104 protein-coding genes, 4 tRNA genes and 1 other RNA gene are annotated in these 115343 nt (G+C 53.0%); 79 read left to right on the top strand and 30 right to left on the bottom strand.

The window, feature by feature from the left end:
- The first annotated feature begins 63 nt into the window (after window positions 1-63).
- Window positions 64-2088 carry a DNA helicase Rep gene (rep, locus tag ACM615_RS21425; RefSeq protein ID WP_431012495.1) on the top strand — a complete coding sequence of 675 codons (2025 nt, stop codon included), beginning with the start codon at window positions 64-66 and terminating at the stop codon, window positions 2086-2088.
- Between the two features lie 98 nt (window positions 2089-2186).
- On the opposite strand, the gene gppA is transcribed toward rep, so the two are convergent.
- Window positions 2187-3677 carry a guanosine-5'-triphosphate,3'-diphosphate diphosphatase gene (gene gppA / locus ACM615_RS21420; RefSeq protein WP_112290299.1) on the bottom strand — a complete coding sequence of 497 codons (1491 nt, stop codon included), beginning with the start codon at window positions 3675-3677 and terminating at the stop codon, window positions 2187-2189.
- 6 nt (window positions 3678-3683) lie between these two features.
- Complete coding sequence (rhlB, locus tag ACM615_RS21415; RefSeq protein WP_112290300.1) at window positions 3684-4976, bottom strand: ATP-dependent RNA helicase RhlB; 1293 nt, start codon at window positions 4974-4976, stop codon at window positions 3684-3686.
- A 117-nt stretch (window positions 4977-5093) separates the two neighbouring features.
- Here rhlB and trxA point away from each other — a divergent pair, with 117 nt between their 5' ends.
- The 18 genes from trxA (at window position 5094) to ACM615_RS21325 (ending at window position 20635) form a co-directional block, all read left to right on the top strand.
- Window positions 5094-5420, top strand: coding sequence for a thioredoxin TrxA (gene trxA, locus ACM615_RS21410; RefSeq protein WP_013577537.1), 327 nt, complete (start codon window positions 5094-5096; stop codon window positions 5418-5420).
- 415 nt (window positions 5421-5835) lie between these two features.
- Window positions 5836-7095 (top strand): transcription termination factor Rho, encoded by a 1260-nt coding sequence (gene rho, locus ACM615_RS21405; RefSeq protein ID WP_013577536.1) that lies wholly within the window; start codon window positions 5836-5838, stop codon window positions 7093-7095.
- A gap of 288 nt (window positions 7096-7383) precedes the next feature.
- Window positions 7384-8469: a UDP-N-acetylglucosamine--undecaprenyl-phosphate N-acetylglucosaminephosphotransferase gene (gene wecA, locus ACM615_RS21400; protein WP_129637835.1), complete on the top strand. Its 1086-nt coding sequence runs from the start codon at window positions 7384-7386 to the stop codon at window positions 8467-8469.
- A 44-nt stretch (window positions 8470-8513) separates the two neighbouring features.
- Entirely contained in the window at window positions 8514-9566 is a 1053-nt protein-coding gene (gene wzzE / locus ACM615_RS21395) for an ECA polysaccharide chain length modulation protein (protein WP_431012500.1), read from the top strand.
- Entirely contained in the window at window positions 9563-10693 is a 1131-nt protein-coding gene (gene wecB / locus ACM615_RS21390; protein ID WP_113878105.1) for a non-hydrolyzing UDP-N-acetylglucosamine 2-epimerase, read from the top strand. The genes wzzE and wecB overlap by 4 nt, the downstream gene beginning before the upstream one ends.
- Window positions 10690-11952 (top strand): UDP-N-acetyl-D-mannosamine dehydrogenase, encoded by a 1263-nt coding sequence (gene wecC, locus ACM615_RS21385; RefSeq protein ID WP_113878104.1) that lies wholly within the window; start codon window positions 10690-10692, stop codon window positions 11950-11952. The genes wecB and wecC overlap by 4 nt, the downstream gene beginning before the upstream one ends.
- Window positions 11943-12653, top strand: a complete 711-nt coding sequence (gene rffC / locus ACM615_RS21380; protein WP_192878660.1) for a dTDP-4-amino-4,6-dideoxy-D-galactose acyltransferase — start codon at window positions 11943-11945, stop codon at window positions 12651-12653. The genes wecC and rffC overlap by 10 nt, the downstream gene beginning before the upstream one ends.
- 4 nt (window positions 12654-12657) lie before the next feature.
- On the top strand, window positions 12658-13788 hold the full coding sequence (rffA, locus tag ACM615_RS21375) for a dTDP-4-amino-4,6-dideoxygalactose transaminase (protein WP_129637839.1): 1131 nt from the start codon (window positions 12658-12660) through the stop codon (window positions 13786-13788).
- 1 nt (window position 13789) lies between these two features.
- Window positions 13790-15040, top strand: coding sequence for a lipid III flippase WzxE (gene wzxE / locus ACM615_RS21370; protein WP_113878101.1), 1251 nt, complete (start codon window positions 13790-13792; stop codon window positions 15038-15040).
- Window positions 15037-16119: a TDP-N-acetylfucosamine:lipid II N-acetylfucosaminyltransferase gene (locus tag ACM615_RS21365; protein WP_431012494.1), complete on the top strand. Its 1083-nt coding sequence runs from the start codon at window positions 15037-15039 to the stop codon at window positions 16117-16119. The genes wzxE and ACM615_RS21365 overlap by 4 nt, the downstream gene beginning before the upstream one ends.
- Entirely contained in the window at window positions 16116-17495 is a 1380-nt protein-coding gene (gene wzyE / locus ACM615_RS21360) for an ECA oligosaccharide polymerase (protein WP_431012493.1), read from the top strand. The genes ACM615_RS21365 and wzyE overlap by 4 nt, the downstream gene beginning before the upstream one ends.
- Window positions 17479-18219, top strand: a complete 741-nt coding sequence (wecG, locus tag ACM615_RS21355) for a lipopolysaccharide N-acetylmannosaminouronosyltransferase (protein WP_431012492.1) — start codon at window positions 17479-17481, stop codon at window positions 18217-18219. Before wzyE ends, wecG begins: the two co-directional genes overlap by 17 nt.
- Window positions 18220-18459: 240 nt before the next feature.
- The gene (thrP, locus tag ACM615_RS21350) at window positions 18460-19854 is read left to right on the top strand and encodes a bifunctional threonine/serine APC transporter ThrP (protein ID WP_112290315.1); all 1395 of its coding nucleotides are present in this window, start codon (window positions 18460-18462) and stop codon (window positions 19852-19854) included.
- Window positions 19855-19997: 143 nt separating this feature from the next.
- Window positions 19998-20074, top strand: a tRNA-Arg gene (locus ACM615_RS21345).
- Window positions 20075-20142: 68 nt separating this feature from the next.
- A tRNA-His gene (locus ACM615_RS21340) sits at window positions 20143-20218 on the top strand.
- 29 nt (window positions 20219-20247) lie between these two features.
- A tRNA-Leu gene (locus tag ACM615_RS21335) sits at window positions 20248-20333 on the top strand.
- A 59-nt stretch (window positions 20334-20392) separates the two neighbouring features.
- Window positions 20393-20469, top strand: a tRNA-Pro gene (locus tag ACM615_RS21330).
- A gap of 37 nt (window positions 20470-20506) precedes the next feature.
- Window positions 20507-20635, top strand: a non-coding RNA gene (locus ACM615_RS21325) — RtT sRNA.
- 712 nt (window positions 20636-21347) lie between these two features.
- Here the strand turns inward: ACM615_RS21325 and hemY are convergent.
- From hemY to hemC, 4 genes are read right to left on the bottom strand one after another with little or no spacing between them, the layout of a single operon-like run.
- Window positions 21348-22544, bottom strand: coding sequence for a protoheme IX biogenesis protein HemY (hemY, locus tag ACM615_RS21320; protein WP_159282706.1), 1197 nt, complete (start codon window positions 22542-22544; stop codon window positions 21348-21350).
- 3 nt (window positions 22545-22547) lie between these two features.
- A complete protein-coding gene (gene hemX, locus ACM615_RS21315) occupies window positions 22548-23699 on the bottom strand; it encodes a uroporphyrinogen-III C-methyltransferase (protein WP_132967165.1) in 1152 nt (383 codons plus the stop codon).
- Between the two features lie 13 nt (window positions 23700-23712).
- Complete coding sequence (hemD, locus tag ACM615_RS21310) at window positions 23713-24462, bottom strand: uroporphyrinogen-III synthase (RefSeq protein ID WP_113878095.1); 750 nt, start codon at window positions 24460-24462, stop codon at window positions 23713-23715.
- Complete coding sequence (gene hemC / locus ACM615_RS21305; protein ID WP_112290271.1) at window positions 24459-25400, bottom strand: hydroxymethylbilane synthase; 942 nt, start codon at window positions 25398-25400, stop codon at window positions 24459-24461. Before hemC ends, hemD begins: the two co-directional genes overlap by 4 nt.
- Window positions 25401-25730: 330 nt before the next feature.
- Between hemC and ACM615_RS21300 the strand changes: the two genes are divergently transcribed.
- The 7 genes from ACM615_RS21300 to uvrD all read left to right on the top strand — a co-directional run bounded on the left by ACM615_RS21300 (window position 25731) and on the right by uvrD (window position 34147).
- Complete coding sequence (locus ACM615_RS21300; RefSeq protein ID WP_112290270.1) at window positions 25731-28289, top strand: class I adenylate cyclase; 2559 nt, start codon at window positions 25731-25733, stop codon at window positions 28287-28289.
- A gap of 158 nt (window positions 28290-28447) precedes the next feature.
- Window positions 28448-28651, top strand: a complete 204-nt coding sequence (lptM, locus tag ACM615_RS21295; protein WP_112290268.1) for an LPS translocon maturation chaperone LptM — start codon at window positions 28448-28450, stop codon at window positions 28649-28651.
- 95 nt (window positions 28652-28746) lie between these two features.
- On the top strand, window positions 28747-29571 hold the full coding sequence (gene dapF, locus ACM615_RS21290; protein WP_113878094.1) for a diaminopimelate epimerase: 825 nt from the start codon (window positions 28747-28749) through the stop codon (window positions 29569-29571).
- Window positions 29568-30272: a DUF484 domain-containing protein gene (locus ACM615_RS21285; RefSeq protein ID WP_113878093.1), complete on the top strand. Its 705-nt coding sequence runs from the start codon at window positions 29568-29570 to the stop codon at window positions 30270-30272. The genes dapF and ACM615_RS21285 overlap by 4 nt, the downstream gene beginning before the upstream one ends.
- Window positions 30269-31180, top strand: coding sequence for a tyrosine recombinase XerC (gene xerC / locus ACM615_RS21280; protein WP_113878092.1), 912 nt, complete (start codon window positions 30269-30271; stop codon window positions 31178-31180). The genes ACM615_RS21285 and xerC overlap by 4 nt, the downstream gene beginning before the upstream one ends.
- Window positions 31180-31896, top strand: coding sequence for a 5-amino-6-(5-phospho-D-ribitylamino)uracil phosphatase YigB (gene yigB / locus ACM615_RS21275; RefSeq protein WP_431012499.1), 717 nt, complete (start codon window positions 31180-31182; stop codon window positions 31894-31896). The genes xerC and yigB overlap by 1 nt, the downstream gene beginning before the upstream one ends.
- 85 nt (window positions 31897-31981) lie before the next feature.
- Window positions 31982-34147, top strand: coding sequence for a DNA helicase II (uvrD, locus tag ACM615_RS21270; RefSeq protein WP_113878090.1), 2166 nt, complete (start codon window positions 31982-31984; stop codon window positions 34145-34147).
- A 122-nt stretch (window positions 34148-34269) separates the two neighbouring features.
- Here uvrD and ACM615_RS21265 read toward each other — a convergent pair whose 3' ends face one another.
- Window positions 34270-34746, bottom strand: coding sequence for a WbuC family cupin fold metalloprotein (locus tag ACM615_RS21265; RefSeq protein ID WP_112291325.1), 477 nt, complete (start codon window positions 34744-34746; stop codon window positions 34270-34272).
- Between the two features lie 205 nt (window positions 34747-34951).
- On the opposite strand from ACM615_RS21265, the gene ysgD reads away from it, so the two are divergent.
- From ysgD to ACM615_RS21250, 3 genes are all read left to right on the top strand, one after another.
- Complete coding sequence (ysgD, locus tag ACM615_RS21260) at window positions 34952-35008, top strand: YsgD/CorL family protein (protein WP_369921081.1); 57 nt, start codon at window positions 34952-34954, stop codon at window positions 35006-35008.
- 167 nt (window positions 35009-35175) lie between these two features.
- Window positions 35176-36126, top strand: coding sequence for a magnesium/cobalt transporter CorA (corA, locus tag ACM615_RS21255; protein ID WP_095924204.1), 951 nt, complete (start codon window positions 35176-35178; stop codon window positions 36124-36126).
- Window positions 36127-36147: 21 nt separating this feature from the next.
- Window positions 36148-37200, top strand: a complete 1053-nt coding sequence (locus tag ACM615_RS21250; RefSeq protein ID WP_369921078.1) for an AbrB family transcriptional regulator — start codon at window positions 36148-36150, stop codon at window positions 37198-37200.
- On the opposite strand, the gene rarD is transcribed toward ACM615_RS21250, so the two are convergent.
- Together rarD and ACM615_RS21240 are read right to left on the bottom strand one after the other, a co-directional pair.
- On the bottom strand, window positions 37165-38079 hold the full coding sequence (gene rarD, locus ACM615_RS21245; protein ID WP_129637847.1) for an EamA family transporter RarD: 915 nt from the start codon (window positions 38077-38079) through the stop codon (window positions 37165-37167). The two genes, ACM615_RS21250 and rarD, sit on opposite strands and share 36 nt — an antisense overlap.
- A 46-nt stretch (window positions 38080-38125) precedes the next feature.
- Window positions 38126-38608: a thioesterase family protein gene (locus ACM615_RS21240; RefSeq protein WP_113878087.1), complete on the bottom strand. Its 483-nt coding sequence runs from the start codon at window positions 38606-38608 to the stop codon at window positions 38126-38128.
- Between the two features lie 255 nt (window positions 38609-38863).
- Here ACM615_RS21240 and pldA point away from each other — a divergent pair, with 255 nt between their 5' ends.
- The 3 genes from pldA (at window position 38864) to rhtC (ending at window position 42359) form a co-directional block, all read left to right on the top strand.
- Complete coding sequence (gene pldA / locus ACM615_RS21235; RefSeq protein ID WP_431012491.1) at window positions 38864-39742, top strand: phospholipase A; 879 nt, start codon at window positions 38864-38866, stop codon at window positions 39740-39742.
- 129 nt (window positions 39743-39871) lie between these two features.
- Window positions 39872-41704: an ATP-dependent DNA helicase RecQ gene (gene recQ, locus ACM615_RS21230; RefSeq protein WP_112291318.1), complete on the top strand. Its 1833-nt coding sequence runs from the start codon at window positions 39872-39874 to the stop codon at window positions 41702-41704.
- Window positions 41705-41741: 37 nt separating this feature from the next.
- Window positions 41742-42359 (top strand): threonine export protein RhtC, encoded by a 618-nt coding sequence (gene rhtC, locus ACM615_RS21225; protein ID WP_112291317.1) that lies wholly within the window; start codon window positions 41742-41744, stop codon window positions 42357-42359.
- Window positions 42360-42423: 64 nt separating this feature from the next.
- Here the strand turns inward: rhtC and rhtB are convergent, their stop codons facing one another.
- On the bottom strand, window positions 42424-43044 hold the full coding sequence (rhtB, locus tag ACM615_RS21220; RefSeq protein ID WP_112291315.1) for a homoserine/homoserine lactone efflux protein: 621 nt from the start codon (window positions 43042-43044) through the stop codon (window positions 42424-42426).
- 121 nt (window positions 43045-43165) lie between these two features.
- On the opposite strand from rhtB, the gene pldB reads away from it, so the two are divergent.
- Window positions 43166-44158: a lysophospholipase L2 gene (gene pldB / locus ACM615_RS21215; RefSeq protein ID WP_113878085.1), complete on the top strand. Its 993-nt coding sequence runs from the start codon at window positions 43166-43168 to the stop codon at window positions 44156-44158.
- Between the two features lie 48 nt (window positions 44159-44206).
- A complete protein-coding gene (gene yigL, locus ACM615_RS21210) occupies window positions 44207-45016 on the top strand; it encodes a sugar/pyridoxal phosphate phosphatase YigL (protein ID WP_113878084.1) in 810 nt (269 codons plus the stop codon).
- Between the two features lie 75 nt (window positions 45017-45091).
- On the opposite strand, the gene ACM615_RS21205 is transcribed toward yigL, so the two are convergent.
- The 5 genes from ACM615_RS21205 to ACM615_RS21185 are packed head-to-tail and all read right to left on the bottom strand — an operon-like array spanning window position 45092 to window position 50726.
- Complete coding sequence (locus ACM615_RS21205; RefSeq protein ID WP_159282719.1) at window positions 45092-46162, bottom strand: glycoside hydrolase family 130 protein; 1071 nt, start codon at window positions 46160-46162, stop codon at window positions 45092-45094.
- A complete protein-coding gene (locus ACM615_RS21200) occupies window positions 46149-47699 on the bottom strand; it encodes an alpha-amylase family glycosyl hydrolase (protein ID WP_431012490.1) in 1551 nt (516 codons plus the stop codon). Before ACM615_RS21200 ends, ACM615_RS21205 begins: the two co-directional genes overlap by 14 nt.
- A 12-nt stretch (window positions 47700-47711) precedes the next feature.
- Entirely contained in the window at window positions 47712-48569 is an 858-nt protein-coding gene (locus tag ACM615_RS21195) for a carbohydrate ABC transporter permease (protein ID WP_374756924.1), read from the bottom strand.
- Window positions 48570-48589: 20 nt separating this feature from the next.
- Entirely contained in the window at window positions 48590-49459 is an 870-nt protein-coding gene (locus tag ACM615_RS21190; protein ID WP_113878030.1) for a carbohydrate ABC transporter permease, read from the bottom strand.
- A gap of 4 nt (window positions 49460-49463) precedes the next feature.
- Window positions 49464-50726: an ABC transporter substrate-binding protein gene (locus ACM615_RS21185; protein WP_132967148.1), complete on the bottom strand. Its 1263-nt coding sequence runs from the start codon at window positions 50724-50726 to the stop codon at window positions 49464-49466.
- A gap of 265 nt (window positions 50727-50991) precedes the next feature.
- Between ACM615_RS21185 and ACM615_RS21180 the strand changes: the two genes are divergently transcribed.
- Window positions 50992-52026, top strand: a complete 1035-nt coding sequence (locus ACM615_RS21180) for a LacI family DNA-binding transcriptional regulator (RefSeq protein WP_431012489.1) — start codon at window positions 50992-50994, stop codon at window positions 52024-52026.
- Window positions 52027-52128: 102 nt separating this feature from the next.
- On the top strand, window positions 52129-53205 hold the full coding sequence (locus tag ACM615_RS21175) for an ABC transporter ATP-binding protein (protein WP_129637854.1): 1077 nt from the start codon (window positions 52129-52131) through the stop codon (window positions 53203-53205).
- 48 nt (window positions 53206-53253) lie between these two features.
- Here the strand turns inward: ACM615_RS21175 and glpT are convergent, their stop codons facing one another.
- From glpT to ACM615_RS21155, 4 genes are all read right to left on the bottom strand, one after another.
- Complete coding sequence (gene glpT / locus ACM615_RS21170) at window positions 53254-54606, bottom strand: glycerol-3-phosphate transporter (RefSeq protein ID WP_129637855.1); 1353 nt, start codon at window positions 54604-54606, stop codon at window positions 53254-53256.
- A gap of 456 nt (window positions 54607-55062) precedes the next feature.
- Window positions 55063-55296: a hypothetical protein gene (locus tag ACM615_RS21165; protein ID WP_240783272.1), complete on the bottom strand. Its 234-nt coding sequence runs from the start codon at window positions 55294-55296 to the stop codon at window positions 55063-55065.
- 320 nt (window positions 55297-55616) lie between these two features.
- A complete protein-coding gene (locus ACM615_RS21160) occupies window positions 55617-56183 on the bottom strand; it encodes a DcrB family lipoprotein (RefSeq protein ID WP_112290529.1) in 567 nt (188 codons plus the stop codon).
- A 124-nt stretch (window positions 56184-56307) separates the two neighbouring features.
- Window positions 56308-56979: a 7-cyano-7-deazaguanine/7-aminomethyl-7-deazaguanine transporter gene (locus ACM615_RS21155; RefSeq protein ID WP_112290530.1), complete on the bottom strand. Its 672-nt coding sequence runs from the start codon at window positions 56977-56979 to the stop codon at window positions 56308-56310.
- 233 nt (window positions 56980-57212) lie between these two features.
- On the opposite strand from ACM615_RS21155, the gene tusA reads away from it, so the two are divergent.
- Window positions 57213-57473, top strand: a complete 261-nt coding sequence (gene tusA / locus ACM615_RS21150; protein WP_112290532.1) for a sulfurtransferase TusA — start codon at window positions 57213-57215, stop codon at window positions 57471-57473.
- 51 nt (window positions 57474-57524) lie between these two features.
- Here tusA and ACM615_RS21145 read toward each other — a convergent pair whose 3' ends face one another.
- The 4 genes from ACM615_RS21145 to rsmD form a co-directional block, all read right to left on the bottom strand.
- Window positions 57525-59882, bottom strand: a complete 2358-nt coding sequence (locus ACM615_RS21145) for a zinc/cadmium/mercury/lead-transporting ATPase (protein ID WP_431012488.1) — start codon at window positions 59880-59882, stop codon at window positions 57525-57527.
- 225 nt (window positions 59883-60107) lie between these two features.
- Window positions 60108-60734 carry a lysoplasmalogenase gene (locus tag ACM615_RS21140; RefSeq protein ID WP_112290535.1) on the bottom strand — a complete coding sequence of 209 codons (627 nt, stop codon included), beginning with the start codon at window positions 60732-60734 and terminating at the stop codon, window positions 60108-60110.
- A 220-nt stretch (window positions 60735-60954) separates the two neighbouring features.
- Window positions 60955-61233 carry a DUF1145 family protein gene (locus ACM615_RS21135; protein ID WP_013577475.1) on the bottom strand — a complete coding sequence of 93 codons (279 nt, stop codon included), beginning with the start codon at window positions 61231-61233 and terminating at the stop codon, window positions 60955-60957.
- Window position 61234: 1 nt separating this feature from the next.
- Complete coding sequence (rsmD, locus tag ACM615_RS21130) at window positions 61235-61846, bottom strand: 16S rRNA (guanine(966)-N(2))-methyltransferase (protein WP_113878024.1); 612 nt, start codon at window positions 61844-61846, stop codon at window positions 61235-61237.
- Window positions 61847-62072: 226 nt separating this feature from the next.
- Between rsmD and ftsY the strand changes: the two genes are divergently transcribed.
- The 8 genes from ftsY to ACM615_RS21090 all read left to right on the top strand — a co-directional run bounded on the left by ftsY (window position 62073) and on the right by ACM615_RS21090 (window position 70990).
- Window positions 62073-63596 carry a signal recognition particle-docking protein FtsY gene (ftsY, locus tag ACM615_RS21125; protein WP_431012487.1) on the top strand — a complete coding sequence of 508 codons (1524 nt, stop codon included), beginning with the start codon at window positions 62073-62075 and terminating at the stop codon, window positions 63594-63596.
- 5 nt (window positions 63597-63601) lie between these two features.
- A complete protein-coding gene (gene ftsE, locus ACM615_RS21120) occupies window positions 63602-64264 on the top strand; it encodes a cell division ATP-binding protein FtsE (RefSeq protein WP_013577472.1) in 663 nt (220 codons plus the stop codon).
- Window positions 64264-65244 carry a permease-like cell division protein FtsX gene (ftsX, locus tag ACM615_RS21115; RefSeq protein WP_112290540.1) on the top strand — a complete coding sequence of 327 codons (981 nt, stop codon included), beginning with the start codon at window positions 64264-64266 and terminating at the stop codon, window positions 65242-65244. The genes ftsE and ftsX overlap by 1 nt, the downstream gene beginning before the upstream one ends.
- A 318-nt stretch (window positions 65245-65562) precedes the next feature.
- On the top strand, window positions 65563-66420 hold the full coding sequence (gene rpoH / locus ACM615_RS21110) for an RNA polymerase sigma factor RpoH (protein ID WP_112290541.1): 858 nt from the start codon (window positions 65563-65565) through the stop codon (window positions 66418-66420).
- Between the two features lie 256 nt (window positions 66421-66676).
- Window positions 66677-67447, top strand: a complete 771-nt coding sequence (locus ACM615_RS21105) for an IclR family transcriptional regulator (protein WP_243701114.1) — start codon at window positions 66677-66679, stop codon at window positions 67445-67447.
- A gap of 7 nt (window positions 67448-67454) precedes the next feature.
- Window positions 67455-68360, top strand: coding sequence for a dihydrodipicolinate synthase family protein (locus ACM615_RS21100; protein WP_431012486.1), 906 nt, complete (start codon window positions 67455-67457; stop codon window positions 68358-68360).
- A gap of 17 nt (window positions 68361-68377) precedes the next feature.
- Complete coding sequence (gene rhmD, locus ACM615_RS21095) at window positions 68378-69592, top strand: L-rhamnonate dehydratase (RefSeq protein ID WP_113878037.1); 1215 nt, start codon at window positions 68378-68380, stop codon at window positions 69590-69592.
- A gap of 96 nt (window positions 69593-69688) precedes the next feature.
- On the top strand, window positions 69689-70990 hold the full coding sequence (locus ACM615_RS21090) for an MFS transporter (RefSeq protein ID WP_165929055.1): 1302 nt from the start codon (window positions 69689-69691) through the stop codon (window positions 70988-70990).
- 41 nt (window positions 70991-71031) lie between these two features.
- Here ACM615_RS21090 and panM read toward each other — a convergent pair whose 3' ends face one another.
- Window positions 71032-71409 carry an aspartate 1-decarboxylase autocleavage activator PanM gene (panM, locus tag ACM615_RS21085; protein WP_431012485.1) on the bottom strand — a complete coding sequence of 126 codons (378 nt, stop codon included), beginning with the start codon at window positions 71407-71409 and terminating at the stop codon, window positions 71032-71034.
- Between the two features lie 405 nt (window positions 71410-71814).
- On the opposite strand from panM, the gene ACM615_RS21080 reads away from it, so the two are divergent.
- The 13 genes from ACM615_RS21080 (at window position 71815) to ugpQ (ending at window position 85103) form a co-directional block, all read left to right on the top strand.
- On the top strand, window positions 71815-72927 hold the full coding sequence (locus ACM615_RS21080) for a branched-chain amino acid ABC transporter substrate-binding protein (RefSeq protein ID WP_112290547.1): 1113 nt from the start codon (window positions 71815-71817) through the stop codon (window positions 72925-72927).
- Between the two features lie 239 nt (window positions 72928-73166).
- Window positions 73167-74093 (top strand): high-affinity branched-chain amino acid ABC transporter permease LivH, encoded by a 927-nt coding sequence (gene livH / locus ACM615_RS21075; RefSeq protein ID WP_113878018.1) that lies wholly within the window; start codon window positions 73167-73169, stop codon window positions 74091-74093.
- Window positions 74090-75379 carry a high-affinity branched-chain amino acid ABC transporter permease LivM gene (locus ACM615_RS21070; protein ID WP_120162778.1) on the top strand — a complete coding sequence of 430 codons (1290 nt, stop codon included), beginning with the start codon at window positions 74090-74092 and terminating at the stop codon, window positions 75377-75379. Before livH ends, ACM615_RS21070 begins: the two co-directional genes overlap by 4 nt.
- A complete protein-coding gene (gene livG / locus ACM615_RS21065; protein WP_013577465.1) occupies window positions 75376-76146 on the top strand; it encodes a high-affinity branched-chain amino acid ABC transporter ATP-binding protein LivG in 771 nt (256 codons plus the stop codon). Before ACM615_RS21070 ends, livG begins: the two co-directional genes overlap by 4 nt.
- A gap of 27 nt (window positions 76147-76173) precedes the next feature.
- The gene (gene livF, locus ACM615_RS21060) at window positions 76174-76875 is read left to right on the top strand and encodes a high-affinity branched-chain amino acid ABC transporter ATP-binding protein LivF (protein ID WP_112291891.1); all 702 of its coding nucleotides are present in this window, start codon (window positions 76174-76176) and stop codon (window positions 76873-76875) included.
- A gap of 131 nt (window positions 76876-77006) precedes the next feature.
- On the top strand, window positions 77007-78194 hold the full coding sequence (locus ACM615_RS21055) for a PLP-dependent aminotransferase family protein (RefSeq protein ID WP_431012484.1): 1188 nt from the start codon (window positions 77007-77009) through the stop codon (window positions 78192-78194).
- Window positions 78195-78458: 264 nt separating this feature from the next.
- Window positions 78459-79139, top strand: coding sequence for a hypothetical protein (locus ACM615_RS21050; protein WP_129637862.1), 681 nt, complete (start codon window positions 78459-78461; stop codon window positions 79137-79139).
- 249 nt (window positions 79140-79388) lie between these two features.
- Window positions 79389-79868 (top strand): Hcp family type VI secretion system effector, encoded by a 480-nt coding sequence (locus tag ACM615_RS21045; protein WP_431012483.1) that lies wholly within the window; start codon window positions 79389-79391, stop codon window positions 79866-79868.
- A 202-nt stretch (window positions 79869-80070) separates the two neighbouring features.
- Window positions 80071-81384 carry a sn-glycerol-3-phosphate ABC transporter substrate-binding protein UgpB gene (gene ugpB, locus ACM615_RS21040; RefSeq protein WP_112291887.1) on the top strand — a complete coding sequence of 438 codons (1314 nt, stop codon included), beginning with the start codon at window positions 80071-80073 and terminating at the stop codon, window positions 81382-81384.
- A 167-nt stretch (window positions 81385-81551) separates the two neighbouring features.
- Entirely contained in the window at window positions 81552-82439 is an 888-nt protein-coding gene (gene ugpA / locus ACM615_RS21035) for a sn-glycerol-3-phosphate ABC transporter permease UgpA (protein ID WP_112290924.1), read from the top strand.
- On the top strand, window positions 82436-83281 hold the full coding sequence (gene ugpE / locus ACM615_RS21030) for a sn-glycerol-3-phosphate ABC transporter permease UgpE (RefSeq protein ID WP_112290926.1): 846 nt from the start codon (window positions 82436-82438) through the stop codon (window positions 83279-83281). The genes ugpA and ugpE overlap by 4 nt, the downstream gene beginning before the upstream one ends.
- 5 nt (window positions 83282-83286) lie before the next feature.
- Window positions 83287-84360, top strand: a complete 1074-nt coding sequence (locus ACM615_RS21025) for a sn-glycerol-3-phosphate import ATP-binding protein UgpC (RefSeq protein WP_132967132.1) — start codon at window positions 83287-83289, stop codon at window positions 84358-84360.
- A 2-nt stretch (window positions 84361-84362) separates the two neighbouring features.
- On the top strand, window positions 84363-85103 hold the full coding sequence (ugpQ, locus tag ACM615_RS21020; protein ID WP_129637865.1) for a glycerophosphodiester phosphodiesterase: 741 nt from the start codon (window positions 84363-84365) through the stop codon (window positions 85101-85103).
- Between the two features lie 56 nt (window positions 85104-85159).
- Here the strand turns inward: ugpQ and ACM615_RS21015 are convergent, their stop codons facing one another.
- Window positions 85160-85462, bottom strand: a complete 303-nt coding sequence (locus ACM615_RS21015; RefSeq protein WP_112290935.1) for a DUF2756 domain-containing protein — start codon at window positions 85460-85462, stop codon at window positions 85160-85162.
- A 202-nt stretch (window positions 85463-85664) separates the two neighbouring features.
- Here ACM615_RS21015 and ACM615_RS21010 point away from each other — a divergent pair, with 202 nt between their 5' ends.
- Entirely contained in the window at window positions 85665-86564 is a 900-nt protein-coding gene (locus tag ACM615_RS21010; RefSeq protein WP_120162772.1) for a carboxylate/amino acid/amine transporter, read from the top strand.
- Here the strand turns inward: ACM615_RS21010 and metR are convergent.
- Window positions 86470-87405, bottom strand: coding sequence for an HTH-type transcriptional regulator MetR (gene metR, locus ACM615_RS21005; protein WP_113878011.1), 936 nt, complete (start codon window positions 87403-87405; stop codon window positions 86470-86472). The genes ACM615_RS21010 and metR overlap by 95 nt on opposite strands.
- Window positions 87406-87509: 104 nt before the next feature.
- Between metR and metE the strand changes: the two genes are divergently transcribed.
- Together metE and ACM615_RS20995 are read left to right on the top strand one after the other, a co-directional pair.
- The gene (gene metE, locus ACM615_RS21000) at window positions 87510-89789 is read left to right on the top strand and encodes a 5-methyltetrahydropteroyltriglutamate--homocysteine S-methyltransferase (protein WP_431012482.1); all 2280 of its coding nucleotides are present in this window, start codon (window positions 87510-87512) and stop codon (window positions 89787-89789) included.
- A 223-nt stretch (window positions 89790-90012) separates the two neighbouring features.
- Window positions 90013-90777 carry an SDR family NAD(P)-dependent oxidoreductase gene (locus ACM615_RS20995; RefSeq protein WP_431012481.1) on the top strand — a complete coding sequence of 255 codons (765 nt, stop codon included), beginning with the start codon at window positions 90013-90015 and terminating at the stop codon, window positions 90775-90777.
- 179 nt (window positions 90778-90956) lie between these two features.
- Here the strand turns inward: ACM615_RS20995 and ACM615_RS20990 are convergent, their stop codons facing one another.
- A complete protein-coding gene (locus ACM615_RS20990) occupies window positions 90957-91784 on the bottom strand; it encodes a dienelactone hydrolase family protein (protein WP_112290942.1) in 828 nt (275 codons plus the stop codon).
- A gap of 185 nt (window positions 91785-91969) precedes the next feature.
- On the opposite strand from ACM615_RS20990, the gene katE reads away from it, so the two are divergent.
- The 11 genes from katE (at window position 91970) to tatD (ending at window position 103426) form a co-directional block, all read left to right on the top strand.
- Complete coding sequence (gene katE / locus ACM615_RS20985) at window positions 91970-94252, top strand: catalase HPII (RefSeq protein ID WP_390889643.1); 2283 nt, start codon at window positions 91970-91972, stop codon at window positions 94250-94252.
- A gap of 223 nt (window positions 94253-94475) precedes the next feature.
- Complete coding sequence (gene udp / locus ACM615_RS20980) at window positions 94476-95237, top strand: uridine phosphorylase (RefSeq protein ID WP_112290943.1); 762 nt, start codon at window positions 94476-94478, stop codon at window positions 95235-95237.
- Window positions 95238-95436: 199 nt separating this feature from the next.
- Window positions 95437-95964 carry a DedA family protein gene (locus ACM615_RS20975; protein WP_113878008.1) on the top strand — a complete coding sequence of 176 codons (528 nt, stop codon included), beginning with the start codon at window positions 95437-95439 and terminating at the stop codon, window positions 95962-95964.
- Between the two features lie 157 nt (window positions 95965-96121).
- Window positions 96122-97657: a DNA recombination protein RmuC gene (gene rmuC, locus ACM615_RS20970; RefSeq protein ID WP_120162769.1), complete on the top strand. Its 1536-nt coding sequence runs from the start codon at window positions 96122-96124 to the stop codon at window positions 97655-97657.
- 148 nt (window positions 97658-97805) lie between these two features.
- The gene (gene ubiE / locus ACM615_RS20965; protein ID WP_112290948.1) at window positions 97806-98561 is read left to right on the top strand and encodes a bifunctional demethylmenaquinone methyltransferase/2-methoxy-6-polyprenyl-1,4-benzoquinol methylase UbiE; all 756 of its coding nucleotides are present in this window, start codon (window positions 97806-97808) and stop codon (window positions 98559-98561) included.
- A 13-nt stretch (window positions 98562-98574) separates the two neighbouring features.
- Window positions 98575-99183, top strand: coding sequence for a ubiquinone biosynthesis protein UbiJ (gene ubiJ / locus ACM615_RS20960; RefSeq protein ID WP_112290971.1), 609 nt, complete (start codon window positions 98575-98577; stop codon window positions 99181-99183).
- Complete coding sequence (gene ubiB, locus ACM615_RS20955; protein ID WP_112290949.1) at window positions 99180-100811, top strand: ubiquinone biosynthesis regulatory protein kinase UbiB; 1632 nt, start codon at window positions 99180-99182, stop codon at window positions 100809-100811. The genes ubiJ and ubiB overlap by 4 nt, the downstream gene beginning before the upstream one ends.
- A gap of 72 nt (window positions 100812-100883) precedes the next feature.
- Window positions 100884-101150, top strand: coding sequence for a Sec-independent protein translocase subunit TatA (gene tatA, locus ACM615_RS20950; RefSeq protein WP_129639387.1), 267 nt, complete (start codon window positions 100884-100886; stop codon window positions 101148-101150).
- Window positions 101151-101153: 3 nt separating this feature from the next.
- Window positions 101154-101801: a Sec-independent protein translocase protein TatB gene (tatB, locus tag ACM615_RS20945; RefSeq protein ID WP_132967128.1), complete on the top strand. Its 648-nt coding sequence runs from the start codon at window positions 101154-101156 to the stop codon at window positions 101799-101801.
- A gap of 2 nt (window positions 101802-101803) precedes the next feature.
- The gene (gene tatC, locus ACM615_RS20940; RefSeq protein WP_112290952.1) at window positions 101804-102577 is read left to right on the top strand and encodes a Sec-independent protein translocase subunit TatC; all 774 of its coding nucleotides are present in this window, start codon (window positions 101804-101806) and stop codon (window positions 102575-102577) included.
- A gap of 57 nt (window positions 102578-102634) precedes the next feature.
- Window positions 102635-103426, top strand: a complete 792-nt coding sequence (gene tatD / locus ACM615_RS20935; RefSeq protein ID WP_132967126.1) for a 3'-5' ssDNA/RNA exonuclease TatD — start codon at window positions 102635-102637, stop codon at window positions 103424-103426.
- 60 nt (window positions 103427-103486) lie between these two features.
- On the opposite strand, the gene rfaH is transcribed toward tatD, so the two are convergent.
- A complete protein-coding gene (rfaH, locus tag ACM615_RS20930) occupies window positions 103487-103975 on the bottom strand; it encodes a transcription/translation regulatory transformer protein RfaH (RefSeq protein WP_181955594.1) in 489 nt (162 codons plus the stop codon).
- 172 nt (window positions 103976-104147) lie between these two features.
- Between rfaH and pepE the strand changes: the two genes are divergently transcribed.
- The 3 genes from pepE (at window position 104148) to fre (ending at window position 107305) form a co-directional block, all read left to right on the top strand.
- On the top strand, window positions 104148-104873 hold the full coding sequence (gene pepE, locus ACM615_RS20925; RefSeq protein WP_431012480.1) for a dipeptidase PepE: 726 nt from the start codon (window positions 104148-104150) through the stop codon (window positions 104871-104873).
- Between the two features lie 191 nt (window positions 104874-105064).
- Window positions 105065-106555, top strand: coding sequence for a 4-hydroxy-3-polyprenylbenzoate decarboxylase (ubiD, locus tag ACM615_RS20920; protein WP_112290958.1), 1491 nt, complete (start codon window positions 105065-105067; stop codon window positions 106553-106555).
- Window positions 106556-106603: 48 nt separating this feature from the next.
- On the top strand, window positions 106604-107305 hold the full coding sequence (fre, locus tag ACM615_RS20915) for an NAD(P)H-flavin reductase (RefSeq protein ID WP_431012479.1): 702 nt from the start codon (window positions 106604-106606) through the stop codon (window positions 107303-107305).
- Window positions 107306-107440: 135 nt separating this feature from the next.
- Here the strand turns inward: fre and fadA are convergent, their stop codons facing one another.
- Window positions 107441-108604: an acetyl-CoA C-acyltransferase FadA gene (gene fadA, locus ACM615_RS20910; protein ID WP_112290960.1), complete on the bottom strand. Its 1164-nt coding sequence runs from the start codon at window positions 108602-108604 to the stop codon at window positions 107441-107443.
- 11 nt (window positions 108605-108615) lie between these two features.
- Entirely contained in the window at window positions 108616-110808 is a 2193-nt protein-coding gene (fadB, locus tag ACM615_RS20905) for a fatty acid oxidation complex subunit alpha FadB (RefSeq protein WP_129637873.1), read from the bottom strand.
- 189 nt (window positions 110809-110997) lie between these two features.
- On the opposite strand from fadB, the gene pepQ reads away from it, so the two are divergent.
- The 4 genes from pepQ to hemG are packed head-to-tail and all read left to right on the top strand — an operon-like array spanning window position 110998 to window position 114990.
- Window positions 110998-112329 (top strand): Xaa-Pro dipeptidase, encoded by a 1332-nt coding sequence (gene pepQ, locus ACM615_RS20900; protein ID WP_431012478.1) that lies wholly within the window; start codon window positions 110998-111000, stop codon window positions 112327-112329.
- Window positions 112329-112940, top strand: coding sequence for an IMPACT family protein (locus ACM615_RS20895; RefSeq protein WP_112290965.1), 612 nt, complete (start codon window positions 112329-112331; stop codon window positions 112938-112940). Before pepQ ends, ACM615_RS20895 begins: the two co-directional genes overlap by 1 nt.
- A gap of 36 nt (window positions 112941-112976) precedes the next feature.
- Complete coding sequence (gene trkH / locus ACM615_RS20890) at window positions 112977-114428, top strand: Trk system potassium transporter TrkH (RefSeq protein WP_112290966.1); 1452 nt, start codon at window positions 112977-112979, stop codon at window positions 114426-114428.
- 22 nt (window positions 114429-114450) lie between these two features.
- Window positions 114451-114990, top strand: coding sequence for a menaquinone-dependent protoporphyrinogen IX dehydrogenase (hemG, locus tag ACM615_RS20885; RefSeq protein ID WP_112290968.1), 540 nt, complete (start codon window positions 114451-114453; stop codon window positions 114988-114990).
- The last annotated feature ends 353 nt before the right edge of the window (window positions 114991-115343 follow it).

Raw genomic sequence — 115343 nt, 5'->3', positions numbered from 1 at the left:
AATCTCAGCCGACGTTTCTGCTACAATCGCCGTCCTTGTCTATCAGGTGAGCAAAAATACGCCATGCGATTAAACCCCAGCCAACAAAACGCCGTCGAATTCGTCACCGGACCCTGCCTGGTTCTGGCGGGGGCTGGCTCCGGCAAAACCCGGGTCATTACCAATAAAATCGCACACCTGATCCGTGAATGTGGTTATCAGGCACGTCACATCGCGGCCGTCACCTTTACCAATAAAGCCGCACGCGAAATGAAAGAGCGTGTCGGACAAACCCTCGGGCGCAAAGAGGCGCGGGGCTTGCTGATTGCCACCTTCCATACGCTCGGGCTGGAGATCATCAAACGCGAATTTGCCGCGCTGGGCATGAAATCTAACTTCTCTTTATTTGATGATCAGGACCAGCTGGCGCTGCTCAAAGAACTGAGCGAGAAATGGCTGGAGAACGATAAAACGTTATTGCAGCAACTGGTATCGACGATCTCCAACTGGAAAAACGATCTGGTTGATCCTTCTCATGCCGCCGGTCTGGCGCGATCGGAACGCGATCAGATCTTCGCGCACTGCTACAGCCTTTATCACGACCATATGCGTGCCTGTAATATTCTCGATTTCGACGACCTGATCCTGCTGCCGACGCTGTTGCTGCAAAGTAATGAAGAAGTGCGTGAGCGCTGGCAGAACAAGCTGCGTTATCTGCTGGTCGATGAATATCAGGACACCAACACCAGCCAGTACATGATGGTGAAACTGCTGGTCGGCAACCGCGCACGCTTTACGGTGGTAGGCGACGATGACCAGTCGATTTACTCCTGGCGTGGCGCACGGCCGCAAAACCTGGTGCTGCTGAAAGAAGATTTCCCGCAGTTGCAGGTCGTCAAGCTGGAACAGAATTACCGTTCCACCCAGCGTATTCTGAAAGCTGCCAACATTCTGATCGCCAATAACCCGCATGTGTTCGAGAAGCGTCTGTTCTCTGAACTGGCTTATGGCGAGTCACTGAAAGTGGTGACAGCGAATAATGAAGACCATGAGGCGGAACGCGTCGTGGGTGAGCTGATCGCTCATCACTTCATCAATAAAACAGCGTATGGCGATTACGCAATTTTATACCGCGGTAATCACCAGTCGCGCCTGTTTGAAAAAATGCTGATGCAGAACCGCATTCCGTACCGTATTTCCGGCGGCACTTCCTTCTTCTCCCGACCGGAGATTAAAGACCTGCTGGCCTATCTGCGTGTGCTGACCAATCCCGATGACGACAGCGCTTTCCTGCGTATCGTTAACACGCCACGCCGTGAAATCGGTGCGGCTACGTTGCAGAAACTGGGGGAGTGGGCGAATCAGCGTAACAAAGGATTGTTCAAAGCCAGTTTTGATATGGGACTGAGTCAGTCTCTGACCGGTCGTGGCCTGGAATCCCTGCAACGTTTCACGCACTGGATGGGCAATATTTCCGAGCTGGCAGAACGTGAACCGGTCGCTGCCGTCAGGGATTTGATCCACGGCGTTGATTACGAAAGCTGGCTGTTCGAAACCTCGCCGAGTCCGAAAGCGGCAGAAATGCGCATGAAAAACGTCAATCAGCTGTTCAGCTGGATGACAGAAATGCTGGAAGGCACCGATCTGGATGAGCCGATGACGCTCACTCAGGTAGTCACGCGCTTTACGCTGCGCGACATGATGGAACGTGGCGAGAATGATGAAGAGCTGGATCAGGTTCAGCTGATGACGCTGCACGCCTCAAAAGGGCTGGAGTTCCCGTATGTCTATCTGGTCGGCATGGAAGAAGGGCTGTTGCCGCATCAGAGCAGTATTGACGAAGATAACGTGGATGAAGAGCGGCGTCTGGCGTATGTGGGTATTACCCGTGCGCAGAAAGAGCTGACGTTTACCCTTTGCCGCGAGCGCCGCCAGTACGGCGAGCTGATGCGCCCGGAACCGAGCCGCTTCCTGATGGAATTACCGCAGGACGATCTGGCGTGGGAAAGTGAACGTAAGGTGGTCAGCGCCCAGGAGCGCATGGTGAAAGGGCAAAGCCATCTGGAGAAAATTCGCGAACAGCTGGCGAAAGCCAAGGGCGGCAATTAGTCGTCAGACTTTAATTATCAGATCTTAAACATGAACCACAAAAAAGCAGAGGCCAATCGCTCAGGTCTCTGCTTTTTTCATGATTTTCAAATGAACGTTTACTGTTCTTCGATAAACATCGGCCAGTGGACATAACTCTGCCAGTGGCTTTCCTGTTCTAACTCTTCAGCGCGCAACGGATGCTGTTCCAGCCAGCCCTGTGGCACAATCACACTCAGCTCATCATCATTGGCGCGTAAACGCACCGCAGGCAATGTGTCGTCGCGGCGGCGGCTGGCAAAGATAATCGCCAGTCGCATAATGCGGCAAAGACGCTGAGCCTGACGCGGCGGTACAGCGTTTTGCTCATTCAGCAGCGGCAAATCCAGCGTGCCATTCTGATTTTGCAAAAGCGTCGCCAGCAGCTTTTTCTGCGCAGGCGTGAAGCCCGGCAAATCCAGATGACGAATAAGATACGCGGCGTGATGCGGCGCTTTTTTGAAATCGACACTCAGTCCGATTTCGTGGATCAGGCAAGCGCTGTTGAGTAAGTCTCGGGCGCGGGCATCCAGTTTCCATTCCTGAGCCACCTGCAGCGAGAAATTCTCTGCCAGCTGAGCGACGCGTTCGGCCTGTTCATTATCGAGCAGGTAACGGCGTTGCAGATTCCGCAGCGTACGCTGACGAATATCCTGTTCAATCGGCAAATGCAGCATGCCGTAAACCAGACCTTCACGCAGCGCACCGCCAGCGAGTGTCATGGTTTCGATATTCAGCGTTTTGAAAATGGCGATCAGAATGGACAGTCCGCTGGGGAAAACCAGCGCACGTTCAAGAGTCAGGCCTTCAATCTCCAGCTCTTCCAGTTTGCCGCACTGTATGGCGCGCTGTTTGAGTTGCTGAAGTTTAGGCAACGTGATGCGTTCATCCATGCCCTGAGCGACCATGATTTCCTGCAATGCCTGCACGGTTCCGGAAGCCCCGACGCAAATCTGCCAGCCATTGGCAATCAGCTCAGGTGCAACAGGCAGGATCATGTCGATCGCGGCCTGTTCAGCCTGATCGAAGTTTTCTTTGGCCAGATTGCGGTCAGCAAAATAACGCTCAAGCCAGGTCACACAGCCCATGGAAAGACTGAACAACGTGGTGGCCTGCGCGCCGACACCGGTGACCAGCTCTGTGCTGCCGCCACCAATATCAACCACCAGACGCTTATCCGGGCCGCCCGTCGTATGGGCAACGCCGTGATAAATCAGACGCGCTTCTTCTTCACCGGTGATGACCTGAATCGGACAGCCAAGGATTTCCTGCGCTTTACCCAGAAATTCGTCGGCATTACTGGCAAGCCGCAGCGTTGCGGTAGCAACGACGCGGATTTGGTCGCGGGGGATATCCTGCAATCTTTCAGAAAATAGCTTCAGGCATTGCCATCCGCGCTGCATCGCATCCTGAGAAAGCAGGTTTTGCTTATCCAGACCGGCTGCCAGACGCACTTTGCGTTTAATTCTGGCGAGGGTCTGGATACTGCCTGCCACCTCACGAACAACCAGCATGTGAAAGCTGTTAGAGCCCAGATCAATCGCTGCATACAGTGAGGTGGAGCTTAGCATAGGTTATCAGCCCGGACGTTTACGGTTGCTACGTGGTGCACTGCTGCGACGTGAAGACGAATTGCTGTTGCGACGCGGGCCGTTACCGGTACGCGAGCGGGCAAGACGTTTTGCAGGAGGCAAATCAGTTAACAGCGCATCGCTGTTGTATTTACTGACCGGAATGCTGTGGCCGGTGTACGTTTCAATCGCCGGCAGATTCAGGGCATATTCTTCACAGGCCAGGCTGATGGAATGACCGCTCAGTCCCGCGCGACCGGTACGGCCAATGCGGTGTACGTAGTCTTCACAGTCGTCAGGCAGGTCATAGTTAAAGACGTGCGTCACGGCAGGAATGTGCAAACCACGGGCAGCAACGTCAGTCGCCACCAGAATATCGATCGTGCCTTTGGTGAAATCTTCCAGAACGCGCAGACGTTTTTTCTGCGGAACGTCGCCGGTCAGCAAGCCAACGCGATGACCATCGGCAGCCAGATGGCCCCAGACGTCTTCACAGCGGTGTTTGGTGTTCGCGAAGATAATGCAACGGTCTGGCCATTCTTCTTCAATCAGCGTCTGTAACAGGCGCATTTTTTCTTCGTTTGAAGGATAGAACAGTTCTTCCTGAATACGGTGACCGGTTTTTTGTTCCGGTTCGATTTCAATCGACTCGGCATTGTTCATGTTTTCGAACGCCAGTTCTTTCACACGATAGGAAAGGGTTGCTGAGAACAGCATGTTCAGGCGTTGATTAGCAGGTGGCATCCGGCGGAACAACCAGCGGATATCTTTGATGAAGCCCAGATCGAACATGCGGTCTGCTTCATCCAGCACCACTACCTGGATTGCGCCCAGGTCGATATGGTTCTGTTTAGTGTAATCGATTAAACGGCCAGTGGTTCCAATCAGGATGTCCACGCCGCTCTCCAGCACTTTAAGCTGTTTGTCGTAACCGTCGCCGCCATAGGCCAGACCTAGTTTCAGTCCGGTAGATTCAGATAATGCTTCGGCGTCGGAGTGGATCTGCACCGCGAGTTCACGCGTAGGTGCCATGATCAAGGCACGCGGCTGGTTAGTCTGACGACCTTCCGCAGCAGGGTGAGAAAGCAGATAATGGAAAGTAGACGCTAGAAAAGCCAGCGTCTTGCCGGTACCGGTTTGCGCCTGACCTGCAACATCACGCCCAGCGAGCGTGATCGGCAATGCCAATGCCTGAATAGGCGTGCAGTAATGGAACCCTTTCTTTTCAAGGGCTTCTACTGCCAGCGGGTGCAGGGCGAAGTCGGAAAACTTCTGTTCGGTCAAGTGTGTTTTGCTCATAGTGTGGTAGAATATCAGCTAACTATTGCTTTACGAAAGCGTATCCGGTGAAATAAAGTCAACCTGATGTTGGTTAATGCTACATCAACAAGGTAAAGATAATCCTTTGGAGTAAACATGAGCGATAAAATTATTCACCTGACCGATGACAGTTTCGACAACGACGTATTGAAAGCCGAAGGGCTGGTGCTGGTCGATTTTTGGGCAGAGTGGTGCGGACCATGCAAAATGATCGCTCCAATTCTGGATGAAATTGCCACTGAGTTCGAAGGCAAGCTGACCATCGCGAAACTGAATATCGATGAAAACCCAGGTACTGCACCTAAATACGGCATCCGTGGTATTCCTACCCTGCTGTTATTTAAAGGCGGCGAAGTCGCAGCAACTAAAGTTGGCGCACTGTCGAAAGGTCAGCTGAAAGAGTTCTTAACAGCTAATCTGTAATAGGTCCGGATGACCCAAGCCAGGTGTTTAGCGGGCTGCCGTGTTTTTCACATTGTCCGCTAGACGCCTGTCAAGAAGCGTGCTAAGTTTACGCTTACTGCAAATAGAGCTTACCTGTAGTTTGATTCTTACGTTTTACTCTGTTGTGTCAAAAACATCTGCCTATAAAGTTTCTTTGAATAATAATTAAATTGAACTGGCACTGTGCTTGACCATCTAACGGTTTTGACAAAATCGGCTTTAAGACACCTTCAATATCAGCATTACCCCTCAAGAATCGCCCGCGTGCGACTGCCTGCGGCTGGATTTCTGGGCTGTTATTTAAGTGTCATACAATAAACAGGCATGGATGACCCTGCCATACCCATTCACGACAGATGTTCGAGACATACCCCGAGTTTAAGAACCCACCATTATGAATCTTACCGAATTAAAGAATACGCCGGTCTCTGACCTGATTGCACTCGGCGAAAATATGGGACTGGAAAACCAGGCCCGCATGCGCAAGCAAGACATTATCTTTTCAATATTGAAGCAGCATGCGAAAAGCGGAGAAGACATCTTCGGTGATGGCGTACTGGAGATATTGCAGGATGGATTTGGTTTCCTCCGCTCCGGAGACAGTTCCTACCTCGCAGGCCCCGACGACATCTACGTATCACCAAGCCAAATCCGCCGCTTCAACCTTCGCACTGGCGACACCATTTCCGGTAAAATCCGCCCACCTAAAGAAGGTGAACGTTATTTTGCCCTGTTGAAAGTTAACGAAGTTAACTACGACAAACCCGAAAACGCTCGCAGCAAAATCCTGTTCGAAAACTTAACCCCTCTGCATGCAAATTCACGTCTGCGTATGGAACGTGGTAACGGTTCAACAGAAGATTTGACCGCTCGCGTACTCGACTTAGCCTCTCCGATTGGCCGTGGCCAACGTGGTCTGATTGTTGCACCGCCGAAAGCCGGTAAAACCATGCTGCTGCAAAACATCGCGACCAGCATTGCGTACAACCATCCTGATTGCGTACTGATGGTTCTGCTGATTGACGAACGTCCGGAAGAAGTGACCGAGATGCAACGTCTGGTAAAAGGCGAAGTTATCGCTTCTACCTTTGACGAACCGGCATCCCGTCACGTTCAGGTAGCCGAAATGGTTATCGAGAAGGCGAAGCGTCTGGTTGAGCATAAGAAAGACGTGATCATTTTGCTGGACTCCATCACCCGTCTGGCGCGTGCCTACAACACCGTGGTTCCAGCGTCAGGTAAAGTCCTGACCGGTGGTGTGGACGCCAACGCCCTGCACCGTCCAAAACGTTTCTTCGGTGCTGCACGTAACGTGGAAGAGGGCGGAAGCCTGACTATCATCGCTACGGCGCTGGTCGATACCGGTTCTAAAATGGATGAAGTTATCTATGAGGAATTCAAAGGTACCGGCAACATGGAACTGCATCTGGCGCGTAAAATCGCTGAAAAACGGGTATTCCCTGCGATTGACTACAACCGCTCAGGTACCCGTAAAGAAGAGCTGCTGACCACGTCTGAAGAGCTGCAAAAAATGTGGATCCTGCGTAAAATCATTCATCCAATGGGTGAGATTGATGCGATGGAATTCCTCATCAATAAGCTCGCCATGACCAAAACCAATGACGACTTCTTCGACATGATGAAACGGTCGTAATTTGGTGTAAAACTCAGTCTAACGCCACGCTCAGTCGTGGCGTTTTTTGCTTTTGGTAGCTACCATAATGCTACTTTGGAAAGATGGTCAGACTATTAGGATAATAGCTGATGGTTTTTCACATGCCCTTTCTTTACTTTGTCGGTAGATTGCCCGAGAAATGGCAGCAGATAAGGTCTTGCCCGAGACAAAACCATAACTGTCACCATAGGATATGATTTAAGGCTGTGAGGTTTATGATGTTTTCTATCCCCCGCACCTTATTTTTGCAGAAGAGATCTCTTAACTGTGAATTTACTCAATATGAGTACTGAGCTAGCTGTTGTCTTCGTATTTTCATTCCTCTTTTTGTTCGTTGCCCGGAAGGTTGCGAATAAAATAGGACTCGTTGATAAACCCAATTTTCGTAAACGTCACCAGGGGTTGATCCCGCTGGTGGGCGGCATTTCTGTCTATGCAGGCGTTTGCTTTGCCTTTCTGATCACCAATTACACCATTCCACATGGCAAGCTTTATCTTGCCTGCGCCGGTTTGCTGGTGCTCGTCGGTGCGCTGGACGACCGTTACGATATCAGTGTCAAAACCCGTGCCATGGTTCAGGCCGTCGTCGCTATCGCGATGATGAGTTTCGCTAACCTCGATCTGCGCAGCCTCGGCCATCTGATTGGCCCGTGGGAAATGGTATTAGGTCCGTTTGGCTATCTCATCACACTGTTTGCCGTATGGGCCGCTATCAATGCCTTCAATATGGTCGATGGTATCGACGGATTACTGGGCGGCCTGTCTTGTGTCAGCTTCGGCTCATTAGGCATCATCATGTATGACAGCGGACATATGGAGCTGGCGCTCTGGTGCTTTGCGATGATTGCCGCCATCGTTCCTTATATTTTGCTCAATCTGGGTGTTTTGGGGCCGCGCTATAAAGTCTTTATGGGCGATGCGGGCAGCACGCTGATTGGTTTCACCGTGATTTGGATCCTTTTGCAAAGTACGCAAGGCGAATCCCATCCGATGAATCCGGTGACCGCGCTGTGGCTTATCGCCATTCCGCTGATGGACATGGTTGCCATCATGTACCGCCGCTTGCGCAAAGGAATGAGCCCGTTCTCTGCTGACCGCCAGCACATTCATCATTTGATCATGCGGGCAGGTTTTACTTCCCGGCAGGCCTTTGTTCTGATCACATTAGCGGCAGCGCTCCTCGCGGGCGTCGGCGTGATTGGCGAGCACCTGAGTTTCGTCCCCGAATGGGTCATGCTGGCCTTATTTTTTGTTGCCTTCCTGTTGTATGGCATCTGCATCAAGCACGCCTGGCGTGTGGCGCGGTTTATTAAACGTATTAAAAGGCGTTTGCGCCGTTCCTCTAATCAATAATCACTCTCTTAAGCAGGGGCATACTGGCTGTGGATAAACCAGAAATGATCAGAAACCAGAACGAACACGACATCGAGAATGAACTCGATATTCGCGGCCTGTGCTGCACGCTATGGAACGGTAAATTCTGGATTGCTGGCCTGGCGATACTGTTTGCTTTGGTGGCACTGGGTTCATCTTATCTGATGAAACAGGAGTGGAGTTCCACGGCGATCACTGACCGCCCGACAGTAAATAATCTGTCTTCCTATTTCTCCCAGGCGCAGTTCCTGCGCAATTTAGATATCCGTAATGCGCCGCAATCGGACGTTAACCGTCCGGCGATTTCTGATGAGGCGTATAACGAGTTTGTTATGCAGCTGGCAGCGTACGACACACGCCGCGATTTCTGGATGCAAAGTCCTTATTACAAGCAGCGTCAGGAGAATGACCCGCGTGCCGATGCCGTTCTGCTCGATGAACTGATCAACGACATTCAGTTTACGGCGCGTGATGCGGCAAAAGTGCCGAATGATATTGTTAAGCTGACAGCGGAAAACGCCACCGACGCCAATAAGCTGCTGCGTCAGTATGTTGATTTCGCCAGTCATCGCGCGGCACAGCATATATATGATGAACTGGAAGGCGCATGGGCGGCTCGTACACAGTCCATGAAAGCCCAGGTGAAGCGTCAGGAAGCCGTGGCGCAGGCTGTTTTCGCCCGCACGACAAACACCACTGAACAGGCACTTAAGATAGCTCAGCAGCAAAATATCAATAAAAGCGTGACCGATACGCCTGCCGAAGAACTGCCGAATTCCGATATGTTCCTGCTGGGCGTGCCGATGTTGAAAGCCCGTCTGGAATTATTGCAGGCTTCAGGTCCGGGGTTTGATCTTGATTACGACCAGAACCGCGCGATGCTTTCAACACTGAATGTCGGCCCTACGCTCACCGCGAAATTCCAGACCTATCGTTATCTGAGAACGCCGGAAGAGCCAGTAAAACGTGACAGTCCCCGCAGGGTATTACTGATGATTATGTGGGGCATTGTCGGTGGTCTCATCGGGGCTGGCGTGGCCCTGACTCGCCGTAAAAATAAGAGAAACACATTGTGAAAGTGTTGACGATTTTCGGCACCCGTCCGGAAGCCATTAAAATGGCCCCGCTGGTGCTCGCTTTGTCGCAGGATGCGGCATTTGAATCCAAAGTTTGTGTCACGGCCCAGCACCGTGAAATGCTCGACCAGGTATTACGCCTCTTTGAAATTACACCGGATTATGATCTTAACGTCATGAAACCGGGGCAGGGGCTGACGGAAATTACCAGCCGCATCCTGACCGGGCTGAAGCCTGTGCTGGATGAATTCCAGCCTGATGTTGTTCTGGTGCATGGCGACACGACGACGACATTGTCGGCTAGCCTTGCTGCGTTTTATCACCAGATCCCTGTCGGTCATGTTGAGGCCGGATTGCGTACCGGCGATCTCTCTTCTCCCTGGCCGGAAGAAGGCAACCGTCTGCTGACCGGGCATCTGGCTAAGTGGCATTTCGCACCGACGGAAAACGCCCGCGCAAATTTGCAGCAGGAAAATATTGCTCCGCAGGGCATTTTTGTCACCGGCAATACCGTGATTGATGCGCTGCTGTGGGTGCGTGATCGCTTTAGCAGTGATGCGTCGCTGGCTCAGCAACTGGCGGATAGCTACCCGTTCCTTGATGCCGCTAAAAAGCTGATTCTGGTCACCGGCCACCGTCGTGAAAGTTTCGGGGAAGGCTTTGAGCGCATCTGCTCGGCTTTAGCGGACATCGCCCGTCAGCATCCCGACGTACAAATCGTTTATCCGGTTCATCTCAATCCGAATGTCAGTGAACCGGTGAACCGCATTCTGCAAGGCATTGATAATATTGTTCTGATTGATCCGCAGGATTATCTGCCGTTTGTCTATCTGATGGATAAAGCGTATCTGATCCTCACCGATTCCGGTGGCGTGCAGGAAGAAGCGCCGTCGCTGGGCAAGCCCGTGCTGGTGATGCGTGAAACTACCGAACGCCCGGAAGCGGTTGATGCCGGAACGGTGCGGCTGGTAGGGACAGATCCCGCGAAAATAGTAGAGGAAGTGAATCGCCTGCTGAACGATGAAAACGAATACAACAGCATGAGCCGGGCGCACAATCCTTACGGGGACGGGCATGCCTGTCGCCACATTCTTGACGCTTTGAAAAATCATTGGGTATCACAATGAGTTTTGACACTATTTCTGTTATTGGCCTGGGTTACATCGGTTTACCTACCGCCGCCGCTTTCGCCTCCCGTCAGAAAAAAGTGGTGGGTGTGGATATCAATCAGCACGCCGTGGAAACCATTAACCGCGGCGCTATCCATATTGTTGAGCCAGACCTTGATGTGCTGGTAAAGCGTGCGGTTGAAGACGGTTTCCTGCGCGCAACGACGCAGCCTGAACCGGCTGATGCGTTCCTGATTGCCGTACCGACGCCATTTAAGGGCGATCATTTGCCGGATATGAAATTCGTCGAATCTGCCGCCCGCTCGCTGGCGCCGGTTCTGAAAAAAGGCGATCTGATTATTCTGGAATCCACTTCACCGGTCGGTGCGACAGAGCAAATGGCGCAGTGGCTGGCAGAAGCCCGCCCTGATCTGAGCTTCCCTCAGCAGGCCGGCGAGCAGTCTGATATCAACGTCGCCTACTGTCCTGAACGTGTTTTGCCTGGGCAGGTGATGGTTGAGCTGATTAAAAATGACCGCGTGATTGGCGGCATGACTTCGGTGTGTTCACAGCGAGCCAGTGACTTGTATAACATTTTCCTCGAAGGCGAATGTGTGATCACCCATTCCCGCACCGCTGAAATGTGCAAGCTGACCGAAAACAGTTTCCGTGACGTGAATATTGCCTTTGCGAACGAGCTGTCGCTGATTTGTGATGCGCAGGGGATTAACGTCTGGGAACTGATTAGTCTGGCGAACCGCCATCCGCGCGTGAATATTTTACAACCCGGTCCGGGTGTCGGCGGCCACTGTATCGCAGTTGATCCGTGGTTTATCGTGGCACAAAACCCTGAGCTGGCGCGCATGATCCGCACGGCGCGTGAAGTGAACGACAGCAAACCGCACTGGGTCGTTGACCGTGTGAAAGCGGCGCTGGCGGATTGCCTTACCGTGACCGGCAAGCGTGCTGCTGATATCAAAATCGCCTGCTTCGGGCTGGCTTTTAAACCGAATATTGACGATCTCCGCGAAAGTCCGGCAGTTGAAGTGACCCATCTGATTGCTGACTGGCATTCAGGTGAAACCTGGGCGGTTGAACCTAACGTGCATCAGCTTCCGGCGTCACTCGCGGACAAAGTCACGCTACAGCCTGTTGATCGTGCGCTGAAAGAAGCCGATCTGCTGGTGATGCTGGTCGATCATAAATCGTTTAAAGCGATCCCCGCCGATCAGATCCAGCAGTCCTGGATTGTGGATACCAAAGGCGTATGGCGATAAACCAGCCGTTGCGCGGCGTGCTTGAACCGCTGGTCTGGGAGAGTGAATTCTTCGGGCTGAAAAGCGCGCGACTGACACCGGACACCACAGCGACTGGCATCACGACACAGGCGCTGGATGACTATGCGCTGGTGCAGGCGAAAGTGGATGCGTCAGAAACGCACACGCTGGATGCGCTTTCGGCGCTGGGTTTCCGGCTGGCAGAAGGTGAAACGGACATTTGCGTGACGGTGACGCCGCAGGATAACGCGCTGGCGGCCGGGCGTCTGGCCATTCCGGAAGACATTGCCGGTGTGACCGCAATTGCCCGTCAGGCATTTCGCCTCAGTCGTTTTCGCGCACCCTGGTATCAGCCGGATGACAGCGCACGTTTTTACACGATGTGGGCAGAAAAAGCGGTTCTCGGCACCTTTGATCACCTTTGCCTGTGGGCAGACGATGAACAGGGCAACGAACTGGGTTTTGTCACGCTGCGACGTCTGTCCGAAGATGACGTAAGAATCGGCCTGCTGGCTGTCAGACCTGAGTGTCAGGGGCAGGGAGCGGGCAAAAAGTTAATGGTGGCTGCGAAAAAATGGTGTGCTGAACAGGGCGTGTCGCGATTGTATGTCGCCACCCAAACCGGCAATCTCGCGGCCTTGAATCTTTATCTCGCCAGCGGTGGCAAAGTCACCCGCACGGCGTACTGGTTGTACAGGTGAAACGATGATCCCTTTTAATGCGCCACCGATTGTGGGTACTGAAATTGATTTCATGCGCGAGGCAATGAGCAGCGGCAAACTGTGTGGCGATGGCGGATTTACCCTGCGCTGCCAGAAGTGGTTTGAACAACGTTTTAACTGCCCGAAAGTGTTGCTGACGCCATCCTGTACCGCTTCTCTGGAAATGGCGGCGTTATTGCTCGACATTCAGCCCGGCGACGAAGTGATCATGCCGAGCTTCACCTTTGTCTCGACCGCTAATGCGTTCGTACTGCGTGGAGCCAAAATCGTGTTTGTTGATGTCCGTCCGGACACCATGAATATCGATGAAACCCTGATTGAAGCGGCGATCACTGAGAAAACGAAAGTCATTGTTCCCGTGCATTACGCCGGTGTGGCTTGTGAAATGGACACCATTATGGCGCTGGCCGAAAAGCATCGTCTGTTTGTGGTGGAAGATGCGGCGCAGGGCGTGATGTCGACTTATAAAGGCAAAGCGCTGGGCACTATAGGTCATATCGGCTGTTTCAGTTTTCACGAAACCAAAAATTACACTGCGGGTGGCGAAGGCGGGGCAACGCTGATTAACGATCCGGCGCTGATTGACCGCGCTGAAATCATTCGCGAAAAAGGCACTAACCGCAGTCAGTTCTTCCGCGGGCAGGTGGATAAATACACCTGGCGTGATATCGGTTCCAGTTATCTGATGTCCGATTTACAGGCCGCGTATCTGTGGGGAAATCTCGATGCCGCTGAAAAGATTAACCAGCGCCGTCTGAGCATCTGGAATGAGTATTACGAAGCGTTGCAGGATCTGGCCGACGCTGGCCGCGTTCAGTTGCCTTCAGTTCCGCAAGATTGCGTGCAAAACGCCCACATGTTCTATGTCCGCCTGAACGATATCGAAGACCGCGACGCGTTTATTCGTCACATGAAAGCGGCGGATATCCTGACTGTATTCCATTACATCCCGCTGCACGCCTGTCCGGCGGGTGAAGATTTTGGTCGTTTCTCTGGTGTCGATCGTTTCACGACCAAAGAAAGTGAACGTCTGGTGCGACTGCCGTTGTTCTACAACATGACCGACGACACCCAGCGCACGGTGATTGCGGCCATGCTGCAATATTTCGCCTGATATGTCGCTGGCAAAAGCGTCCGTCTGGACCGCTGGTTCCACGCTGATAAAAATCGGTGCCGGGCTGCTGGTGGTGAAACTGCTGGCGGTGGCTTTCGGGCCTGATGGTGTGGGGCAGGCGGGGAATTTCCGCCAGCTGGTGACCGTGCTGGGCGTGCTTTCCGGTGCCGGCATTTTCAACGGCGTTACCAAATACGTCGCCGAACATCATGAAAACCCGGAGCGACTCAAAGCCGTTCTCGGCACGTCTTCTACCTTGATTTTAGGTTTCTCGACGGTGCTGGCGGCCGTGTTTCTGCTGGCCGCCGGACCGGTGAGTGTCGCGCTGTTCGGCCATGACCGCTATCAGGCAGTCGTCCGCTTTGTGGCTTTTATTCAGATGGGCATCGCCTACGCCAACTATTTTCAGGCCATCCTGAAAGGCTACCGTGATGCCATGGGCAACGCGCTGGCGGTGATCGGCGGCAGCCTGATCGGTCTTCTGGCCTATCTGCTGTGCTTTAAACTGGGTGGCTACGAAGGCGCTCTGGCCGGGCTGGCGCTGGTGCCGGCGCTGGTGATCCTGCCTGCGGGCGGTATGTTGTGGTGGCGAAAATCCTTCCCGCTGCATTATTTAAAGCCGGGCTGGGATCGCTTTATCGCCAGCCATCTGGGCAAATTTACGCTGATGGCGCTGATCACCTCCGTTACCTTACCGGTGGCGTATGTGATGATGCGAAATCTGCTGGCGGAGCATTACAGCTGGAAAGATGTGGGGATATGGCAGGGTGTCAGCAGCATTTCCGATGCCTATTTACAGTTCATTACCGCCTCTTTCAGCGTGTATCTGTTACCGACGTTATCGCGCCTGACCGATAAACGCGATGTCACTCGCGAGATTGTGAAATCGCTGAAATTCGTTTTGCCTGCGGTGGCGGCGGTCAGTTTTACCGTCTGGCTGCTGCGCGACTTCGCTATCTGGCTGCTGTTTTCAAAACAATTTATCGCAATGCGAGATTTGTTCGCGTGGCAGCTGGTCGGCGATGTGCTGAAAGTCGGCTCGTATGTTTTTGGGTATCTGGTGATCGCCAGAGCGTCATTGCGCTTTTACGTGCTGACTGAAATCAGCCAGTTCGCGTTACTGACGGGATTCTCTCACTGGCTGATCCCGATACACGGTTCTCTTGGCGCTGCACAGGCCTATATGGCGACCTACATCGTCTATTTCACCCTGTGTTGCACCGTATTTGTTATCTATCGTAGACGAGCATGACAACGCTGATTCACGTTCTGGGATCTGACATTCCCCACCATAATGTCACCGTACTGCGCTTTTTTAATGATGTACTGGCCGAATGCGTGCCGGAAAAGCTGATTTGTCATTTTATGGTCGCGGCGGCGGATGCATCAGCGTTTGCTGAGTTCACGCGTCTGGATATTCGCGTTTATCCGGATAAAAAGACGCTGGCGGCGGCGGTGATTTCCCGTGCGCAGGAGCGGACACATCACTTTTTCTTCCACGGCCAGTTTAATCCGACACTTTGGCTGGCATTGCTGACCGGCAAAATTAAGGCGCGACAGGTCAGCTGGCATATCTGGGGCGCAGACCTTTATGAATCGGCAGGCGGTCTGAAATTCCGCCTGTTCTATCTGATGCGTCGTCTGGCGCAGGGGCGTATCGGGCATGTTTTCGCCACCCGCGGTGACCTGATCCACTTCCATCAGCGCCATCCCCGCGTGCCTTCTTCGTTGCTGTATTTCCCGACGCGGATGGATCCGGCGCTCACGCAGCCTGCGGATTTGCCCGAACCAGAAGAGCCGATGACGGTTCTTGTCGGTAACTCCGGCGATCGCACTAACCGGCATATTGAAGCGCTGCGTTCTTTGCATCAGCAGTTCGGTGCCGATATCCGGGTGATTATCCCGATGGGTTATCCGGTCAATAACCAGACTTATATTGAGCAGGTTCGTGCTGAAGCACTGAAACTGTTTGCGCCTGAACACGTTGAACTGATGACCGGCGCGATGGCGTTTGACGACTATCTCAACGTGCTACGCCGCTGTTCGCTGGGGTATTTTATTTTCGACCGCCAGCAGGGCATTGGGACGCAATGTCTGCTTATCCAGTTCGGCGTGCCGTTCGTCGTCAGCCGTCAGAATCCGTTCTGGCAGGATCTGGCTGAGCAGCATTTGCCGGTGCTGTTTTATGGTGATGCGCTGGATGCCAGAACGGTAGCCGAAGCACGCCGCCAGTTGCTGAGCGCCGACCGCCAAAATATCGCCTTTTTTAATCCGAATTACATCGCGGGCTGGCAGCAGGCCTTGCAGCTGGCGGCGGGAGACGCATCATGACGCTGACACAGCTCGGTGGCTTGTCACTGGTGTATGCGTTCTCGCTGCTGTTCATTCTGACGCTGACGTATAAAGAGTTTCGCTGTGTGCGCTTTAACTTCAACGTCTTGTTTTCGCTGCTCTATCTGCTGACGTTCTATTTCGGTTTTCCTCTGACTTGTCTGCTGGTTTTCCAGTTTGATGTGAAAGTGGTGCCGGTCGAAAACCTGTTGCAGGCCATGCTGGCCGCCACCTGTTTCTACGGCATTTATTACGTCAGCTATAAAACACGGCTGAAGGCAAAACGTGACGGGACTTCACGCCCGCTGTTTACCATGAACCGGGTGGAAACCCATCTCACCTGGATGTTGCTGGCGCTGATTGCGGTGGTGACGGTTTCTATTTTCTTTGCGCATAACGGCTTTTTGCTGTTTAAGCTCAAGTCGTACAGCCAGATATTCTCCAGCGATGTGTCCGGCGTGGCGCTCAAGCGCTTCTTCTACTTCTTTATTCCGGCCATGCTGGTAGTCTTTTTCCTCAAACCTGACGTGCGCCGCTGGCTGTTTTTCCTTGCCAGTACGGTGGCGTTTGGCTTCCTGACGTATGTCATCGTCGGCGGAACCCGCGCCAATATCATTATCGCGTTCGCCCTGTTTCTGTTTATCGGCATTGTTCGTGGCTGGATCAGCTTATGGATGCTGGCGGCGGCGGGCGTGCTGGGTATCGTCGGGATGTTCTGGCTGGCGCTGAAACGCTACGGTCTGAACGTCAGCGGTCCGGAAGCCATTTATACCTTCCTTTATCTCACGCGCGATACCTTTTCGCCGTGGGAGAATCTGGGGCTGTTGCTGCAAAACTACGACAAAATCAGTTTCCAGGGACTGGCTCCTATTGTGCGTGATTTCTACGTCTTTATCCCCGGCTGGCTCTGGCACGATCGCCCGGGCGTGGTGCTCAACTCGGCCAACTATTTCACCTGGGAAGTGCTGGATAACCATTCCGGTCTGGCGATTTCACCAACGCTGATCGGTTCGCTGGTGGTAATGGGCGGCGTGTGGTTTATCCCGCTGGGCGCTGTCGCCGTCGGTATGATCATCAAATGGTTCGACTGGTTGTACGAAAAAGGCAAAGCAGACACCAACCGCTACAAAGCCGCCATCCTGCAAAGTTTTTGCTTCGGTGCGGTCTTTAATATGATTGTGCTGGCCCGTGAAGGCGTGGATTCCTTCTTTTCGCGGGTGGTCTTCTTCTGTGTCGTTTTCGGCGCATGTCTGGTGGTGGCCAAATTGTTGTACTGGATGTTTGACGCCGCCGGGCTGATACGTGCCAAAATACCCCGCAGAAAAAACCTCATGGAGCCGCTGGCAGTAAGGAAGAGTCATGAATCTGGAGAATAACGTTCCGCAATACGATATCCGCGGGATCCGCCTTTGGGGCTTTCGTGATATGGCGCATTTTCTCGATTACCTTTTTGCCGGTCAAAAGGTGAAAACCGGTGCGCTGGTGGCGATAAATGCCGAGAAAGTGCTGACCGTCGAAAGTAATCCGGAAATGAGTGAGCTGATTGGCCGCGCTGAATACAAATATCCCGACGGTATCAGCATTGTGCGGGCCATCCGCCGTAAATACCCGCAGGCGCAGGTTTCCCGTATCGCCGGTGCCGATCTCTGGGAAGGCCTGATGGAGCGCGCCGGTCGTGAAGGAACGCCGGTCTTTTTGATCGGCGGCAAACCTGACGTTCTGGAACAAACGGAAGAAAAGCTGCGCACGCAGTGGAACGTCAATATTGTCGGCAGCCAGAATGGCTACTTTACGCCGGAGCAGCGTGGCTCGTTATTCGAACGCGTCAGAGGCAGCGGGGCAGCGATTGTGACGGTGGCGATGGGCTCGCCGAAACAGGAAATCCTGATGCGTGATTGTCGTCTGGTTCATCCGGATGCGCTCTATATGGGCATCGGAGGCACCTACGACGTTTTCACCGGCCACGTGAAACGGGCGCCAAAAATCTGGCAAAACATGGGGCTGGAATGGCTCTATCGTCTTATTTTGCAGCCAAGCCGTTTGCGTCGTCAGCTCAAACTGCTCAAATTCGTACGTTATTACTACACCGGTCGTCTGTAATGAATCCGCCGTTCTGAATCTTCAGGAGGGCGCGTCACCTCTCATTTCTTCACTTCTCTTGCCTGTGTTTCCTGTCCGCTTTGCATATCAGTGCTTATCTTTCTCAATAGGCGTTTGCAACTCGTCGGAAAATACGGAACCATAACGCCGTTTTTCCGCCCTATACGGGCATCATCACAATAAAAATAACATTCCGCTCCTTCCGGAAGGCAAACACAACGAGAGAGAAATTGAGGATCTATGGAGAATAAAGAAGAAAAGGGTGGGCTACACCGGGGGCTGGAGGCGAGACATATTGAGCTGATCGCTCTGGGCGGTACCATCGGTGTCGGATTATTCATGGGCGCGGCGAGCACCCTGAAATGGGCCGGGCCGTCAGTGTTACTGGCGTACATTCTGGCCGGTGTGTTCGTCTTCTTTATCATGCGCTCGATGGGCGAAATGCTGCATCTGGAGCCGGTGGCCGGTTCGTTTGCGGTGTATGCGCATAAATATCTCGGGCCGTATTACGGTTATCTCACCGCGTGGAGTTACTGGTTCATGTGGATAGCGGTGGGGATTTCCGAAATCACCGCGATTGGCGTTTACGCGCAATACTGGTTCCCGGATTTACCGCAGTGGATCCCCGCGCTGGCGGCTGTGGCGATTGTTGCTGCGGCAAACCTCGCGGCTGTGAAACTCTATGGTGAAATGGAGTTCTGGTTTGCGCTGATCAAAATCACCACCATCATTGTGATGATCGTGGTCGGGCTGGCGGTGATTTTCTTCGGATTTGGTAATCACGGCGAACCGGTGGGGTTTGCGAACCTGACCGCGCACGGCGGCTTCTTTGCCGGCGGCTGGAAAGGCTTCCTGTTTGCGCTGTGTATTGTCGTGGCGTCCTATCAGGGCGTGGAACTGGTGGGTATCACCGCCGGTGAAGCCAAAAATCCGCAGGTTACCCTCAAACGCGCCATCAATAACATCCTGTGGCGTATCCTGATTTTCTACGTTGGTGCGATTTTCGTTATCATCACCATCTTTCCGTGGAACGAAATGGGCTCGCACGGCAGTCCGTTCGTACTGACCTTCGCGAAGATTGGTATCGCTTCAGCGGCGGGTATTATCAACTTTGTGGTGCTGACAGCGGCACTGTCGGGTTGTAACAGCGGCATGTATAGCTGCGGACGTATGCTGTATGCGTTGTCTCAGAATCGTCAGTTGCCTGCGTTCCTGAGCAATGTATCTAAAAGCGGTGTGCCGGTTTACGGCATTGCGATCACGATTTTGTGTCTGCTGGTCGGTTCGTGCCTGAACTATATCATTCCGAATCCTGAGAAAGTGTTTGTGTACGTTTACAGTGCCAGCGTATTGCCGGGCATGGTGCCGTGGTTTGTGGTGCTGATCAGCCAGCTGCGTTTTCGTGATGCGCATAAAGAGAAACTGAAAAACCATCCGTTTAAATCGATTCTTTTTCCTTATACCAACTATCTGACGCTGCTTTTCCTGGCGTGTGTGCTGGTCGGTATGGCGATTAATCCGGATACCCGCGTTTCATTGCTGGTAGGTGGGATTTTCATCGCGGCGGTGTCGCTGATATACTTCGGCCTCGGCATGCACAAACGTGCCGCGCTGACGTCGGAAAAACTAAAATAACGCCGTAAGTCATGGGTGGGGAAGGGAAGGCGCTTACTTTTAATGCGTATTGGATAAAGCGTAATCAAACGCAATATTTCTGAAAAAAAGCACTAGACAGCCAAGCGTTAAAACCGTAGTATCCCCACCCGCAACGGCGCTAAGCGCCCGTAGCTCAGCTGGATAGAGCGCTGCCCTCCGGAGGCAGAGGTCTCAGGTTCGAATCCTGTCGGGCGCACCATTTAGTATGCGCTAGAGTTGCGGTGAAAGGTTGAAGTCTGACAGTTCACGTTAGTAGTTAGAGATATGGTGGCTATAGCTCAGTTGGTAGAGCCCTGGATTGTGATTCCAGTTGTCGTGGGTTCGAGCCCCATTAGCCACCCCACTCTAAAAATGATTTTGTGATTGTGACATGCGATGGTGGCGGAATTGGTAGACGCGCTAGCTTCAGGTGTTAGTGTCCTTCGGATGTGAGGGTTCGAGTCCCTCCCTTCGCACCACACACAAATTTCATTTAAATGATGCAGTTAGCATCAGAAAGTAGTAAGATGCACGACATCGGCGAGTAGCGCAGCTTGGTAGCGCAACTGGTTTGGGACCAGTGGGTCGGAGGTTCGAATCCTCTCTCGCCGACCACATTCGAAGAAACCTGCTTTTTTAAAGCAGGTTTTTTTTCGTCTGGAGTTTATGAGGATGAGAACCTCCGAAGGAGGTTTGAGCCGAGCGAAGCGAGACAACGTTGCTTTAGCAACGACCCGCAGGGCAAGCATCGAAGATGCGCGTCATCCTCTCTCGCCGACCACATTCGAAGAAACCTGCTTTTTTAAAGCAGGTTTTTTTTCGTCTGGAGTTTCTCAACTCACCCTGTTGTTTATCCGCGACATTCCGCTGTATGCCTGTCTCTGTCAGGAGACACGTATCTTATTGATAAATAAAGCGTCACCTAAGCTGACATTCACATGTCGTTCACTGGCGACAGAATGACGGTTTGAAGGACAGTCTCCGGCTTTGCAGAAAACAACTGCCGAGCTACAGGTATAATAAAGTTGTTAATTATCAGTGTAATAAAAAATTATTAACAGACTCTTGCCATCCTGGCACGCGTCCTGCAATATTCCCGCCGTAGATGCTCATTCCACCTATTATGTTTGCTCCGGCTTCATAAACCTGGGAATGACGCAGAGCCAATTTACAGTGCCTATTGTCATCCTGACCGATAACGCGCAAGCGCTATCATCCAGAAGGCAAAACGTTGAGTGAGGCACTAAATCTGTTGTCCTGGACCTGATTGTTTTATACACCTGCCCATATGCAGGTGTTTTTTTTTGCCCATACCCCGGCATCCTTTGAGCTGCAGATGTGTTGGCTGCTCTTAGTCACCCGAATCACTGACTTCAGTCAGCTCATCGGGATTCCTGCGTTTGCCGCCTTTCTGCAACTCAAATGATTTGGGGTATTAGTATTGATGACGTAAAAAAGGCTCCGAAGGAGCCTTTTTGCTGACAGCAATTTTATTACGGTTGCTGTGAATTATTCAGTGTCAGCATCAATCCTTCACGGCGCATCTCAGCGGCTTCAGCCGGTTTGTGCAGCTTATCCAGCGCATCGGCCAGCCACGCATAATCATACGCGTCAGGGCGTTGTTTCAGCGCTTCACGGAACGCTTCGCTGGCCTGCTGCCATTCACCGTGTTTCATCAGCAACTGACCGAGCGTGCTGCTCAGCAGCGGCGTGGTGCCGTTTTGCTTAATGAGCTGACGCAAAGTCTTTTCAAGCTGCTCAGGATTACCTGAACGCAGTTTCGGCATCAGCGCAACCAGACGGTCGTCATACTGACGCTTCAGTCCGTCGAGGATCACTTCCTGCGCCAGATCCTGATCGTTGCATTCAATCAGATGCGTTGCCATCGCCACCTGCAATGCCACTTCATGGCGGGTTTTGCGGCTCTGATCTTTCCACCAGCGTTTCAGACCTTCGCTGCCTTCTTCTGCCATCAGCTGATTCATCATGCCGATATAAGCCTGTTCCTGAAGAATGCGGATTTCATCGTCATTACGGACGCCGGCTTTAGCCATCGACGGTAAAATTTCCAGCAGTGAACCATAGGCACCGGTACGCAGATAAGCCTGTTCCGCCAGACGTAACACTTCCGGATGACGTGGCGACTGGCCGAGCAAACGGTCAACGCCATGGCGTGCGGCATGGATTTCACCCTGCGCCAGCTGAATACGCACACGGGTAATATCCACCGGCATCTGGTCGGTGTCGGCAATTTCCGCCGCGCGTTCCAGATACTGATTAGTGCGGATGTCATCGCCACGCTGCTGCGCCGCTTCTGCTGCCAGTAAATAGTTCACCACAGGTTGTTCGGCATGATCAGCATTGCGTGCCAGCAGTTTCTCCATCTGGCGATGATCGCCTTCTGCCAGTTTGAGCATCGCAGCCTTAGTTTGCTTGCGCGCTTTAGAGCTTTTACGCCCGGCAAACCAGCCGCGGGTGCGCGCACCGGTCCGCAGAATGCGTCGCAGGATCCATTCAATAAAGAACAGCACCAGAATCAGCACGATCAGCATGATAACTAAACCGGTGACGCTGGTTTCAATGTTGTAGTTATCGGTCTGGATCAGCACATAACCCTGATGACCGGCCAGCATCGGGCCGACAATAATCCCGGCAAACACAATCAGGAATAACACGAAGACTCGTAACATGCGTTATTCCCCCTGCGCGGCGGCGGCGGGCTGCTGGAGCAGGTTACGCACGCGGGTCTGCATCAGTTTTTCCAGCATCGGCTGGCTTTTCAGCTCGTCCGGTACATCCATCGAAATGGATTGCTGACTGAGATTATCCAGTTCTTCCAGGAAAGCTTTGGTTGACGGGTCAGACGTATCAAAATAGGCGCGAACCCAGGTCGATACGCTTTCCAGTGACTGCTTGTAAACTTCATCCTGATGACGCGGAACGGCCTGTGCGGCAATCAGCAAACGCGAGCGGATATTTTCGCGCAGATACACATCCTGATTCGGCGCCAGCAGCGGTTCTGCGCTGGTATCACGACGGCGGATGGTAATGAAGTCATCCATAAAGTTGTGCCAGCTTTTGGTCAGGTTCTGACGCCATTCGGTCAGCGAACCGGAAAGGCTTGAGCTGTCGTTGTCCATCGGGGAATCATCGGTGTCATTGTCGGCCAGACGCAGGTTATCCACCTGATTTGACAGCTGATTCAGCTTGAGAATGATACCGTCGAAATCGACCTGTGCGACGGCAGAAAGGCTGCCTACGTCTTCGTTCAGCGCACGACGCACGTCAATCAGGCTCGGGTCATTCATGTCCGCGAGGCTGGCATCGGCACTTTTCAGCAAAGCGGCGGCGGTGGTGACATCCTGATCGCTCCACAGTTTGCGACCTGCCAGTTTCACCAGATAATCGGCCTGAGCCAGTAACCAGGTTTTGGCATCGCTGCCGGAAATGCTGGCGACTTTATCTTGTAATTCATTCAGCTGACGACCAAACGACGCCTGCTGGCGATCAGCGGCCTGCTGAGTCTTATCCTGCTGAGCGAGCAGGGAAGCGATTTGCTGCTTATCCTGTTGCTGGCTTTTTTGCAGGGCATCAAGCTGTTCGGAAAGCGCCGAATTGGCGGCGGCCTGCGCCAGCGATTGCTGGTGGCCGTGATAGTAAAGACCTGCACCAAGCGCGATCACTAATACAATCGCAATAGCGCCTAATACCGGCGCGGTACGTTGCTTTTTACGCAGCGTTTTCAGCTCCTGGTCACGTTCTGAAGCGTCTGGCTGGGGGCTCTCAACCGCTGGGGAGATCACAACGTTCTCATCCGGCGCGGAAGGATTTTTTTGTTCCGTCATTTTGGCACATCCCTTAGTCAGGTAGTTGTAATGCGCGGATCAGCGCATCATTGTCTGCATTTTCTGCAACCCTAATTGCGCTCCAGCCAAGCTGGCGGGCGAGGGTTGCCAAACGTTCACTGACCACCACCAGGTTACAGCGCAGTAACCATGAATTTCGGTAGTATTCAGGAACTAACTGGTACAACTGTTGCAGCATTTCTCCGCTGGTCACGACCAGCGTATCAATTCCGGCGCGTTGCCAGAGTGCGCTCTGTTCGCTGGCATCGTAGTAAACCGGGCTGCGCTGATAACATTCGCAGTAGGTCACTTCAACGCCGCGTTCCGTGAGCGTTTCGGCCAGCAATTCCCTTCCGCCATTGCCCCGCAATATCAGCGCTTTTTTGCCCTGAATGCGCTGCAACGCCGGGAGATTCAATAATGTCTCGCTGGTTTCACCCTCCTGCGGATAGATAACCGGGAGACTGCTGGCACGATGAAACAGCAGGCCTGTGGTGCGGCCAATCGCATAATAGCTGACGTTATCCGGCCAGCGGGTGGCAGACTGACGTAATGCGCGATCGGCGTAGTTCACGGCATGTTGAGAGAGTACAAACACCAGATCCTGCTGATTTAATGAGGATAGCAGGTTCGGCAGCATTGCGAGCTGGTTCCCCGGTGCAAATTCAATCAGCGGGGAATGAAAGGCTACCCGGCCCAGTGTACGCAGCCGGTTGACCAGCATTTCTCCTGCCGGAGAGGGGCGGGTAACCAGAATGGTCATCGTGGAGCGTTCCCCTGATAGACCTCTTGCAGAATTTCACGTGCGCCGTTGGCCAGCAGTTCTTCGGCCAGCTCCACGCCCATACTGTATGCATCTGCGGCCGGACCGCGACGTTCGCCGGAGACCATCTGGCTGCCATCGGGTGCGCCAACCAGTGCGCGGAGCCACAGGTCATCGCCATTGAGTTCCGCGTAGCTACCGATTGGCACCTGACAACCGCCTTCGAGGCGCATATTCATGGCGCGTTCAGCCTCAACGCGTACCGTAGTTTCGCGGTGAGCCAGTGGCGCGAGTAATTCGCGGGTGATGTGATCGTCAAGACGGCATTCGATACCGACGGCACCTTGTCCGACTGCGGGCAGGCACTCTTCCGGCGTCAGCGCCGTACGGATACGGTTCTCAAGACCCAGACGTTTCAGGCCTGCGACGGCCAGAATAATGGCATCGTATTCGCCATTATCGAGTTTGGATAAGCGCGTGCCTACGTTGCCGCGCAGATCGCGGATCATCAGATCCGGACGCTTCTGGCGCAACTGGCACTGACGGCGCAGGCTGGATGTCCCGACAATACTGCCGTGGGGCAGATCCGCCAGACTGGCGTATTGATTTGAGACGAAAGCGTCGCGCGGGTCTTCGCGCTCACAAATTGTGACCAGTCCCAGACCTTCCGGGAATTCAACCGGCACATCTTTCATGGAATGCACGGCAATATCCGCGCGGCCATCGAGCATTGCCAGTTCGAGTTCTTTGACGAACAAACCTTTGCCGCCCACTTTGGCCAGCGGGGTATCTAAAATGATATCGCCCTTGGTGACCATTGGGACCAGTTCCACCTGTAAACCGGGGTGACAGGCCATCAGCTGGCTTTGAACATATTGTGCCTGCCACAGAGCCAGCGGGCTCTGGCGGGTGGCAATTCGAATGATTTTGTCTAACATGTTTGTTACCGTTTAACTGTCTCTGCGACCATCCTACCACTGACAATAGAAAGCTGTCAGCGTAAGAAGCCATTCGTAAAAGAAGGTTAACGGTCACTGCGGGGAATTGTTCCTTTGCGGAACAGACGGTAAAATCCAGAGAAGCGGAAGAGTAATTGTGGTGCGTTACTTTCTTTACGGTCAATCAGCAAGGTGTTAAATTGATCACGTTTCCAGCAATTATTCGTCAACTATTTGCGCAATTCCGATTGTTCAAAGCATAAGCATCACGATAAATGACGGATTTGGAACGGGGTTATTTCCAGACACTGTATAATCAGGCGAAACGTCTTGTACCTCTACATCGAGACATTGAAGCAAAGATTGGATGCGATCAACCAGTTACGAGTCGATCGTGCACTGGCAGCCATGGGTCCTGCGTTTCAACAGGTCTACACGCTGCTTCCTGTCTTTTTACATCAACATCACCCTCTGATGCCGGGATATCTTGAAGGTAAGGTTCCGCATGGTATCTGTATTTTCACGCCTGATGAATCCCAGCAAACCTATCTGAATGACCTCGAAGAGAAATGGGGCAGCCCGCTTGAGCCCATGGTGAAAGGCGAATTGCCTGTCACCGGCATCTATTCCATGGGCAGTACCTCCTCAATCGGTCAAAGCCAAAGTTCTGATCTGGATATCTGGGTCTGCCATCAGTCCTGGCTCGATAACGAAGAACGCAACCGCTTACAGCAAAAATGCAGCCTGTTAGAAAAATGGGCGGCCTCGCTGGGCGTGGAAGTCAGCTTCTTCCTGATCGACGAAAACCGTTTCCGCCATAACGAAAGTGGCAGCCTGGGCGGCGAAGACTGCGGTTCAACGCAGCACATCTTATTGCTCGACGAGTTCTATCGCACCGCGGTGCGCATGGCCGGTAAGCGTATTCTGTGGAATATGGTGCCGGGCGAAGAAGAAGCGCATTACGACGAATACGTCCTTTCTCTTTACTCGCAGGGCGCCCTGACGCCAAATGAATGGCTGGATCTGGGCGGCCTGAGTACGCTTTCGGCGGAAGAGTATTTCGGCGCGAGCCTGTGGCAGCTGTATAAAAGTATCGATTCGCCTTATAAAGCGGTGCTCAAAACGCTGTTGCTGGAAGCCTATTCGTGGGAATACCCGCAAACCCAGTTGCTGGCGATGGACATTAAACAGCGTCTGCATCAGGGCGAAATCGTCTGCTTCGGGCTTGATTCCTATTGTATGATGCTCGACCGCGTGACCCGCTATCTCACCCAGATTGAAGACACCACCCGCCTTGATTTAGTCCGCCGCTGTTTCTATTTAAAAGTCTGCGAAAAATTATCCCGCGCACGGGCATCGGTCGGCTGGCGTCGTGAAATTCTCAGTCAGCTGGTGGCGGAATGGGGCTGGGACGAAGAACGGCTGGCTATTCTGGATAACCGGGCGAACTGGAAAATCGAACGTGTGCGCGAAGCGCATAACGAACTGCTTGATGCCATGATGCAAAGCTATCGCAACCTGATCCGCTTTGCCCGTCGCAACAATTTAAGCGTCAGCGCCAGCCCGCAGGATATCGGCGTGCTGACCCGTAAGTTGTACGCCGCTTTCGAAGCGCTGCCGGGCAAAGTCACGCTGGTGAACCCGCAGATTTCACCTGATCTGTCTGAGAACGATTTAACCTTTATTCATGTGCCAATTGGCCGTGCGAACCGCACCGGCTGGTATCTGTATAACCAGTCGCCGTCGATGGAATCTATCGTCAGCCATCAGCCGCTGGAATATAACCGTTATCTGAACAAACTGGTGGCGTGGGCCTATTTCAACGGCCTGCTGACGTCGACTACGCGTCTGCACATCAAAAGCGGCGGTCTGTGTGATATCGCTAAACTGCGCGAACTGGTGGCGGATGTGTCACATCACTTCCCGCTGCGACTGGCCGCACCGACGCCGAAAGCGTTGTACAGCCCGTGTGAGATCCGCCACTTAGCGATTATCGTCAATCTGGAACACGATCCTACCGCGGCCTTCCGTAATCAGGTCGTGCATTTTGATTTCCGTAAACTGGATGTTTTCAGTTTCGGGCAGAATCAGGAATGTATGGTCGGCAGTATTGACCTGCTTTACCGCAACTCGTGGAACGAAGTGCGTACGCTGCATTTCAGCGGTGAACAGGCGGTGCTGGAAGCGCTGAAAACTATTCTGGGCAAAATGCATCAGGACGCCGCACCGCCGGAGTCGGTGGAAGTGTTCTGCTACAGCCAGCATTTGCGCGGCCTTATCCGCACGCGCGTTCAGCAACTGGTGTCGGAGTGCATAGAACTTCGCCTTTCCAGCAAACGTCTCGAACCTGGCCGTTTTAAAGCCGTGCGCGTTGCCGGACAAACCTGGGGTCTGTTCTTCGAACGCCTGAGTGTTTCCGTACAGAAGCTGGAAAATGCCATTGAGTTCTACGGTGCGATTTCCAACAACAAACTTCACGGATTGTCGGTGAAATTGCAGACTGACCAGGCACATCTTCCGGCGGTCATTGACGGCTACGCCAGCGAAGGGATCATTCAGTTCTTCTTCGAAGACAGTTCCGACGACATCGGTTTCAACATTTACATTCTGGATGAGTCGAACCGCGTCGAGGTTTATCACCATTGTGAAGGCAGTAAAGAAGATCTGGTGCGTGACGTCAGCCGTTTCTACTCCTCCTCGCATGACCGGTTTACCTACGGCTCAAGCTTCATCAACTTTAACCTGCCGCAGTTCTACCAGATTGTGTCCCTTGATGAGCGCATTCAGGTGATCCCGTTTCGCAGCAATGCGTTATCTGTGGCCTGCGCGCCTTTGCCTGAAACTGAAGTCGAACCTTCCCGGTTGAAACAGCAATTTCAGTTGCATTAGAAAAGTTGTCCCAATCCCGGACACGCGGCAGAATATCTGGCTTTCCTTCTCTTTAAACCCTGAAAATGTGCCCGTGTGTTTTATCGATTCCTGTTGCTTTTCATGATCCACCTGCGATTATAGAGAGCTTGGTCGCATGAATTACGGGCATTCATAAAATGAAAAACGCTTTACGCTGGTCTCTGGCCGCGACGATATTATTTTCTCTCTCCGGTTGCGGACTGAAAGGGCCGTTGTATTTCCCACCACCGGAAAAATCAACCACTCAGAAAACCAGTAATGTTCCAGGTACTGCTAACGACGGTTCATCGCAGCAGAAAGGTGTATCACCAGAAGATCTCACGACTAATTCCAGAGATTAACCGGCCTGTGCCGGGGGTTTCGTGCAACGCTGCCGGAGCCCTTTCCTTCAGGGATCATCGCGACTGGATTTGACCAGCGGTAAACGGAGTCAGTTATGCAGTTCTCCAAAATGCACGGCCTGGGTAACGATTTTATGGTCGTTGATGCCGTCACTCAAAATGTCTACTTCTCGCCTGAGTTGATCCGCCGTTTGTCCGACCGTCACCGTGGCGTGGGTTTTGACCAGCTGCTGGTGGTAGAGCCACCTTATGACCCCGAATTAGATTTCCACTACCGCATTTTCAATGCCGACGGCAGCGAAGTGGCGCAGTGTGGCAACGGCGCGCGTTGCTTTGCCCGCTTTGTCCGCATTAAAGGTCTGACCAACAAACGCGACATTCGCGTCAGTACGCAGACTGGTCGTATGGTGCTGACGGTAACGGAAGATGAAGAAGTTCAGGTCAACATGGGCGAGCCGGTGTTCGAGCCGCAACAGGTTCCTTTCCGTGCAGTGAAACCGGAAAAGACCTATATTCTGCGTGCAGAAGAGCGCACAGTATTTTGCGGCGTCGTGTCGATGGGAAACCCGCACTGCGTATTGCAGGTCGAGGATGTATTAACGGCTGAAGTCGACATTCTCGGGCCGATGCTGGAAAGCCATGAACGTTTCCCCGAGCGTGTGAACGTCGGGTTTATGCAGATCCTCAGTCCGGAAAGCGTGAAATTACGCGTGTACGAACGGGGCGCCGGTGAAACACAGGCGTGCGGAAGTGGTGCCTGTGCCGCTGTTGCGGTAGGTATCCAGCAAGGGTTACTTGCTGAAGAAGTTCAGGTGGAACTGCCGGGAGGCAGCCTCGAAATTCGCTGGAAAGGGCCGGGTCATCCGCTGTATATGACCGGACCTGCCACTCATGTTTACGACGGATTTATTCATCTATGAACAATCTTGATGACCAGATTGAACCGGTGATAGCACTCGACGACGACAGCGTGATGCAATATCTGCTGCAAAACCCGGATTTCTTTATTCGCAATGCCCGAAGTGTCGAGCAGATGCACGTACCGCATCCGGTGAAAGGCAGTATTTCGCTGGTTGAATGGCAGCTCGGACGTCAGCGTCATCAGATTGCGCAGCTTGAAGAAGAAATTACTTTGCTGATGGAGCAGGCCTCGATCAACGAGTCGCTGTTCGGACGGATGATCGAACTGCAGGCCACGCTTGCGGCGGCCAGTAGCTTGCAGGATATGCTTAACCGCCTGCAACGCTGGGCGCGCAGTCTCGGACTGGCGGGCGCCAACGTGCGTCTGTTCAGTGAGGGCTGGCGGATCGGCGCGCCTTCCGATTTCACCCATCTGGCAGTAAGTCGCAGCGCATTTGAATCGATGCGTATTCAGCGTCTGGGCGAAACTCCGCATTACTTAGGTGGTCTGAACGGCCCGGAACTGTTGCTGTTATTACCTCAGGCCAAAGCCGTTGGTTCTGTCGCGCTTTCCCTGATGGGCGAGCAGGGGGAACTGGGCGTACTGATTTTCAGCAGCCGTGACCCGCAACACTATCAGCCGGGAATGGGCACCGTCTTACTCGATCAGCTGGCTAAAATGTTACCCGGCCTGCTGGAACGTTGGATCGAGCGGGTATGAGCCACACCGAATCGCCTCTGTATCCCGCGGTCGAGGCGTTTCTGCGTTATCTGCACGTCGAACGTCAACTCAGCCCGCTCACCACGACTAATTACAGCCGCCAGTTAGAAGCCCTGATCGCCATCTCCGGCGAGATCGGTATTTCCAACTGGCAGCAACTCGATGCACCAAAAGTCCGTATGTTACTGGCGCGCAGTAAACGCGCCGGTTTAGGGCCTTCCAGTCTGGCGCTGCGCATGTCTTCACTGCGCAGTTTTCTCGACTGGCTGGTGCGTCAGGGCGTATTGAGCGCCAATCCTGCCAAAGGGATTTCTACCCCGCGTTCTCCAAAGCATCTGCCAAAAAATCTTGATGTTGATGAAGTGAATAAACTTCTTGAAATCGACCTCAACGATCCGCTTTCCGTTCGCGACCGCGCGATGCTGGAAGTGATGTACGGCGGCGGACTGCGTCTTTCTGAACTGGTGGGTATCGACTGCAAGCATATCGATATGGCTTCCGGCGAAGTGCGCGTGTTGGGTAAAGGCAGCAAAGAACGCAAAGTGCCGATCGGGCGCACAGCCGTCACCTGGCTGGAACACTGGCTGGAACGTCGTGGTCTGTTTAATCCGCAGGATGACGCGATGTTTTTGTCGAGCAAAGGCAGCCGTATTTCTGCGCGTAATGTTCAGAAGCGTTTTGCCGAATGGGGCGTGAAACAGGGTGTGAACAGCCATATTCATCCGCATAAACTGCGCCACTCGTTCGCCACGCACGTGCTGGAATCCAGCGGCGATTTACGCGCGGTACAGGAATTGCTGGGTCACGCGAACTTGTCCACCACGCAAATCTATACCCATCTGGACTTTCAACATCTGGCGACGGTTTACGACGCCGCGCATCCCCGCGCAAAACGAGGAAAATCATGATGAAGTTCTATCGTCCGCTGAAACGCATTGAAGCGATCACCTTCGATTTAGACGACACGCTGTATGACAATTACGATGTTATCCGTCGTACCGATTCTGAAACGCTGAAATCGATTCAGGGTTTCCATCCGGCGCTGGCCGATATGGCACCGGACACCATCCGCCTGATGCGCGCAGAATTGCTGGCAGACGACGCGGAAATTTATCACGACGTCACCGAATGGCGTCGTCAGGCGGTATTGCTGGCGATGAAACGCGCAGGTCTGAGCGAAAGTGATGCCACGCTGGGCACGAAAGCTGCGATGGAAACCTTCGCCCTTTGGCGCAGCCGGATTTATGTTCCGGGTGAAAATCACGACGCGCTGGCCGCTCTGGCGGAACGCTGGCCTTTAGTGGCGATCACCAACGGCAATGCCGATCCGCACGCCTGTGGTCTGGCGCAATATTTCCAGTTCACCTTGCGCGCTGGCGATCACGGCCGTGCAAAACCTTACGCTGACATGTATAAAAAGGCGTCAATGAAGCTGGATATCCCGCTGGAAAACATCCTCCATGTGGGTGATGACCTGACGACGGACGTCGCGGGTTCCGTGCGTTGCGGGATGCAATCGTGCTGGATTAATTTGCGCGAAGGCGACCTGATGCACATTAAGGATGCCCGTCTGTTACCGCATATTGAGATTTCGCAGTTGGCATCGCTGACAGCATTGCTATAATCCCTTCTTAAATTACTCTGTATAAATTCACAGTAGAAAAGCATTCACCGGGTGAGTGCTTTTCTCATCCTGACAAACGGTGCCTATGGACGTTTCTGACCTGCTCGACAGCCTGAATGAAAAACAACGTGAAGCCGTGGCCGCGCCGCGCAGCAATCTGTTGGTACTGGCCGGGGCAGGCAGTGGCAAAACCCGCGTGCTGGTTCACCGCATTGCGTGGCTGCTGGCCGTCGAAAAGTGTTCGCCGTATTCCATTATGGCGGTCACCTTCACCAACAAAGCGGCGGCAGAAATGCGCCACCGTATCGACCAGCTGATCGGCACCAGTCAGGGCGGTATGTGGATTGGTACCTTCCACGGCCTCGCGCACCGTTTGCTGCGTGCGCACCATTTAGACGCGAATCTGCCGCAGGATTTCCAAATCCTCGACAGCGACGACCAGATGCGTCTGATCAAGCGTCTGATCAAAGCGTTGAACATCGACGAGAAACAGTGGCCGCCGCGTCAGGCGATGTGGTACATCAACGGCAAAAAAGATGAAGGTCTGCGCCCGCAGCACGTTGAAACTTATAACAATCCTGTCGAAGCGACCTGGTTACGCATTTATCAGGCCTATCAGGAAGCCTGCGACCGTGCCGGTCTGGTGGATTTTGCCGAGTTATTGCTGCGCGCCCACGAACTCTGGCTGAACAAGCCGCATATTTTGCAGCATTACCGAGAACGCTTTACCAACCTGATGGTGGACGAATTTCAGGACACCAACAGCATTCAGTACGCGTGGATCCGTCTGCTGGCGGGCGACAACAATAACGTGATGATCGTCGGCGACGATGACCAGTCGATTTACGGCTGGCGCGGTGCGCAGGTCGAAAACATCCAGCGTTTCCTGAAAGATTTCCCGAATGCGGAAACTATCCGTCTGGAGCAGAACTACCGTTCGACCAGCACCATTCTGAAGGCTGCTAACTCGCTGATAGAAAACAACAACGGCCGTATGGGTAAAAACCTGTGGACCGAAGACGGCGAGGGCGAACCGATTTCACTGTATTGCGCATTCAACGAGCTGGATGAATCGCGCTTTGTGGTTAACCGCATCAAAACCTGGCAGGACAACGGCGGTGCGCTGAAAGATTGCGCCATTCTTTACCGCAGCAACGCCCAGTCGCGTGTGCTGGAAGAAGCTTTGTTGCAGATGGCGATGCCGTACCGTATTTACGGCGGCCAGCGGTTCTTTGACCGTCAGGAAATCAAAGATGCGCTGGCGTATCTGCGTCTGATGGCTAACCGTAATGACGATGCAGCGTTCGAGCGCGTGGTGAACACCCCAACGCGCGGCATCGGCGACCGTACGCTGGATGTGGTGCGTCAGACAGCCCGTGACCGTCAGCTGACCATGTGGCAGGCCACGCGTGCTTTGTTACAGGAAAAGGTCCTGGCAGGCCGTGCCGCGTCTGCTCTGCAACGCTTCACCGAACTGGTTGACGCACTGGCGCATGAAACCTCAGACATGCCGCTGCACGTGCAGACTGACCGCGTAATCAAAGACTCCGGCCTGTTCATCATGTATGAGCAGGAGAAGGGCGAAAAAGGCCAGGCGCGCATCGAAAACTTAGAAGAACTGGTGACGGCAACGCGTCAGTTCAGCTATCAGGACGAAGACGAAGACCTGATGCCGTTGCAGGCATTCCTGTCCCATGCCGCGCTCGAAGCAGGCGAAGGGCAGGCGGATGCCAATCAGGACGCTACGCAGCTGATGACACTGCACTCGGCCAAAGGGCTGGAGTTCCCGCAGGTGTTTATCGTCGGCATGGAAGAAGGTATGTTCCCGAGTCAGATGTCACTGGAAGAAGGCGGGCGTCTGGAAGAAGAACGCCGTCTGGCGTACGTCGGCGTTACGCGCGCCATGCAAAAACTCACCCTCACTTACGCTGAAACCCGCCGCTTATACGGCAAAGAAGTGTCGCATCGTCCGTCACGTTTCGTCGGTGAATTGCCGGAGGACTGTGTCGAAGAAGTCAGGATGCGCGCCAATGTTTCGCGTCCGATGAGCAACCGCAGCGTCGGCACGCCAACCAGCGTCAGCGATACCGGCTTCAAACTCGGCCAGCGCGTCATGCATCCAAAATTCGGTGAAGGCACCATCGTTAACATGGAAGGCAGCGGCGAACACAGCCGTCTGCAGGTGGCGTTCCCGGGGGAAGGGATTAAGTGGCTGGTCGCCGCCTACGCCCGCCTCGAAGCCGCAAGCTAGCTTACTTGCGATCTTGAGCCCGGGCAGTGCTCGACATCCTCATGGACTATGTGTCCATTCCGGTGTCTCCGCGCTGGCCGGACTCAACCTCGCTGCACCGCTGACGCTTGCCCGACAGAGTATCAGAGGCTAAAAATTTCACCCACTTCGGCTTTCGCATACCATTCCAGCGTTTCTTTCACGCCTTCTTCGCCTTCCGGCGGGGTGCCTGGCAGATAATCTTGTTCCTGCACTGGCTGATACGCGCCGTGTTTCACTTCAAAAATCACGCCACCTTCGTCGAGGGATAACACGCTGTGCCAGGTGTTGGCCGGGATTTCAAGCAGGCGGGTTTCTGCGCCGAGCCACAGACGGTCGGTGACTTTGCCGCTGTTATCGTAAATCAGCACCAGAAAACGTCCGCGCAGGGCGGTCAGCATTTCCCAGGTATGCGGATGGCGATGGATGCGCACGTAAGTGCCCGGTTCCATCGCAATGGCCAGACGTTGCACGTCATCTTCCGGTGCCGGATGGATATTCAGATTCTGGCGCAGTCGCGGGGAGTGAGCGGCTTTGGTGATCAGATCACACAGCGTGTCCTGGTTTATTTGTTTAATCATTTCAGTCTCTGCCTGAGAAGTCTGGTAACGGAGAAATTCGGTGCCTGAGTGTAGCCAAAAAAACGATGAGACATAAGCCGCTAAAGGTTATCAACACCGCCTGAAATTTATGCATAAATGTTGCCAGAATAGATTTGTTCGCGGTTGACAGTCTTTTTATTACCGGCGTAACATGCGCGCACTATTATCAATGAGGAACTGCGCCTTGGACACACCCAGTAGATACTGGCTCAACAACCTGTTTTCCAGGTACCACTTCTAAGGCCCTCCTCATTGCTGATGGCCTTAGTGGTTGTCAGCGACCCCCGTTCTGTCGCTGTGAGTCAGATCTGAAGTTGGTCTGAATTACGCCGGTGACATTTTTCACTCCGTGATTTTCTGTGCTTCAACGCGTTGTCCACTTTCCGTAATTTTTGGGAGAACGGGCACATGCTGAGTGCTTTTAAATTAGAAAACAGCCGCTTATCCCGTTTAGAGCTGGACGAGTCAGACGATCTCAAAACTTCACTGTGGGTCGATCTGGTTGAGCCTGACGATCAGGAACGTGAGCGCGTTCAATGCGAATTAGGGCAAAGCCTGGCGACGCGTCCGGAACTGGACGACATCGAAGCCTCTGCGCGTTTCTTTGAAGACGAAGACGGTCTGCACATTCACTCCTTCTTTTATTACGAAGATGCCGACGATCATGCCGGTAACAGCACCGTCGCTTTTACCGTGCGCGAAGGCCGTTTGTACACCCTGCGTGAACGCGAGTTACCGGCGTTTCGTCTCTACCGTATGCGTGCCCGCAACCAGAAACTGGTCGATGGTAATGCATATGAACTGCTGCTGGATTTGTTCGAAACCAAAATCGAACAGCTGGCGGACGAAATCGAAAACATCTACAGCGATCTGGAAAAACTCAGTCGTGTGATCATGGAAGGGCATCAGGGCGACGAATATGACGCGGCGCTTTCCACGCTGGCAGAACTGGAAGATATCGGATGGAAAGTCCGTTTATGTCTGATGGATACCCAGCGTGCGCTGAATTTCCTGGTGCGCAAAGCCCGTTTACCGGCAGGTCAGCTGGAGCAGGCGCGTGAGGTGTTACGCGATATCGAATCCCTGCTGCCGCACAACGAATCCCTGTTCCAGAAAGTGAACTTCCTGATGCAGGCGGCGATGGGCTTTATCAACATCGAACAGAACCGCATCATCAAGATTTTCTCGGTGGTTTCCGTGGTGTTCCTGCCGCCAACGCTGGTGGCCTCCAGCTACGGGATGAACTTCGAATTCATGCCTGAGCTGAAATGGTCATTCGGTTATCCGGGCGCGATTGCGCTGATGATCCTCGCCGGTCTGGCACCTTATTTGTACTTCAAACGTAAAAACTGGTTATAACCTGCGATGCTGATGGAAAGGATGGTTCCGGCGGGGCAGTGGTTTATCCTCGTCGTTTCCTCGCTGATTCTGGGCATTATTTTTCAAACCTTCCATGTGCCAGCCGCACTGTTACTGGGGCCGATGATTGTCGGCGTCATCATGGGGCTGCTGGGCGCCAGCGTGCGTATTCACCCGCTGTTTTTTAAACTCTCTCAGGGCGTTTTGGGCTGCATGATTGCCCAAAGCCTGTCGCCGTCGATATTACCCCCGTTACTCAATGACTGGCCGCTGGTGCTGATGGTGCTGGTGGCGACGCTGCTGGCCAGCGGGCTTTCCGGCTGGCTGCTGGTGCGTTTTAGCCAGTTACCCGGCCCGACCGGTGCGTGGGGCTCATCGCCGGGCGGTGCCAGTGCGATGGTGGCTATGGCCGGTGATTTCGGTGCTGATGTGCGTCTGGTGGCGTTTATGCAGTATCTGCGCGTGCTGTTTGTGGCCACAGCGGCCGCATTTGTGGCCCGTATGGCGATGGGCGACAGCGCGTCACTGGCGGCGGCGGTGGTGTGGTTTCCGCCGCTGACGTGGCGTTTCTTTGCGACGCTATTTCTGGCGGTGGCCGGTGTCTGGCTGGGGCCGCGTCTGCGAATTCCTTCCGGCGCATTGCTGCTCCCGGCCATCGCCGGCGCGGTTTTGCATTCCACCGGTACCGTGGCCTTAGAAGTGCCGGAATGGCTGCTGGCGATGGCCTATACGCTGATTGGCTGGAGTGTCGGATTGCGCTTCACGCGACCGATTTTCAAACTGGCTTTGCGCACGCTGCCGCAGATGATTGCATCGATTATCGGGCTGATGCTGATTTGCGGCGGTATGGCGTGGGTGCTGACCAAACTGCTGGGCGTAGATATGCTGACGGCGTATCTGGCGACCAGCCCGGGCGGACTGGACACCGTGGCGATTATTGCGGCGGGCAGCCATGCGGATTTAGGATTTGTGATGGCGATGCAGACGTTGCGTCTGATCACCATCCTGGCAACCGGTCCGGCGATGGCGCGCTTTATATCACGCAGCGCTGTGCCCGCTTCTTCCTCGTCGTAAACGGCCCTGCGTATACAGCGCATCCGTTATAAAGCACAGCAGACCGACCCAGATAAAGCCGAAGGTGATGAGCTGTGATGTATTAACAGTTTCACCGTAGAACACCACTGCCAGCAGGAACATCAGCGTCGGCCCCAGATACTGGAAAAAGCCCAGCGTAGAAAGCTTCAGGCGGGCGGCGGCGGCAGTGAAGAACAGCAACGGGATGGTGGTAATAATCCCGGCAGCCATCAGCAGCAAATCAAGCGACCACGGATTTGCGGCGAGATTACTGGTCGGGCTGCTGGCGATAAAGAACAGGTAAATCCCGGCGACCGGCAGCAGCCATAGCGTTTCAATCAACATGCCGGTTTGCGAATCCACACCGATTTTTTTACGCAGCAGGCCGTAAAAGGCAAACGTCAGTGACAGGCCGATGGCGATGACCGGCACCGAACCAAAAATCCACACCTGAATCAGTACTCCGGCGAAAGCCAGCGCGACGGCAAACCACTGCAAACTTCGGAATCTTTCCCGCAAAAACAGCATGCCGAGCACCACATTCACCAGCGGATTGATAAAGTAACCGAGGCTGGCTTCCAGAATGTGATCATGATTTATCGCCCAGATAAAAATCAGCCAGTTCCCACCGACAAGCAGGGCAGTAATCAGTAACATGCCGACTTTCTTCGGCTGTGCCAGTATCCGCCGGACATCGCCCCAGCTGCGGCTGACGGAGAGCAGCACTAACATAAAGAAGAATGACCAGATCACCCGGTGAGTCAGAATTTCGTCAGCAGGCACCTGTTTGATCAGCTTGAAGTACGCGGGCGCGACTCCCCAGATCAGATAGGCAATAAAGGCAAAAATAACACCTTGCCGGGTACGATGTGCGTCCATGTGGTACCTGAAAAAGAGTAAGGAAAGAAGCGGAGTTTACCTGATTTCAGCCGACCATATAGGTCGCCGTGGTCGTGGCGATGTGAACGCCGGTATCGCTGTGCAAATCCACGCGCGCAACGGACACTTTATTGCCGGCGCGGACCAGGCTTGCCGAGGCAATAAAGTAGTCGCCACGGCCCGGACGCAGATAATCAACGCGCAAATCAATGGTGCCCATTTTGGATAACCGCTGGCGCATTTCTGCTTCCAGCAACGGATGATCCGGCTTGTCACGGCGGATCAGTGAACTGGTCACACAAACCAGACCGGCGGCGACATCCAGCACCGCCGCAATCACACCGCCGTGCAGGATTTTTTGTGCGGCATTGCCCACCAGTTTGGTCTGGTTGGTAAATTTTAACTCTGCGTAGTCGCAGTCGAGACGTTTCAGCTCGAGGCCCAGTTCGCGGTTAAACGGCATATCGTAAACGAAAATATTGCCGATCAGTTGCAGGGCGGCCTCGTGGCTGAGAGATGAAGCAGACATGAATAGATTCCTGACGAAAACGAGTGGATCGTATGTTCGCCGAAAAAGTTAACGAAGTGTTGATTTTAGGTGCGGGCAGGATGGATTTCTACCGGGCGAAGGATAAATGTATTCAGTACTCATGTAGAAATGTATTTGTGTGTAAAATGCCCTGCTTTGAGATTTCCGGATTGTAGTCTGCGCATTGCCGGCCGGGCGGAAGGCTGATTATCAAAAAATAATGAATCAATAACTTTAGGGTGAGGGTAAGGAATAATGCGTAAAAATTGGGCTGTCGGTGCCACGCTGTTGGCGTTGCCATTGTTGGGCTATGCAGAGGAAGCCACGGTACAGGAAGTACATGATAAACCTGCTGTGCGCGGAAGCATTATTGCAAATATGCTGCAAGAGCATGACAACCCGTTCACGTTATATCCTTATGAACCCAACTTTCTGATTTACACCGATACCAGCAATATCAACAAGAAAGCGATTGAGTCTTACGACTGGGCAGATAAAGCACGTCACGATGAAGTCGAGTTCCAGCTCAGCCTGGCATTCCCTCTGTGGCGCGGTATTGCGGGTGATAACTCGGTTCTCGGCGCATCCTACACGCAAAAATCATTCTGGCAGCTTTCTAACAGCGGGCAGTCTTCACCTTTCCGTGAGACCAACTACGAGCCACAGCTTTTCCTGGCCTGGGCAACGGATTACGATTTCCTCGGCTGGACATTGCGTGAAGCAGAATATGGTGTCAGTCACCAGTCTAACGGTCGCTCCGACCCGACGTCCCGCAGCTGGAACCGTGTGTATGCGCGTTTCATGGCGCAGCACGGCAACTGGCAGGTTGATCTGAAACCCTGGTATCGCATCCCTGAAAGCGATGAAAACGACGACAACCCGGACATCGCCAAGTACATGGGCTATTACCGCCTGAAAGTTGGCTATGCGTGGGGCGACAGCGTGTTCAGCGTCGAAAGCCGTTACAACTGGAATACCGGTTACGGCGGCGCGACGACCGGCTGGAGCTACCCGATTTCCAAACAAGTTCGCTTCTATACTCAGGTATTCAGTGGTTACGGCGAGTCATTGATCGACTATAACCATAAGCAGACCCGTATCGGCGTCGGTATTATGCTTAACGACATTATGTAATCCCCGCCATACTTCTGGTTGCAGTTGCGTTGGCTGCATCGCGGATTATTTAGGGTATATTATGTCGGTGCAGTACAGCCCCGGCGGCTTTAGGGCTTAGCCGGGTGGTTTGAACAGTTGGGGAATTGAGTGTCTACGGCGGCAGTGATAAACAAAGAAGAGCTGGCTCATCAGGTATTACGCGATACCTTCGGTTATCAGCAATTCAGACCAGGCCAGCAAACTATCATCAACACCGCCATTTCTGGCCGGGATTGTCTGGTAGTGATGCCAACAGGCGGCGGTAAATCGCTGTGCTATCAAATCCCCGCACTGGTGATGGACGGCCTGACGCTGGTCGTTTCGCCGCTCATTTCCCTGATGAAAGATCAGGTTGATCAGCTGATGGCCGCAGGCGTTGAAGCCGGTTGCCTGAACTCGACGCAAACCCGTGAGCAACAGCTGGAAGTCATGGCTGGTTGCCGCGCGGGACGTATCAAAATGCTGTATATCGCGCCGGAACGCCTGATGATGGGCGATTTCCTGGAACAGCTGCAACAGTGGAATCCGGCGATGCTGGCTGTCGATGAAGCCCACTGTATTTCCCAATGGGGCCACGATTTCCGTCCGGAATATCGCGCCCTTGGCCAGCTGAAACTGCGTTATCCGCAACTGCCGGTGATCGCCCTGACCGCGACCGCCGATGAAGCCACACGTAACGATATCGTCCGCCTGCTGGAACTGAATGACCCGCTGATTCAGGTCAGCAGTTTTGACCGTCCAAATATCCGTTACACGCTGGTGGAAAAATTTAAGCCGCTCGATCAGCTGATTCGCTTTGTGCAGGATCAGCGCGGCAAAAGCGGCATCATTTACTGTAACAGCCGTGCCAAAGTTGAAGACACTGCAGCGCGATTGCAAAGTCGCGGGCTGAGCGTTGGCGCATATCATGCCGGACTGGATAACGAAACCCGTGCCCGCGTGCAGGAAGGTTTTCAGCGTGACGACCTGCAAATTGTGGTTGCCACCGTCGCCTTCGGTATGGGCATCAACAAGCCTAACGTGCGTTTTGTGGTGCACTTTGATATTCCGCGCACCATTGAATCTTATTATCAGGAAACGGGGCGTGCCGGACGTGACGGCCTGCCAGCGGAAGCGGTATTGCTTTACGATCCGGCCGATATGGCCTGGTTGCGCCGCTGTCTGGAAGAGAAACCGGCTGGCGCCCAGCAGGATGTTGAACGCCACAAACTGAATGCCATGAACGCATTCGCGGAGGCGCAAACCTGTCGACGCCTGGTGCTGCTCAATTACTTTGGCGAAGGTAAACAGAACGCCTGCGGTAACTGCGACGTGTGCCTCGATCCGCCAAAACGCTACGACGGCTTGCTGGATGCGCAGAAAGCGCTGTCCGTCATCGCACGCGTCGGGCAACGTTTTGGTCTGGGTTATGTGGTCGAAGTGCTGCGCGGCTCGAACAATCAGCGTATCCGTGAATACGGCCACGAGAAGCTGTCGGTTTACGGTATCGGCAAAGAACACAGTAACGAGCACTGGACCAGCGTGGTGCGCCAGCTTATCCACCTCGGGCTGGTGATGCAAAACATCGCCATGCACTCTGCTTTACAGCTGACAGAATCTGCGCGTCCGGTGCTGCGTGGTGAAATCCCGTTACAGCTGGCGGTGCCACGAATTCAGACGCTCAAAATTAAAAGCAGTGCCAGTCAGAAAACCTACGGCGGAAATTACGACCGTAAGCTGTTTGCTAAATTGCGTAAACTGCGTAAGTCACTGGCGGATGATAATAATGTGCCGCCATACGTAGTGTTTAACGACACGACGCTGCTGGAAATGGCTGAACATCTGCCGGTCAGCGCGAGTGATTTACTCGACATCACCGGTGTCGGTCAGCGTAAGCTGGAGAAATTCGGTCGGCCATTTATGGCGATGATCCGCGATCACATCGATAACGGCGACGAGTAAGAATTCTGTTTCCTACACATAACACAGAGAGTTAATCATGCTGATGCTATTCCTGACGGTTGCGATGGTTCATCTGATCGCGCTAATGAGTCCGGGGCCGGACTTCTTCTTTGTCTCACAAACCGCCGCCAGCCGGTCGCGTAAAGAAGCCATGATGGGCGTGATTGGCATTACGCTGGGCGTGCTGGTGTGGGCCGCCGTTGCGCTGATGGGGTTGCATCTTATTCTGCAAAAAATGGCCTGGTTGCATCAGATCATCACCGTCGGCGGCGGATTGTATCTGTGCTGGATGGGCTGGCAACTGCTGAAATCTGCACGTGCTAAGAAACAAAACGGCGATGATACACCGGTGGCTCTGCCTGCCCGTGGCCGCACGTTTATGCGCGGACTGCTGACCAATCTTTCTAACCCGAAAGCCGTCATTTACTTCGGCAGCGTGTTCTCGATGTTTGTTAGCGACAGCGTCAGCGGCGGTGAGCGTCTGGGCATATTCCTGCTGATCGTCGTGGAAACCCTGGCCTGGTTCTCATTAGTGGCACTGGTCTTTGCCCTGCCTAAAATGCGTCGCGGGTATCAGCGTCTGGCGAAATGGATTGATGGCGTGGCGGGTGTGGTGTTTGCAGGTTTTGGTGTTGCCTTAATCATCAACCGCTGAGCAAATTAGCCGGTTAATAAAAAAGGGTTCGGTTGATGCCGGACCCTTTTTGCATTCTGAGAAATCAAACCTTCCGCGCACTGGCCAGCAACACACCCACCAGCATAAACAGTGAGCCGAAAATGCGGTTCAGCAACTGCATTTGTTTCGGTGCTTTCACCCAACCGGCGATGCGGGTGGCCAGCGTGGCGTAGCCGATCATCACAATGATATCGACAACCACCGTGGTGACACCCAGTACCACGTATTGTGCAGCCTGAGGTTGGTGCGCAATGATAAACTGTGGAAATAGTGCAGCCAGAAATACAATGCTTTTTGGATTGGTCAGGTTCACCAGAATGGCGCGTTTGAACAAACGGCGTCGCGGCATACTGCTGGCGAGCGCATTCAGGTCAATCGCACCCGCGGAGCGCCACTGGCAAATACCCAGCCAGATCAGGTAGGCGGCGCCAAACCATTTGAGAAACTCAAAGGCCAGCAGCGATGATGAAATCAGCGCGCCCAGCCCGATACCGACCAGCACGATGTGGATCGCTAAGCCGAGCTGTAACCCGGCAATTGAGGCCACAGCACCACGATAGCCGTGACTGATGCCGGTGCTCATGGTGTTAATCGCGCCGGAACCGGGTGATAAACTTAAAATAGAAGTGGTGAGCAGGTAGGTTAACCACCAGTCCAGTGTCATTGCGAGACTCCCTGAGTACGTTTTAGGTTGTTTTATGGCACAATACGCCATTGTCTATAATTGCGCTATAGCTCACAAATAACACTTTCATCCTCCCTGTTTGACGACTTTGGATCATTGAATGCCTGTGAATTATGCGAAGTGGTTAACACGTGAGAAGGAGTTTGCAGCCTTTGCGACCGGGCCTTTGCTGGATTTCTGGCGGACACGTGAAGAAGGCGAGTTTAGCGGCGTTGATGATGTTCCTGTCCGTTATGTCCGGTTTTGTTCGCCTGCTCACGATAAAGTCATCGTTGTGTCACCGGGTCGTATAGAAAGCTACGTAAAATATCCCGAAGTGGCCTACGATTTATTCCATTGCGGCTACGATGTCATGATTGTCGATCACCGTGGTCAGGGACGTTCCGGGCGTATGCTCGACGATCCGCATTGCGGTCACGTGAAGCACTTTGACGATTATGTCGAAGATTTCGACCGCTTTTATCAGCTGGAGGTTGCGCCGCGTCAGTACCAGAAAAAGTTTGCGCTGGCACACTCCATGGGCGGGGCAATTCTGGCGTTGTATCTGGCGAAAAATCCGCAGAATTTTGATGCAGCGGCGTTACTGGCGCCGATGACCGGTATTTATTTGCCGATGCCGGGTTGGTTATCGCGCCGTATCCTTAACTGGGCGGAAAATCGTCCGGTTCGTCGTGATGGCTATGCGCTGGGTACCGGCCACTGGCGGCCGCTGCCGTTTGTAGTCAACCAGCTGACGCACAGCCGCGCGCGTTATCGCCGCAATTTGCGGTTTTACGCCGATTATCCAGAGTTGCAGGTCGGCGGACCTACCTATCACTGGGTGCGTGAAGGGATTGAGGCGGGGATGCATATCCTGAAAGAAGCCGAAAAAATCACCACTCCTGTTCTGTTATTGCAGGCAAGCGAAGATCGTGTGGTGGATAACCGGTCCCATCTTGCTTTTTGTCAGGCCATGGCCGTTGCGGGGCACCCTTGTGAAGGGGAAAAACCGCTGGTCATCGAAGGCGCGCGCCATGAGATCCTGTTTGAACGGGACGACCTGAGGGCACAGGCGCTGGACGCTATCATGCGCTTTTTTGCGCGACAGCTTTAATCCGCGGTTCGCCGCGCACAACTCCATCAGAGGTTAGAACCTAACGCTATGTACCATGTTGTTGCTTCCGATTTAGATGGCACGCTGCTATCACCTGATCATACCCTGAGCCCGTTCGCCAAAGAGACGCTGAAACTGCTGACTCAGCGCGACGTGCATTTCGTTTTCGCCACCGGGCGTCACCATATCGACGTGGCGCAGATGCGCGACAATCTGGAAATCAGTGCGTACATGATCACCTCCAACGGTGCGCGCGTGCATAACACCGACGGCGACCTGATTTTCTCGCATAATCTGGATGAAGACATCGCCAGAGACCTGTTCGGCATCATGCATAACAACCCGGATATTCTGACCAACGTTTATCGTAATGATGACTGGTACATGAACCGTGACCGCGCCGATCAGGATGATTTCTTCCGTGAATCCGTTTTCAAATACAAACTGTATGAGCCGGGTTTGCTGGAAACTGACGGTATCTGCAAAGTGTATTTCACCTGTGAAGACCACGAAAAACTGCTGCCACTGGAAGAAGCGATCAACGCGCGCTGGGGCGACCGTGTGAACGTCAGCTTCTCACTGCCGGTCTGTCTGGAAGTGATGGCGGGCGGTGTGTCAAAAGGTCATGCGCTGGAATATGTTTCCAAGCTGATGGGTTATTCGCTGAAAGATTGTATCGCCTTTGGTGATGGCCTGAATGACCTTGAAATGCTGACCATGGCCGGTAAAGGTTGTCTCATGAGCGGTTCACTGCCACGTCTGAAAGCTGCCATGCCGGATGCAGAAATCATCGGATCCAACGCCGACGATGCCGTGCCGCATTACCTGCGTAAGATGTATCTGGCTGAAGAAAGCTAATCGGTTTTAAAGCAAAGTCGTAAAACCAAAGCAGGGTATTCACTCTGCTTTGGTGGTTCCCGCCTCTGATCCTGCCTAATCTGCACTTACTGAAATGCCCAGATGTTGCCACAAATCCGCCAGCGGCATTGTCGCCAGCGCAATACACTCATCGGCTGCCCCGTAGTAAATTTTCAGCATGTCTTTTTCCAGCAGTGCGCCGCAGGTGAAGACTACGTTGCCAAAGAATCCTTCTCTCTCGTAAATCGCTTCCGGTTGTAACAGCGGCGCCGAGGATTTGGCGATAATTTTCAATGGATTATGCAAATCGAGCAGCATGGCACCGAGGCAATAGCGCTGATCTTTATCTACGCCGTGATAAATCTGTAACCAGCCACGTACCGTTTTCATCAGCGGGGCGCCACCGCCCAGTTTCAGCGCATCCCAGTCGCCGGACGCGCTGCCGAGTAAATGGCGATGATTGCCCCAGTGCAGCATGTCCGGGGATTCACAGATCCAGATCTCCGGCTTACCAAAATGCTTGGGCGAAGGACGGGTCAGCGCCTGATATTTGCCGTTAATTTTTTCCGGGAAGAAACACACGTCGCGGTTATCCGGGCAGAAAATCACGCCTTGTTTTTCCACAGCAATAAAATCGGTGGTGGTCGCCAGTGCGGTAGAAATGCCATACGGCGAAATAGCCGAATAGTTAATGTAGTAAACACCGTCTATCAGCGTAATTCGCGGATCTTCGCAGCCGAATTGCTCATATTGCGTATCGGCGGTTAAAAAAGGCTGAGCATCGACAGTGAAATCTTCACCATTCTGACTTCTCGCTAACCGCAGATGCGACATGGAGGTCAGCCAGATAACCGAAGGATCGGCTTTCAGTGCAATCATTCTGGGGTCACTGAAGTCATAAGCCGGGTCGTCCCGTTGAAAACGTTTAGTGCCCGGATGCCAGGTATTTTGCAGGTTCACCAGAAGCGGTACTTCCAGACAATTGGCGTCCGTTGAGACCACGCTTTCCGCAACACGAAGCAGCAGCAGGGTTTCACCCTGATACGAACATACGCCTGCATTAAATACACAATCGACCTTCCAGCCGGGCTGGGAAGGGATGATATCGGCAGGTGTTAACAGCGGATTTTTATCACTTCTGAGCATTTTCATGGTTTACCTTTTTGATAAGAATTTGGTTTTTTTCCAGCAGCGGTTCATCCGCGCCGAACAAGACGGGATTGCCATCGCCATAACCTACGTTGACGACCGTCGCGCCGAAATTGATCATCACTTCCAGACATTCCCCATTCAGAAAGCGGCGGAATATCAGGCATTGTTTAAACAGCGTGAGGTACTCATAGCGACCACGCTGAAGCGCCGGATGGGTATTTCTCAGCGCAATCAGTTGTTTATACGCGCCAAAAATTGAATGTGAGCACTTACTCTCGGCCTCGACGTTTATTTGTCCTTCGCTGTTAATGGCTGGCGTCCAGGGAACGGGTAAGCGGGAGGCATCGCGGCAGAAAGGCAATGCATAAGTAAGTGCTTGCTCTTCATCCATGCCTTGTGAAATTGCGGTGTGATATTGAGTGATGCCCTGAATATCCCGCATTTGCTGCAAATTCTGCGGGACAAAATCCGTCATGCCGATTTCCTCACCCTGAAAGATGAAAGGCAAACCACGGGCGGTCATTTGCAGGGCGAAAACGGCCACCGCACGGGGAACATCCCGGGAGGATTCACCGAAGCGACTGATCATGCGTGACATATCGTGGCTGGAAAAAAACAGCGTCGGTAAGCCGGGCAGCGTGGCTTCCATAGCCTGCATTTCGGCGAAGATCGCGGTGATATCGAAGTGTTTCTGGCTGCCAAGGTTGAAGTTAAAGACCACGTCCAGCAGCTCCGCACCCTGATAAGGCGCCATCACCGGCAATACTTCACTGCCCACTTCGCCAATCAGCAGGAATTCCCCTTGTGCACGGATATGGCGGCACAGGCGCTTCACTACATCGAGCACGCCGGGCTGATTGATATCTTTTTCATGTGGTGGCTCTGCGCCCGTTTCGGCTGGCGGGTGATCTTCCCCGATACCCTCGGTGGTCAGAAAATTAATCACGTCAAAACGGAAACCGTCGACGCCGCGGGCTATCCAGAAATCGAAGATTTTTTTAATCTCATGCTCAACGGCGGGATGAGACCAGTTCAGGCAAACCTGCTGAGGCGAGAATTTATGGTAGTAACTGGCCGTTCCGCCGGGCTCCTGTGTCCAGGCTGAACCGCCGAAGAAAGAGGTCCAGTTATTAGTTTGCTCACGAAAGAAAAAGAAGTCGCGGAAGGGGCTGTCAGGCTGGCTGAGCGCCGCCTGAAACCAGGGGTGCTGATCTGACACGTGGTTAATTACCACGTCGATCACCAGCAAAATGTCGCGCTGATGACAGGCTGCAATCAGTTCATCAAAAAGCGCTAACGTGCCAAAACGCGGATCTACAGCGCAGTGGTCGATGATGTCATAGCCATTATCCACCAGCGGCGACGGATAAAAAGGCGTGACCCAGATACCGCCAATACCCAGCTCAGCCAGATAATCCAGCTTAGAAATCAGACCTTGAAAATCGCCCAGTCCGTCCGTATTACCGTCGCAGAAAGACGGCAAATACACCTGATAAAATACCCGTTCCTGCGCTGTTTTCAGGTTATTCATCATTCATGCCTGTTATTTAAGTGAAAGCGACATCCCTTCCAGGAAATGCTTCCTGAAGAGGATAAACAAAACGACGATCGGCAAAGTTTGTACCACCGACCCCGCCAGAATCGGGCCGACATAGACGCTGTAAGATTTACTGAACGTCGCCAGCAGAACGGAAAGCGGCATTTTGTTAGCGTCCTGCATCACAATCAGCGGCCAGAGGAAATTGTCCCAGGCGCTGGTGAAGGTAAATATCGCGACGATAGCCAGAATGGATTTATTGAGAGGCAACATGACATGGAAAAGAATTTTGATAAGACCGGCGTGATCTAATCTCGCGGCATGAATATAGTCATTGGGCGTGCCTTTAAAACTCTGGGAAATCATAAAAATACCCCAGCCATTCATGACAAACGGTAAAATAAGCGCGCCATACGAATTAAGCATGCCGAGTTCCCGCATAAGCACAAAATGCGGAATAATAAACATGAATGCCGGGAAAACCATTTGCAGGATCAGCAGGTTTTTAAAAATATCCCGACCTTTGAATTCCATTTTTGCCAGCGCATAACCTATTAAACAGGAACTCAGCGTGACGCACACTGTAATGGTTAATGTAATGAATATGGAATTAAACAACGTGCGAAGAAAGGGTTTTTCCGCTTTGCCGCTGCCGTCGAACAGGAAAGTATAATTATCGAATGACAGCGGGCCGGAAAAGAACGAAGTGGTATAAATATCAGCGGTATTTTTTAAAGAACCGATTAGCATCCACAAATAGGGATATAACCAGGTGATGGCCAGCAAAAACATCAGCAGGTGGATCACCACGGAACTGAGTGTTGTTTTCAGCGAATATTTTTGCACAGGGGAGGCTGCCGGCATCTGTGCAGTTTTAGTTTTCATCATACGATCTCGATTTTCTTTTCCAGACACCGGCGCAATATCCAGATCAGTGAGAAGCTGAATACGGCGACAATAATCGACATGGTGGCGGCCCAGCTTGGCTGCATCTGCCGGAAGGCGGCTTCATACATCACTACCATTGGCGTGGTGGTGCTTTGCAGCGGACCGCCGCCGGTGATGAGATAGGGTTCGGTGAAAATACTGAACGCGACTGTGATCGCCAGAACCAGCACCATGACGATCTGCGCATTCATCAGGGGCAATGTGATATGCCATATTTTTCCGGGGCCGCTGGTTTTATCGAGGTCTGCCGCATCGTAAATATCTTTCGGAATCGTAATCAGCCCGGAATAAAAAATCAGGCCGTAGTAGCCAACAAATTTCCACGTGATAATAAGAGCAACAGATAACATGGCAAAATCCGGATGGGTAAACCACGGAACATTAATGCCCAATGTGCTCATCAGAAAGGTATTGATGGGGCCTGTTTCACTCAACAGTTTGGAAAATACAATAGAATACGCTACGCCGGATGAAACATTGGCGAGCAGGAAACTCAGGGCAACAAAGGCTTTGCCATATTTTAGTTTCCTTAAACCGAAGGCGAATAATAATGAAGACACCAAAACAATCGGCAGATAGTAAGCCAGAAATTTAAATACGTTATACATCGCTGTCCAGAACAAAGGATTCTGCATGACGGCAATAATATTCTTCACACCATTAAAAGAGGGCGTGCCAATAAATTTCCAGTCAGTAAAGCTCAGTACCGCTAACCAGATAAAAGGATAAAGCCAGAATACCAGAGAATATCCGAGGTAAGTGGAGGCCAGAAGGCCCCCTGTAGTGGACTCTTTCAGTTTAATCATCGCTTTATTGTTCCAGTATTTTGTCGATCTCTTGCGAAGACTGGTGCAGCGCGTCCGGCACTGCGTTGTTTTCAAACATCAGTTTTTCAATCATTTGGGTCATCGTCCGCTGGACTTCGACCGTTTTCGTGACGGCGGCAGGCGGCACGGCTTTTGGGACGTAGGAGACGATGTCATTCACCAGCGGATGCTGTTGCAGGTAGTCGCTGAACACCGGATTACTTTGCAAATCTTCCCTTGCCGGAGGCATACCTGTCAGTTCCAGCCAGCGCAGATCGTGTTTCGGGTCGCTGTATACCCATTGAATAAATTTCCAGGCGTCGCTCTGCACTTTCGAGGTACTGAACATCACGATCCCTTTGCTGTCGGCCATGGTATTTGCACCCGGCGCGCCAGACTGAGTCGGCATTGGGCCGATACGGATATCTTTCAGTACTTCAGGGAATTGTTTCTGATAACGTTCGATATCCCAGGGGCCGCGCATGGCTCCCAGTACCATTCCCGCCGCCAGGGGATCGTCTGCGGTTGTGAAATCGTAGCTGGTCCACTTATTGGCAAACATTTTCGCCATGAAATTCAGTGCTTCCAGACCGGATTCATTATCGAAAGCCGATTCTTTATCCTGAATATACGGGCGGCCATCCGCGGCGGCGTAATAGAGCGGAATAAAGTCGAACCAGCGATCCCACCAGTTTTTACCGCTGGTTAGTTGCAGGCTATAACCCTTCTGAGTGAGCGCGATACGTTCTGAAAGCGTGTAAATTTCATCATAAGAGGTCGGGACGTGGTCAAAACCCTGAGCTGCCAGCAGATCACTGCGCCACCAGTAGAGAACCGGGCTGATGTAAATGGGGATGACCGTCTGCTGTCCGTTGAACTGCCAGTTTGAAATCGTTTTTCCCATATGACGGGTTTCTGTCAGTGTCTGAAAGCCGGGCATTTTGGAATAATCAGTGAGCTGTTTAAGTTCGGATAACTGCTTAGCAAAGCCGATAAAAATATTGGTCGAAATGTCTGGCTCTGTACCCGACGCCAGCGCATTCATGATGGCTTCTTCAGAACTTCCTGCCGCCGGTATTGAGGTGAATTCTACTTTCCGGTTGGCCGGGTTGCTGTTCCATTCTTTAACGATTTCGCCCCAATACACTTCCTGCGTAATATTCGGCGCGACCCACATTTTAATGCTGGTTTGGTCTTTTTCATCAGGGCCACAGCCCGAAAGAAATAACGTGATACCCGCAATAGCAGCCAGTTTCATTATTTTCATGCTGTTTCCTGTTTCCATTAGGTTATGAGTCATAATGAGAAATTATATTTAATGATTATTCATATTATTATTTTATGAATGAATGTCTATTTAAACGCTAGCATGGACATTCATTGAATAAACGTTATTACAGTCACATAAATGATTTTGTTTAACGTTAAACTTTATTTTTATATTCGTTGCAATAGCCTGTTTGCTGTGAGTATATATGGGCTAATTTATTGCATTTCAGAGGCAGGGCTTCCTTTATTCACAACATTCAGGAGTGTGTAAGCTGAGTAAGATAACGTTAAAGTCAATTGCCCGCGAATTAGGCGTGACGCACACCACGGTGTCGAATGCATTTAATAATCCGGGCAAACTGTCAGAATCATTAAGAAAACGAATAATCGATTATGCGCATTCCGTTAATTTCTACGGGCCTGACAATCTTGGTCGGGCATTGCGTACCGGGAAATCGGATGCCATCGGGATTATTTTTAACGACACGCTCAGTTATGTGTTTACAGACAGTCATGACGTGCAGCTTATGCAAGGCATCGCCGGTGAATGTGACCGAAAAGGAGTCAGCATTATCCTGATCCCGTTGCATATCGGGCAGGGCGCGAGGGCCAGTGTCATCAATACGGCTGTAGATGGCTATATCCTTAATGCGACACACAATAATGACCAGATCATCGCCAAAGCGTTGTCCAAAAATCTGCCCGTGGTGACTACGGATTTTAAAATTCCCTCGCACAGCAGCGTATCCATTGATAACGACAGGGCGATGAGGGAAATCTGTCTGCACCTGCTGGAAAAAGGGCACCGTGAATTTGGGATTATTTCATTCCCTTCACTGCAGGGACGAAAGGGTGTGATGCCATTGAGTCAACGTGTTTCCGGTGATAATCAGGTGATGATTACCCGTGTGAATGCCTGCGTGGCAACTTTCCGGGAATGGAATATTGATCTGAATAAATGCTTTCTTTGCGAAACGAACCATCATGAAATATTTGGCGAAATAGCTGCCAGGGACTTACTGATAAGTAATACCGGTATAACCGCGTTTATTTGCCTTTCCGACCGCTTCGCACAGGGTGCCATTAATTATTGCCGGAAAACCGGTTTATCTGTTCCGGGAAATATCGCCGTTACTGGTTTTGATAATATTCCCCGGCCAGCGGATAAGATCGGGCTCACGACAATCGCGCAGGACCCGGTTAAAAAAGGTGAAATAGCCGCAGCCCTGTTGCTGGAAGGAAAAACCAATATTCACCACGACCTGGAGTTTAGGTTAATTATACGTGGTTCTACCTGATATCTGGCGGGGCCATCAGGACGCAATGACCGATGTTGACGGAATACTGCTCACCCTTGCCGGGGCATAACCGCGCATCTTTTTGTTTCAAAGGACAACGCTATGTCAGGCTTAACGCTAAAAAACGTCAAAAAATACTATGGCAAAACAGCCGTGATCCCCGATTTAACTCTGGAGATCCGTTCCGGTGAATTTCTGGTGCTGGTAGGGCCGTCGGGCTGTGGTAAATCAACATTGCTGCGCATGATTGCCGGGCTGGATGGGCTGAGCGGCGGGACCATCCACATTGAGGACACTGACGTGACGGAGTTGCCCGCCGGAAAGCGTGGTCTGTCGATGGTATTTCAATCCTACGCGCTTTATCCGCACATGACCGTCAGGCAGAATCTGGCGTTTGGTCTGAAGAATATCCGAACGCCACCGGCTGAAATTGCCCGACGCATCAGCGAAGCGGCTCTGATCCTGCGGCTGGACGAGATGCTCGACCGGTTGCCGCAAAATCTTTCCGGCGGGCAGCGTCAGCGCGTCGCCATCGGTCGCTCTATCGTTCAGCAGCCGAAAGTATTTTTGTTTGACGAGCCGCTGTCGAATCTTGATGCCGCGCTGCGCGTTCAGATGCGTCAGGAAATCAGTCAGCTTCACGCCCGACTGAAAAACACCATGATTTACGTGACCCACGATCAGGTCGAAGCCATGACGCTGGCGGACCGGATTGTGGTGCTTAATCAGGGCAATATTGAGCAGATTGGTTCGCCGGTTGAACTGTACAACTGTCCGGCCAGTTTGTTTGTTGCCGGATTTATCGGTACGCCGAAAATCAATGTGATCCCCGCACAGGTGACGGGCCGCCAGTTGTGTATTGACGGGCAGCCGATGTTTTCGCTGGGCAATAAATTCCCCGCGGCGCAGGATGGACAAACCGTGTCGCTGGCGATCCGCCCTGAGCTGTTGCGCCTGAATGAAGCGACGGAACACGCATTTGACGTTTTAGTCGATTTCACAGAATTGCAGGGCGATGCCACGCTGGTATACGCGCGTTTCGGCGAGCACATCCTGAAAATGAAATCGTCGAAACAGCTCTCTTTTGCTAAAAACACGCCGCTCAGTTTTGGATTTAATGCCGCCAGTATTTTACTGTTTGATGCAGCGGGCAGACGGATCCCTTCTGAAGCTGTGTAAAACAAAAAAAGGCACCTTTCGGTGCCTTTCGACGAACATCAAAACCAATCAGGCATTTTTCTTCAGTTGCGCTTTGTGTTTGTTCTCGCTGAGCATGGTCAGTAAAAGCAACACAACGGCCAGCACACAACCGGCAATCATCACGATAAACCCGCCGTCCCAGCCAAAGTAATCCACGGTATAGCCGACAATGGCGCTGGCCGCGACCGAGCCGCCCAGATAACCAAACAGCCCGGTAAAACCTGCCGCGGTTCCGGCCGCTTTTTTCGGTGCCAGTTCCAGCGCATGTAAACCAATCAACATCACAGGCCCGTAAATCAGGAAGCCGATGGTGATCATACAGGCCATATCAATGCCCGGATTGCCGACCGGATTTAGCCAGTAAACGACGGTTGCGATAGTCACCAGCACCATGAAGAACACGCCGGTCGCGCCGCGGTTGCCTTTAAACACTTTGTCCGACATCCAGCCGCACAGCAGCGTGCCGGGGATCCCTGCGTATTCATAAAGGAAATACGCCCACGAGGATTTATCCAGCGCAAAATGCTTCACTTCTTTCAGGTAAGTCGGTGACCAGTCCAGGATCCCGTAGCGCAGCAGATAAACAAAAACGTTAGCCAGCGCGATATACCACAGCAATTTGTTCGGCAAAATGTACTGCATGAAAATCTGTTTCGCCGTCAGTTCCTGCTCGGCAGACTCTTTCACATAGTCCGGCGGGTAATCGTTTTTGTATTCTTCAATCGGCGGCAGGCCGCAGGATTGCGGCGTATCGCGCATGGTCATGAAGGCAAATACCGCCAGCAGGATCGCGCCGAAGGCTGGCATATACAGCGCCGCATGCCAGTCGTTAAACCACGCCATGCCCAGCAGGAACAGCAGCGGAGGAATACCCCCACCGACGTTATGCGCGCAGTTCCATACCGACACCACGCCGCCGCGTTCTTTCTGCGACCACCAGTGAACCATGGTGCGACCGCACGGCGGCCAGCCCATTCCCTGGAACCAGCCGCAGAGGAACAGCAACACAAACATGATGGCAATGCTCGATGTTGCCCACGGCACGAAGCCCATAAACAACATCACTGCAGCAGCCAGAATTAAACCTGCGGGCAGGAAAACACGCGGATTCGAGCGGTCAGACACTGACCCCATAATGAATTTTGATATGCCGTAAGCAATGGAAATCCCGGACAGCGCAAAACCGAGATCTCCACGGGAAAAGCCCTGATCAATCAGATAAGGCATGGCCAGCGCGAAATTTTTGCGCACCAGATAGTAGGCCGCATACCCGAAGAATATCCCCATAAAGATTTGCCAGCGGAGACGGCGGTAGAGCGGATCGACGTGGGCCTCATCAACAGGAGCTTTGTGGGGCGCGGGTTTAAAGATACTGAGCATAAATGCCTCCGATGGCATAAATCAGGTGGGACTCATCGTGAGCCACGGACGAAATGGCGAAGCCGGTGTGTTCCAAAACGAACATCATTTTAGCTATTCGCGCACAAACGAACTGTGATTTATGACGGAAATGTTACATTTTTATTACAGCGGAGGCGGGTTTGTGAGATTGAGTAACAGCATAAGACAAAAAAAGCGGAGACTGAGCCCCGCCTGGCAGGTCTTTGACGTTTCAAAAGACTTATATAATTAGATTGCATGAAATTTACCGTGAGAATAAAAAAACGAAAACTAACATCAACAGGAAAAACACCCCAATTGACTGTATCGCGATGTCAGGAAAAAAACTCACCATAAATACACCGAAAATCACAGTTATAATTAATGGAATGTAAGTCCAGAAAAAATAAGACAGTTGATGTTTAAACCACCGCTTTAAAAAATCGATCATGACATTCACTTTACCATATCAATTATTGTTTTTGCGACTTCATCATCTGATGTAAGATTCGTGCTAAATGAGCGGGCTTTCATATAAACAGGTTCAACTAAAAAATACATCATTTCTAATTTTCGCATATACAACGCGTAATAATACGCGGGGCTAAGAACCTGCAAACGTTCTGCACTCTCTGCGGCTTCCTGTACGTATCCGTATAAGCCTATTCCGGCAGCGGCAAGTGCGGACACCTTGCTAATTTTCTGGCTGAAGCTGGTATGAATATTGAATCCAAGGCAAATGGACGTTGTTATGCCTAATGCAACTTATTAATAATGAAATCACTATGGTACATAACTTATTCCTTAAGTTAATTATTCCATTTTATGATGTGTACTGGTTAATATATATAACAATACTATCAGTTACTCTCTGTTCTATATCACTGTACTTCATTGAAAGTAATAAAACGTTATCTGTTCCGCTTATAAAGTGAATTTTTTGAGTGGCAGTAACAGCATAAAAAAAGGCGGAGCCTGAGCCCCGCCTGATATTTTTAATACCTCTGAATTTATTGAATTTTCAGGGTGTTGATAATGGTTTCTGCATCGGTCTGCGCCTGCTGCTGATTATCCGCTGGCAGGGTGATTTGCAGGGTCAGCAAATGGCTGTCTACTTTGCCCAGTACGATGGAGGAGTAAGCTTTCTGACCCGCAGAAGTGATCACGGTATCCAGTTGTTGCAGCGTCTGGCCATTGACCTGAATAGATTTATTGGTCACAACCTGCAGATTGGTATCACGAGCTTTTTGCTGATCCTGTAAACGACCCGCCAGAACATCCAGCGATTCGGTGGTGTTATCACCCAGGATCACAATCACGGCTTTCTGACCGGTGCTGTCAGCGTACACATGCATATTGTTTGCCTGAGTGCCCAGCTTACCGCTCTGGTCGCTCATTCCCTGCGGCAGGGAGAAGGTGACTTTACCTTCCAGCAGGCTGACCGGTACGGTCGCTGCCGTTGCTGAGGCCGCTGGCGCACCTTTATCTGCGGCAGGTGCATCGGTAGTTTTACCGTCACACGCAGCCAGACCAGCGATCAGTACTGCCATTCCCATCATTTTCGCGATATTACGCATCGGGCTTCCTTAAGTGGCCTGTTAACCAGGCTTACATGTTGACTTAACAGCCTTTATGGCAACCTATTCAGGCCACAAAAGCAAGTCAGATTATGGCGCGATTTGTGTCTTCCCCGCTCACAGTTTAGTGCACGCGGACGGCAGAATGCGGGTTATTTCCCTGCGCGGATAAACGCTTAAGCAGCATATTCAGCAGCATGCCGTACATCGGCAGGAAGAATACCAGGCAGATCAGCACCTTGAATGTGTAATCCACCATCGCGATTTCCACCCAGTGCTGCGCCATAAAAGCATCGGTACTTTTGTAGAAAGCGATAAAGAAGAAGGACAGGGTATCGCTGATATTGCCGAGGAACATTGAGGCCACCGGCGCTATCCACCAGCGGCGATTCTGACGCAGGCGGTTAAACACGTGAACGTCAAGAATTTGCCCCAGCACATACGCCATAAAACTGGCGGTGGCGATACGCGCGACCATGATATTCAGGCTGCTGAGTGCTTCTGCTCCCTGCCATTGCGCTTCAAAGAATAACGCCGAGATGACATAGGAAATCGCCAGCGCAGGCACCATCACGGAAAGTATAATCCGTCGTGCCAGCGGCGCGCCGAATATACGGACGGTCAGGTCAGTAGCCAGAAAAATGAACGGGAAGGTGAACGCGCCCCAGGTGGTATGGAAACCAAAAATGGAGACGGGTAACTGAACCAGATAGTTACTGGAAGTGATGATGGCAATGTGGAATAGCGAAAGCCATATCAGCGCGGAAAACCGCTGCTGAGCAGTAAAGGAGTACATATATATGACCTTTTTTTATGAACAAATTGGGGTGAGGGAACCCAAATACCCTGCGTTCTTGAAGCTGTCGCAGGGGCGTTAGCGGTTTGCGGCGCGCATAGTACCTGTTTGCACACCGTTTGCGCAACAGATCCGACGGTTAATTTTAGCGCAGTGAGCCGTGTCAGTTGCGCGGGAAATCCAGCGGGTTAAACTATCAGGCTTTGCCGCGCCCAAAGATGTTGAGACACGAAATGACCGATCCCTTTATCAATCCCGACCATCAGCTTGATGCGCTCGGCCTGCGTTGCCCGGAACCTGTGATGATGGTTCGCAAAGCGGTACGCACCATGAAAGATGGCGAAACGCTGTTGATCATCGCCGATGATCCGGCAACGACCCGCGATATTCCCGGTTTCTGCCGTTTTATGGAACATACGCTGCTGGCATCGGATACCGAAGCTCAGCCGTATCGCTATTTATTGTGCAAAGGTTTAGTCGAAAAACAGGGCTGATAGCTCAGCCCTGAGTCTTGTCTGCTGCGATTACGTTCGCATCGATTAAGCTTATTTCGATTTATTGCGCAACAGCCTTAGCGCATTGGCGGTGACCAGCGCCGTTGCGCCGGAGTCCGCCAGCACGGCCAGCCACAATCCGGTCAGCCCCATCAGCGTGGTGACCAGGAAAATCGCTTTCAGCCCCAGCGCGATCGTGATGTTCTGACGGATATTTGCCCGGGTGGCGCGTGACAGGCTGATCATCTGCGCCAGCCCGCTCAGACGGTTGTGCGTCAGTGCGGCATCCGCCGTTTCCAGCGCGACGTCCGTTCCGCTTCCCATCGCAATACCGATAGTCGCGGCTTTCATCGCCGGCGCATCGTTAATGCCATCACCGACCATTGCCACCGGTTTTTGCGCATTCAGCGCGGTGACCGCCGAGACTTTATCCGCAGGCAGTAAACCGGCGCGGAAATCAATGCCCAGCCGGTCAGCGATGGTTTTCGCAGCCCGCGGATTGTCACCGGTCAGCATCACTGCTGAAACGCCGAGTGCTTTAAGTTTCTGCAACGCCTCTGCCGCGTCATCACGCAGACGATCCTGCATGGCAATCAGCCCGATCGCATTATTTTCCTGCAACACTACCACCACGGTTTTTCCGGTGGATTCCCAGTCAGTAATTTGCGTAAGGGTTTCCGCTGTCAGACTGTTTTCAGTCACGCTTTTTGGTGCCAGTACCTGAATTTTGCGACCTGAAACGAGACCTTCCACGCCTGAACCGGCCAGCGCGCGGCGATCCTGCGCCGTGAGCGGTAACGGATTACTGATTTTTGCACGGGCTAAAATCGCCTGTGCCAGCGGGTGATGCGAACCTTCTTCCACCGCCGAGGCCAGACTTAACACTTCGCCTTCACTGGCACCGTTCAGGATTAAAACGTCAGTGACTTCGGGCTTGCCTTCGGTCAGTGTGCCGGTTTTATCCAGCGCTACGGTTTGAATCAGCGCCAGTTGTTCCAGCGCTGCACCGCCTTTGATTAAAGCGCCCTGACGCGTCGCCGCGGCCAGCCCGGAGGTGATCGCTGCCGGCGTTGAAATTACCAGGGCGCACGGGCAACCAATCAGCAATAAAGTCAGCCCGCGGTAAATCCAGGTTTCCCACGACAGTCCCATTGCCAGCGGCGGAACGACAATCACCAGCAGCGCCATCAGCATAATGACCGGTGTGTAATAGCGGCTGAAAGTATCGAGGAAACGCTCGATTGGCGCACGGCGTTCATCGGCTTCTTCGATCAGTTGCAGGATGCGGTCGATGGCGCTGTTGCCGGGTGCAGAAGCCACTTCCAGACGTGCGAGGCGGTCAACGCACAGGCTGCCCGCGGGGACTTTCTCACCGGGCTGATGGTCTACAGGTACCGACTCGCCGGTCAGGGCACTTTCATCGAAACTGGCAGCGCTTTGCAAAATGGCATCGGCGGGCAGACGTGCGCCTGCGGCGATTTCGATAATGTCGCCGGGACGCAAACTGCTGACCGGCACGGTTTCAGATTTACCATTCACTACGCGGACGGCGGTATCGGGTATCAGCGCCATCAGGGATTTCACACCGCTGCGCGCCCGGTTGGCGGCAAAGGATTCAAGGCGTTCGCCGACCATAAACAGCAGCAACACCATCGCCGCTTCGGCAGTGGCACCGATAAACAGCGCGCCGATTGCGGCAATGCTCATCAGGGTCTCGATGGCGAAAGGCGAGCCGGAACGGGTCTGGCGAATAGCCTGACGAAGCACCGGCCAAAGTCCTACCAGTGTGGTGGCGATAAACGCAATTTCACCCATTTGCGGGTTGAAATGGTCGAGCACCCAGCTCAGCAGCATCAGAACCGAAAGGACGATCAGCGGCAGCGCCTCTTTCAGACGTGACTCTTCCGGTTGCGGAGTATGTTGATTTTTATCGAGGGATTGCAGGATAAAACCTGCACCGGTCACGGCCTGTATCACGTTTTGTGAGATGTCGTGGCTGGCATCAATGACCAGTTTTTCTGTCGCGAAAAGCACTCTGGCGCGGTTTACGCCATCAAGACCGGCGACAGAATTTTCGATTTTGCGGGCACAGGCCGGGCAATCCATACCTTCCACTTTCCAGCTGTATTGCTGAGTGCCGGAAGGCGGCGCGCTGGGGTCATCTTCGCCCGGCGAACCTTCTGTGCTGCCGTCATCAGAAGTATGTGAGTGCTCACCTGCTTTCGGCGCACAGCAACTGTCAGAAGTGGTGGCACAAGCCGACGCCGCCAGCGGGGATTTATCACTGCAACAGCTGGCAGGATGTGTACCGGACTGGGCAATAGCGCCGATTTTGTTGATATGCAGTCCAGGCGCGCGTTTGCCCTGACATCCGCAGCTACAGCTGTTGTTATTTTTCATTGGGATCATAAAGCCTCCGGTTCGAAACCGAGTGGAATTACGACCAGTGTAAACCCTGGAGTCAGCTCTAAGGTCAAGCAATTTTAATCCCCTTCATACTTTGAGCTGCAGATGCGTTAGCTGCCCTCAGTCACCCGAATCACTTACCTGAGTAAGCTCATCGGGATTCCTTCAGTTGCCGCCTTTCTGCAACTCGAATTATTTTGGGGATTGTAGTCAGTGTTATTGAGTCATTTACAAATAAAGTGAGCGGACGATCAGGAAGTGACCGCCAAAGTAACAGGCGGCGACCAGTGCGTCTGCCGCACGGAATTTGAAGCGATAGCGGCTGACCAGCCACAGAATATTCGCCAGCAGCAACAGCACCGCGCCGCAGAACAGCGAAAACGCCATGTCGGTACTGCGCGCGAAATACTGCTCGCCTGCCAGCCAGACCATCAGCAGGGTCATCGCGATGTAAGTGGTCACTGGCCATCTCAGTTCGGCCAGCCGCGTCCAGATCACTGCCAGCAATATGGCGCCGATAATCAGCAGCGTCAGTGGCAACGGCCAGAAGAAGGTAATGGTCATCTGGCTGGCGAAACTCAACGTATACAGCAGATGCGAGAGGAAGAACGCGCCGATGGCGTACATGAACCGCTCTTCAGGCAGCAACAACAGGCCGTCTGCCACCAGCGTCGCCGCCAGTCCCAGCAGGATCAGGTAGCTATAAACATTGAGCGTGGGTGCCTGCCAGGCAAGCAAAAGCAGCAGCAGTAAGGTGACGGGTTTAAACACCCAGCGCTGCCAGCGCGGGCCGCGATAGCTGGCGTCAACGAATAACCAGCCAGAGAAAAATACTGCGAGGAATGGCCAACTCATTGTTTATCCTTTTAAATGTAAGAACAGAACATGGAAACGATGCAAGGATCTGCCTTCAGGAAAACACATCCTGTTTTCCTGTACTTGCTTTCAGTGTAGGAGAGAGGGCACACCGGCGACAATCAGAAATCCCCGTAACGACGGGTCTGATTAACGCAGTTTTAAAACAGTGGGGCGACGCAGGAAATGAACGGCGCCTGACGCGCCGTCAATACAGGCATTACTTTTTAGCGGGCAGCGGCGGCTGTTTTTTCTGCCACGCCATCAGTTCGAACACGCCGAACAGGAAGATGCGGGTTTGCAGCCACGGGCCGATGGTGTCCTTTTCCTTGCCCTGCGTGGCTTTAAGCAGCATCACCTGCAGGCCGTGCATAAAGAACATGAACACAATCGCCACGTCTAAAAAGTATTTGATCGGCTTCGGGAACGGGTGGATCAGGTTAAACGCCAGAAACGCCCAAATACATAACATCAACAACCGACCAATATTGATCAACATCTTACTGCTCCTGTTCTGGTGAGCCGGTTTCAGGCGTCACATCGCGATGGTAGAGGCGATAAGCAACTTGTCCGGCGACTTTTTCACGGTGCAGCCGCCAGCTGGCGGGCACATCCAATGTACCGTGCTCGGCTTCTGTTTCGACATAAATCCAGGCTTCATCCGCCAGCCACTGGTTTTGCTCCAGCAGGTTCAGGGTGTCTTGCAGAATGCCTTTACGGAAAGGCGGATCGAGGAAAACCACATCAAAGGCATTTCCGGCTTTTGCCAGCCAGTTCAATGTATTGACGTTAAATACTTTCGCATCACTGGCGTTTAGCAGCGCCAGGTTTTTCTCTAACTGTTGCGCAACCGGGCGTTCAAACTCCAGCAGTGTGGCGCTGGCCGCATAACGTGACAAGGCTTCCAGACCGAGCGCGCCGCTGCCTGCAAAACAGTCCAGGCAATGTGCGCCCTGTAAAACCGGCGCCAGCCAGTTAAACAGCGTTTCGCGTACGCGATCGGTGGTCGGGCGCAGTCCCGGGCTATGTGGAACCGGAAGTTTGCGTCCGCGCCATTGTCCGCCAATAATTCGGATCTGGCCGGCGGCGGGAGTGTTGGGTTTCTTTGCCATAGTTCGCTTGTGTAATCCAAAGCCGTCAGGCTTCGTTGCATATCGTTTGGAAGGCTATTCTACCGGTGTGCAGCCATTGGGCAAATGTTTAACATTGTCGATTGAAAAACCACCGGAATTCAATACGCGGGCGTGTTGCCTGCAGGGGAAAGTGATAGACTGCCTGACCATAACCCTATTAATAATCCGTTCGCCAGTCATTAACGGCGAGGAGTGAAGTTGTAAAATGGCAAAAGATAAAAAACGCGGTTTCTTCTCCTGGTTTGGCCGTGGCCGTCAGGAAGAAGAGCAGCAGAAGGAAGAAATCCGCGAAGAACAGCCTGTTATTGAAGAACAGTCTGTTGTTGAAGAACATGCGGTCGTTGAAGAACATCCGCTAGCGGAAGAGCCGGGTATTCCGGTTGAGCAGCATCCTGGCGAATGGGATACCGCAGCCTCCGCAGAATCTGCGGCAGAAATCGCACCTGTGGTTGAACCTGAGCCAGAAGTCGAACCGGCACCGGAAGTGGAACCTGAGCCAGAAATTGAGCCGGAACCGCTGAAAGAACCTGAACCGGTTCGCGAACAGGCCGCCGCTGAACTGGCAGAAGAAATTGTTCACATCACCGAACAGGTTGCTGCGCAGCCAGTGGTGGTTGAAGACGATCTGATTGAAGAAGATGTTGCTGAAGACGAATTTGCTGAATCGGCCGAAGAAATTGCCGAAGACGAACGTCTTGATGCCATTGATTATGTTGATGATTCTGTCGCAGCCGAAGAACCACTGCCGGTGGCGCTGGATCCTATCGTCGTTTTACCTGCCGGTGAAACCGAGCAGGAGCGTCCGACCAAAGAAGGTTTCTTTGCGCGTTTGAAACGCAGTCTGGTCAAAACCAAGCAGAATCTGGGTTCCGGTTTTGTCGGCCTGTTCCGCGGTAAGAAAATCGACGACGATCTGTTCGAAGAGCTGGAAGAACAGCTGTTAATCGCCGACGTTGGCGTCGAAACTACCCGTAAAATCATTGCTTCACTGACCGAACACGCTTCGCGTAAACAGCTGAAAGATGCTGACGCGCTGTACGGTAAGCTGAAGGAAGAAATGTCCGAAATACTGGCGAAAGTTGACGAGCCACTGGATGTCAGCGGGAAAACCCCGTATGTCATTCTGATGGTTGGTGTAAACGGCGTCGGTAAAACTACCACCATCGGTAAAATGGCGCGCCAGTTTGAAGCACAGGGTAAATCTGTGATGCTGGCGGCGGGCGATACGTTCCGTGCCGCAGCCGTTGAACAGTTGCAGGTCTGGGGTCAGCGCAACAAGATCCCGGTGATTGCACAGCATACCGGTGCCGATTCCGCGTCCGTTATCTTCGATGCGATTCAGGCGGCGAAAGCCCGTAATATCGACGTGCTGATTGCCGATACTGCCGGGCGTTTGCAGAACAAAGCGCACCTGATGGAAGAGCTGAAGAAAATCGTCCGCGTGATGAAGAAGCTCGACGAAGATGCGCCGCATGAAGTGATGCTGACGCTCGATGCCAGCACCGGCCAGAATGCGGTGAGTCAGGCGAAATTATTCAACGAAGCCGTCGGGCTGACCGGGATAACGCTGACTAAACTGGATGGCACCGCGAAAGGCGGCGTGATCTTTGCCATCGCCGATCAGTTCAGCATTCCGATCCGCTACATTGGTGTCGGTGAAGGTATCGAAGATTTAAGGCCGTTTAAGGCAGACGATTTTATTGAGGCACTTTTTGCCCGAGAGGATTAATACGGATGATTCGCTTTGAACAGGTCAGTAAAGCTTATCTGGGCGGACGACAGGCGCTTCAGGGCGTCAACTTTCACATCCAGCAAGCGGAAATGGCATTTCTGACCGGACACTCAGGCGCGGGTAAAAGTACCCTGCTCAAGCTGATTTGCGGCATTGAACGCCCGAGTGCTGGACATATTTTGTTTGGCGGCCATGACATCAGCCGTCTGAAATCCAGCGAAGTGCCATTTCTGCGTCGTCAGATCGGCATGATCTTTCAGGATCACCATCTGCTGATGGATCGCACCGTGTATGACAACGTGGCGATGCCGCTGATCATTTCCGGAGCCAGCAGCGAAGATATTCGCCGTCGCGTGTCGGCTGCGCTGGATAAAGTCGGATTACTGGATAAAGCGAAGAACCTGCCAATCCAGCTTTCCGGCGGTGAACAACAACGTGTGGGCATCGCCCGTGCGGTGGTGAACAAGCCTGCGGTGCTGCTGGCGGATGAACCGACCGGTAATCTCGATGGCGAATTGTCGGAAGGCATTTTGCGTCTGTTCGAAGAATTTAACCGCGTCGGCGTCACCGTTCTGATGGCGACGCATGATGTGGGTCTTATTGCCCGTCGTAATTACCGTACGCTGACGCTGAGTCAGGGGCGTATGTCGGGAGGGGTGTACTAATGGCGAACAGTCCGAACCCGGCGAAAACCGCAAAAAGCGCCCGTGCCGCAAAAAGCAAAGCGTTGCAGGGTGGCTGGCGCGAACAGTGGCGTTATGCGTGGATGAACGCGCTGGCTGACATGCTGCGTCAGCCGCTGGCAACACTGCTCACGGTGATGGTAATCGCGATTTCCCTGACGCTACCGAGCGTCTGTTATCTGGTGTGGAAAAACGTCAGTACCGCGGCAGAACAGTGGTATCCGACGCCGCAGCTGACCGTGTATCTCGACAAAGCGCTGGATGATGACGCCGCAGAAAACGTGGTGAAAACCCTCAAAACAGAAGCGGGCGTGGATAAAGTTAATTATCTGTCCCGTGAAGAAGCGATGGGCGAGTTCCGCAACTGGTCTGGCTTTGGCGGCGCAATGGACATGCTGGAGCAAAACCCGCTGCCAGCGGTGGCTATCATCACGCCTAAAATGAATTTCCAGGATTCTGCGACACTCAACACCTTGCGCGACCGCGTGGCGGCCGTTCATGGCGTGGATGAAGTGCGTATGGATGACAGCTGGTTTGCCCGTCTTGCGGCGCTCACCGGTCTGGTCGGGCAGATTGCGGCGATGATCGGCGTGCTGATGGTGATCGCCGTCTTCCTGGTTATTGGTAACAGTGTGCGACTGAGCATCTTCAGCCGACGCGATACCATCAACGTGATGAAGCTGATTGGCGCGACCGACGGGTTCATACTCAGACCGTTCCTGAATGGCGGCGCGATGCTCGGTTTCACCGGCGCATTGTTGTCGCTGATCCTCTCAGAAGTGCTGGTGCTGCGCCTTGAGAGTGTAGTGACCCAGGTGGCACAGGTGTTCGGTACCACCTTTGACCTGCACGGTCTGGGCTGGGATGAAAGCCTGCTGCTGCTGATCGTGTCCGCGATGATTGGCTGGATTGCCGCCTGGCTGGCGACGGTTCAACATTTACGGCGATTTACACCACAGTAGCGATAATTTGCTATAATGTTCCCCTGCTGCTCAGTCTTTGTGTACAGGGGAACAGCCGATTCTTGCTATATCGTCCCATCATTTTCCTGCTTCCCCTGCAATGGCACAAATTCACTATCCAATAGTCAGTCTGTCACATACAGTCATCAGACTGTTGAATCTGTCCGTGAACTTTATGTAAAATTCGTGGTCGTAGAGCAGCGAATATGAAGGGCTCGGCGTTGCTTTGTTGTCGCCCCTGAAGGCCAGCAACGTAGCGGTATCATCCCGCAGCAACGTGGTATAAAACCTGCATTACGTCATACATGAGAGGCTTGAATGACCAAAGAAATGCGCACTTTAGCATTAGTACCCCAAGGTAGCCTGGAAGCCTATGTTCGGGCCGCCAATGCCTATCCTATGCTCACCGCAGAGGAAGAACGGGCGCTGGCTGAACGGCTGCATTACGACGGTGACCTGGAAGCAGCGAAAGAGCTGATCCTGTCTCACCTGCGCTTTGTTGCTCACATTGCCCGCAACTATTCAGGTTACGGTTTGCCACAGGCAGACCTTATCCAGGAAGGGAATATCGGCCTGATGAAAGCGGTTCGCCGTTTTAATCCGGAAGTCGGTGTGCGTCTGGTGTCCTTTGCCGTGCATTGGATCAAAGCAGAAATTCACGAATATGTGCTGCGTAACTGGCGCATCGTGAAAGTCGCCACCACCAAAGCGCAGCGTAAGCTGTTCTTTAACCTGCGTAAAAACAAACAGCGTCTGGGCTGGTTCAGCCACGACGAAGTAGAGCACGTTGCCCGCGAACTGGGTGTGACCAGCAAAGATGTGCTGGAAATGGAATCACGCATGGCCGCACAGGACATGACGTTTGATCCGACCCCGGACGATGAACCACGCGACGGCGCTGCGATGGCACCGATGCTGTATCTGCAAGACAAGAGTTCTGATTTTGCAGAAACCATCGAAGAAGATAACTGGGATCAGGACGCGACAGACAAACTTTCTTCTGCAATGGAAGGTCTGGATGAGCGCAGCCAGGATATCATTCGTGCCCGCTGGTTAGACGACGAAAACAAATCGACTCTGCAGGAGCTTGCCGATAAATACGGTGTATCCGCAGAACGTGTTCGTCAGCTGGAAAAGAACGCGATGAAAAAACTGCGTGTGGCAATCGAAGCCTGATAAACGCAGTTTCCGAAGTGAAAAAGCGACCTTTATGGTCGCTTTTTTTATGCCTGAAATTCCCCTCTGAACGCCCCTGTTAATTCCAGAATACTGGAATTATTCTGAATATTTTCCCTTTTAAATCATCTGGTTATTCCAGCATGTTGGAATATTCAACTTTATAGAGAACTCAATCACAGAGGATCACAAGCGTCCTGTCGTCTGTTCATTTTTGCCTCTATAACTTGTCCATCTCAACAGAATGGATTCCAGCATGATGGAATTAATCGCTAAATCAAAAGTTCCGGCACTGACGCGCGCCGTCGCCATTCTCGACATCATTTCCCGGCAAGGACAGTGCAACGCGAACCAGCTGGTCAGTGAACTGGGGATGCCCAAAAGCACCGTGTATCTGCTGCTGGAGGAACTGAAAAATCAGCGTTTAGTTACGCAGTCAAATTCCGGTAATTACCGCCTCGGGCTCAGATTGCTGGAGCTGGGCAGTCAGGTTTCCCGCCAGCTCGATTTGCGCAATGTCGCACTCCCGCATCTGAAAGCACTGATGCACGACACCGGGCTGCTCTGTCATCTCGGCGTGCTGGACGGGGATACGCCGATTTATCTGATCAAAGTCGAGAGCCAGTCGAATATTCAGGTTCGCACCTGGGAAGGAAAACGCCTGTCTCTGTGCCGCTCTTCGCTGGGCAAATGTCTGCTGACCTGGTGCGGTCGTGAACGTCAGGACGCACTGATTGCTGCACTGGAATTCAGCCCGGTATTGCCCAACTCGCTGACCAGTGCTCAGCAGCTGCGCACGGCGTTACAGCAAATCCATCAGCGCGGATGGGCTTTCGATGATGAAGAAGATGTGGCGAATATCCGCTGTATCAGCGCGCCGGTATTCAATGCAGCACATCGCGTCACGGCAGCGATTTCCGTCGTGGGCACCACCTTGCATGTCATGCCGGAAAATATCGACGCACTGGCTGACAAGGTAAAAAAAACCGCCTGGGAAATCTCCAGGGATCTGGGCTACAAAGCATAAGGAATCAATGATGTTACGACCTTCAGGAGTCATCAGCGCCATGTTAACCCCCTGGAAAGCAGGGCAGCCAGACATGGACATGTTGCGCAAAATTGTCGATTTTCAGATAGCGGCTGGCCTGAGTGCTCTGTTCCCGGTGAGTTCGGTGGGCGAAGCCGGTTATATGGACGTTGAGCAAAAGCGTGCGGTAGTCGAAACCGTCGTTGAACAGACTGCCGGACGTGTCCCCGTCTGGGCAGGGATCCCGGCGACCACGACGGATGAAAGCATCGCACTGGCACATGCGGCAGAACGTGCCGGTGCCAGCGGGGTCGTGCTGATGCCGCCTTCGTTTTATCACTATGATGCTGCGACGCTGACCAGTGTTTTTCGCCAGGTTGCCAGCACGGTAAATCTGCCGTTATGCCTGTATAACATCCCATTTTTTGCCGATCCGTTAAATGCCGAAAGTGTCGCTGAACTGGCAGCCCATCCGAATATTGTCGGTATTAAAGATTCCAGCGGTGATGCCGTCGGCATGATGAAAATGCTGTCCTGTTGTCCGCGGGAAGACGCAGATTTTGCTGTGATGACCGGCCGGGAAGAATTTTTCTTCTCCGCATTATGTGCCGGAGCCACCGGCAGCGTGACCGCGACCGCAGGCGTTTTGCCGGAAGTGATGTGTAAAATTTATGATCTCTTCAGCGAAGGAAAAACGGAACAATCGAAGGCATTACAATTTGCCGCATTACCCGTGATGTCGATGATGGCGTCATTGCCTTTTCCTCTGGGATATAAACTCGGCATGTCATTACGTGGTTTCCCGTTGGGCGAAAATAAAATTCCGCTTTCGGATGAAATAAAGCAAAAGATAGATGATTTAAGCTTTTCCCTGAATAAAGAAATAACCTCTCTCCTTACCCTGATAAAATAAACGGAGTTTATATTATGATGGAATCAAGAGTATTACCTAAAATTAAAGAAATTCGTGCATATTTCATGGGCGGTGCGACCGCAGAAAAAGGCAGTGGCGGTGCGGATTATCATGACCAGCAGGAAAAACACTGGATCGACGATAAAGTCTGTACGCCAATGAGTAAATATAAAGAATATGAACAATCCCGACAGTCATTCGGTATTAACGTATTGGGTACGCTGGTGGTTGAAATAGAAGCCGACAATGGCGTCACCGGTTTTGCGGTGTCTACGGCGGGTGAAATGGGGTGTTTTATTGTCGAAAAACATCTCAACCGTTTTATTGAAGGGCGCTGTGTCTCAGAAATCAAACTGATCCACGACCAGATGATGCGATCCACGATGTTCTACGCCGGCAGCGGCGGTCTGGTGATGAATACGATTTCCTGCGTCGACCTGGCGCTGTGGGATCTGTTCGGTAAATGTGCGCAACTGCCGGTGTATAAACTGCTCGGGGGCGCAGTGCGCGATGAAATCCAGTTCTATGCTACCGGTTCACGTCCGGATCTGGCCAAAGAGATGGGCTTCATCGGTGGCAAAATGGTGACGCATTTTGGCCCGCATGATGGCGACCACGGCGTACGTGAAACGGCTGCTATGGTGGCGGATATGCGCGAGAAATGCGGCCCGGATTTCTGGCTGATGCTTGACTGCTGGATGTCGATGGACGTTAATTTCGCTACCAAAGTGGCGCATGCCTGTGCGCCGTATAACCTCAAATGGATTGAGGAATGTCTGCCGCCGCAACAGTATGAAGGTTACCGCGAAATCAAACGCAACGCACCAGCCGGGATGATGGTCACCACCGGCGAACACCACGGCACGCTGGAGTCTTTCCAGACGTTGTCAGAAACCGGCGTCGATATCATGCAGCCTGACGTGGGCTGGTGTGGCGGGCTCACCACCTTGCTGGAAATCGCCGCCATCGCCAAGGCGAAAGGGCAATTAGTGGTGCCGCACGGTTCCTCCGTGTATTCACATCATGCGGTGATTACCTTCACCAATACGCCTTTCAGCGAGTTCCTGATGACTGCACCTGAGGCTGACCACACCCGTGCGCAGTTTGCGCCAATCCTGCTTGATGAGCCGGTGCCGGTGAACGGACGTATTCATAAATCGGTACTGGATAAACCGGGATTCGGGGTGGAATTAAATCCTGAGTGCAAATTAACCCGCCCATATCAGCATTAATTTCTGCGACAGATTATTTATCCGAACGTTTACTTCGGCCTGTTATTGATATTATTTTTTGACTAATAACAGGCCGGTTATAAAAAGGTTCATATTATGACGACGATATTAAATAAAGCCGTTGAGAAAACCCGCTGGCGTCTGATTCCTTTTATGCTTTCGTTATATATATTGGCCTTTCTGGATCGGGCGAATATTGGTTTTGCGAAAGAGTCTTATCAGATTGATACCGGATTAAGTAATGAAGCTTTTGCGATGGGGGCGGGAATATTCTTCGTCGCTTATGCTTTTCTCGGTGCGCCGGGAAATTTATTAATGAAAAAGTTCGGTGCCAAACAATGGATTGGCTGCACCACGCTGGTGTGGGGCGTTCTCTCGTCAGCAATGGCTTTTGCCGACACGGAATTCAAATTCCTGCTGGTGCGTTTTCTGCTGGGTGCTGCCGAGGCCGGATTCTTCCCCGGCATGATCTACCTGACATCCCTGTGGTTCCCGGCCAAAAACCGGGCTTCGGTGATGGGATTATTTTATATGGGCGTTCCGCTGGCGCTGACGTTTGGCAGCCCGCTTTCCGGTGCGTTGCTGGAGATGCACGGTTTTGCCGGACATCCGGGCTGGTTCTGGATGTTTATGATTGAAGGGGTGCTGGCGGTGATGGCCGGTATCTGGACATTCTGGTATCTCGATAATGGCCCGTCGACGGCGCGTTTCCTGTCAGCTGAACAAAAACAGGCGCTGATCGGTGAACTGGCGAAAGAAGAGAAACTGAAACAGAATTCACGCCTGCGGGATGCCTTCAGCATTCCGGCGATTTGGCACCTCGGGCTGGTTTATCTGATTATTCAGATTGGCGTATACGGGCTGATTTTCTTCCTGCCGACGCAGGTCGCCAGTTTGCTGGGAACAAAAGTCGGTTTCAGTGCGTCGCTGATCGCGTCTGTTCCCTGGATTGCGGCGATGTTCGGCACCTTCTTTATTCCGCGCTATGCCGATAAAACTGGCCATTTACGCTCGATAGCCGCGTTCACCTTACTGGCCGCCGGGCTGGGGATTGGGGGTTCTGCTCTGGTTGCCAGTCCGGTGCTGGCGATAGGTGCGCTGTGCTTTGCCGCCGTTGGGTTTATTGCCGTACAGCCGGTGTTCTGGACCATTCCGACCACGTTGCTCAGCGGCAGTGCGCTGGCGGCGGGGATTGGTTTCATCAATCTGTTCGGGGCGATTGGCGGATTCCTGGCACCACAAATCCGTGTGGCCGCGGATAGTATGTTCTCGAATAATATTGCCGGCTTACTCACCCTTTGCGGCATCACGTTGTTTGGCGTGGTCGCGATAGCGTTTCTCAGGGCAAAACCTGAAACACCAAAATTGCCGGAGAGCCAGCTGAAAACCAGTCAGTAAAAGGGAAACCCAGGCGCCCGGGGACGGGTCGCCTGTAGCACTTATTTGCGCCACACACCTTTTTCATTGCGAAAACCACATGCCTGCATAAACGCATCCAGCACGGGCTCAGGTTCTGCTTTCATCGTCCAGCTTTTCACCTGCGGCAGCTGCGCCTGCACATCTTCCATCAGATACAGCCCGACACCGCGACGACGCGTGACGTCGCGCACCAGCAAATCACTCAGTTCAGCCTGATTGCCATCAAGCGCAATTTTCACCGCGCCCAGAATGCGTTCATTAAACACCGCCGCAAACAGCGCACGGTCGTTTTGCAGGCTGGCTTGCCAGTCACTTTCGGTTTGCTCCGGCCAGATTTTTGCCAGATCGATCAGGTCCTGCGCGCTGAGTGACGTCAGTTTTTGGATAGTTAGTTTCATGATGCGGAAGGTCAGAAAAAGGAGGCGATCAGTGTAGCGGATCGTTCTGCAGAACGGGCGTAACTTTTTTTGTACAGTAACAGGTCGAAAAGTTTTTTAGCGATCTCTGCATAAGCGATAAATGTTGGCTTTAATCAATAAAGCCAGTGTTAACGACTGATTGTTTACATCCGCGCCCGCCTTTTCACCCAAATAAAATTCTGTTTACACCTCATATTTCTGATTGTGCTATTTGATTTGCAGAAGAAAATTCCTGTTTAATGATATGAATTATAAAGTCTTATTCGAAAATAAGACGAAATAAGCCGTTAACTCGTTATTACTTATACTAAATTTCCTAAGTGATGATGTTTTAAACAGGCAATAAAGAGCAAACCACAACACACACATGAACGGGGTAATCGGATGAAAGCAATGAAGGGTAAGATCTGGCTGGCAGGTTGTATTGCATTAGCAATGAGTCAGGCGGCATTCGCAAAAGATATTAAAGTCGCCATTGTTGGTGCTATGTCAGGTCCGGTCGCCCAGTACGGTGACATGGAATTTACAGGTGCAAAACAAGCCATCGCTGACATCAACGCCAAAGGCGGCGTGAAAGGTGACAAACTGGTTGGCGTGGAATATGACGATGCCTGTGACCCGAAACAAGCGGTTGCGGTAGCGAACAAAGTGATCAACGACGGTATCCGTTATGTGATCGGCCACCTGTGCTCTTCCTCTACTCAGCCTGCTTCTGACATCTATGAAGATGAAGGCGTGCTGATGATCACTCCGGCCGCGACTAACGCTGACCTGACCACCCGCGGTTATAAAATGGTGATGCGCACCACCGGTCTGGATTCCGATCAGGGCCCGACCGCAGCCAAATACATCCTCGACACCATCAAACCAAAACGTATCGCCGTTGTGCATGACAAACAGCAATACGGCGAAGGCCTGGCCCGTTCCGTGCAGGACGCGCTGAAAAAAGGTGGCGGCAACGTCGTTCTTTTTGAAGGTGTGACCGCAGGTGATAAAGACTTCTCCACGCTGGTGGCACGTCTGAAGAAAGAAAACGTCGATTTCGTTTACTTCGGCGGCTACTACCCGGAAATGGGCCAGATCCTGCGCCAGTCCAAGCAAGCCGGTCTTAACGCCAAATTCATGGGTCCGGAAGGCGTGGGCAACTCCTCATTGTCTAACATCGCCGGTGATGCCTCTGAAGGTATGCTGGTGACGCTGCCAAAACGTTATGACCAGGTTCCGGCTAACCAGCCAATCGTTGATGCGCTGAAAGCCAAAAAACTGGATCCAACCGGTCCGTTCGTCTGGACGACTTACGCTGCATTGCAGGCGCTGACCACCGGTATGGAACGCAGCGGCAGCATGGAACCGGCTGACATTGCTAAAAATCTGAAATCAGCGTCAGTGGATACTGTCATGGGTCCGCTGAGCTGGGATGAGAAAGGTGACCTGAAAGGATTCGAATTCGGTATTTTCGAGTGGCATAAGGATGGCACGTCTACCCCGATCAAATAAATGCCCGGCATCCTTCGCGCCGCCTCTGCGTTGGCCGCCTTCATTCACCCCGGTCACTTACCTGTGTAAGCTCCCGGGGATTCATTCAGTTGCCGCCTTGATGCAACACGAATGATTTTGGGCATTATGTTTCAGAACAAGAACCGCGCATTACTCTGCCCGGCGTCTGGTGTTATTAAGTGGCGCCGGGTTGCAGTCTCAGCACAAGTTATCAAACCCTTGATTAATAAGGATAGGGTATGTCAGAGCAGTTTCTCTATTTCATTCAGCAGATGTTCAACGGTGTCACGTTGGGCAGCACTTATGCGCTGATCGCCATTGGTTACACCATGGTTTACGGCATTATCGGCATGATCAACTTCGCCCACGGCGAGGTGTATATGATCGGCAGTTATGTCTCCTTTATCGTAATCGCCGCTCTGATGATGATGGGTATCGACGCCAGCTGGTTGCTGATCGGTGCCGGTTTTATCGCCGCGATTGTGATTTCCAGTGCCTACGGCTGGAGTATTGAACGCGTGGCGTATAAGCCGGTGCGTAACTCCAAGCGTCTGATTGCACTGATTTCTGCCATCGGGATGTCCATTTTTCTGCAAAACTACGTCAGCCTCACGCAGGGCTCACGCGATCTCGCTTTACCCAGTCTGGTGACCGGCCAGTGGACTCTGGGCGAGGCGAATGGTTTCGCCGCGACCATCAGCACCATGCAACTGATTATCTGGATAGTCACGTTTGTCGCGATGCTGGCGCTGACGCTGTTCATCCGTTATTCGCGTATGGGACGTGCCTGCCGCGCTTGTGCGGAAGATCTGAAAATGGCCAGCCTGCTGGGGATCAGCACTGACCGCGTGATCTCGCTGACTTTCGTCATTGGCGCATTAATGGCCGCCGTCGCTGGCGTTCTGCTCGGTCAGTTCTACGGCGTGATTAACCCATACATCGGCTTTATGGCCGGGATGAAAGCCTTCACCGCGGCGGTGCTCGGCGGCATCGGCAGCATTCCGGGGGCGATGATCGGCGGCCTGATTTTAGGCGTGGCTGAAGCGCTAACCTCGGCGTATCTGAGCACCGAATACAAAGATGTGGTGTCCTTCGCCTTGCTGATCGTCGTGTTGCTGGTGCTGCCGACCGGCATTCTCGGACGTCCGGAGGTTGAGAAAGTATGAAGCGCCTGAATCTGTTAAATGCGCTGGTCTCCGCTTTCGTTCTGCTGGTGCTGGCCGCGTTCATCATGGGATTACAGCTGAGCCTCGACGGTACAAAACTGGTGGTCAACGGAGCCGGTGAAGTGCGCTGGACGTGGATTGCCATCGGCTGCGCCATCGTCTTCGTGTTTCAGTTGTTCCGCCCGATGGTCAGCAGCAGCCTGAAAAAAGTCTCCGGACCGGGCTGGGTTTTGCCGAGCTTTGATGGCTCGACGCCGAAACAAAAACTGCTGGTGCTGGTGCTGATTATCGCTGCTATCGCCTGGCCGTTTATCGTCTCGCGCGGCACGGTGGATATCGCCACACTGACCCTGATCTACATCATGCTCGGCCTCGGTCTGAACGTAGTGGTTGGATTGTCCGGCCTGCTGGTGCTGGGTTACGGCGGCTTTTATGCCATCGGCGCTTACACCTACGCGCTGCTCAATCACTATTACGGCATCGGATTCTGGGAAGCGTTACCGCTGGCCGGACTGGTGTCGGCGGCGTTTGGTTTCCTGCTCGGATTCCCTGTGTTGCGGTTGCGGGGTGACTATCTGGCGATTGTGACGCTCGGGTTCGGCGAAATCGTCCGTATCCTTCTGCTCAATAATACCGAACTGACCGGCGGGCCGAACGGCATCAGCCAGATCCCAAAACCGACGCTGTTCGGGCTGGAATTCAGCCGGACGCCGCGTGACGGCGGCTGGGACACGTTCAGTAATTTCTTCCATGTTGCCTATGATCCGAGCGACCGCATTATCTTCCTGTATATGGTGGCGCTGCTGCTGGTGATCGCGACCTTGTTCATCATCAACCGTCTGCTGCGTATGCCGCTGGGGCGCGCGTGGGAAGCGTTGCGTGAGGATGAAATTGCCTGCCGTTCTCTGGGGCTGAATCCGACCCGCATCAAACTGACCGCGTTCACCATCAGCGCCGCATTTGCCGGTTTCGCCGGTACGCTGTTTGCCGCGCGTCAGGGCTTTGTCAGCCCGGAATCCTTCACCTTTGCGGAATCCGCTTTCGTGCTGGCTATCGTCGTGCTCGGCGGGATGGGCTCGCAGTTTGCCGTTATTCTGGCGGCTATTTTGCTGGTGGTTTCCCGCGAACTGATGCGTGACCTCAACGAATACAGCATGTTGCTGCTCGGTGCGTTAATGGTGCTGATGATGATCTGGCGTCCGCAGGGCTTGCTGCCGATGAAACGTGTTCATCTCAAGCTGAAGCTTTCGAAGAAACAAATCGCGGATCAGGGGGAACAGGCATGAGTACGCAACCTCTGTTAGCGGTTGAGGGATTGATGATGCGTTTTGGCGGCCTGCTGGCGGTCAACAACGTGGCGCTGAACCTCAACCAGGGCGAAATTGTTTCGCTGATCGGCCCGAACGGTGCCGGTAAAACCACGGTATTTAACTGCCTGACCGGTTTCTATAAACCGAGCGGCGGCACCATTAAACTGCGTGACCAGCATCTGGAAGGATTGCCGGGGCAGAAAATTGCCCGCATGGGCGTGGTGCGTACTTTCCAGCACGTGCGTCTGTTCCGCGAAATGACGGTGATTGAAAACCTGCTGGTCGCCCAGCATCAGCACCTGAAAAGCGGCGTACTGGCGGGGCTGTTTAAAACGCCGGGATTCCGTCGCGCCGAAGCGGATGCGCTGGATCGCGCTGCCGACTGGCTGGAACGTGTCGGATTGCTCGAACTGGCGAACCGTCAGGCTGGCAATCTGGCTTACGGTCAGCAACGCCGTCTGGAAATTGTCCGCTGCATGGTCACGCGCCCGGAAATCCTGATGCTCGATGAACCAGCTGCCGGTCTTAACCCGCGTGAAACCGAAGAGCTGAATCAGCTGATTGCCGAACTGCGTAACCAGCACAACGTGTCGGTTCTGCTGATTGAGCACGACATGAAACTGGTGATGGGCATTTCCGATCGCATCTACGTGGTGAATCAGGGCACGCCGCTGGCACAAGGCACACCGGCTGAAATTCGTAATAATCCTGACGTGATCCGCGCCTATTTAGGCGAAGGTTGATGGGCGAAGGCTAAGGGACAGAACAAGATGTTGTCATTCAATCAGGTATCCGCCCATTACGGCAAAATTCAGGCGCTGCATGAAGTCAGCCTGAGTATTAATAAAGGGGAAATCGTCACGCTGATCGGCGCGAACGGCGCGGGTAAAACCACGCTGCTCGGCAGTTTGTGTGGCGAACCGCGTGCGACGAACGGCTCGATCATTTTCGAAGGTCAGGACATCACGCAGTGGCAAACCGCCAAAATCATGCGCGGCGATATCGCGATTGTGCCGGAAGGCCGTCGCGTGTTCTCACGTATGACGGTGGAAGAGAATCTGGCGATGGGCGGATTTTTTGCCACACGCGACCAGTATCATGCCCGTCTGGAGCGCGTGTTTACGCTGTTCCCGCGTCTGAAAGAGCGCCGCATTCAGCGTTCGGGCACCATGTCCGGCGGTGAGCAACAGATGCTGGCAATTGGTCGTGCGCTGATGAGCCAGCCGCGTTTGCTGCTGCTCGATGAACCGTCGCTGGGGCTGGCACCCATCATCATCCAGCAGATTTTCGACACCATCCAGCAACTGCGCGAAGAAGGGATGACCATCTTCCTGGTCGAACAAAATGCCAATCAGGCGCTGAAACTCGCCGACCGCGGCTATGTGCTGGAAAACGGTCATGTGGTGCTGGAAGATACCGGCGCGGCCTTGCTGGCGAACGAAGCGGTGCGTGCGGCCTATCTCGGTGCATAAAGTGGCTTCACATTTTAAAAATCTGTGATAAATCTGGTAAACCGCACGGCAAGCGCTTTGCGGTTTTTATTTTGTCTATAAATTAACATCTCTTACATTCTTATAACTTTGCACATCATCAGGAACATGTCATGAACACAGAAGGTTTACTCGCCGCCCGTATGGTCAGGCTTAAAAGTTCGGCCATCCGGGAATTGCTGAAACACAGCAAAATGGAAGGCGTTATCTCACTGGCGGGTGGTATTCCTTCTTCAGCGCTTTTTGATTTCGACGGCCTGCGTGAAGCCACACAACTGGCGATCACCGAACAGCCTGAGCACGCTTTTCAGTATGGCCTGACCGAAGGCAGTTATACGCTGCGTGAGCGTATTGCTGAGCTTTGTCAGGAACGTGGCGTGGTGGCGAGCCCCGACGACATCGTGGTCACCGCTGGCTCCCAGCAGGCGCTGGATCTGGTGATGCGCGCCGTGGTTAACCCGGATGACGTGTTTGTGGTGGAACGCCCGACCTATCTGGCGGCGTTACAGACGCTGGAACTGGCCGAAGCCAAACTGCTGTCCGTCGGTTCTGACGGCGACGGCATGATTGTTGATGAGCTGGCGGAACTGCTGAAAACGCAGAAAATCAAAGGCGTGTATCTGGTGCCAACGTTTGGTAACCCGAGCGGCGTGACCCTGAGCCGCGCCCGTCGTGAGCAACTGGTGAAACTGGCAGCACAGCACGAATTCCTGATTGTAGAAGATGACCCGTATGGCGAACTGCGTTTCACCGATGAACGCCAGCCGACGCTGTTCGAGCTGTCGAAATCGCTGTTCGGTCACGCCGAAAACATCATCTACACCTCGACGTTCTCTAAAATTCTGGCACCGGGCCTGCGTCTGGGCTGGGTGATTATGCCTGACTGGCTGCTGCACAAAGTTGCCATCATCAAACAGGCCGCAGATCTGCACGCCAGCGCGCTGTCGCAGACTATCGCGGAATACTATCTCGGTTTGGGTCGTCTGCCGAAGCAGATCGAAACCATCCGTGCGGCGTATAAAAAGAAATGCCAGATCATGGCCGAACTGCTGGAACGCGAGCTGGGCGACGTGCTGACGTTTGAATACCCGAAAGGCGGCATGTTCCTGTGGGCGCGTTTCCGCGAGCCGCGTAATTGCGCTGAATGGATGAAAAAGACGCTGGAGCAGGGCGTGGTGTTTGTGCCGGGCGAATTCTTCTATGCCGATAACCCGGATCACTCGACCTTCCGTCTTTCCTTCGCGACCGCAACCGAAGAGCAAATGCACGAGGCGGTCGCCCGTCTGAAACGCGCACTGTAATTAACTTTTTCCGGTTCCCTGAGGCGCATCGTTAATCTGATGCGCCTTATTTTCTGAGTCATCGCTCTGGTACCAGAAAAACCAGGGACGTTTGAAGGTAAACCTCTATCTGCCAGACAGCCAGGTACAGTACCTCATTCATATTGCTCCCTGATATTCCACGGTATGCCGCACATTTAATAAAAAAAATTGAATTTATAACACTTGGTCATTTAACCCTTATTGTATTAAGGTCATATCAACACGAAATCAGGGAGGTTTATCGTGGCAGATATCAATAACGTTTCAAGTGATATAGACGATATTGCAAATAGAATTTCAGATATCATCATGTCCCCAGCCACAATTACCGGATTAATAAATGGAGCGCTTACCGTTCCTTTAGATATGGGCTATCTGGCTATAGGGTATTTTGATACAGATTCTCGCTATGCACATCAGACACAGCGTTTTCGCATGGCTGAAGCAATACATAATGACATACTCAATTACAAACATATAACAAATGCTATAGAGATTATATTTAAAGAATTCGATAAGTATGCTTCAGTGACCAAACAAAATAATGTCTATCGGGGTGTAGTATCCTCGATTGCTGGGCGTTTACTTACCGCGAAAATTATTGCCGTCACCGGTGCTGCTGTGCTTGCGAGAGTGTCATTTATCGGTGCGCAAAGTGCTAAAAACTGGATTGGCAGGGTGACGATGATTTTACTTATAGGGGGAATGAGTGAGCGCTCAATAAGAAAATCAGAAAGCCTTGCCATCGATGCGCCGGAGATTTACAAGCTCCTTCGACCCCACGATTATGACCTTACCTACTTTCTTTATGAACCTGCTGTTAAACCGTTCATTGATGCGGTGCACATTGGTGCTACGCGTGGGCAGCCTGCGTTTGACAGGATAATTGATGCTGTAGGGCGAAAACTACATGTCACTCAATAAACCGCTTTATGTTGTCGCAAAAGGCGCAGCGAAGTGGGTGATATTTGCTGTCGTCAAAGTATGGGATTTTTTTGAATCTGTGCTTTTTGTTGGCGGATTAATCGGATGCCTTATGCTGCCAGTTGTGTGGCCTATGAAATTCGTTTATGCCGCAGGATGGCTGGTTTGTTTCTTCTGTGTATCGAAGTGCATCGGAAAAATAGAAGACTATAGGAAAAAAAGTCTAAACGTTAAATTAAGGAAATAAAAATGTCTAATCCTGCTTATTTGTGGTTAACGGATGAAAATGGTTCTCCTGTTATCGGAAGTTGTAATGTTCACGGGCGTGTGGGTTCTATTGAAGTTAAGTCACTTTCACACCACCTGACAGTTCCGACGGATAGAAATACTGGGGAATTGACAGGTACGCGTATTCATACACCGATATTATTTCAAAAGGAATTTGATCGCACAACACCAATACTTTACCGTACGATTAGTCAGGGAATCACGCTTAAATCCGCTGAATTTAAGATGTATCACATATTAGACGCTGGTGTAGAAGCGGAGTATTTCAACATCCGCATGGAAAATGTGAAGATCACAGGCATTACTCCGAGCCTTCATCCCGGTTCGGGAACAGGAACGCATCTGGAAAATATTGAAATGCGCTATGAGTCAATTCAATGGAAATATGTCGATGGGAACATAATATTTAAAGATAGTTGGAATGAACGCACCGTAGCATAACTCTAATAAGATAAGCCGTCCTGCGGACGGTTTTTCCTAACGCTTAACCGCCATGAACCTCATTTTCTGCCATCTGTCTGTCATCCCCGCTTAACTTTCCCGTAACCTTATTGTCATTTTTCCGTGTCATTTTACCTCCCGACTCTACCCAGCATACTTCAGGCTGCACTTGCAGCACACCAGCAGAATTCAGGAGACAGGCATGTTCATCAACCTCAAAAAAACGGTTATCGGCACCGCGCTGACGCTGGCTTTCAGCGCCAATGCTTTCGCTGTGACAGAAATTCCTTTCTGGCACTCAATGGACGGCGAGTTAGGCAAAGAAGTGAACTCGCTGGCCGACCGTTTTAACCAGACGCACCCTGATGTCAAAATCGTGCCTGTCTATAAAGGCAAATACGACGAAAGCCTGGCGGCCGGTATCGCGGCATACCGTACCGGTAATGCTCCGGCGATTTTGCAGGTTTACGAAGTGGGCACTGCGACCATGATGGCCAGCAAAGCCATCAAACCGGTTTACGAAGTGTTCAGCGATGCGGGCATTAAAGAAGACGTTTCACAGTTCGTGCCGACTGTTTCCGGTTATTACTCCGATTCCAAAGGCCGCCTGCTGTCCCAGCCATTTAACAGCTCCACGCCGGTGCTGTATTACAACAAAGACGCTTTTAAGAAAGCCGGTCTGAACCCGGATCAGCCGCCGAAAACCTGGCAGGATATGGCCGCCTACACCGAGAAATTGCGTGAAGCGGGCATGAAATGTGGTTACGCCAGCGGCTGGCAGGGCTGGATCCAGATTGAGAACTTCAGCGCCTGGCACGGTCTGCCAATCGCCACCAAAAACAACGGCTTCGATGGCACCGATGCGGTTCTGGAATTCAACAAACCAGAGCAAATCAAACACATCCAGATGCTGGAAGACATGAACAAAAAAGGTGACTTCACCTATTTTGGTCGTAAAGATGAATCCACCGCCAAGTTCTATAACGGCGATTGCGCGATGACCACCGCGTCTTCCGGTTCACTGGCCGACATCCGTCAGTATTCCAAATTCAACTACGGCGTGGGCATGATGCCTTACGATGCAGACATCAAAGGCGCACCACAAAACGCCATCATCGGCGGTGCAAGCCTGTGGGTGATGAACGGCAAAGATAAAGACACCTACAAAGGCGTTGCCGAATTCCTGCAATTCCTGACCACGCCGGAAATCGCAGCCGAATGGCACCAGAAAACCGGTTATCTGCCTGTGACCACCGCCGCGTATGAACTGACCAAAAAAGATGGCTTCTACGAGAAGAATCCGGGTTCTGACGTCGCCACCCGCCAGATGCTGAACAAGCCACCGTTACCGTTCACCAAAGGCCTGCGTCTGGGCAACATGCCGCAGATCCGTACCATCGTGGATGAAGAACTGGAAAGCGTGTGGAGCGGTAAGAAAACGGCTAAAGAAGCGTTAGACACTGCAGTACAGCGCGGGAACTTACTGTTACGTCGCTTCGAAGCTTCTACTAAGTAAGTCGGCTACTGCGCTTTGCCAGTCTGGGATTGGGCAGTGCTCGCTCTCCTCATGGACTTTGTGTCCACTCCGGGAGCTGTGCGCTGTCCGCACCCAGTCTGGCTTCGCTCGCTACGCCTCATCCGGAGTAGCCTGCCTTTTGTCATCGCATTAACGAGTAAACCATCATGAGTTCACACCGTCCCGGTTTTGGTTGCAGCTGGTTGCCCTACGCGCTGGTTTTGCCGCAGCTGTTAATCACCGCGATATTTTTCCTGTGGCCTGCCGGTCAGGCGCTGTGGTATTCGGTGCAGACGCTGGATCCGTTCGGACTTTCCAGCACCTTCGCCGGAATGACTAACTTCACGCAGCTGTTTCAGGATCCGTACTATCTCGACTCTTTCTACACCACGCTGAAATTCAGCTTTATGGTGGCCTTTATCGGACTGGCGGTTTCGCTGTTTTTCGCGGCGCTGGTCGATCACGTGGTACGCGGCAGCCGGATTTATCAGACGCTGATGATCCTGCCCTATGCCGTTGCGCCTGCCGTGGCTGCCGTTTTGTGGATGTTCCTGTTCAGCCCCGGTCTCGGCCTGATTACCCACTTCTTAGGCTCGATGGGCTATAACTGGAACCACGCGCAAAACAGCGGTCAGGCGATGTTCCTGGTGGTGCTGGCGTCGGTCTGGAAGCAAATCAGCTACAACTTCCTGTTCTTCCTCGCGGCCTTGCAGTCGATCCCTAAATCACTGGTAGAAGCGGCGGCTATCGACGGCGCAGGCCCGGTTCGACGCTTCTTCAATCTGGTGCTGCCGCTGATTTCTCCGGTGAGCTTCTTCCTGCTGGTGGTCAATCTGGTTTACGCCTTCTTTGATACTTTCCCGGTGATCGATGCCGCGACAGCGGGCGGCCCGGTGCAGGCGACGACGACGCTGATTTATAAAGTGTATCGCGAAGGTTTCTCCGGTCTGGACCTGTCCAGCTCCGCCGCGCAGTCCGTCATTCTGATGATGCTGGTTTGCGGCCTGACGTTCATTCAGTTCCGCTTTGTCGAGCGTAAGGTGCGTTACCAATGATTGAGAACCGCAGAGGGCTGGATATTTTCAGCCACATCATGCTGCTGCTCGGCGTGCTGGTGATTTTATTCCCGCTGTATGTCGCGTTTGTGGCGGCGTCGCTGGATAACAAACAGATTTTTGATGTGCCGATGACGCTGATCCCGGGCACCCATTTATGGGAAAACATCAGCACCATCTGGACGCAGGGCGCAGGCAACAACAGCCCGGCGTTTGGTCGTTTGCTGATCAACAGCTTCATCATGGCGATGGTGATCACCGTCGGTAAGATTTCGGTGTCGATGCTCTCGGCTTACGCGATTGTCTATTTCCGTTTTCCGCTGCGTAACCTGTTCTTCTGGCTGATTTTTATGACGCTGATGCTGCCGGTGGAAGTGCGTATTTTCCCAACCGTACAGGTGATCGCCAATCTGCATATGCTCGACAGCTACACCGGCCTGACGTTGCCGCTGATGGCCTCGGCGACCGCGACCTTCCTGTTCCGCCAGTTCTTTATGACGTTGCCGGATGAGCTGCTGGAAGCCGCGCGTATCGATGGCGCGGGCGCGATGCGCTTCTTCTGGGACATCGTGTTGCCGCTGTCGAAAACCAATCTCGCGGCGCTGTTCGTCATCACCTTTATTTATGGCTGGAACCAATATTTGTGGCCGATTCTGATCACCAGCGATGCCTCGATGGGGACGGCGGTGGCGGGGATTAAAAGCATGATTTCCTCCGGCGATGGCTCGACGCAATGGAATCAGGTGATGGCGGCCATGATCCTGACCTTATTACCACCGCTGGCGGTGGTGCTCCTGATGCAGCGCTGGTTTGTGCGCGGTCTGGTAGACAGTGAGAAGTAACTGAAATGGCAAATTTGAAATTACAGGCAGTGACCAAGTCCTACGACGGCAAAAACCAGATCATTCAAAGTATCGATCTGGACGTCGCCGACGGCGAATTTATCGTGATGGTCGGGCCTTCCGGCTGCGGAAAATCGACCCTGCTGCGTATGGTGGCCGGGCTTGAGCGCACCACGTCCGGCGATATCTACATCAACGACCAGCGTGTCACCGAGCTGGAACCGAAAGATCGCGGCATCGCGATGGTGTTCCAGAACTACGCGCTGTATCCGCACATGAGCGTGTACGACAACATGGCCTATGGCCTGAAAATCCGCGGTTTTGGCAAAGCGCAGATCAATGACCGCGTTGAAGAGGCGGCGCGTATTCTGGAACTCGGCCCGCTGCTTAAACGCAAACCGCGTGAGCTTTCCGGCGGTCAGCGTCAGCGTGTGGCGATGGGGCGCGCTATTGTGCGCGAACCGGCGGTGTTCCTGTTCGACGAACCGCTTTCCAACCTCGACGCCAAACTGCGCGTGCAGATGCGCCTCGAACTGCAACAATTGCATCGCCGTCTGCGCACCACCAGTTTGTACGTGACGCACGATCAGGTGGAAGCCATGACACTGGCCGAACGCGTGATCGTGATGAACAAAGGTATCGCCGAGCAGATCGGTACGCCTTCGGAAGTTTACCGCCGTCCGGCCAGCCTGTTTGTCGCCAGCTTTATCGGATCTCCGGCCATGAATTTGTTGCCCGGCCAGCTGACCTCTGACGGTACGTCGCTGGTGATGGAAGGCGGATTTGAGTTGCCGATGCCGGTTCCGCGCCCTGAGTGGGGCGGTCGTGAGCTGACGATCGGTATTCGCCCTGAACATATTCATCTGACCGATGACACCCAAAACGGTATTCCGATGGTGCTGAATACGCTGGAACTGCTGGGCGCGGATAATCTGGCGCACGGCAAACTGGCGGGCAGCGGCGTCGTGGTGCGTTTATCCCATGAAGTGTTCCCGACAGCCGGCTCGCTGTTGCGCTTGGTTTTCCCGGCGAAAGCGTTACACTTTTTCGATACTCACAGCGGATTACGGATGGAATAAACATGAAAGCCTGGCCTTATCCTCGCATTGTGGCGCACCGTGGCGGCGGCGCGCTGGCTCCGGAAAACACGCTGGCCGCCATCGATATGGGCGCAAAATACGGTCATACCATGATCGAATTTGACGCCAAACTGGCGCAAGGCGGGGAAATCTTCCTGTTGCACGACGATACCCTGAACCGCACCAGTAACGGCTGGGGCGTGGCGGGTGAACTGCCGTGGGACAAACTCGAACAGCTCGATGCCGGTAACTGGTACAGCGCCGCATTTAAAGGCGAAAAACTGCCGCTGCTGGCGCAGGTTGCTGAACGCTGTGCGCGTCATCATATGATGGTGAATATTGAGATCAAACCGACCACCGGTCTGAACGAGAAAACCGGTACTGACGTGGCGCTGGCCGCCCGTGAGCTGTGGAAAGATCAGCCTGTTGCACCGCTGCTTTCCTCGTTCGAATTCGACGCGCTGGTTGCCGCTAAAAAAGCCGCCCCCGAATTGCCACGCGGCTTGCTGATCGACGAATGGCACGAGAACTGGAAAGCGCTGACTGACGAACTGGAATGCGTTTCTCTGCATCTCAACCATAAATTGCTCAATGAAGAACGCGTTAAAGCCATCAAAGACGCCGGACTGCATATTCTGGTGTATACGGTGAATAATCCGGCGCGCGCCCGCGAATTACTGGGCTGGGGCGTGGACTGTATTTGTACCGATAAGATTGATGTGATTGGGCCGGATTTTACCTAGAACGTGGTGCTAAAAGCACAGATCAGGCGCAGTGACCACCGCGCCTGAAAGATTAACTAAGGCGTCTGATTCAATTTCTGACCCAGCGTCTGGTTATTTTGCTGGATCTGCAATCGTTGCTGATTGCTCTGAATCTGTGATTTCAGCTTCAGTTGCTGCTGTTGCTGACTGTTACGCATATCCTGTTCCTGCTGACGTTTCTGCATCTGCTGGTTGTTCTGCTGTTGCTGCTGCATCCGCTGTTGCGAAGGATTGTTCAGCAGCGGATCGTTCGGGTTCGGCACTTTTTCGACTGCACTGGCGGTCTGAACGGCAAACAGCAACGGCAGCGCGGCGAGCATTCCATATAAACATTTCATCAGTTCATCCTCCGTTTCCAGTCATACATTAAGTGTATGCCATCGCAGCCGTGAACGTGTCCTTTGAGCGCACGTTTCCCTCAAAGCGTGGCACTGCTCTCGTTTGCTCTATAATTGAACAGATGTAAACCACCTTCGCACTTCGCGGTTTCCTTCATTCCGTTACAATTATCTATCTTTAACATTTTAGGGCTCAACTGCCGTGCCTTTACTCATTATCACCACCATTTTGTGGGCCTTTTCCTTCAGCCTGATCGGCGTCTATCTGGCCGGACAGGTCGACAGCGTATTCTCCGTGTTAGTCCGTTTAGGGCTGGCGGCGCTGGTTTTCCTGCCATTCCTGCGCTGGAAAGGCCATCAGCTCACCACCATTTTGCTGTATATGGCCGTGGGTGCGATGCAGCTAGGGATCATGTATCTCATCAGTTTTGAGGCGTATCTGTACCTGTCGGTGCCGGAATTCCTGCTGTTTACGGTGATGACGCCGCTGTACGTTACGCTGATTTATGACCTGATCAGTGGCCGCAAAATCCGCATCGGTTATGCGCTGAGCGCACTGCTGGCGGTGGCGGGGGCGGCGATTATTCGTTACGACCACATCAGCGAGCATTTCATCATCGGCCTGTTGCTGGTGCAGGCGGCGAATATCTGTTTTGCCATCGGGCAGGTGGGGTATAAACGCCTGATGGAAACCCGTCCGATGCCGCAGCATACGGCGTTTTCCTGGTTCTATCTGGGGGCGCTGCTCTGTGCGGTGGTGGCGTGGTTCCTGTGGGGTAATCCGCAAAAACTGCCCACCACGAATCTGCAATGGGGCATTCTGGTGTGGCTGGGGATTGGCGCTTCCGGGCTGGGATATTTCATGTGGAACTATGGGGCGACGCAGGTTGATGCGGGAACGCTGGGGATTATGAACAACTTTCACGTCCCGGCCGGGCTGCTGGTTAACCTGGCAATCTGGCAACAGCAGCCGCACTGGCCGAGCTTTATCGTCGGTGCCGCAGTGATTATGTCCTCACTGTGGGTGCACCGGCATTGGGTCGTGCCGCGTCGCGAACAAACGGCAGATGATCGCACGCGTGCTGCCGCGCCGAACGAATAAAGGCTTCGGTTACCGGCTGACGCTGTTCGCCGTCACGTACGGCGGCGTACAGGCGGCTCCATAAGCCATCGCCCAGGGTTTTGGTCACCACCAGACCCTGGCGCTCAAAACTCTCCACCACCCAGTGCGGTAACGCCGCAATCCCCATTCTCGCCGACACCATCTGAATCAACAACAACGTGTTATCGACACTTTTCAGTGCCGGGCTGACGCCTGCCGGTTGCAGGAAATGCCGCCAGATATCCAGACGCTGACGTTGTACCGGATAAATCATCAACGTTTCCGTGCTGAGATCTTCCGGCGTGATCACCGTTTTAGCTGCCAGCGGGTGATCCGGTGCCAGCACCAGACGCACTTCAAAATCAAACATCGGGGAATAATGCAGACCGCTGCGCGGCAGAATGTCGGAGGTTAATACGATATCCAGCTCGCCCTGTTGCAGCGCGGGCTGCGGGTCGAACGTCACCCCGGATTTGAAATCCATCAACACCTGCGGCCAGTTCTGGTGGAAGTTATCCAGCGCGGGCGTCAGCCACTGAATACAACTGTGACATTCAATCGCAATACGCAGTGAAGTCTGGTGCGGTTCATTACAGGCCTGCAATGCCTGCTGGATTTGCGGCAGCACCTGTTCTGCCAGATTCAGCATGATTTCGCCCTGCGGCGTGAAACGTAAAGGCTGACTTTTTCGCACGAACAACCTGAAACCCAGGCGTTGCTCCAGGTCACTGAACTGGTGCGACAGAGCCGATTGGGTCTGATGAAGCTGCGAGGCGGCTGCGGCCAGTGACCCGGTGTTGCGCAGTGCTTGCAACGTTCGCAGGTGTTTCAGTTCGATCATGAGAGTCCTTCACTGTGTCATGAATAATTTGCGCTTGTGGAATATACACTACCTGCGGATTATGGATGTGTAAACATCTGGATGGCTAAACAGGAATTAAAAAGATGACGATACTGAATCACACTCTGGGTTTTCCACGCGTTGGTCTGCGTCGTGAACTTAAAAAAGCACAAGAAAGCTACTGGGCAGGCAATTCCACTCAGGAAGAACTGCTGGCAACCGGACGTGAACTTCGCGCCCGTCACTGGAAGCAACAAGCTGAAGCAGGCGTGGATTTGGTGCCGGTGGGCGATTTCGCCTGGTACGATCACGTACTGACCACCAGCCTGTTGCTGGGCAACGTACCGGCCCGTCATCAGAATGCCGATGGCTCTGTTGATCTCGATACCTTATTCCGTCTTGGCCGTGGCCGTGCACCGACCGGTAAACCGGCTGCTGCGGCAGAAATGACAAAGTGGTTTAACACCAACTATCACTACATGGTGCCGGAGTTTGTGAAAGGGCAGAAATTCAAACTGACCTGGACACAACTGCTCGAAGAAGTGGACGAAGCGCTGGCGCTCGGTCACAAAGTGAAACCTGTTCTGCTGGGGCCGCTGACCTATCTTTGGCTCGGCAAAGTGAAGGGCGAACAGTTTGACCGTCTTTCCCTGCTCAACGATATTCTGCCTGTTTATCAGCAAGTTCTGGCCGAACTGGCAAAACGCGATATCGAATGGGTGCAGATTGACGAACCGGCTCTGGTGCTGGAATTGCCGCAGGAATGGCTGGATGCGTATAAACCGGCTTATACCGCGCTGGAACAGAGCAAAACTAAATTGCTGCTGACCACTTATTTCGACAGCGTCGGGCACAACCTCGACACTATCCGCCAGTTACCGGTTCAGGGGCTGCACATTGACGCCGTCGCCGGTCGTGATGACCTGCAAACCGTCATCAGTCAGCTGCCAGAAAACTGGCTGATTTCTCTGGGTGTGATCAATGGCCGTAACGTCTGGCGTGCGGATCTGAGCACCTGGTTCGGGCGTCTGAAACCGCTGGTGGCGGGCCGAAATGTCTGGATCGGCAGCTCATGTTCGCTGCTGCACAGCCCGATCGACCTAAGCGTTGAAAGCCGTCTGGATGAAGAAGTGAAAAGCTGGTTCGCCTTTGCGCTGCAAAAATGCGCCGAGCTGGCATTGCTGACCTCTGCACTGAACAATCCGACCGCTGAAGCGCAGCAAAAACTGGCGGAATACAGCGCGCCAATCCGTGCCCGTCGCGAATCTGCCCGTGTAAATAACGCAGCCGTCGGTAAACGTGTGGCGGCAATCACCGGCGCAGATATCGAGCGTGCGCATGTTTATACCGAACGCGCCAAAGCACAGCGCGCCCGTTTCAATCTGCCAGCCTGGCCGACGACGACCATCGGTTCATTCCCGCAAACCACGGAGATCCGTGGCCTGCGTCTGGACTTCAAACAAGGTCGTCTGGACAACACTAAATACCGCACCGGGATCAGCGAACATATTAAGCAAGCCATTAAAGAGCAGGAACGTCTGGGTATCGACGTGCTGGTTCACGGCGAAGCTGAACGTAACGACATGGTTGAATACTTTGGCGAGCATCTGGACGGTTTTGTGTTCACGCAAAACGGCTGGGTACAAAGCTACGGTTCACGTTGCGTAAAACCTCCGGTCATTATCGGCGACGTCAGCCGTCCGCAAGCAATTACCGTTGAGTGGGCGAAGTACGCGCAGTCTCTGACCGAAAAACCGGTGAAAGGCATGCTGACCGGCCCGCTTACGATCCTGTGCTGGTCCTTCCCGCGTGAAGATGTCAGCCGCGAAACCATCGCCAAACAAATCGCGCTGGCGCTGCGTGACGAAGTGGAGGATCTGGAAAAAGCCGGTATCGGTATCATCCAGATTGACGAACCGGCACTGCGCGAAGGTCTGCCATTGCGTCAGTCTGAATGGAATGCGTACCTGCGCTGGGCAGTGGATGCGTTCAAACTCAATGCCGCGATTGCCCGCGATGACACGCAGATCCATACCCACATGTGTTACTGCGAATTCAACGACATCATGGATTCCATCGCCGCGCTGGATGCTGACGTGATCACCATTGAAACCTCGCGCTCTGATATGGACCTGCTGGAGTCATTCAAGGACTTCGAATATCCGAATGAGATCGGGCCGGGCGTCTACGACATTCACTCACCTAACGTGCCAAGCGTCGAATGGATTGAAGATTTGCTGCGTAAAGCCGCGGATCGCATTCCGGCAGAACGTCTGTGGGTCAACCCGGATTGCGGCCTGAAAACCCGTGGCTGGCCGGAAACCCGCGAATCGCTGGAAAACATGGTGAAAGCCGCCAGGCGCCTGCGTGCTGAGAAAGCCTGAAATAAAGAATCGTTGTGTTGTTGCTGAAACATTTGGGGCACTCCGGTGCCCCCTTTTTATTGCTCCCATTTGCACTTTGTTACGTCTTTTTCAGCCCGCGTCATACGGCGGCTGTAGCGCGATTACGGCGCTGGGTTTCAGGCTGTTTCCCCACACGGCGCGGTTCTCCGCTAGGCTTAAATCAGGATTTACTTTCTTTTTACCCATCAGACAGGGAGAAAATATGAACCGGTTTACAGACAAAGTCGTGGTAGTGACTGGCGCAGGTTCCGGCATGGGGGCCGCATCGGCACGGCGTTTTTCTTCAGAAGGGGCGATTGTGGTACTTGTCGGCCGGACGAAGGAAAAGCTGGAGAAAGTCGCTAAAACGTTGAGCAGTACGCAGTATTACATTCATCTGGCGGATGTTTCATCCGCACAGGATGTGGAGCGTATGGCAGAAGTGATTGAGGATAAATTCGGCCGGGTCGATGTGCTGGTAAATGGCGCAGGCGTTGTGGTGCAGGGCAAAGTGACAGAAGCCAGCCTCGATGACTGGCAGGAAATCATGGGTATCGATCTTAGCGGCGTTTTCTATTGCACGCGTTTCTTTATGCCCGCGCTGATTAAAAGCAAAGGCAATATCGTGAATATTTCCTCGGTGTCCGGCATCGGCGGTGACTGGGGCATGAGCTTCTATAATGCCGCGAAAGGTGGTGTGACCAACTTCACCCGTTCGATTGCTATGGATCACGGTAAAGACGGCGTGCGCGTCAATGCTGTTTGTCCGTCGCTGACCTTCACGGATATGGCGGCTGGCATTAAAGATAACCAGCCGTTACTGGCAAAATTTGCCGAACGAATCCCGCTGGGGCGTGGCGCAGAGCCGGAAGAAATTGCTGATGTGATTGCGTTTCTCGCCAGTGATGATGCGCGCTTCGTGACGGGTGTAAATCTGCCGGTTGATGGCGGACTTTCTGCCTCTAACGGTCAGCCTCCGCAGGCGTAACGCGCTGTTTCAGAAAAGCGGTCGATAATTTCGAACAGGACTGGCAGGGCGCGTTTGGGCGATTGTCGTTGTAAATAGATTGTCGTTGTAAACAGATTGTCGCTGTAACTGACTGAATGCTAATAAAAAGCCCGACAGGAAAATCTGCCGGGCTTTTTTATTTGCTCAATACCGTACTTTTACTTCACACCGTACTGGGCGAAGAAATCCAGCATACGCTGCCAGCCATCAGCGGCGGCTTCCGCGTGGTAGCTCGGGCGGTAATCAGCGTTAAACGCATGACCGGCTTCCGGATAGACCACGATTTCTGCCGTGGCATTGGCTGCGCGGATGGCCTGACGCATGGTTTCAATCGTATCCAGAGGAATGCTGGAATCTTCTGCGCCGTATAAACCCAGAACAGGCGCATCCAGCGCGGCGGCGCGATCGACCGGCTGTGACGGGCTGGTCAGCGTTTTATCACCCACCAGTTTGCCGTACCACGCCACGCCCGCTTTCAGCTGCGGATTGTGCGCCGCATACAGCCAGGTGATGCGTCCGCCCCAGCAGAAACCGGTGATGCCTAATTTGGAAATATCCCCGCCATGTTGCGCGGCCCAGTGTGCGGTGTGGTCGAGATCAGAAAGCACCTGCTGATCCGGCACTTTGCTGACCAGTTTGGCGAAAAGCTCGCTGATTTCGGTGTAATCACGCGGGTCGCCCTGACGGAAATACAGCTCAGGCGCGATGGCCATATAGCCCTGTTTCGCCAGACGGCGGCAGACATCCTGAATGTGTTCGTGTACGCCAAAAATTTCCTGCACCACCAGAATGATCGGCAATTTTCCGGTGAACTGTTCCGGACGGGCAAGATAGGCAGGCATGTCTTCGCCCTGCGAAGGGATCGTGGTCTGGCCTGCGTGCAGTCCGTCGGTATCGGTGTGGATGGTGGTACTGGCGACGGGAGTGACGGCAGGAGCAAAGCTGGTCGGAGCCTGTTTCAGGGTAAGCAATTCTTCTTTTTTCATCGGGGGTCTCCAGGCAAGTGTCCATACGAAAATCTGTGGCTTTGGATTAAAACTATAGCCGTAAAGCATGAACAGCAAGGCGCAAGAGATGTTCTATAGTTAAAAGTTAATCAGGAAAGTCATCATGGAAGATTTACAGAACGCACACCGAACGCCCGAAACCTTAGTCTTAGGAGCTATGTTCAATGTCAAAATCACCGTCTAAAGTGACCAAGAAAAGTGAGCCAAAACCGGTAAGCCGCGCCCCCGCCACGGGCATCGAGTCCTCTCAACCTGGCCTGGGCGACCTGGCACCCGCCGATCGTACTTATCAGCCTTCACCCCAGCCGACACCGCCGGGGAAAGAGCCGACCGCTTCCGGCAGTGCCAAAAGTCCGAAAAATACCAATGCCAAGCTGGACGCATTAGAACGCCATCGTAAAAACGGCGAAAAGCAGCCGCTGACCACCAATCAGGGCACCAAAATCTCTGATGATCAGAACTCGCTGAAAGCCGGCAACCGCGGGCCGACGTTGCTGGAAGATTTTATCCTCCGCGAGAAAATTACCCATTTTGACCACGAGCGCATTCCTGAACGTATTGTTCATGCGCGCGGTGCGGCGGCGCACGGCTATTTCCAGCCATACCGCAGCATGAAAGATGTCACGAAAGCCCATTTTCTCTCTGATCCGGCAAAGAAAACGCCGGTGTTTGTGCGGTTCTCTACCGTTCAGGGCTCGCGAGGCTCGGCGGATTCTGTTCGCGACATCCGTGGCTGGGCGACAAAGTTTTATACCGATGAAGGCATTTACGACCTGGTCGGCAACAATACGCCGGTATTCTTTATTCAGGATGCCCATAAATTCCCTGATTTTGTCCATGCGGTAAAACCAGAACCGCATAATGAAATCCCGCAGGGCGCCAGCGCGCACGATTCCTTCTGGGATTACGTGTCCCTGCAACCTGAAACACTGCATAACGTTTTCTGGGCGATGTCTGACCGTGGCATTCCTCGCAGTTACCGCACGATGGAAGGTTTTGGCATCCATACATTCCGTTTCGTGAATGCCGAAGGGAAAGCTACTTTTGTGCGTTTCCACTGGAAGCCGCTGGCCGGAAAGGCCTCTTTGTTGTGGGATGAGGCGCAAAAACTGGCCGGGAAAGATGCGGATTTCCACCGCCGTGATTTGTGGGAAGCCATCGAAGCCGGTGATTATCCTGAATATGAACTGGGCGTTCAGCTGATCCCTGAAGAAGACGAATTCAAATTTGATTTCGATCTGCTGGATCCGACCAAGCTGATCCCTGAAAAACTGGTGCCGGTAGAACTCATCGGCAAGATGGTGCTTGACCGTAACCCCGATAATTACTTCGCGGAAACCGAACAGGTCGCATTCCATCCGGGACACGTAGTGCCGGGCATCGATTTCACCAATGATCCGCTGTTGCAGGGGCGTCTGTTCTCCTATACCGATACGCAGATCAGTCGTCTTGGCGGACCGAATTTCCATGAAATTCCGATTAACCGCCCGACCTGTCCGTACCATAACTTCCAGCGTGACGGCATGCACCGGCAGGATATCGATACCAATCCGGCGAATTATGAGCCGAACTCCATCAACAATAACTGGCCGAGGGAAACACCTCCGGCAGCGTCCGGCGGCGGTTTTGAAAGCTATCCGGAGCGGATAGATGCGGAAAAAATCCGTCAGCGCAGTCCGTCATTTGCTGAGTATTATTCCCACCCGCGTTTGTTCTGGCTGAGCCAGACAACAGCGGAGCAGGATCATATTGTCGGGGCCTTCTCGTTTGAATTGTCGAAGGTGGCGCGGCCGTATATCCGCGAGCGTGTGGTGGATTTACTGGCGCATGTTGACCAGACGCTGGCGCAGAAAGTGGCTAAAAATCTGGGTATTACGCTTTCCGCTGACACCCTGAAGATAAAAGCGCCGAAGCCTGTGAATGGCCTGAAAAGTGATCCGACCCTGAGTTTGTATGCCAGCGGCAAAGGCACGATTAAAGGGCGTCAGGTGGCAATTCTGCTCGGTGAAGGCGTGAATGCGGCCGATGTACTGGAAACCTTGCAGGCGCTTCAGGCTGCGGGTGTGCATCCTAAATTACTGGCGAGTCATTTAGGGACTGTCACCGCCGATGATGGTTCGACATTACCGGTGGATGCCACATTTGCCGGGTCGCCTTCCATTACCGTCGATGCAGTGATTGTTCCGCACGGGCATATCGATGCACTGCTGATGAACGGCGATTCCCGTCATTACCTGCTCGAAGCTTATAAGCATCTGAAAGTCATCGGTTTAAGTGGTGATGCGCGTCGCTTTAAATCGCTGCTGGGGCTGAAGGATGATGTGCCGGAAGAGGGCGTTGTCGAAGGTGAAAAAGCCGAAGGCGCATTGCTGAAAACGTTCCTGAAAGAAATGCTGAAACACCGTATCTGGTCGCGTAGTGCAGCGGCAGATGCGGTTCCTGCCTGATTTGTCATAACTGAAAATAGCCTGTCTCCGGTAGCGGAGGCAGGCTGTTTAAAATCGCGTCAATCGCCCATTAATTTGTGACCATCATCACAAATTAAATGTATGCGTAATTCCTGTTGTTACATCATAGTGACGACCGTCACGAAATAACGTCACAATGTTCAGTACAGTTGCCGGGTGTTCCTCCTGCCAATTTATGACCTTACACACAGAGGAGTTTGTTATGTCTCAGCCTGAAGTTTTCCATCTTGGCCTGGCCAAAAAAGATTTAAACGGCGCGACGCTGGCGATTGTTCCCGGCGACCCTGAGCGCGTGGAAAAAATTGCCAAACTGATGGAGAACCCGGTTCGTCTGGCTTCCCACCGCGAATTTACCTCATGGCGCGCTGAGCTTGATGGCAAATCTGTGATTGTTTGTTCAACCGGTATTGGTGGTCCTTCGACTTCCATCGCGGTTGAAGAACTGGCGCAACTGGGGATCCGTACCTTCCTGCGTGTCGGCACCACCGGCGCTATCCAGCCACACATCAATGTGGGTGACGTTCTGGTGACTACCGCCGCCGTTCGCCTTGATGGCGCAAGCCTGCATTTCGCCCCAATGGAATTCCCTGCGGTCGCCGATTTTGCCTGTACCACCGCGCTGGTTGCTGCGGCAGAATCCGCAGGCGCTGCCACGCACATTGGCGTGACCGCGTCTTCTGACACCTTCTATCCGGGTCAGGAACGTTATGACACCTTCTCCGGCCGCGTTGTCCGTCGCTTCAAAGAATCGATGAAAGAGTGGCAGGAAATGGGCGTCATGAACTATGAAATGGAGTCCGCCACCTTGCTGACCATGTGCGCCAGCCAGGGCCTGCGCGCCGGTATGGTTGCCGGTGTTATCGTGAACCGTACGCAGCAGGAAATCCCTGATGCGGAAACCATGAAGAAGACCGAAAGCCATGCGGTGAAGATTGTTGTAGAAGCGGCTCGCCGACTAATCTGATTTCCCGTCATCCTTCCTGCAACTCGAATGATTTAGGGAAAGGATCGGATTATAAAGACACTACATCATAGTGATGGGCTGCCTCTGGCGGCCCATTTTTTTGCCCTGTTAAGCAGATCTGTTAAGGTCATGTTAGTAATGCGTCTGGAATAATTGATCAATTCCCGCTCCGTATCTCTGATAAAAAGGAACTGCATTTTTGACTGTTCATGACCTTCTCGATTACACCACCACCTTTATCCGCGCACATCAGGTGTGGGCTGCGCCCATCGTCTTCTTTCTGGCTTTTGGTGAGTCTCTGGCCTTTTTGTCACTGCTCCTTCCTGCAACCTTTATCCTGCTGGGATTGGGCGCGCTGATTGGTGAAACCGGTATTCCTTTCTGGCCCATCTGGGCCGCCGCCGCTGCGGGTGCTTTCTTTGGCGACTGGCTTTCCTATTGGGTCGGCAACCATTTTCAGGACAGAGTGGGCAACTTCTGGCCTTTCTCCCGTCATCCGCAAATGCTGGTGCGCGGTCATGCTTTCTTTGACAAGTGGGGCATGCCGGGCGCGTTTATCGGCCGCTTCTTTGGCCCGCTGCGTGCTGTTGTGCCGCTGGTCGCGGGGATTTGCGGTATGCCGCAAAAATATTTCCAGATTGCCAATGTGACGTCGGCGCTTATCTGGGCTTTCGGCATTCTGGCGCCTGGCGCTTTTGGCATTCAGTGGCTGAGCCGCTGGTTTTGAATCCTGCTCCCTATGGCTGACCGCCGCAAGGGGGCAAGTACAGAGAAATTCCCTTTTGGAAAACGTCTCGCAAAGGCTCAATGCAACAGAAAATAGACTGGACATCCATACAGCCTGACATTACCTTGGCCGCAAGAGACTTCAAGAGGGAAATCGCGTGGATATCAGCATTCTGACTGCCCTGGCGGCGGCGTTAATTGGCTTACTGGTGGGGTGGCTCGTCGCCAGTTTGCGGCAACAGCAACAGCAAACGGAGTACGAAACGCAGCGCCGTTTGCTGGAACAATCACTGGAGCAGGTTAAAGCGGAAAATGATACGCACAAAAGTGAGCGGCTATCGGGCCAGCAGCAACTGCGTGAAGCTGAACTTGAGTTGAGAAAATTGCACAGCCTGCAGGCCGCCAGTCAGGAAAAGCTGCAACTGCTGGCGCACTGGCAAAACGAGTGTGAACAGCTGAATCAGGAACTGCGCGCACAGCGGGAAATTAACAGTGCGCAGGAGGCAGAGTTGCGTGAGGTTTCCACCCGTCTGGATGAAACCCGCATGGCGGCTGAGGAGAAGCAACGTCTGCTGATCAACAGCGAACAGCGTCTCAGCAGTCAGTTTGAGAATCTGGCGAACCGGATTTTCGAACAAAATGGCCGTCGCGCCGACGAACAGAATAAGCAAAGCCTCGACAAATTACTGCTGCCGTTGCGCGAGCAACTCGACGGTTTCCGCCGTCAGGTGCAGGACAGCTTCGGACAGGAAGCCCGTGAACGGCATACGCTGGCCCACGAAATCCGCAATCTGCAACAGCTGAATGTCGAGATGGCACGTGAAGCCGTCAACCTGACCAAAGCACTGAAAGGTGACAACAAAACGCAGGGCAACTGGGGCGAAGTGGTGCTCAGCCGCGTGCTTGAGGCTTCCGGATTACGTGAAGGCTATGAATATCAGACGCAGGTTAGCGTGCAGGTCGACAGCAACAGCCGCATGCAGCCTGACGTGGTGGTGCGGTTACCGCAAAACAAAGACGTGGTGATTGACGCCAAAATGACGCTGGTCGCTTACGAGCGTTATTTCAACAGTGAAGACGACGCTGAGCGCGAAATCGCGCTCAATGAACACATTGCCTCAGTACGCGGGCACATCCGCCTGCTCGGACGCAAAGATTATCAGCAACTTCCAGGCCTGCGCAGCCTCGATTATGTGCTGATGTTTATCCCTGTTGAACCTGCTTTCCTGCTGGCTATCGACCGGGAGCCCGAATTGATCAGCGAAGCGCTCCGTCACAATATTATGCTTGTCAGCCCGACGACTCTGCTGGTGGCGTTACGCACGATCAGTAATCTGTGGCGCTATGAACACCAGAGCCAGAACGCCAAACGTATCGCCGATCGCGCTGCGCGTCTTTACGACAAACTGCGGCTGTTTGTAGATGACATGGAGTCGATGGGGCAGAGCCTCGACAAAGCGCAGGGAAGTTATCGCGCCGCGATGAATAAACTCACGCAAGGCCGTGGTAATCTTATCGGACAGGTTGAGAGTTTCCGCGCTCTGGGTGTTGAAGTTAAACGGCCAATCAGTCCTTCTCTGGCTGAGAGGGCTAAAGCGGAAAATGAACCTGAAGATACCGCATCTCTTCCAGATACCTCTGATGCGGAAGAAGAACAGACACTGAACCCGCGCGAGCTAAACCTGCATCAATAGGCCGCGCTTGCCGGAATGGCCAGCACGGCATTTCAGATTCAACGTGTGAATTATTGCAATATGTTGAATCACCATCGGTGATGGGGCTTTCCTATGGGTTCTGATACACTTCTCCCCAAGAGTTCGACTGAAAAAGCAGGCATATAAAATGGAAAAGCAGACGCAGGAAACCACTCATTTTGGTTTTCGTACAGTAGCCAAAGATGAAAAACAGGAAATGGTGGCAGAAGTCTTCCATTCCGTTGCGGCAAAATATGATTTGATGAATGACCTGATGTCTTTCGGTATTCATCGTATCTGGAAGCGCTTCACGATTGATTGCAGCGGTGTCCGTCAGGGACATCGTGTACTGGATCTGGCTGGTGGTACGGGTGACCTGACCGCTAAATTCTCCCGTCTGGTGGGTGAGAAAGGCGAAGTTGTGCTGGCCGATATCAACGACTCCATGCTGAAAATGGGCCGCGAAAAGCTGCGCAATCTCGGCATTGTCGGTAACGTCAGCTACGTACAGGCGAACGCCGAAGCCCTGCCTTTCCCTGATAATTATTTTGACTGCATCACGATTTCCTTCGGTCTGCGTAACGTAACCGAAAAAGAAAAAGCGCTGCGTTCAATGTTCCGCGTGCTTAAGCCGGGCGGCCGTTTACTGGTACTGGAATTCTCCAAACCTGTCCTCAAGCCTTTGAGCAAAGCCTACGATACCTATTCCTTCCACATTCTGCCGCGCATTGGCGAGCTGGTTGCGCAGGATGCTGAGAGCTACCGCTACCTGGCCGAATCTATCCGTATGCACCCTGATCAGGAAACCCTGAAGGGCATGATGGGCGATGCTGGTTTTGAAAATGTGACGTATCACAATCTGACGGGTGGCATTGTCGCACTGCATCGGGGTTTTAAATTCTGATATGAGTATGCCGATGTTGTTAACGCCGTTGCTGACTGCCGCTATCGAGACGCCGCTCAATTTTCTGCTTTTCAAAGATCGCAGCATGAAGGCGGCGCGCACGCGTCTGGCAGGTAAAGTTTTACGTGTTGAGTTGCAGGAACTGAGCTCACCGCTGACCTTTGTTTTCAGCGAGCAAAAAATCGATGTCCTCGGACAATGGGACGGTGCGGCCGATTGCACCGTCACTTCCCGGATTTCATCTCTGCGCAAATTACGGGATCGCCAGCAACTGTCACCGATGATGCGCAGTGGCGAACTGGTAGTCGACGGGGATATTTCCGTGGTTCAGCAGTTCTCTGCGTTGCTGGATATGGCGGAATTTGAGCCCGCAGAATTTCTGGCGCCCTATATCGGTGATATCGCCGCACAGGGGTTAAGTCAGGCGGTTCAGGGCGGCTTTAATTTTCTGCAAAAAGGCCTGAAACATCAGCAAAGTTATGTGGCGCAGACGCTGACCGAGGAGTGGAAAATGGCACCCGGCCCGCTGGAAGTCGTCTGGTTTAGCGATGAAGTCACTGCAACGAAGCGTGAACTTGATGCGCTGGATAAACGTATCGAAAAACTGGAGGGCAAACCGTGACGCCTAGGGAAATGCGACGTTTATACCTGATTATCCGCATGTTTCTTATCTACGGCCTTGACGAACTGATCCCTAAAATCCGCTTAACGCTGCCGCTGCGAATGGGCCGTTATCTTTTTTTCTGGTTACCTCATCGTCACAAAGATAAGCCGTTGGGCGAGCGCATGCGTCTGGCGCTGGAACAACTTGGGCCGGTATGGATCAAGTTTGGTCAGATGATGTCCACGCGCCGCGATCTTTTCCCTCCACATATTGCCGATCAACTCGCTCTGCTGCAGGACCATGTACCGCCGTTTGATGGCGCAAAAGCGCGTCAGCAAATCGATGCTGCACTTGGTGGTCCGCTGGAAACCTGGTTTGATGAGTTCGATCAGACTCCGCTGGCTTCTGCCTCGATTGCACAGGTTCATACGGCAATCCTCAAGGAAAACGGCAAGCCGGTCGTACTCAAGGTGATCCGCCCGGATATTTTGCCGACCATTGTGGCGGATATCCGTCTGATGTCTCGTCTTGCAAGCTGGCTGCCGATTCTGCTGCCTGATGGTCGCCGTTTGCGCCCGCGTGAAGTGGTGCGCGAGTATGAGAAAACCTTGCTCGATGAACTGAATCTGTTACGTGAAGCAGCAAATGCGATCCAGCTTCGTCGTAACTTTGAAGGTAGTCCGATGCTGTATGTGCCGGAAGTGTATCCGGACTACTGCAGCGAACGACTGATGGTGATGGAGCGCATTTACGGCATTCCGGTTTCTGATATTGAGGCACTGAAAAAACAGGGCACCAATATGAAATTGCTGGCAGAACGTGGTGTGCAGGTGTTCTTCACACAGGTTTTCCGCGACAGTTTCTTCCATGCCGATATGCATCCGGGCAATATTTTCGTCAGCTACGAAACGCCGGAAGACCCTTGCTACATAGGGATCGATTGCGGCATAGTGGGTTCGCTCAATAAGGAAGACAAGCGCTATCTGGCGGAGAACTTCATCGCGTTCTTTAACCGCGATTATCGCAAAGTGGCTGAGTTGCATGTCGATTCCGGCTGGGTTCCCCGCGATACCAACGTTGAAGAATTCGAATTTGCTATCCGTACGGTCTGCGAACCGATTTTTGAGAAACCACTGGCAGAGATTTCCTTTGGCAACGTATTGTTAAACCTGTTTAACACGGCGCGGCGCTTTAATATGGAAGTCCAGCCTCAGCTGGTGTTGCTGCAAAAAACACTGTTGTATGTCGAAGGCCTCGGGCGTCAGCTTTATCCTCAGCTGGATTTGTGGACCACGGCAAAGCCGTTCCTCGAAAGCTGGGTACGCGATCAGGTCGGTTTACCGGCGATGATCCGCGCACTGAAAGAGCGTGCGCCGTTCTGGCTCGAGAAAATGCCTGAGTTGCCGGATTTGGTGTATCAGAGTCTGCATCAGCACAAGCTGTTGCAATACAACATTGAGAAGCTTTCCTCGCAGATCCATAACCAGAGTTCCCGTCAGGGTCAGTCTCGTTATCTTCTGGGAATAGGTGCGACGCTGTTGTTAAGCGGAACCCTTTTGCTGTTGGGCGACGTGAAGATTTATCCAGCCTGCCTGATGGCTGCCGGTGCTGTTTCCTGGTTGATCGGATGGAAGCGCGCCAGCTAATCATATTGTTTTAAATTGAATGCCGTTTGCGAACGGCAATGAATGTCGTTCCTTCCTATTGAGGTGAAAAAAATGGGTGGTATTAGTATTACAAAAATCCTGATTCTCGTTGTTCTTGTGGTACTGCTGTTCGGTACGAAGAAACTGCGTGGTCTGGGTTCTGATCTGGGCGCGTCCATCAAAGGCTTCAAAAAGGCCATGAGCGATGACGACACTCAGCCAAAAACCAAAGACGCTGACATTTCTCCAACTGATGCTGATTTCGCGGCAAAGTCTGTTGAGATCAAGCCGGAAGCGAAAGCAGAAGACACCAAGAGCCAAAACAAAGAGCAGGTATAAGCCGTGTTCGATATTGGATTTAGTGAACTGCTGCTGGTATTGGTGATTGGCCTGGTTGTTCTCGGGCCGGAGCGTTTACCTGTAGCAGTGAGAACAGTAGCAGGCTGGATCCGTACGCTTCGTGCAATGGCCGCTTCAGTTCAAAGCGAATTATCGCAGGAGCTGAAACTTCAGGAGCTGCAGGATAGCCTGAAGAAAGCGGAAGAGTCCGGTCTGAAGAATTTAACGCCTGAAATCAAAGCGTCTATGGACGAATTGAAAGAAGCGGCAGAATCCATGAAAAAGTCTATCAATTCAGGGCTTAACCCTGCGGAGAAGGCGGTGGAAGAAGCTAAAGCTGATGGCAATACCATTCATAATCCGGTTCTGGATGAAGCGGAAGCGCATCATGACGCGGGTGTTTCACCGGCAGCGGCAGACAAAGTGGTTTCTGCCCCGGCAGGTGCGCCGCAAAGCGCTGTTGATGCTGCACTCGCATCGAATAAATCCGCTCATGCTGCTCAGCCATTGATGACACCAACGGAACCGGTGCCTGACACTTCTGTTGAGGTTGCACCGTTGACGAAAGCTGCTGTGGATGAAGCCCCTGTTGCTGAAACTGCCGCACCCGTCAAACCGGCTTCATCAACTCAAACGACAGGTGACCGTTAAACATGGCAGTTGAAGATACTCAACCACTGATCAGTCATCTGATTGAACTGCGCAAGCGCCTGCTGAATGCCATTATCTGCATTCTGGTGGTGTTTTTAGCGCTGGTTTATTTTGCGAATGACATCTATCAGCTGGTGGCCTCACCGCTGATTAAGCAGATGCCGATGGGCGCGAGCATGATTGCGACCGACGTCGCATCACCGTTCTTTACGCCAATTAAACTGACGATGATCGTGTCGGTGTTCTTATCCGCACCGTTCATTTTGTATCAGGTCTGGGCGTTTGTGGCGCCGGCGCTTTACAAACATGAACGACGTCTGATGATGCCGCTGCTGTTCTCAAGCTCAGCGTTATTCTATCTCGGCGTGGCATTTGCGTATTTCGTGGTGTTCCCGCTGGCGTTTGCTTTCTTTGCGAAAACCGCGCCGGTTGGCGTACAGATTGCTACCGACATTAACAACTATCTCGATTTCGTGATGGCGTTGTTTATGGCCTTTGGCGTGTCTTTCGAAGTGCCTATCGCGATTGTGCTGCTCTGCTGGAGTGGCGTGACCACGCCGGAAGACCTGAAAAAGAAACGTCCGTATGTCCTGGTTGGGGCATTTGTGGTCGGCATGTTGTTAACTCCGCCGGATGTGTTCTCGCAAACGCTGCTGGCAATTCCGATGTATCTGTTGTTTGAAATCGGGGTGTTCTTTGCCCGTTTCTACGTCGGAGCACGCCGCCGGTCTGATGTCGATACAGAGTCTGATACCGATCCGGATCAGCCTGCATAATCCTTATTCTGCTCTAAAAAACCGCCCTGTTGGGCGGTTTCTGTTTCAGGACTTCCCATGTTTGAAATCGGTATAAACCTCACCAGCAGCCAGTTTGACAAAGACCGGCCGCAGGTGGTGGAAAGAGCCCGGACCGCCGGGCTGAGTGGCATGTTGATCACCGGTACCTCTGCGCAGGAAAGTATCGAAGCGCAGAAGATGGCGGCAGAGCATCCGGACTTTTGCTGGTCAACCGCAGGCGTGCATCCGCATCAGGCCAGCGACTGGAACGAGCAGGTTGCTGCAAACATTCGTCAGCTGGCTGAATTGCCCAACGTCGTCGCCATCGGTGAATGCGGGCTGGATTTCAATCGCAACTTTTCGCCAGCTGACCTTCAGGAAGCGGCTTTTACGGCGCAACTGGCACTGGCGAAAGAGTTACAGTTGCCGGTGTTTTTGCATTGTCGCGACGCCGGTGAGCGTTTTGCCGCATTGCTGAAACCCTGGCTGGCAGATTTGCCGGGTGGCGTTGTGCATTGTTTTACCGGCACCCGCCAGGAGCTTGAGCTGTATTTGTCCCTTGGTCTGTCGATTGGAATTACCGGGTGGGTGTGCGACGAGCGTCGCGGACTGGAGCTGCGTGAAATGCTGCCGCTGATCCCTGCTGAAAGGCTGATGCTGGAAACCGATGCGCCGTATTTACTGCCGCGGGATATGGAGAACAAACCAAAGAACCGTCGCAACGAACCGGCTTTCCTGCCGCATATCGTGAATCAGGTGGCACTGTGGCGGGGTGAAGACCCGCAATGGCTGGCGGATATCACCGATGCCAATGCGCGTAAGCTGTTTGCGTTACCGGAGCGTCGCTGAATCCATGAAAAAGGCACCGCTGAAGGTGCCTTTTGAGTTCTGATGTGTCGAAAATACCGGTCAGAGTTTCTGGAAGTGGGTATTTTCAATGCTCTGGCGAACCGGCTGATTGATCAGGTTGAGCATCAGCAGCGAACGGGCCTCGCCATCCGGCTCGGTATAAATGGCTTCGATTCCGGCGAAAATACCGTCAGTGATGACAACCGGATCGCCTTCATACGGTGTATCAGGATCGCGAACTTCAATCGTCGGCGGCTCCATCAGTTGTTTGATCACGTCCGGCTGGACAGTTGCCAGCTTTGCGCCAAAGCGGATGAAATGACTGACGCCACGCGTTGCGTTGATCGTCGTGGTATGGATCCGCTCAGGGTCAAACTCAATGAACATGTAATTTGGAAACAGGGGCTCGCTGACCGCCGTACGGCGTCCACGCACCAGCTTTTCCAGTGTGATCATTGGTGTCAGACAGTTTACCTGCTGGCGTTCAAGATGTTCCTTGGCGCGCAGAAGCTGACCACGTTTGCAATAGAGTAAATACCAGGATTCCATAGGTTCCCACATTAAAGCGTCGAGCGGGGCAGCATACCAAAAGCCGCTCACGAGATACAGACAGTGCAAGTCTTTGCAGACGTTTGCTGATTGTCGACCCGTTATCTTTTATTATCGAAGAAATGCACCTTCTTATCCCCTCTATTAGTCTTATTTTATCAGGAGAAGTCTCATGGAGTTGTTCTTACTGAGTAACGGTAAGCTTTCAGGCGAATCAGAGTTACTGGGCTATGCGAAAGCGCGCATCCAGGCGATGTTGCAGGCCCGCAAAATTACTTCTGCCGTCCTGATCCCTTACGCTCTGATCCGCAGTGATTATGATGCGCGCGCGAAAGAACTTTCAGATGCGCTGGGTATTCAGGTTAGCAGTATTCATCACGCAGCAAGCCCGGCTGAGGCGATTGCCAGCGCAGAGTGTATTCTGATCAGCGGCGGGAATACCTGGATGCTCAATCAGATGCTGCATGAAAACAGCCTGATCGTGCCAATTCAGCGCGCGGTGCGTGAGCGCAATGTGCCGTATGTCGGCTGGAGTGCGGGTTGTAATGTTGCGACGCCAAGTATTCGTACCACCAATGATATGCCGGTGCGCAATACAGTCGTTCTGCCTGCGCTGAACCTGTTCCCGGTGCAAATCAATCCGCATTATATTGATGCGCATCTGAGTGGTCACATGGGTGAAACGCGTGATGAGCGTATCGCCGAGTTCTGTGCGGTTAATCCGTCTGAATCGGTGATTGCGTTGCGTGAAGGCAGCCTGTTGCAGGTGTCCGGTAACGATCTGAGTTACTTCAGTGCCAAAGAGCAGGGTTTCAAAGTGTTCCGTCACGGGCAGGAAACGCAGGAATATCAGGATACTCAGGCGATTCAACCTCTGGTACCTTTTAACTGCCAGTAATTTTTGCACAGATCTAATCCGCACCGTCAGACCAGAAATATCGGGACTGACGGTTATACTGCTTTTTCGTTATTGGCGTTTACTTAGGGTAAGAGTCTTACTAAAAAGAAACCTGCTGATAACAAAAAAGCAGCAACAACCCCGGAGAGGCTCTATAATGCCCTCCTTCAACCCGGCGACTCAGAATTAGCATGAAATACCGTGATTTACGTGACTTCCTCTCGTTACTCGAAAAGAGAGGCCAGCTGAAACGCATTAGCCAGTCTGTCGATCCTTATCTGGAAATGACCGAGATTGCCGATCGCACCTTGCGTGCCGGCGGCCCGGCTCTGTTGTTCGAAAATCCAAAAGGCTATGACATGCCGGTCCTGTGCAATTTATTCGGTACACCGCAGCGTGTGGCGATGGGCATGGGTAAAGAAGATGTCAGTGCGTTGCGTGAAGTCGGTGAATTGCTGGCGTTTCTGAAAGAACCTGAGCCGCCGCGCGGTTTTCGTGATTTATTCGACAAAGCGCCGAAGTTTAAACAAGTGCTGAATATGCCGACCAAAGTGCTGCATTCTGCACCTTGTCAGGAACAGATTTGGGAAGGCGATGCCGTTGATATCACTAAGATCCCTGTGATGCAGTGCTGGCCGGAAGACGCCGCACCGCTGATCACCTGGGGTCTGACTGTCACCCGCGGTCCGAATAAACCTCGCCAGAATCTGGGCATTTACCGCCAGCAGGTGCTGGGCAAAAATAAAGTGATTATGCGCTGGTTATCCCATCGCGGCGGCGCGCTGGATTTCCAGGAATGGTGTCAGCAAAATCCGGGGCAGCGTTTTCCTGTTTCGGTGGCGCTGGGTGCCGATCCGGCAACGATTCTTGGTGCCGTGACACCGGTTCCCGATACGCTGTCTGAATATGCCTTCGCGGGTTTGTTGCGCGGCAATAAAACCGAAGTCGTGAAGTGTATTTCTAACGATCTGGAAGTGCCGGCCAGCGCTGAGATTGTGCTGGAAGGGTACATTGAGCCGGGCGAAATGGCTCCGGAAGGCCCTTATGGTGATCATACCGGCTACTATAATGAAGTAGACAGTTTCCCGGTATTCACCATTACGCACATGACGCAGCGGAAAGACGCTATCTATCATTCGACCTACACCGGCCGTCCGCCGGATGAACCTGCGGTTCTGGGTGTGGCGCTGAATGAAGTGTTTGTGCCAATCCTGAAAAAGCAGTTTCCGGAAATTGTGGACTTCTATCTGCCGCCTGAGGGTTGCTCCTACCGTCTGGCTGTCGTTACCATGAAGAAGCAATACGCCGGTCATGCGAAACGCGTGATGATGGGCGTCTGGTCATTCCTGCGTCAGTTCATGTACACCAAGTTCGTGATTGTGTGTGACGACGATGTGAATGCCCGCGACTGGAACGACGTGATTTGGGCGATTACTACCCGTATGGATCCTGCACGGGATACGGTTCTGGTAGAAAACACGCCGATTGATTATCTCGATTTTGCCTCCCCGGTTTCGGGGCTTGGCTCAAAAATGGGGATGGATGCGACCAACAAATGGCCGGGTGAAACGCAGCGTGAGTGGGGACGTCCGATTGTGAAAGATCCGGAAGTCACCGCGCGTATCGACGCTATTTGGGATGAACTCGCTATTCTTAATGATAAAGACGATGCGAAAAAATAATCGAATCTTTGTCCTACGCTTTGCTTTGATGACCCACAGAGGGAACGCATGACAACATTGAGCTGTAAAGTGACCTCGGTTGAGGCGATAACGGATACGGTGTATCGCGTCCGCCTGGTTCCGGAAGCGCCTTTCTCGTTCCGCGCGGGTCAGTATCTGATGGTGGTAATGGATGAGCGCGATAAGCGCCCGTTCTCACTGGCCTCCACGCCTGCGCAACACAATGTGATTGAGCTGCACATTGGCGCGTCGGAACTGAATCTGTACGCGATGGCGGTTATGGATCGCATTCTGAAAGAGCAGGCGATCACCGTCGATATTCCGCACGGCGATGCCTGGCTGCGTGAAGACGGCGAGCGTCCTCTGGTGCTGATTGCCGGTGGCACCGGCTTCTCCTACGTCCGTTCGATTCTTATCACCGCACTTGAGCAGCAACCGCACCGCGATATCTCTATCTACTGGGGCGGGCGTGAACTGAAGCATCTGTACGATCTTGGTGAGCTGGAAGCGATGAGCATTAATCATCCGAACCTGAGAGTGATCCCGGTAGTTGAACAGCCGGAAGAGGGCTGGCAGGGCAGAAGCGGTACGGTGCTGAGCGCGGTTTTACAGGATTTCTCTTCGCTGTCTGAGCACGATATTTATATCGCCGGTCGTTTTGAGATGGCTAAAATCGCCCGTGAGCGTTTTGTCGCGGAACGCGGTGCGCAGGAAGATCGTCTGTTTGGGGATGCCTTCTCTTTCATCTGATTTGTATTTATGGATGGGAGAGAAAGATGAAAAAGCCCGCCCCTGACAGGCGGGAAAACGGCAACTAAAACGGATAAGACACATTGATGAAAGCGGGCCGAATGCCCGCTTTTTCGTTTTTGCAGAAAGGGAAAATCAGACGCGTTCGAAAACGGTCGCGATACCCTGACCTAAACCGATGCACATGGTCGCCACGCCAAACTGTACGTCACGGCGCTCCATCAGGTTCAGCAGCGTGGTGGAAATGCGTGAACCGGAACAACCCAGCGGATGACCGAGCGCAATGGCGCCACCGTTCAGGTTGACGCGATCTTCCATGGTTTCCAGCAGTCCCAAATCTTTCACGCACGGTAAGGCTTGTGCTGCAAAAGCTTCGTTCAGCTCGAACAGGCCGATGTCCTGCACGCTCAGTCCGGCGCGTTTCAATGCCAGACGCGTTGCCGGTACCGGACCGTAGCCCATAATCGACGGATCGCAGCCGACCACCGCCATCGCACGGATGCGGGCGCGGGCTGTCAGACCTAAAGATTTGGCATGGGATTCGCTCATCAGCAGCATCGCTGACGCACCGTCGGACAGGGCAGAAGACGTGCCCGCCGTGACGGTGCCATTCACCGGATCGAACGCCGGACGCAGTGCCGCCAGTGTGGCGACCGTCGTTTCCGGGCGGATCACTTCGTCGAAATCATAACGGGTCAGCACACCTTCGGCGTTATGGCCTTCGGTCGGGACAATTTCATTGGCAAAATGCCCGGCAACCGTGGCGGCATGCGCGCGCTGATGGGAGCGTGCGGCAAATTCATCCTGCATTTCACGGCTGATCTGGTGCATTTTCGCCAGCATTTCTGCGGTCAGTCCCATCATCCCCGCCGCTTTGGCGACAGTTTTGCTCAGGCCAGGATGAAAATCGACGCCGTGATTCATCGGCACATGGCCCATATGTTCCACACCGCCAATCAGGCTGACTTGTGCATCGCCGACCATAATGGCGCGGGCCGCGTCGTGCAGAGCCTGCATGGACGATCCGCACAGGCGGTTAACCGTAGTCGCCGGCACGCTGTGCGGAATTTCCGCCAGCAGCGATGCGTTACGGGCAATATTGAAGCCTTGTTCCAGCGTCTGCTGGACGCAGCCCCAGTAAATATCATCAATATCTTTGGCGTTCAGCGCCGGGTTGCGGGCCAGCACGGCGCGCATCAGATGTGCGGAGAGATCTTCAGCCCTGACATGGCGGAATGCGCCGCCTTTCGAACGACCCATCGGCGTACGGACTGCATCAACAATGACTACGTTTTCCATGATTTCGGTCCTTATGCCTGATTGCCGGTGCTGAGATTTTCCAGCGGAGCGGCAACCGGATAGTAACTTTCATTGGTTTGCGCTTTGGCGCGTAACCCTGCCGGTGCCTGATACATCGGCCCCAGATGTGCGTACTGTTCGGTCATTTTCAGATATTCGGCGGTGCCGAGGGTATCAAGATAACGGAACGGCCCGCCGTGGAAAGGAGGGAATCCGATGCCGTACACCAGCGCCATATCGGCTTCAGCAGGGCTGGCAATAATCCCTTCTTCAAAGCAACGCACCACTTCGTTAATCATCGGGATCATCATGCGGGCGATGATGTCCTGCGGTGAGAAGTCAGCGTGAGCCGGTTTCAGGTTATCGGCCAGCAGGCTGATCGCCTGTTCATCGACTTCCTTGCGCGGTTTGCCTTTGCTGTCTTCGCTGTAGCGGTAGAAGCCGAGCTGGTTTTTCTGACCGAAGCGCCGGTTGTCGAACAGGACATCCACAGCATCGCGATAATTGCGGGCCATGCGTTGCGGGAAGCCAGCGGCCATGACGGCCTGCGCGTGGTGAGCGGTGTCAATGCCGACCACGTCCAGCAGATAGGCCGGACCCATTGGCCAGCCGAACTGTTTTTCCATTACTTTGTCGATCTGGCGGAAATCAGCGCCATCTCGCAGCAGCAAACTGAAGCCGGAGAAATACGGGAACAGCACGCGGTTAACAAAGAAGCCCGGGCAGTCGTTCACCACGATCGGCGTTTTGCCCATCGCCAGTGCGTAAGAAACGATACGCGAAATGGTTTTGTCTGAGGTTTTCTCGCCACGCACGATTTCAACCAGAGGCATACGGTGAACCGGGTTGAAGAAGTGCATACCGCAGAAGTTTTCCGGACGTTTCAGCGAAGAAGCCAGCTGATCGATAGGAATGGTTGAGGTATTCGAGGCCAGAATAGTATCGGCGTTGAGCAAGGATTCCGCTTCCGCCAGGACTGCGGCTTTGACTTTTGGATTTTCTACTACGGCTTCAACGACGACGGAAGCACGTTCGATGCCGCTGTAATCCAGCGTCGGATGAATGGTCGACAGTACTTTGGCCATTTTCAGACCGTCGAGTTTGCCGCGCTCAAGCTGCTTGTTCAGCAATTTGGCCGCTTCGTTCATGCCGAGCGTCAGGGACTGGTCGCTGATGTCTTTCATCACTACCGGTACGCCTTTCAGCGCGGACTGATAAGCGATCCCGCCGCCCATAATGCCTGCGCCCAAAACCGCAGCCTGCTTCGGTTTTTCGCTGTCCTGCGCCAGTTTTTTAGCTTTGCCTTTCACGAACTGATCGTTAAGGAAAATGCTGACCAGTGCGCGCGCTTCTTTCGATTGTGCAAGCGGCACAAAACTGGCGGTTTCCAGCTGCAAAGCTTCGTCGCGACCCAGACGGGCAGCGGCTTCAATCGTTTTTACTGCGGTCATCGGTGCCGGATAATGTTTGCCGGCAGTTTGCATGACCATACTTTTGGCCACGCTGAAACTCATCGTCGCTTCAATCTGGCTGAGTTTCAGTGGCAGACGTTTCGGGTCGCGGCGGCTGTGCCATTCCAGTTTGCCGTCGATGGCATTTTTCAGCATGGTGATACCGGCGTCGCGCAGTTTATCCGCTTCAACCACGGCATCAACCAGCCCGACTTTGAGAGCCTCTTTCCCGCTGATGTTTTTACCGGCGGCGATAATTTCCAGCGCACTGTCAGTACCAATCAGGCGTGGCAAACGCACGGAGCCACCAAAGCCCGGCATGATGCCTAAGCTGGTTTCCGGCAGACCGATACGCGCATCGGCGGTGCTGATACGAAAATCCGTCGCCAGCACGCATTCGCAACCGCCACCCAGCGCATAACCACTGATGGCGCAAAGCGTGGGCACCGGCAGGTCTTCCAGCCGGTTAAAAATGCTGTTGGCGAAATCCAGCCACTCGTGCAGTTTTTCCGCTGGCGCGTTAAATAAAGACAGGAATTCAGTGATATCCGCGCCGACGATAAACGCCGGTTTGGCTGAACTGAGCAGCAAACCTTTCAGGTCAGACTGTTTTTCAAGTATCGCAATGGCTTCGCCCAGGCTGGCGACAGTTTGGGTGTCGAGCTTATTAACCGAGCCTGGAGCATCAAACACCAGCTCCGCGATACCGCCGTCGAGCCAGTGCAGGTGTAATGTTTCGCCTTGGTAGAGCATGTGTCTCTCCTGAATCATCTGGGATGATCTGGTATGACCAGATGCTTTGGAGTGTGGTTTTTATGTTAATAATTTGCAAATGAGATGTGTTTTATTTGCAGGCAAGATCACAAACCTTCCGGGACTATGGTCACGGTGAGGCTGTGGTAAGATGCTGCATCGTCTTTCAGGTGAAAAAAGGACAGTTGGATGGAATCGCTTACTACGCTTTATAAAGAACATATCGCCACGCTGCAGACGCGTGCCCGTGAAATTCTGCAACGTTCTCAGCTTGATGCGTTACTGATTCACTCTGGTGAATTGCTGACGACCTTCCTTGATGATCATAGTTATCCGTTCAAAGTAAACCCGCAGTTCAAAGCCTGGGTGCCGGTCACGCAGGTGCCTAATTGCTGGTTATGGGTGGATGGCGTGAATGCGCCGAAGCTGTGGTTCTATTCGCCGGTGGACTACTGGCACAGCCACGAACCGCTGCCGGAGTCCTTCTGGACCAAAGAAATCTCCCTGACGCCGCTGGCCAATGCCGATGACATCAAAGGCCAGTTGCCGGTTGATCTCAAGCGCGTCGGTTATATCGGTTACAGTCAGGATCGCGCGATCAGCATGGGTATCCCTGCTGCTAACGTGAACCCGAAAGCGGTGCTGGATTACCTGCATTATCATCGCGCCTACAAAACAGATTACGAGCTGGCCTGTATGCGTGAAGCGCAGAAAGTGGCGGTGAGCGGCCATCGTGCGGCGAAAGAAGCGTTCCTTTCTGGCATGAGCGAGTTCGATATTAACCTGGCGTATCTGACTGCGACCGGTCACCGTGATACCGATGTGCCTTACAGCAACATCGTCGCGCTCAATGAACACGCTTCCGTGCTGCATTACACCACGCTCGATAACCAGCCTCCTGCCGAAATGCGCAGTTTCCTGCTGGATGCGGGCGCGGAATATAACGGTTATGCCGCTGACCTTACGCGGACCTATGCCGCAAAACCGGACAGTGATTTCGCTGCGCTGATCAAAGATCTGAACACCGAAGAACTGGCGCTGATCGATACGATAAAGGCCGGTGTGCGCTATACCGACTATCATGTTCAGATGCATCACCGCATCGCCAAATTATTGAAAGCGCACAAGCTGGTGGTCGATATCAGTGAAGACGCTATGGTGGAACAGAACCTGACCGGGCCTTTCCTGCCGCATGGTCTGGGACATCCGCTGGGATTACAGGTACACGATGTGGCCGGTTTCATGCAGGACGACACCGGTACGCATCTGGCGGCGCCTTCGCAATATCCGTATCTGCGTTGTACCCGTGTCCTTGAGCCGGGAATGGTGCTGACTATTGAGCCAGGTTTGTATTTCATTGATTCGTTGCTGTTACCGTGGCGGGAAGGGCAGTTCAGCAAGCACTTTGCCTGGGATCGTATCGACGCGCTGAAGCCTTATGGCGGCATCCGTATCGAAGACAACATTGTCATCCACGATAATCGTATCGAGAACATGACACGTGATCTGAAGCTGGCCTGATGCAGCCTTATTCCGTCCCCGCTGAACCTGTCATTTTCAGCGAAGAAATAAAGAAGAGCCGTTTCATCACCCTGCTGGCGAGAACTGAGGGAGTTGAAGCGGCAAAAGCTTTTATTCAGGAGATCAGAAACCAGCACCCGGCAGCGCGTCATCACTGCTGGGCGTTTGTGGCGGGTGCGCCTGATGATTCTCAGCAACTGGGATTTTCTGATGACGGGGAACCTGCGGGCACAGCAGGTAAACCGATCCTCAGTCAGCTGATGGGAAGCGGGGTTGGAGAAATTACTGCCGTCGTCGTACGTTATTACGGCGGCATTATGCTGGGAACCGGCGGTCTGGTGAAAGCCTATGGCGGCGGTGTTCAGCAGGCATTAAAGCAACTTGTCGTGCAGCAAAAAGTGCCACTGGCGGAGTTCGCGGTGCAGTGTGATTACAGCCAGTTACAGCTGGTGGAAACCCTGCTTTCGCAAGTCGGTGGACATATTTTACGCAGTGAGTTTGGCGCTGCGGTAGATCTCGTTCTGGCGCTACCCGCCGCGGATGCGCCGGCAACCGTCAGTCACTTATTCGATATCAGCCGTGGCACGCTTATCCTGCGTCCGGTTTCTTAAATTTTATTTGGTTAATTCGCTGAGGAACGCACCAGCATGCATTTTCGTGCCATAACACGCATCGTGGGGGTGCTTGTCATCCTTTTCTCGGGAACGATGATTATTCCCGGACTGGTCGCTTTAATTTACCGTGATGGTGCGGGGCGTGCATTCAGTCAGACATTCTTTGTCGCCCTGGCAATTGGGCTATTCCTCTGGCTTCCCAACCGGAAACAAAAGAGTGAGCTCAAGCCGCGCGAAGGTTTCCTGATCGTGGTGCTGTTCTGGACGGTGCTGGGCAGCGTCGGGGCATTGCCGTTCCTGTTCTCCGAGCGGCCGAATCTTTCCCTGACCGATGCGTTCTTCGAATCCTTCTCCGGTCTGACAACCACGGGCGCGACCACGCTCGTCGGGCTGGATTCCCTGCCGAAAGCGATTCTCTTCTACCGGCAGATGCTGCAATGGTTTGGCGGGATGGGGATCATTGTGCTCGCGGTGGCAATTCTGCCGATACTGGGCGTCGGGGGGATGCAGTTGTATCGCGCCGAAATGCCGGGGCCGCTGAAAGATAACAAGATGCGCCCGCGTATTGCTGAGACGGCTAAAACGCTGTGGCTTATCTATGTTCTGCTGACGATTGCCTGTGCTTTGTCTTTATGGGGCGCGGGGATGTCGGTCTTTGATGCTATTGGGCACAGTTTCTCGACGATTGCGATTGGCGGTTTCTCGACGCACGACGCCAGCATCGGTTATTTCCATAGCGGCACTATTAACAGCATTGTGGCGGTATTCCTGTTGATTTCCGGTTGTAACTACGGCCTGCACTTCGCGGTGCTAAGCGGGCGCAACCTCAAGGTGTACTGGCGCGATCCAGAATTTCGCATGTTTATCGGCGTGCAGTTCACGCTGGTCGTCATCTGCACGGTGATTCTGTGGATCCATAATACCTACGGTTCGCCGCTGGAAACGCTCAATCAGGCATTCTTCCAGGTAGTCTCAATGGCCACTACGGCGGGATATACCACCGACAGTATTTCTAAATGGCCGCTGTTCCTGCCTCTTTTATTATTGTGCTCTGCGTTTATCGGCGGCTGTGCGGGTTCCACCGGCGGTGGCCTGAAAGTGATCCGCATCCTGCTGCTTTATTTACAGGGTTCACGCGAGCTGAAAAGACTGGTTCACCCGAACGCGGTTTACACCATCAAACTCGGTAATCGCGCACTGCCGGAACGTATCATCGAAGCGGTCTGGGGATTCTTTTCCGCTTACGCGCTGGTTTTCATTATCAGCATGCTGGCGATTGTGGCGACCGGCGTAGATAACTTCTCTGCTTTTGCTGCGGTCACGGCTACGCTGAATAACCTGGGGCCGGGATTAGGCGTTGTGGCCGATAACTTTGCATCGATGAATTCAGTGGCGAAATGGATCCTTATCGTCACCATGTTGTTTGGTCGTCTCGAAGTCTTCACATTATTAGTACTGTTCACGCCGACGTTCTGGCGCGAATGAGTTTTAAGAAAGGGAAACAAGAATGAAAGCGTTAATACTCTATTCCAGCCGTGACGGACAGACACACGCGATTGCTTCTTATATAGCAAGTGAGCTGAAAGAGAAGTGCAGCTGCGATGTCATCGATCTCGTTCATGCCGAACACGTCGATTTGAAAAACTATGACCAGGTGATGATCGGTGCTTCTATACGTTATGGTCATTTCAATCCGGTGCTGGATAAATTCGTTGAGAAACACGCGCAGACGCTGAACCAGATGCCTTCGGCATTTTTCGGTGTGAATCTGACGGCGCGTAAAGCTGAGAAACGGACTCCACAAACTAATGCGTATGTGCGTAAGTTCCTGCTGGCCACGCCGTGGAAACCTGCAATATGCGCAGTATTCGCCGGAGCTCTTCGTTATCCACGATATCGCTGGTTCGATAAGGTAATGATCCAACTTATTATGCGTATGACAGGTGGCGAAACCGATACGCGAAAAGAAGTGGAATACACCGACTGGCAGCAGGTGGCTAAATTCGCTGAAGATTTTGGGCAGATATCGTATAAAAAATCGCATTAATGCGGGCTTTATAGACGTATAGACCAAAAAGAAAGCATTCAGAAAGTTTTTTGAAATTAGGGGTTGCGGCCTTCTGAGAACTCCCTATAATGCGCCTCCACTGACCGGGAACAACGACTCCTCTAACGAGAACCAAGTCGCCCAGTCAGGAAGAATCAACCCGGTGAAAACACCGCATCTTGTAAAAGAAAATGGTTGACTCTTCAGGGAGAAAGAGTATTATCTGCCTCCCACGTTGCTGAGTTAAGTCTCGCAACGTACGCTCTTTAACAATTTATCAGACAATCTGTGTGGGCACTCACAAGACGATATCAGCCACTTCGGTGGCAAATTATTTATTGACAGTAATGTCA

The organism is Rahnella sp. PAMC25617 (assembly GCF_050606005.1).
GTDB lineage: Bacteria > Pseudomonadota > Gammaproteobacteria > Enterobacterales > Enterobacteriaceae > Rahnella > Rahnella variigena.
This window is presented reverse-complemented; position numbering and strand designations above follow the sequence as displayed.

What these genes read in the sequence shown, in the direction of transcription:
- rep (WP_431012495.1), top strand. Translation starts at nt 64, where the DNA reads ATGCGATTAAACCCCAGCCAACAAAACGCCGTCGAATTCGTCACCGGA.
- gppA (WP_112290299.1), bottom strand. Translation starts at nt 3,677, where the DNA reads ATGCTAAGCTCCACCTCACTGTATGCAGCGATTGATCTGGGCTCTAAC.
- rhlB (WP_112290300.1), bottom strand. Translation starts at nt 4,976, where the DNA reads ATGAGCAAAACACACTTGACCGAACAGAAGTTTTCCGACTTCGCCCTG.
- trxA (WP_013577537.1), top strand. Translation starts at nt 5,094, where the DNA reads ATGAGCGATAAAATTATTCACCTGACCGATGACAGTTTCGACAACGAC.
- rho (WP_013577536.1), top strand. Translation starts at nt 5,836, where the DNA reads ATGAATCTTACCGAATTAAAGAATACGCCGGTCTCTGACCTGATTGCA.
- wzzE (WP_431012500.1), top strand. Translation starts at nt 8,514, where the DNA reads ATGATCAGAAACCAGAACGAACACGACATCGAGAATGAACTCGATATT.
- wecC (WP_113878104.1), top strand. Translation starts at nt 10,690, where the DNA reads ATGAGTTTTGACACTATTTCTGTTATTGGCCTGGGTTACATCGGTTTA.
- rffC (WP_192878660.1), top strand. Translation starts at nt 11,943, where the DNA reads ATGGCGATAAACCAGCCGTTGCGCGGCGTGCTTGAACCGCTGGTCTGG.
- rffA (WP_129637839.1), top strand. Translation starts at nt 12,658, where the DNA reads ATGATCCCTTTTAATGCGCCACCGATTGTGGGTACTGAAATTGATTTC.
- wzxE (WP_113878101.1), top strand. Translation starts at nt 13,790, where the DNA reads ATGTCGCTGGCAAAAGCGTCCGTCTGGACCGCTGGTTCCACGCTGATA.
- ACM615_RS21365 (WP_431012494.1), top strand. Translation starts at nt 15,037, where the DNA reads ATGACAACGCTGATTCACGTTCTGGGATCTGACATTCCCCACCATAAT.
- wzyE (WP_431012493.1), top strand. Translation starts at nt 16,116, where the DNA reads ATGACGCTGACACAGCTCGGTGGCTTGTCACTGGTGTATGCGTTCTCG.
- wecG (WP_431012492.1), top strand. Translation starts at nt 17,479, where the DNA reads ATGAATCTGGAGAATAACGTTCCGCAATACGATATCCGCGGGATCCGC.
- thrP (WP_112290315.1), top strand. Translation starts at nt 18,460, where the DNA reads ATGGAGAATAAAGAAGAAAAGGGTGGGCTACACCGGGGGCTGGAGGCG.
- hemY (WP_159282706.1), bottom strand. Translation starts at nt 22,544, where the DNA reads ATGTTACGAGTCTTCGTGTTATTCCTGATTGTGTTTGCCGGGATTATT.
- hemX (WP_132967165.1), bottom strand. Translation starts at nt 23,699, where the DNA reads ATGACGGAACAAAAAAATCCTTCCGCGCCGGATGAGAACGTTGTGATC.
- hemD (WP_113878095.1), bottom strand. Translation starts at nt 24,462, where the DNA reads ATGACCATTCTGGTTACCCGCCCCTCTCCGGCAGGAGAAATGCTGGTC.
- hemC (WP_112290271.1), bottom strand. Translation starts at nt 25,400, where the DNA reads ATGTTAGACAAAATCATTCGAATTGCCACCCGCCAGAGCCCGCTGGCT.
- lptM (WP_112290268.1), top strand. Translation starts at nt 28,448, where the DNA reads ATGAAAAACGCTTTACGCTGGTCTCTGGCCGCGACGATATTATTTTCT.
- dapF (WP_113878094.1), top strand. Translation starts at nt 28,747, where the DNA reads ATGCAGTTCTCCAAAATGCACGGCCTGGGTAACGATTTTATGGTCGTT.
- ACM615_RS21285 (WP_113878093.1), top strand. Translation starts at nt 29,568, where the DNA reads ATGAACAATCTTGATGACCAGATTGAACCGGTGATAGCACTCGACGAC.
- xerC (WP_113878092.1), top strand. Translation starts at nt 30,269, where the DNA reads ATGAGCCACACCGAATCGCCTCTGTATCCCGCGGTCGAGGCGTTTCTG.
- yigB (WP_431012499.1), top strand. Translation starts at nt 31,180, where the DNA reads ATGAAGTTCTATCGTCCGCTGAAACGCATTGAAGCGATCACCTTCGAT.
- uvrD (WP_113878090.1), top strand. Translation starts at nt 31,982, where the DNA reads ATGGACGTTTCTGACCTGCTCGACAGCCTGAATGAAAAACAACGTGAA.
- ACM615_RS21265 (WP_112291325.1), bottom strand. Translation starts at nt 34,746, where the DNA reads ATGATTAAACAAATAAACCAGGACACGCTGTGTGATCTGATCACCAAA.
- corA (WP_095924204.1), top strand. Translation starts at nt 35,176, where the DNA reads ATGCTGAGTGCTTTTAAATTAGAAAACAGCCGCTTATCCCGTTTAGAG.
- ACM615_RS21250 (WP_369921078.1), top strand. Translation starts at nt 36,148, where the DNA reads ATGGTTCCGGCGGGGCAGTGGTTTATCCTCGTCGTTTCCTCGCTGATT.
- rarD (WP_129637847.1), bottom strand. Translation starts at nt 38,079, where the DNA reads ATGGACGCACATCGTACCCGGCAAGGTGTTATTTTTGCCTTTATTGCC.
- ACM615_RS21240 (WP_113878087.1), bottom strand. Translation starts at nt 38,608, where the DNA reads ATGTCTGCTTCATCTCTCAGCCACGAGGCCGCCCTGCAACTGATCGGC.
- pldA (WP_431012491.1), top strand. Translation starts at nt 38,864, where the DNA reads ATGCGTAAAAATTGGGCTGTCGGTGCCACGCTGTTGGCGTTGCCATTG.
- rhtC (WP_112291317.1), top strand. Translation starts at nt 41,742, where the DNA reads ATGCTGATGCTATTCCTGACGGTTGCGATGGTTCATCTGATCGCGCTA.
- rhtB (WP_112291315.1), bottom strand. Translation starts at nt 43,044, where the DNA reads ATGACACTGGACTGGTGGTTAACCTACCTGCTCACCACTTCTATTTTA.
- pldB (WP_113878085.1), top strand. Translation starts at nt 43,166, where the DNA reads ATGCCTGTGAATTATGCGAAGTGGTTAACACGTGAGAAGGAGTTTGCA.
- yigL (WP_113878084.1), top strand. Translation starts at nt 44,207, where the DNA reads ATGTACCATGTTGTTGCTTCCGATTTAGATGGCACGCTGCTATCACCT.
- ACM615_RS21205 (WP_159282719.1), bottom strand. Translation starts at nt 46,162, where the DNA reads ATGCTCAGAAGTGATAAAAATCCGCTGTTAACACCTGCCGATATCATC.
- ACM615_RS21200 (WP_431012490.1), bottom strand. Translation starts at nt 47,699, where the DNA reads ATGAATAACCTGAAAACAGCGCAGGAACGGGTATTTTATCAGGTGTAT.
- ACM615_RS21195 (WP_374756924.1), bottom strand. Translation starts at nt 48,569, where the DNA reads ATGCCGGCAGCCTCCCCTGTGCAAAAATATTCGCTGAAAACAACACTC.
- ACM615_RS21190 (WP_113878030.1), bottom strand. Translation starts at nt 49,459, where the DNA reads ATGATTAAACTGAAAGAGTCCACTACAGGGGGCCTTCTGGCCTCCACT.
- ACM615_RS21185 (WP_132967148.1), bottom strand. Translation starts at nt 50,726, where the DNA reads ATGAAAATAATGAAACTGGCTGCTATTGCGGGTATCACGTTATTTCTT.
- ACM615_RS21175 (WP_129637854.1), top strand. Translation starts at nt 52,129, where the DNA reads ATGTCAGGCTTAACGCTAAAAAACGTCAAAAAATACTATGGCAAAACA.
- glpT (WP_129637855.1), bottom strand. Translation starts at nt 54,606, where the DNA reads ATGCTCAGTATCTTTAAACCCGCGCCCCACAAAGCTCCTGTTGATGAG.
- ACM615_RS21160 (WP_112290529.1), bottom strand. Translation starts at nt 56,183, where the DNA reads ATGCGTAATATCGCGAAAATGATGGGAATGGCAGTACTGATCGCTGGT.
- ACM615_RS21155 (WP_112290530.1), bottom strand. Translation starts at nt 56,979, where the DNA reads ATGTACTCCTTTACTGCTCAGCAGCGGTTTTCCGCGCTGATATGGCTT.
- tusA (WP_112290532.1), top strand. Translation starts at nt 57,213, where the DNA reads ATGACCGATCCCTTTATCAATCCCGACCATCAGCTTGATGCGCTCGGC.
- ACM615_RS21145 (WP_431012488.1), bottom strand. Translation starts at nt 59,882, where the DNA reads ATGATCCCAATGAAAAATAACAACAGCTGTAGCTGCGGATGTCAGGGC.
- ACM615_RS21140 (WP_112290535.1), bottom strand. Translation starts at nt 60,734, where the DNA reads ATGAGTTGGCCATTCCTCGCAGTATTTTTCTCTGGCTGGTTATTCGTT.
- ACM615_RS21135 (WP_013577475.1), bottom strand. Translation starts at nt 61,233, where the DNA reads ATGTTGATCAATATTGGTCGGTTGTTGATGTTATGTATTTGGGCGTTT.
- rsmD (WP_113878024.1), bottom strand. Translation starts at nt 61,846, where the DNA reads ATGGCAAAGAAACCCAACACTCCCGCCGCCGGCCAGATCCGAATTATT.
- ftsY (WP_431012487.1), top strand. Translation starts at nt 62,073, where the DNA reads ATGGCAAAAGATAAAAAACGCGGTTTCTTCTCCTGGTTTGGCCGTGGC.
- ftsE (WP_013577472.1), top strand. Translation starts at nt 63,602, where the DNA reads ATGATTCGCTTTGAACAGGTCAGTAAAGCTTATCTGGGCGGACGACAG.
- ftsX (WP_112290540.1), top strand. Translation starts at nt 64,264, where the DNA reads ATGGCGAACAGTCCGAACCCGGCGAAAACCGCAAAAAGCGCCCGTGCC.
- rpoH (WP_112290541.1), top strand. Translation starts at nt 65,563, where the DNA reads ATGACCAAAGAAATGCGCACTTTAGCATTAGTACCCCAAGGTAGCCTG.
- ACM615_RS21105 (WP_243701114.1), top strand. Translation starts at nt 66,677, where the DNA reads ATGATGGAATTAATCGCTAAATCAAAAGTTCCGGCACTGACGCGCGCC.
- ACM615_RS21100 (WP_431012486.1), top strand. Translation starts at nt 67,455, where the DNA reads ATGATGTTACGACCTTCAGGAGTCATCAGCGCCATGTTAACCCCCTGG.
- rhmD (WP_113878037.1), top strand. Translation starts at nt 68,378, where the DNA reads ATGGAATCAAGAGTATTACCTAAAATTAAAGAAATTCGTGCATATTTC.
- ACM615_RS21090 (WP_165929055.1), top strand. Translation starts at nt 69,689, where the DNA reads ATGACGACGATATTAAATAAAGCCGTTGAGAAAACCCGCTGGCGTCTG.
- panM (WP_431012485.1), bottom strand. Translation starts at nt 71,409, where the DNA reads ATGAAACTAACTATCCAAAAACTGACGTCACTCAGCGCGCAGGACCTG.
- ACM615_RS21080 (WP_112290547.1), top strand. Translation starts at nt 71,815, where the DNA reads ATGAAAGCAATGAAGGGTAAGATCTGGCTGGCAGGTTGTATTGCATTA.
- livH (WP_113878018.1), top strand. Translation starts at nt 73,167, where the DNA reads ATGTCAGAGCAGTTTCTCTATTTCATTCAGCAGATGTTCAACGGTGTC.
- ACM615_RS21070 (WP_120162778.1), top strand. Translation starts at nt 74,090, where the DNA reads ATGAAGCGCCTGAATCTGTTAAATGCGCTGGTCTCCGCTTTCGTTCTG.
- livG (WP_013577465.1), top strand. Translation starts at nt 75,376, where the DNA reads ATGAGTACGCAACCTCTGTTAGCGGTTGAGGGATTGATGATGCGTTTT.
- livF (WP_112291891.1), top strand. Translation starts at nt 76,174, where the DNA reads ATGTTGTCATTCAATCAGGTATCCGCCCATTACGGCAAAATTCAGGCG.
- ACM615_RS21055 (WP_431012484.1), top strand. Translation starts at nt 77,007, where the DNA reads ATGAACACAGAAGGTTTACTCGCCGCCCGTATGGTCAGGCTTAAAAGT.
- ACM615_RS21045 (WP_431012483.1), top strand. Translation starts at nt 79,389, where the DNA reads ATGTCTAATCCTGCTTATTTGTGGTTAACGGATGAAAATGGTTCTCCT.
- ugpB (WP_112291887.1), top strand. Translation starts at nt 80,071, where the DNA reads ATGTTCATCAACCTCAAAAAAACGGTTATCGGCACCGCGCTGACGCTG.
- ugpA (WP_112290924.1), top strand. Translation starts at nt 81,552, where the DNA reads ATGAGTTCACACCGTCCCGGTTTTGGTTGCAGCTGGTTGCCCTACGCG.
- ugpE (WP_112290926.1), top strand. Translation starts at nt 82,436, where the DNA reads ATGATTGAGAACCGCAGAGGGCTGGATATTTTCAGCCACATCATGCTG.
- ACM615_RS21025 (WP_132967132.1), top strand. Translation starts at nt 83,287, where the DNA reads ATGGCAAATTTGAAATTACAGGCAGTGACCAAGTCCTACGACGGCAAA.
- ugpQ (WP_129637865.1), top strand. Translation starts at nt 84,363, where the DNA reads ATGAAAGCCTGGCCTTATCCTCGCATTGTGGCGCACCGTGGCGGCGGC.
- ACM615_RS21015 (WP_112290935.1), bottom strand. Translation starts at nt 85,462, where the DNA reads ATGAAATGTTTATATGGAATGCTCGCCGCGCTGCCGTTGCTGTTTGCC.
- metR (WP_113878011.1), bottom strand. Translation starts at nt 87,405, where the DNA reads ATGATCGAACTGAAACACCTGCGAACGTTGCAAGCACTGCGCAACACC.
- metE (WP_431012482.1), top strand. Translation starts at nt 87,510, where the DNA reads ATGACGATACTGAATCACACTCTGGGTTTTCCACGCGTTGGTCTGCGT.
- ACM615_RS20995 (WP_431012481.1), top strand. Translation starts at nt 90,013, where the DNA reads ATGAACCGGTTTACAGACAAAGTCGTGGTAGTGACTGGCGCAGGTTCC.
- ACM615_RS20990 (WP_112290942.1), bottom strand. Translation starts at nt 91,784, where the DNA reads ATGAAAAAAGAAGAATTGCTTACCCTGAAACAGGCTCCGACCAGCTTT.
- katE (WP_390889643.1), top strand. Translation starts at nt 91,970, where the DNA reads ATGTCAAAATCACCGTCTAAAGTGACCAAGAAAAGTGAGCCAAAACCG.
- udp (WP_112290943.1), top strand. Translation starts at nt 94,476, where the DNA reads ATGTCTCAGCCTGAAGTTTTCCATCTTGGCCTGGCCAAAAAAGATTTA.
- ubiE (WP_112290948.1), top strand. Translation starts at nt 97,806, where the DNA reads ATGGAAAAGCAGACGCAGGAAACCACTCATTTTGGTTTTCGTACAGTA.
- ubiJ (WP_112290971.1), top strand. Translation starts at nt 98,575, where the DNA reads ATGTTGTTAACGCCGTTGCTGACTGCCGCTATCGAGACGCCGCTCAAT.
- tatA (WP_129639387.1), top strand. Translation starts at nt 100,884, where the DNA reads ATGGGTGGTATTAGTATTACAAAAATCCTGATTCTCGTTGTTCTTGTG.
- tatC (WP_112290952.1), top strand. Translation starts at nt 101,804, where the DNA reads ATGGCAGTTGAAGATACTCAACCACTGATCAGTCATCTGATTGAACTG.
- tatD (WP_132967126.1), top strand. Translation starts at nt 102,635, where the DNA reads ATGTTTGAAATCGGTATAAACCTCACCAGCAGCCAGTTTGACAAAGAC.
- rfaH (WP_181955594.1), bottom strand. Translation starts at nt 103,975, where the DNA reads ATGGAATCCTGGTATTTACTCTATTGCAAACGTGGTCAGCTTCTGCGC.
- pepE (WP_431012480.1), top strand. Translation starts at nt 104,148, where the DNA reads ATGGAGTTGTTCTTACTGAGTAACGGTAAGCTTTCAGGCGAATCAGAG.
- ubiD (WP_112290958.1), top strand. Translation starts at nt 105,065, where the DNA reads ATGAAATACCGTGATTTACGTGACTTCCTCTCGTTACTCGAAAAGAGA.
- fre (WP_431012479.1), top strand. Translation starts at nt 106,604, where the DNA reads ATGACAACATTGAGCTGTAAAGTGACCTCGGTTGAGGCGATAACGGAT.
- fadA (WP_112290960.1), bottom strand. Translation starts at nt 108,604, where the DNA reads ATGGAAAACGTAGTCATTGTTGATGCAGTCCGTACGCCGATGGGTCGT.
- fadB (WP_129637873.1), bottom strand. Translation starts at nt 110,808, where the DNA reads ATGCTCTACCAAGGCGAAACATTACACCTGCACTGGCTCGACGGCGGT.
- pepQ (WP_431012478.1), top strand. Translation starts at nt 110,998, where the DNA reads ATGGAATCGCTTACTACGCTTTATAAAGAACATATCGCCACGCTGCAG.
- ACM615_RS20895 (WP_112290965.1), top strand. Translation starts at nt 112,329, where the DNA reads ATGCAGCCTTATTCCGTCCCCGCTGAACCTGTCATTTTCAGCGAAGAA.
- trkH (WP_112290966.1), top strand. Translation starts at nt 112,977, where the DNA reads ATGCATTTTCGTGCCATAACACGCATCGTGGGGGTGCTTGTCATCCTT.
- hemG (WP_112290968.1), top strand. Translation starts at nt 114,451, where the DNA reads ATGAAAGCGTTAATACTCTATTCCAGCCGTGACGGACAGACACACGCG.